Source organism: Streptoverticillium olivoreticuli subsp. olivoreticuli, assembly GCF_003391135.1.
In the GTDB taxonomy this organism is placed as follows: domain Bacteria; phylum Actinomycetota; class Actinomycetes; order Streptomycetales; family Streptomycetaceae; genus Streptomyces; species Streptomyces blastmyceticus.
Genome location: NZ_CP031455.1, coordinates 3285524 through 3400866, shown reverse-complemented (window position 1 = coordinate 3400866; position 115343 = coordinate 3285524). Strand labels below are relative to the sequence as shown.

Sequence of the window (115343 nt, the reverse complement as noted above, 5' to 3'; positions counted from 1 at the left end):
CCATCATGAGTCCGCGGCCTGGCCGATGAGCCGCTAGCCCTGCGGGCGCGTCCTCGATCGCCGGACGGGCTGACGGCTACTCGCCCTTGACCGCCGTCACGCCCTCGATGCGGTTGAGGAAGACGACCCGGTCGTCCGACTTGGCGGGTGGTATCCGGACCGCCGACTCCGACACCTTCGTATACGTCACCGACCGCTTGAGATCGCCCGCCAGCAGAGCCTTCATCCGCGGATCGGTGATCGCGGGCCGCAGCCCCTCGGCCATGGTCCGCCGCTCCCGGTGGTGCGCGGTGAAGAACGCCAGCGCGCCGCCGTCCTCGGTGCGCAGCGCCGGCGTGGGGAAGCCGTCGGGGCGCTCCGGGGTGTCGATGAACTCCGTCCAGAACGTGGGCGTCCGCTTGATCTTGTCGCGGTCCTCGCGCAGCCCGGTGGTGCGCGGGCCCGGCGCGAACGTCCGCCCGGAGCCGGTCCGCAGGAAGTCGGTGTACGCGGTGCTCACCGCGTTCGGCGCGGTGGCCAGGGCCGGGTCCTCGCCCTTGGCTGCCGGCACGGCCTGCGCGTAGCCGTCCTTGTCGGTGGCGAACACCGGCACCTTGTCGGGGCTGAGGATCGACAGATAGGCGGCCCGCCAGGGCTCCTTGACGCCGTCGCGCAGAAAGACCACGAACCAGCGGTTGCCGTCGCGGTTGCTGCGGGTGTCGGCGAGGAAGAACTTCGGCCAGCCGGCCTGCTTGGGGATCGTGAAGCGGGCGTCGTCGAGGACGAGGGGCGGATACTTCGGGTTGCCGCCCGGCGTCAGCGCGCTCTGCGTCGTCATGTCGGCATCGCCGATCTCGGCGAGCGGACCGCTCTCGACCCGGGCTATGACACCCCGGTCGAGCTTGCGGTACGCCTCGTTGTAGCCCTCCGTGAAGCGCTGGAGGACCTTGGGGGCCTCAGCCCTGTCCACCGACGGGATGATCTCCCGTTCGCCGTGCACCGTCACGCACCCGGTCGCCGTCAGCAGCAGCGCCGACGCTGTCAGCACCGCCGGAGCGGTCGGCGGCCTGTGGGACTGCCGGCGTCTCATGGGACTTCGACTCCTTGGTGGCTGCTCGGTTCGGCGCCACCCTACCCGGGGCGAAGAAGACCAGGAGGGTGGGTACCAGATACAGCGCCCACACCGCGACCTGGAGCCAGGTCGGGTCCGGCTGGAAGTTGAAGACGCCCTTCAGCAGGGTGCCGTACCAGCTGTCGACCGGGATCTGCTCGCTGATGTCGAAGGCCTTGTTCCCCAGACCCGGCAGCGCGTCGGCCTCCTGGAGGTCGTGGAAGCCGTACGCGAGCACGCCCGCGGCCACCACGATCAGCATGGCGCCGGTCCAGGTGAAGAACTTCGCCAGGTTGATCTTCAGCGCGCCCCGGTAGAACAGCCAGCCCAGCACCACGGCCGTCAGCAGGCCCAGCAGCGCGCCGACCAGCGGCCGTACGCCGTCGTCGGTCGCCTGCACGGCCGTCCAGATGAACAGCGCGGTCTCCAGGCCCTCCCGGCCCACGGCCAGGAACGCGGTGACGACCAGCGCGGTGGTGCCCATCGCGAGCGCCGCGTCGAGCTTGCCGTGCAGCTCCTTCTTCAGGTGCCGCGCGGTGCGCCGCATCCAGAAGACCATCCACGTGACCAGGCCGACCGCGACGACCGACAGCGAACCGCCGAGCATCTCCTGCGCCTTGAACGTCATGCTCTGCGAGCCGAACTGCAGCAGCGCGCCGAAGCCCATGCTCAGCAGCACGGCCACCGCGATGCCGAGCCACACCGGGCGCAGGGCGTCCCTGCGGCCGGTCTTGACCAGATAGGCGACGAGGATGCAGACGACCAGGCTGGCCTCCAGACCCTCGCGCAGGCCGATCAGGTAGTTGCCGAACATACGGCGTTCCCTCCTGTTTCCGCTGAAACGTCGATCACGCGAAGAGCGCCTTGCCCCACCAGTCGTCCTTGCCGCGGACGCCCGGCGGGACGGCGAAGACCGCGGAACCCACGTGCTGGATGTACTCGTTGAGGGCGTCCTTGGCCGCGAGCTGCGTCTGGAGCGGCACGAAGCCGTCCCGTACGTCCTTCTGGTACGCGATGAAGAACAGGCCGGCGTCCAGGCGGCCCAGGCCGTCGGTGCCGTCCGTGAAGGAGTAGCCGCGGCGCAGGATCGTCACGCCGTGGTTGCTGTCCGGGTGGGCCAGCCGCACGTGGGCGGTGTCCTTCATCGCCTTGAGGTTGGGCTCGTCGCGCTCGCGCTGCATGCCCTGCGGGGCGCCCTCGGACTTGTCCCGGCCGAAGACGTCCTCCTGCTCCTTGAGCGAGGTGCGGTCCCAGGTCTCGATGTGCATCCGGATGCGGCGGGCGACGAGGTAGGAGCCGCCGACCATCCAGTCGGGGCCGTCCTTCTGCCCCACCCAGACGTACTTGCCGAGGCGGTCGTTCTCGGTGCCCGCGATGTTCCGGGTGCCGTCCTTGAAGCCCATCATGTTGCGCGGGGTCTGCGCGTCGGGCGTCGTCGAGGACGTCTTGCCGAAGCCGAGCTGCGACCAGCGGATCGCGACCCGGCCCATGCCGATGCGGGCGAGGTTGCGGATCGCGTGCACGGCGACCTGGGGGTCGTCCGCGCAGGCCTGGACGCACAGGTCGCCGCCGCTGCGGGCCGCGTCGAGGTTGTCGCCGGGGAAGGCCGGCAGGTCGATCAGGGCCTTCGGGCGGCGGGACTTGAGGCCGAAGCGGTCCTTGCCGTCCTTCTCGAAGAGGCCGGGACCGACGCCGAAGGTCAGGGTCAGCCGGGAGGGCTTGAGGCCGAGGGCCTCGCCGGTGTCGTCCGGCGGCAGCTCCTCGTTGTCGCCGATCGCGCCCTCGCCGACCTCGTGACCGGCCGTCATCCGCGCGGCGGCGGCCGTCCACTCCTGGAGCAGCTTGACCAGCGCGGCACGGTCGGTGGTGGTCACGTCGAAGGACGCGAAGTGCAGGCGGTCCTGCACGGCGGTGGCGATGCCGGCCTGGTTGTCGCCGAAGAACGGCACGGCGTCGCCCGCGGAGGCGGAGGGCGAGGCGTCGTCACCGCCGCGCAGCGCGGCGGCGGTGCCCCCGGCGGCGGCCGCGCCCAGCGCGAGCCCGGCACCGCCCCAGCCGAGTATGGAGCGGCGGGAGGGCGCGGGCTTCTTCCCGCCGGTGGACGTCTCGTCCGTCATCTTCGCGTCCGTCGTCTTCTCGTCAGCCATGGAAGTCGTCTCCCCGGATTACTTCGCGACGGCCGCGGCGAGCTTGGACAGCGGCTCGGAGAGGGCGTTGACGGCGTCGGACAGCTTCTTGCGGTCGTCCTTGCCGACGGTGTCGTACGACTTGAAGCTGTCGCCCTCGCGGTAGTCGCCGAGCGCCTTCTTCACCGCGTCGAACTGCTTGTCCAGTTCCTTGGTGAGCTCCGGGTCGTGCTTGGAGGCGACCGGCTTCAGCAGGCCGTACGCCTTCTCGGCGCCGTCCACGTTGGCCTCGAAGTCGATCAGGTCGGTGTGGCTGTAGCGCTCCTCCTCACCGGTGATCTTGTTCCGGTAGACCTCGTCGAGGAGTTCCTTGGCGCCGTTGGCCATGCTGGTCGGGGTGATCTCGGCGGTGCCGACGCGCTTCTGCCAGTCCTTGAGGTCCGTCATCAGCTGGTCGGCGAGCTTCTTGTCGTCGTCCGAGATCTTCTTGTCGTCCCAGAGCGACTTCTCCAGCTTGTGCCAGCCGGTCCACTTCTGGTCCTTCTCCAGGCCGTCCTCGCGGACGTCCACCTTCGGGTCGATGTCACCGAAGGACTCCGCGACCGGCTCGGTCCGCTCCCAGCCGGTGCGGGAGACGGCGTACTGCTTCTTCGCCTCGTCCAGGTCGCCGTTCTTGACCGCGTCCGCGAACTTCTGCGCCGCGGGGATCGTCTCGTCGGCCTGCTGCTGCACGTACTTGCGGTACTCCGCGACGGCCTTGTCCAGCGCCGGGTCGCTCTTCTTCTCGGCGCCGCCGCCCGTCACGGTGATCTTCTGACGGATGCCGTCGCCCTTCATGCCGGGCTTGCAGGCGACCTCGTACGAACCGGCCTTGATGGTGGCGGTGATCTCCGCCTTGGTGCCGGGGCCTATGTTCTCGCGCTCGGTCACGATCCGGTCGTCCGGGGCGTAGACGTACACCTCGGTGACCTTGGAGCCCTTGTTCTGGACATTGATCTTGACGTGCCCGGCCGGGAAAGAGGTCTTGGAGAGCTCGCACTTGTCGTCGGATGCGGTGACGTTGACGGCGTCCGAGCCCTTGCTGTCCGACTTCTCGGCGCAACCGGACACGGCGGTCAGGGCTGCTGCCGCCGCGACGGCGGTGACGGCAGAGGAGCGGAGGACTCGCATACGGGGCTCCAGGCATGTTCAAGGAGGGCGGAACTGAACTCGGCCGAACTTGGCCGGAACAACATGGCCTAATTAGGCCGCCCTAACTTATCTGAGGCTTGCCTACCCTGTTCCCCAAACGGTGCGTGATTCTGCTCTCACGCGGCGAAAATCTCATCCCTCTCGTCTCGGGATCACCAAGGGTTCACCGGTGCGCGGATGATCAATTACCTCCACCGGCTGCATATAGACATGACTCAGCAATTCCGCGTCGAAGACCTCGGACGGCGGGCCCTCGGCCGCGATCCGGCCCCGGTGCAGCACGGCGACCCGGTCCGCGTACGCCCCGGCGAGGCCCAGGTCGTGCAGGACGACCACCACCGCGTCGCCCGCCGCGGCCCGCTCCCGGCACACCCGCAGCACCAGTTCCTGATGGCGCAGGTCCAGCGCGGCGGTCGGCTCGTCGAGCAGCAGCAGCGGGGCGCGCTGCGCGAGGACGCGGGCGAGCGAGACCCGGGCCCGCTCGCCGCCGGACAGCGCGGCGAAGGACCGGTCCGCGAAGCGGGTCACCTCGGTGGCGGCCATGGCACTCCGCACGGCCTCGTCGTCCTCGTCCTCCGCGTCGCTACCGGCCCAGGGCGCGCGGCCCATCCGTACGACGTCCCGGGCGGGGAAGGGGAACGACAGCTCCGCCGACTGCGGCAGCACGGCCCGGCGCAGCGCGAGGTCGGCGGGCGTCCAGGCGCCGGCGGGCCGCCCGTCGATCCACACCTCGCCCGACTCCGCGGGCAGGTCGTGGGCGAGCGCGGCGAGCAGGGTGGACTTCCCGGCGCCGTTCGGCCCGACGAGCGCGAGCACTTCGCCCCCGGCGACGGCCAGCTCGACCTCGGAGAGGACGGTACGGCCCCCGAGCCGCACCCGCAGGGCACGGGCCTCGGCCCGCACGGTCCCGATGGGGGAGGGGAGCGGCAGATGCCGCGTACGGGACCGGAAGAGGGAACGCATCAGGCCCAACCCCCTTGTCTGCGCCGCGTCCTGCGCAGCAGCCAGAAGAAGAACGGGCTCCCGAGCAACGCCGTCAGGACGCCCAGCGGGAGTTCCGCCGGCTGGGCAACCGTGCGGGCCGCGAGGTCGGCGGCGACCAGGACGAGCGCGCCGCCCAGCGCGCTGCCCGGGACGAGGAAGCGGTGCCCAGGGCCCGCCGCCATGCGCAGCAGGTGCGGCACCAGCAGCCCCACGAAGGTGACGATCCCGGCCACGGCCACCGCGGCCGCCGTCAACAGCGCCACCACCAGCACCAGTACGAGGCGCAGCCGCTCGACGTCCACCCCGAGGTGACGCGCGGGGCGCTCGCCGAGGGCGAGGAGATCCAGCTTCCGGGCGAACCAGGGCGCGACGGCCAGCCCCGCCACCGCGCACGGCAGCACGGCGAGCACTTTCGGCCACGTCGCCTGGGCGAGCGAGCCGAGCTGCCAGAAGGTGATCTGGGTGACCTGAGCGCTGTCCGCGAGGAAGACGCACAGGCCGATGAGGGCGCCCGCGAACGCGTTCACCGCGATGCCGGTGAGGATGAGGGTCACCACCTCCGTACGGCCGCCGGACCGCGACAGCGCGTACACCAGCAGGACCGTCGCCAGCCCGCCCACGAACGCGCACACCGCCACCGTCCAGTTGCCGAGGAAGGTCAGCCCGAGCGCGATCGAGGCGACCGCCCCGACGGCCGCGCCCGCGGAGATGCCGATGACGCCGGGCTCGGCGAGCGGGTTGCCGAACACGCCCTGCATCAGCGCGCCCGCGCACCCCAGCGACGCGCCGACGAGCAGTGCGAGGGCCACGCGCGGCAGCCGGACGTTCCACAGCACGCTCTCGCCGACCCGGTCCAGCGCGTGACCGCCGAGGCCCGTGCGGTGGAGCAGCGAGCCGAGTACGTCGCCGACGGGGATGTCGTACGCGCCGAGGCCCGCCGAGAGGAGGCAGAGGGCGAGGAGGGCCGCGGTCATGCCGAGGGCGAGGAGCGGGCCCGTACGGCGGCGCCGGGGTGGGGTGTCCCCGTCGGTGGCGGAGAGTTCGGGCGGCTTGGCCAGGAGGGCCACGTCAGGCCCCCTTCGGGTGGATCTGCTCGATCAGGGAGGCGAGCACGGTGTCGGTGCGGGGCCCGAAGTTCAGCAGGACGCCGTCGTCGACCGAGGCGACGCGGCGGTCCATCCCGGCGGGGGTCTGGGCGACCCCGGGGATCTTGAGGAGGCCGTCCACGCCGCCGACCGAGTCGAGGCCCTTGCTCATGACGAGCACGACATCGGGGGCCGCCTTGGCCAGAGCCTCGCTGGTGAGGGGAGTGAAGTCCCTCTTCAGGCCCGACTCCTTGCCCGCGTCCACCCCGCCCGCCGCCTCGATGAGCGAGTCGGCGCCTGAGCCCGCGCCGCCGAGGAGATAGACGGACGCCGAGCCGCGCAGATAGAGGAACGCGACCCGCGGCTTCTTCCCGCCGTCGTGCGGAATGTTCTTCCTCGCGGCGTCGACGCGCTGCTCGGTGCGCCGTCGCAGCTCGTCACCGGCGGGGCGGACGCCGAGGGCCGCGGCCACCTTGTCGATGCGCGGGCCGACGTCGTCCAGTCGCTTCGCCGGGTCGAGCACGACGAGGGGGATGCCGGCGTCCCGGATCTGGTCGATGGCGGTGGCGGGCCCGGTGGTGGTCTCCGCGAGGACGAGCGTCGGCTTGAGCGAGAGGACGCCCTCCGCGGAGACGTCGTGGGCGCGGGTGACGACGGGGAGCTTCTGCGCCTGGTCGAAGGTGGCGGTGATGTCACGCGCCACGACGTGGTCGCCGAGGCCGAGCGTGAAGACGATCTCGGAGAGGGCGCCGGTGAGCGGGACGATCCGGTCCGCGCTGCGTACGGTCACGTCGTGGCCGTCGACTGACCGTACGGTGACGGGGAGTTGAGGGCGTGGCGCGCCCTTGAGCGGTTCGACGCGGTCGGCTGCGGCTGTGCTCTGCGACGGGCTTCCGCTTTCGCTCTTGGAGCAGGCGGTGAGGCCGGTGAGTGCGGCCAGGAAAGTCAGCAGGGCGACGAGTGCGCCGATGCGACGCCGGGTACGTATCGGAGGGCCCGCCGACTGCCGTTGAAGCACGGTTCCGCCTTTCGCTCCGGCCGGGGGTTTCCGACCTGATGGGATATAGCTTAGGTTAGCCTTACCTAAATTGCTATGTGGTGAAGCCTGCTGACCTGCCCGAAAGGGGCCCTCATGCTGCTCCCGTCCAGACCCGCCCGCCTCCCGGCCCTCGGCCTCCTCACGGCGCTGCTGGCGGCGCTGACGCCGATGGCCACCGCACACGCGGCGGAGGCCCGGGAGATATCCGGCGGCCGGCTGGACTGGGGGATCAAATCCTCCTTCCAGAGCTATGTCACCGGACCGGCCGCGCACGGCAGTTGGGAGCTGCAGGGCGGGGCGGCGACGGAGGGTGACAACCAGTTCCGCTTCCACTCCGCCAAGGGTTCGTACGACTCCGACGCCGGCGCGTTCGACGCGTCCTTCCAGGGCGGGGTGCGCTTCACCGGCCACAAGAAGCCCGACGGCTCGTACGACCTCGACCTCACCCTCAGCCACCCGGCCGTCGGTGTCTCCGGCGGCAAAGGCACGCTGTACGCCGACATGACCGGCAAGGCCAGGGGGACGGGCGAGGTCACCACGGCCTCCCACGTGCCCTTTGCCTCGCTCGACCTCTCGGGCGTGAACCTGCGCGGCGACGATGCCGCTGCCGTCACGCTGACGAACGTTCCCGCCACACTCACCTCTGATGGCGAGAAGGCGTTCGGCGGTTACTACAAGGCGGGTACGGCGCTCGACCCCGTGAGCCTGTCCGCCGACGTCGGGACCGCACCGTCCGAGAAGGCGAATGAACCGGACCTTCCCAAGGGCGAGTTCAAGGAAGCCGCCGTCGACTGGGGGGTGCGCCGCACGTTCCGCGAGTACGTCTCCGGCCCCATCGCCCAGGGCTCCTGGAAGGTGGGCGACGGCGCCCAGGACGGCGGCGCGCTGTTCCGCTTCCCGCGCGGCAAGGGCGCGTACGACGCGGAGAAGAAGGCACTCGACGCTTCCTTCGACGGCACCCTCCGCTTCACCGGCAAGCACCTCGACCTCACCCTCGGCGCGGTCAAGGCGGCCGTGAAGGACGGCAAGGGCACGCTGTCGGCGGACGTCGCAGGCGGCAGCGGCGAGGGCAAGGCCCTTCCGCTTGTCACCTTCGACGCGTCCGCCCTGACCGAGAAGAACGGCCTCGCCGCCGTCACCGAGGCCCCGGCGAAACTGACGGCAGAGGGCGCGAAGGCGTTCGGCGGGGTGTACAAGGAGGGCGCGGACATGGACCCCGTCTCGCTCGCCGTCCCACTGACCGCGACGGCGAAGCTCCCGCCGCTGCCGAACCTGGGCAAGGCATCGCCTTCTGCTTCCGCGGTGCCTGCACCTGCGCCCGAATCGGCTGAGGCCTCCTCCTCGTCCGACTCCTTCCCGGTGCTTCCGGTTGTGGTTGCGGGGGTGGGTGCGCTGGTGGTGGCGGGTGCGGTTTTCCTGGTGATCCAGCGGCGTCGGGCGACGCCCGCAACGGGGGCATCTGATTCCGTTTCAGGCGAATGACCGGCCTGCCCGGTGTCGTCCGTGACGTCCCCCCATGCGCCACGGCCGACCCGGGCGGTCCGTTTCCTACGTGGCGGCAGTGGCCGATCGCCACATAGGGCACGGTCCAGGTAGTAATGAATCGGCCAAGTGGGCAGACCGGCGCTGCTGGCCGGGTGGGCGCTCTGGCGGCCCTGGACGCCGACGCGTGTAGTCGACGGTGGCGAGCCTCGAAGACTTATCAACTCGCGTTGTTTTGCAGTACGTTGACCTTCGCTTTTCGTGTGGATGAATCAACTGGCGGTGATCAGGCGCCCTGAGGCTGCCGTCAAGGAATGCAGCTTGGAATGCCAGGGACGGGTGGCAAGAAGAAGCCCATTGCGGCGTGCGGCATATGCCGGATACGGTCTTGGAGACCGGCCTGGCTGGTCGGCATGCGGGAGGGGGTTGGCGGAGTGATGGCACTCCGCCATGCCATGCATGCCCCGGGGTGTTCGTTCACAAAGCTGGGGAGAATTGTGAACCGCAAGTCTGTGTATTTGGCCGTAGCGACAGCCGTTGATGCCGTCGTGTTGGGGTTCGCCGAGCCATGGGCCTCGGCTGTCGGGATGCTCGGCGAGTAGAAGAACGGCATCCCTTCGAAAGCGGATGCTGTCGCCAATTAGAGCGGCTGTGCAGCTCCTTCGTTCATTCTCGGCTATGGGCTGAGAGGCACTGAACGCCTACGTCGTCGGTAGGGGCGTGCGATAAGCGCGACGGCTGCGGCTTGCGGCGAGGCGGGCCGAGGCCATCGCAAGCGAGCTTCGGCGGTGTCGCAATCGGTGCGGTGCTGGAGGCATTCACGGGAGCGGGGCGTTGCGGCGGCGCTCTGCCTAAAAGGAGCGGCGTACCGAGCGTGGCAGCTCCCTGATCAGGGCGGTTTGGCGGACTCCACCGCCTTAGCCTTGATCCACCGCCGGACGCCTTGTGGATAACGTCTTGGAAAACAAGAAAGTGCCTTGTGACCTGCAATGATGGGAGTTCTTCAGGCTTCCAGCACGCATAATCAGCAAGGCACTTCCGAGATGCAAGTTTCCCACACGCCAGCGGCGGTCTCCGCCGTGTTCGATGACCCGAATCTGATCGCGCATGCCGGGCTGGTCCCGGTGATGCGACTGGCCGGGCGGTGCGGTCTGCCCCGGCTGGTGACGGAGAAGGTGAGGCTGACCGGGGCGAAGAACGGCGCGGGTGCGGCGGCGGACGCCAAGGTCACCAGCATCGTGGCCGGCATGGCCGCAGGGGCCGACAGCATCGACGACCTGGGCGCGCTGCGCCACGGCGCGATGCCGACCGTGTTCCGAGGGATCCGTGCCCCGTCCACCCTGGGCACCTTCCTCCGCTCCTTCACCCATGGCCATGCCCTCCAACTCCACGCTGTCCACCGCAGGTTCCTCGCGGAACTGGCCGCGCACACCCCGCTGCTGCCCGGCTCCGACGAGAAGGCATTCATCGATGTCGATTCCACCCACAAACGCGTCTACGGCCGGGCCAAGCAGGGTGCCGAGTACGGCCGGTTCAAAGGCATCCGCACCCTGCACCCCCTGCTCGCCACGATCTGCACCCCCGCCTCCCGGCCGGTGATCGCCACCGTGCGGATGCGCCGCGGCAAAGCCGCCGACTCCCGCGGCGCCCCGAAACTCGTCAGCGAGGCCCTGGCCACCGCCGTCGAGGCCGGCTGCACCGGCATGCGCATCCTGCGCGCGGACTCGCAGTTCTACAACGCCGGTGTCATCGCCGCCTGCCGCCGGGCCGGCGCCCACTTCTCGGTCACCACCGGCATGAACCCCTCCATCAAACGGGCCATCCACAGCATCCCCGACACCGCCTGGCAGCAGATCACCTACCCGACCGCAGTGCCCGACCCGGAGACCGGCGACCTCATCCCGGACGCCGAAGTCGCCGAGATACCCGTCTACGCCGCCTTCGTCAGCCGCAGGAAAGCCTCGCGGGTCACGGCCCGGCTGATCGTGCGCCGGGTCCGTGACCTCGCCAAACCCGCCACCGTGGGCGAGCAGGGCGAGTTGTTCCCCGTCTGGCGCTACCACCCGTTCTTCACCGACAATCCCGCCCGGACCCTCCAGGCCGAGCAAGAACACCGCCACCACGCCGTCGTCGAACAGGTCATCGCCGACAGCAAAGCCTCCGCCCTGGCCCACCTGCCCTCGGGACACTTCCATGCCAACTCCGCCTGGCTGACCCTGTGGGCGATGACCTGCAACCTGCTGCGGGCGGCCGGCGCACTGGCCTCCGCCTTCCACGCCAAGGCCACCACCGCCACTCTCCGCACCCACCTGGTCCAGGTTCCGGCCCGGATCGCCCGCTCCGCACGACGCATCACCCTGCACCTGCCGCACAACTGGCCCTGGCAGCATGCCTGGACACACCTCTTCGACACCGTCCACGGCCCACCCGGCTGACACGACCAGCCCCTACCCGACCCGCCCACCGCCAGGGCCCAACCGGAACCGAACCCGTGGAAAAGCTGGGCAGACCAGCGACTACAACCTGCCCATGCCCAACCACCGACCTCAAACCGGCTCGAAACCGGTCACAAGATCACTCCCCAAACCACGTCGGTGGATCAGGGCTTAGCCCTGCACACATCGGGTCGCCGGAATGCGGCGGCAGAGGGGTACTGAAATCAGTATGCGCAAAAGACGCTTCACTTCGGCTGGCGTGCGCCAAATCGTCACGCACGGGATCGTCGCGACCACCGCGCTGGCCGCCGTCACCGGCGTCGTCGCACCGGGCACCGCCGTCGCCGCGCCGTCGAGCGCGGTGGCCGACGCAGGCAGCATCGGGACCAACGACGAGCAGCGTGTCGCAGCGGCGGCCGTGGTCCGGCTCGACCCGAAGCCGGACGTACTCCTGCTCAGCGACTACAACTTCATCCACGCGCTGTGGCAGAAGGCCAGGGACGCGGGCGAGGAGCTGGGAGCAGTACGCACGGCCGCCGAGGAGGCGATGGCCAGCCCCAAGGCCGAGGACCACGTGCGGTTCATCACGACCGGCATCCACCAGGCGTACAAGCTCGACCAGCAGCGGGAGAAGGACAAGGCCGACGTCGAGCGCGCGGCCAGACTCGCCAAGTCCCAGGCGCTGCTCGCAGTTGGCATTCCGAGCAACTCGGACCTGCTGGCGCTCAGCGACGACAACTTCATCCGCGCGATCATGAGGCACGACGCCGCCGGACCGGAGGTCCGGACGGCGGCTGCCAAGGCGCTGGCCAGCGACGCGCCGGCCTGGCGGGAGTTCATCGTCAACGGCGCCCGTGAAGCCCACCAGCGGGACATGGCCAACGAGCGCAAGGAGCTGGAGGAGAAGAACCGCAAGGAGGCCGAGCGCCTCAAGGAGCGGGCCGCCCGCACGAGTGCCGCGGCGCTGTTCCGCATCACGCCCTCCGAGGCCATGCTCAACCTCGGCGACGACAACTTCATCCGCGAGCTGCTGCGCGTCGCGCCCGACGACCTCCGGAACACCGAGCTCTATGCCGCGGGCCAGAAGGCGGTGTTCAGTGCTGACCCTGCGGACTGGAAGCAGTTCATCCACACCGGGGCCGAGCAGGCGTACAAGCGTGACGACGAGGCTCGCCGCAAGAAGCTCGCCGAGGCCAACCGCAAGCTCGCTCTGAGCATTCAAAGCACGGCGGAGAACGGCGGGGTGAACCCTGGTCTGGTGGCCGCGGCCAAGAAGGCGCTGGCTGGCAGTGACGAAGACGTCGCCGAGTTCCTCAAGGAGGACAACCTGAAGCGGGCACGGCGGCAGTCCGTACAGTCGGCCGAGGAAGCCAAGCTGGCGGGCTGGTACATCCGCCAGTCCAGTGTGGATGACGGAGGAGTCTTCCTCACCCCCGTCAACGCTAAGAGCAAGCTGTCCGACCGTCAGGACGCCACCTGGACCGTCGTACCCGGGCTCGCTAACGAGCCTGGCTGCTTCTCCTTCGAGTCGGTGCGCAAACCCGGCCACTACCTGGCATTGGTGGATAAGCCAGAGCCGTATTGGGGTGCATATGCCGTTCCGGACGACGGTAGTCAGGAATTTCGCAGGAACTCCACTTGGTGCGCCCGAAGGGGCCCTTCGGGTAACTGGACAGCTTTCCAGATGGTGAACGATCGAAGGGCTTGGCTGAGGAATTGGTACGGCAGTATACAACCCATACATGAGGACGATTGGCCCAATGAGTCGAAGACTCATTGGAATATTTCTCCCCCGCTTGCACCCTGACCCCACTTTCTGTTGATCTCTCCTGAGGAAAATGGATCCTATGACGTCCCGAACATTGCGATCCGCGCTAGCAATTGGAGCCAGCGCGGCCGTGCTGATTTGTAGCGCGGCCACGGCTCCGGCATCCGCCTCTCAAAGTCCGTCATATGTGCGGTTGCAGGTGGAATACAGCGGAAAATGCCTCACCGTCGAAAAGGGCAGCATGCGGTCATATGCCGAGGTAATACAGTCCACCTGTGAAGATGGCTTGGACAACCAGCTCTTTGAGCTTATACCTAGCGGTTCGGCGCTTTTCCGCATACGTGCCAAACATAGCGGTAGTTGCATCTACGGAACCGCACAGAGGTGGTGCGTCGACGATGGCGACGATGAATCTAAATGGAGGGTGATACTGGTCGATGTCACCAAGGACCTGTACGAACTGCGGTTTACGACTTGGTTTGATCGGGACGCTGACCAGTGCCTGACTATCGACCCTAATGCCCTTAATAGCGACGGTGCGCACACCCTGGTCCAGCGCTGCATCCAGCACCCCATGCAGCATTGGCGCCTTCAGTCAGTCGATTCTTGATGTTCACCACAGAGAAAGGAATGGACTTTTTCATGGCAATGATCGTACGAAGTGTGCTGGCCGCCACTGTTAGTCTCGCTGCGGCTGTCGGCGGTTTGGCCACCGCACACGCTGAAGGGCGCACTCCCATTTCCTCTGTCGCGTCAGGGGCAGTCGTACGACTCGAAGTTTCACATAGCGGCAAATGTCTAGACCTCAACAGTGTTAACCCTGGGAACACCAAGAATGGTGCGCGTGCACTGCAATGGGAGTGTGACGGGAGCAGTACTCAGCAGTGGCGGGCTATTCCCACAGATAATTCTTCCTTCGAACTCCGGTCCGTGCCAAGCACCAAGTGTCTTGAAGTGGAGAACAGTGGTACTCAGGCTGGCGCCACTGTTCAGCAATGGGACTGCAACGGGGGCAAGAACATGCGTTGGAGCATGATCCTCGTTGATCAGCAGAAGAAGCTCTTCCAGTTGCGGCCTACGCACACCAAGGAGCGCTGTCTGGACGTATATGACGCCGGGACGGCCAACGGCGCGACGGTGCAGCAGTGGTACTGCAACCAGACCGCCGCCCAGCTTTGGCGGGTCCTGCCCGTCAGTTGACCGGCGCCGTGACCACAGCCCGTTCCTCCAGGAGTGAGAGCACTGCAATGCAGGTTGTTTTCTTGAGAGACCCGAAGTGAACCGTCAGCGGTGGGTTGCGCAGACGCTGACGGTCAGCCTGCTGGTCGGCGGCGGATCCCTCGCGGGAGCGACGCAGTCATGGGCCTCCACCCCTGCCCCGATCGTCGCATCGGCCGATCAGTCTTCGCTCATCGCGGCCGCCGCGGCCGAGGACGCGCGCAACCGCGTCCTCAAGATAGCCAAGTCGAACCTCCCCGCCGAGGTGCGCGTATCAGCGTGGAACGCGCTGCGCAGTTCCCGGGGCGACGTGGCGATCACTGAATGGCTGGCCCCCGGCGGCGGCTATGACGCCGCCAAGCAGCGGATGAGGACCACCCGCTCCCGGAACACGGCGTTCTGCGAACGAGTGGTGAGCACCCACACCGCAGAGTTCTCCCCCGAGGTGCGCGCCGCAGCCGAACGCGCCCTGAAGGGCACGGATGCCGACCGCGCGGCCTTCGTCAGGACCGGCTACGCCGAAGCCCAGCAGCGTGACCGATCTGCCAGGGAGGCTGACGCGCAGCACTGGCAGGAAGTCGCCGCGAACGAACGAGACTTCGTGCGTACCCTCGAGGAGCACGACCCAGGCGAGCAGGTGCGGGTCGCGGCGCAATGGGCGCTGCGGGCCGGATCCACAGATGCTGACGTCGCAGAGTTCTTTGGCTACGGCTGGGCAGCCGGTGCCGCTTTGGACCTGGATGGCTATCGAATGCGGGTCGCGGATGCGGAGGTGCTGCGGCATCGCACACTGACGCTCCTGATCGAGAAGGCCACTGCCGCCGAGCGGGACCTGAAGAACGCGGCCGACACAGCCAAGGCCCGGGCCGAGGCCGAGCAGGCCTGGAAGGCAGTGGCTGAGCACGCCGATGCCGCGCGGAAGGCGTGGCTGGCTGAGCAGGACACGGCCAAGGCGCAGGCGGAAAGCTGGCGGAATATCGCCAAGACCGCCAAGGAGAGCGCGGACGGGCTCTGGAAGAACATCGCCGGGTCCGCTGAGGCCAACCAGGACTCCTGGGCCAAGGAGCAGACGGAGGCGGCCGGTTCGGCCGCGTTCTGGAAGGACATGTTCGACCGGGCCCAGGACAGCGAGATCCGCATGCGGGGCTGATTCCGTACGGCCGAGGTGCATAGCCCGTCAGCCGGGCGCCTCTGCCGTTCCCGCGGTTTCTCCTTCTTCATTCGATCCCCCTGCCCACACGCATAGGGCAGGGGTTTTCTTTTGCATTCCAGCAGGAGGTTCTCCCGTGAGGGACAGACGATTCCGGCCCAGAGCCGGAGGTTTACGCGGTGGCGCACCCGCAGTGGTGAGCAAGGCCGTTTCCATAACGGTGGCTGTTGCGCTGCTGGGCGGCTTGACGGGGCAGGCTGCAGCCGCCGTCGACTCGTCTGCCAGGGCAACCGGACTCAACGCCCCGGCGCTTTCCGCCCTGGACCGCCTGAATGCCGCGCGGCAAGCGACGGCCAAGGCGCCGGCCGCCGCACCGAAGTCCAAACTGGATCAGATCAGTGATGAACGGGACCGGCAACTCGTCGAGGACTTCGCCGAGTTCGACGAAGAGGAGGAAGTCAAGGAGGCCGCCAAGAAGGCCCTGGAGAGCAGCGATCCGAACGCGATCCGGGAGTTCCTGGCGCACGGCGAGGCCGATGCCCGCAAGCGTGCGATGGAGAAGAAGGACGCCACCGACGTCAAGAATCGCCAGCAGATCGAGGCGATGCGCGGCACCGGCGGTCCGTACTTCGAGAAGGAGGTCGACCGCGTCCTGAAGGGGTCGGCCCGGGACCGTGCCGACTTCCTGGCGTTCGGTGCCGACATCGCCCGGCAGCGGGACAAGAAGACCGAGGACAACGACCGCAAGCGCGCGGAGGAGAACCGTAAGCGCGTGGAGATGCTGGTCGGCGCCGGCGGTCCGGAGGTGAAGAAGGCCGCCCAGGCCGCGCTGGCCACCAATGACGACCAGAAGATCGCGGAGTTCCTGGAGAAGGGCTACCTGGTTGCCGCGCAGAAGGACGCCGACGACCGGGCAGCGCACGAGAAGGCCCTGAAGGAGGCCCAGGAGGCCGCGGACAAACTGCGGGACCTGGCCGAGAAGGCCGCCCGCGCGGCGGATGCCCGCACCAAGCTGATCACCGCGCACGGAGACGCCGTCAAGGCGCTCAAGATGTCGTCCAACGCGATGAGTTCGGCGGCGGCGGCCTCGCGGCAGGCCGACCGGATGCTCTCCGCGGACCGGGCCGGCAAGCGGCTGTCCGACTACGACCAGGTTAAGGCCGAGGTCGCCCGCCAGGTCGAGTACGCCGGCTGGGCGGCCAAGGCGGCCGACGTCGCGGCACGGCAGGCCAAGACCCAGGCCGACGTGCTGGTGGAGACCGGGCTGACTCATGGCGTCCAGTGGGCCGAGGTTGCGGCGGGCATCGCGGCGGCAGCCGATGCGGCGGTCAAGGCGAGCGAGACCGCGCAGCACGCGGTGGAGGCAACCGCCGCGGACGCGGCGGGGCTCAATGCCAAGAACCAGGCCGAGTTGCATGAGCAGCAGGCGAAGCAGTGGCGGGCCAACGCCGAAGAGCACGCCAAGGCCGCAGGACGCCTGGCCGATGCTGCAGGCAAGCAGGCGAAGATCGCCGAGACTGCGGCCGCGCGGAGCAAGCAGGCCCGCATCGACGCCGAGAAGGCGGAGACAGCGGCCTGGGATCACGCCAAGAAGACCCGCGAGGCGCGGGTTGAGGCCCAGCGGCAGGCGAAGATCGCCGCCGAGCAGCGCAAGACCGCCGAGCATGAGCGCGCCCTGGCGTCCGAGGCCCGGGCCCGGGCCGAGCGCGAGCGGGACAACGCAGCCGCGGCGAAGGCGCGTGCGGAGGCCGAGGCCCGTACTGCGTCCGCCAAGCGCGCGGATGCCAAGGCGGCCGCCGCCGATGCGGCCGAGAAGCGGGCGGCTGCCGCCGAGCAGGAAGGAAAGGCCGCCGGCGCCGACGAACGGGCCCGTGGCGAGGAGACCAAGGCTCGCGAGGCCAGAAACAAGGCGTTCGACGCCGAGCAGGAGCACAGGGCCGCAGAAGCCCGGGTCAAGGCCGACGAGGCGATTGCGGCGTCCCTCAAGGGGACAGAAGAAGGCGCTCTGGCGCGCGCTCACGCGGATGCGGCGCGGCTCGATGCCAAGGCGTCCGGCGAGGCTGCCGACCGAGCCCGTACCGCTGCTGACGAGGCCGGTGGTGCGGCCACGAGGTCCCGCGCCGCGGCCACCGAGGCCGCAGGAGCAGCCGCCCGATCCCGGGCCGCTGCCGCGGAAGCCGGTGCGCACGCTGCGCAGGCCAACGCTGCGGCGAACAACGCGGAGGCTGCCGCCTCCGCCGCCAACGCGGCGGCGAACAAGGCCACAGCCGAGGCCGCCGCCACGCACGCCTCGGCGCAGCGGGCCGACGCGAAGGCCGCTGAAGCAACCGCTCAGGAGGCCCGTGCGGGCATTGCCTCGTTTGAGGCGGCCCGGCTGGCCGGGCTGGCCGCGATCGAGGCGAACGGTGCCTTGCAGGCCGCGAACCGAACCAGGGACGAGGCCGACGGCGCGACCCGCGAAGCCGCGATGGCGCAGCTCCAGGCCGGTGTTGCGGTGCAGGCGTCCGCAGCGGCCAGGTCCACGGCGGCCGGCATCGCCGACCCGGCCAACACCGCCATCAACCTGACCGCTCCCTTCTCCGGCACGGATGTCGACGCCGACTTCGCGACCGAGGTGGCCAAGGCCGCCCAGGAGACGGGCGAGAAGCAGGTCGCCTCGGCCGATGCCAAGGCCGCAGAGGCGGTCAAGGCCGCGGAGGACGCCGAGACAGCAGCAAACCGGGCCAACGCACAGGTGGCTCCGGCGTTCAAGGCCGCCGCGAACGCGGCGCGTTCCTCAGCTGACGCGGCTCGTTCGTCGGCCGCGGCCATGAAGTCCGCTGCCCAGGCTGCAGAGGACGGAGCCAAGGCAAGATCGGCCGCAGCGCGCGCCAACCAGGCCGACGCCCAGGCTCAGGCCGACGCGAAGGAGGCCGTGCAGGCCGCCAACGAGGCCTACGCGGACGCAGCGGCAGCACGCAATGCCGCAACTCAGGCCGAGGCAGAGGCGGAACGGGCACGAGGAGCCGCGACCGACGCGGAGAACCAGGCCACCGCCGCCAGCAGCGCCGCCACCCTGGCCGAGAAGGAAGCGACCGTCGCCCAGGACGCCGCGACCCAGGCGAAGAAGGACGCCACCGACGCCGGCAAGCTGGCCGACTCTGCCGAAGAGCACGCCAAGTCGGCCGAGGAAGCAGCCAAGAACGCTGGGAAGTACGCCCGCGAAGCTGACGAAGCTGCCAAGAAGGCCGAGGACTACGAGCGCGAGCAGGAACGCAAGGCGCGCGAAGAAGCGGTCAAGCAGGATGGCGAGGGCATTGGCTCCGAGCTGACTCCGGAGGAAGAGAAAGAGCTCAGAGAACGCGGAATTTCTCCGGAGCAGTATGAGGAGGACCGGAAGCTCTCCGATAAGTCGATCGATGACTATCTGATCGAAATCGGCAGCGAAATCCTCCTGGAATTCATCCCGCGCGAGGAAATCAAAAAATGCATCCGCGAGTTTGACGTCGTAAGCTGCGTCACCGCGCTGATTCAGCTCATCCCTGCATCCAAGCTGGCCAAGGCCGTCTGGAAGCTGGATGAACTCTACACTGCCGCCAAGCGCCTGTTGGGCATCGGAAAGCTTCTGAAAAAGTCTGCCGACGCGAAGAAGCGTGTAAAGAAAATCGAAGAGATCATAAAGGAGATCAAAAAGAAGGTTCCTGCCTCCTGTCGAGTGAAATCTAATCCGGGCAAACCCAAGCCAAAAAATGCCAAGCCCGTCAGTTTTGCGACACAAGTCTCGGTATCGATGTTCGGTGGTGCGCGCGCAGGCCGCACGGCGATCTCGACACGCGATTCCGATCGCTGCGACGAGGAGGGCGAATACCTCTATCGGGGAATCCCAAAGGGGGCATCCGAAGTATGCTGAAGCTCTACAGGGCCGGGCAGTGCCCAGGGGTGGGCATTCTGATCCAGCCCGTCACGCGGGAGGGAATCCCGATAGCGAGTTCACCTCATGGACTCACGACTATGAGGGTGTGGCCCTTGATGCCGCTGAGGAACTTGGCCCAGGTGGAATCGTCCTCAGGATCCGGCATTCAAGTATCCCAAAGAGTATAGATTTTCAGATTCATGATACGGATCGCGAGATTTATGAGGAGTTTGAGCATGCATTGCTCGGGCCAATAGAAGGCGCAGAGATCAGCATAAACAGAGGTCCCTGGACCCGTCCGGGCAAGTAGGTCTCACAGGATGCGAGTTCCTCCTGTCGGGTGCGGCTAGACTGTCGCCCCGACAGGAGGGTTATCTGGAGGTACTGTCCATGGATAGGTTGCAGCTCATCGGCCTCCTCGCAGGCGATGGCAGGACCTCCCTTCTCTGTAGATCCGCTTTGGCTGGCGGTGCAGAATTCGAGGTATGGGATGGAGGTACACCGACCACGCGTTTGGCCTCCATCTACTCTCGCCGAATGAGAGCCGCCGATAGAATCGGGCAGCCGTCGATCGGATTCGGTGATGCGGTTGCCGACCTGACGGATTGCACGGAACCAGAGCTAGCTATCGGGTATGTGGACGATCGCCCCGGAGGGGGGTATTATTTTCAGCTTTTCTTGACCGCTGACCTTGAAAGGATTGTGGCGTGTTTGGGTGTGAAGCCTTCTGGGGCCGATCCCAAAGGTTTCGATTCGGATTGACCGGGAGCTGAATAGGGCGGGTGGTGAAGGGGTTCGGCGTCATCGTTGGCAAGATGTTCCGTGTCGCCGTGATCGACGACCAGCGTGATCCCGGCTCGACTCGGTGCACTCGACGTGGATCTGGAGATCGTCCGAGTGCTGAGGACGGCGACGGATTGCTGATTTTGACTTTCGAAGTCGAGGAGGTCCCACCAGATTCGGTCGGGTGGGACCTCTTCAGTTCGGCTTGGTCATCACCGATTCCCGACCATGCGAGCCCGACGCCGCTTTGCGGTGCGGCATTGCGGCCGCTGCTGCGCGCCCGCCAGCTGGGTGCGGGCGGTTGAGCCTGCGCCACCCGCGAACGTTGGCCGACGCGGTGCGATCAAAGTGTGCCCCGGAAGGCTCCCGCCTTGATCCCGGCCGTGAACACCGACCACGTGCCGGCGCTGAAGGCGAGCACTGAACCATGGGGGGTCTTGCTGTCACGCGTCGCCACCACCTCACGTAGAAACGCGATCTCGACGCATTGGCCTTCGCCGCTGCTGTAGGAACTCTTTCTCCATTTGGCTTCGAAGAGGTCCACCGTGTTCATGACGGTATCTCCCCTATCACTGCTCCTCCTTGGCTAGTGCGGCGATCAATCGCGACGTGGCGTCAGGGCTCAAAGCCAAGGCGCAGAGCCTGTCGAAGATCGCCTCGTACCGACGCACCTCTGCTTCGGATTCGAGGAAGAGGTCACCGGCCATGCTGTCGACGTAGATAATCTCAGGGTCTTCTACGTCAGGGAAGCTCATCAGTACGAACGAGCCGGGCATCCCTGCATGTGCTCCGGCACTGAACGGGATGATCTGAAGCGCAATATGCGGCTCCTCGGCCATCGCTGTGAGGTGCTGCAGCTGTTCGCGCATAACTCTTGGGCCGCCGACCATGCGCCGTAAGGCTGCCTCGTCCATAACTGCCCACATCTGCAACGGTTCGTTCTTTGAGAGAACGGCCTTTCGCTCACCCCGGGCTTGGACTCGATGCTCGACTTCCCTGGCGGCGGCTGCAGGGAACGCACTGCTGATCACGGCGCGGGCGTAGCCCTCGGTCTGGAGTAGTCCAGGGATGAACAGAGATTCGTAGTTGCGCACCTCCCGCGCCTCGGCCTCGAAGCTGATGTATGCGACGTATTCGTCGCGGAGTTCGCTGTGGATCGCCCGCAGCCCGCCCTGGCTGCCCACGTCCTGAATGAGCAGCAGGACCGCGCTGCGGCGGGGCTCGGGCACCTCGTACAGGTCGAGCAGGGCGATCAAAGTTCGCCGCTGCGGCCGGGCGCGCGCCGTTTCGATCCGGTAGAGCGTTGCCGCATTGATGCCCGTGTGCTCGGTGACATGTTCCCGGGTCAGTCCCGCTCCAGTGCGTATCCGACGCAACTCCGCGGCCAAGCGCCGGAGTCGGATCGTAGGCGTCTGCCGTCTGGCTGGCATGCCCTCCACCCTTCAATCTGCACCGAGGCTTCGAGATTCTGTCTGCCAACCCCCCTGTGCTGCAAGGTGAGTCCGCGTTTGCAATGTATGCGTTCTCACTTGTTGCGTGCTCCTGGCGCGTGGGTGCATCCTGGCCTCAACGGTTGCTCCGTGCGACGAATGCGTCACACAGGGGTGATCTTGATGGCGTCATGCCCAAACGACAGACCCCGGCGGCCGCTGACACGGCCCCGGGGCATGGCCAACGCTGTATAGGAGCGCTGACATGTACGACCTTATCTGCCGATGGTTCGGGTGGCTGAGAGCGATCTCCGCGCCCGGCATCTCCGGTTCCGACCCTCAAGCCTGTCGCACCGTCCGGACGGTGAAGGCGCCCGCCTCACTATCAGTGAACCCGGCGCCGAGTGCGCTGCAACTCGCGGATCCGTCCATCGAAAGCAGCACCCACTTCCTGTGGGTCACAGCGCACGGAATCGACTTTCGGCCTCGGCAGTCGCGCGGCGCGGAGGTGAGCCGATGACAGCCGCCGAGGGAGCCGCGCGGGTACCCGACGTCGGGGCGTTGGTCGTCGACGTCCGGCGGGATCGCATCGGTGAGGTGATGGCCTTCGCCGGTGGGCGGTTGGCGTTGCGGCCCCCGGCCGGCGGGCGGGAGTGGGAGGCGTTCCCTTGTGACGTCCGTCCGGCGACCGCCAGTGACGAACTGCGGGGGAAAGCGACCGAGGTCAACGATCGGAGCAGGCGAGAGCGGGGCCTGGCATGAGCGACAAGGTCACCGAACACGCAACGCCGTCCGAGCCCCGGTCCCCTCGGTGCCAGGGGTGCTGGGAGATCAAGCGCAAGAGGGCGCAAGCGCTGGCGGACGGCGATCGCCAGACGGTCATGAAGATGATCGAGGCCATGGGCGTCCATATCTGGGAGGCGCACGCATGACGGTCCCTGTGAGGGGACGTCGGAACATCTCATATTGACCAGCCACGCCCGCGCACTGCCCCACGGTGCGCGGGCGTGGCTTCGAGATGTGCCACGTGCTGAAAACCACCGAGCCGGTGTCGGCCGTCCTTCTCGTCTGGCTCCTTCCCGGTGCTTCCGGTTGTGGTTGCGGGGGTGGGTGCGTTGGTGGTGGCGGGTGCGGTTTTCCTGGTGATCCGGCGGCGTCGTACGGCGCCCGCAACGGGGGCATCTGATTCCGTTTCAGGCGAATGACCGGCCTGCCCGGTGTCGTCCGTGACGTCCCCCCATGCGCCACGGCCGACCCGGGCCTTCCCCGGTCCCCGGCGACCTGATGTCATGGAGGTCAAACTCTGATCCCAGTTGTCTCAAGTTTCTCTAGGAGAACCAAACATGACCGTCACCGCACGCCGTGCCGCGCTCGCCGCGCTGGCCACGGCGACTGCCCTTGGGGCGACTGTGTTGACTGCGCCTGCGTTTGCGGCGGAGCCGCCGAATGCTCAGCAGCAGGGCGAGGCGTCGGCTCCGGCGTCGGCTTCAGTCGATGCGTCGAAGGTGGGCGGCGCCGCCCCGAAGTCGGTCGAGGTCCCGCCGTCGAGCGAGGCGCCGAAGTCGGAGCTCAAGGTCGGCAACCTTGAATGGGGGGTGAAGCAGTCGCTCCGTGACGAGCACAAGGCTGGGAAGATCCAGATTGAGGGGGTCCCGCAGGCCAAGGACAATGGCGTCTTCACCTTTGCCGAGGGCAACGGCACTTACGACAAGTCGGCCGACTCGGTCACCGCGACCTTCAAGGGCAGCGTGCACTTCAAGGGGCACGGGGACGCGGAACACGGCTTCAAGCTCGACGTCAAGCTCTCCGATCTGAAGGTCGTCACCGCGACCAAGGGGAAGGCGGGCGAGATCAGGGCCACCGTCACGAAGGGTGCTGGCAACCCCGTGAAGGACGTGATCATCGCCACCTTGGAGCACGTCGAGCGCACCGCCTCGGAGGGCGTCTACACCTTCAAGAAGATACCCGTGAAGCTGGCGGCGGGCGGGGTGGAGGCATTTGCGTACGTGGGCGACGAGAAGCCCTACAAGGTGGGCGACGAACTCGACTCGCTCGACTTCTCGGTGAAGCCGCCGACGAGCGGCCAGGGCAGTGGTGACGGTGCAGGTCAGGTCGGCGATGGCGCAGGTCAGGCCACTGGTGGTGCGAATCAAGGTCAAGGCCAGGGTCAGGTCGGCGGGGAGAAGGACAAGAAGGGTGTAGAGCTCTTCGACGGCAACCTCGACTGGGGGCTGTCGGAAACCTTCCGCAAGTACATCGACAACACGAGCGGCCAGGCCGTGACTTCCGGCGGCGCGCAGTCCTTCAAGGGGGGATACCGCTTTTCCAAAGGTAAGGGCTTCTATGACGCCACGAACTCTTCGCTGAACGCCAAGTTCGCTGGCGAGGTCCGATTCACCGCCCGCGGAGGCGGCGTGGACCTGAAGCTCACGGACCTCCAGATCGATGTGGAGGGCAAGGCCGGCACGATCACTGCCACGTCCAACCGGAGCGCCAAGCCCATCCCGCTCGCCAAGCTGGCGCTCTCCGGGGATTTCCCGAAGGTCAAGGACGGTGTGGTGACGCTGTCGGCGGTCCCGGCGACGCTGACGGAGGCCGGGGCGAAGGCGTTCAAGTTCAAGAATGGCCAGATCCTGAAGGAGGGCGACGCCCTGGACCCGCTGACGATCGCGGTCGCAACCGACAAGAACGCCAAGCTTCCTGACGCTCCGTCTGGCACCGGCCCCGACAAGAGCACGGACACCACCAGCAGCACCGGCACGACCGCAACCAACACCACGTCCACCACGGGCGGCACCGGCTCCACGACTGGCGGCACGACCACCGACACCACCGCCTCCGGCTCGCTCGCGTCCACCGGTGCGAACACGCCCACCGGCCCGCTCCTCGGTGGCGCCGCCGCGCTGATCGCCGTCGGTGGCAGTGCGGTGTACGCGGCGCGGCGCCGTCGGGTGAACCAGCAGGGCTGACGCGTGAGTGGGGGCGGGGTGCCGTTGTTTGTTCCCCAGCCCTGCCCCTTCCTGAACTGGGGCGCGTGCCCCGGGCCCCCGGCTGCTGGCTGGTTCGCCGCCTGCGGCGGGGGCACCCTGCGGGCGCGTCCTCAAACGCCGGACGGGCTGAACGGCGGAACCTGCGTCGAATGGGCCCCCGCATTCGCGGCCTCCGGCGTCGTCCCCGTCCGTGACAGCAAAACCCCGCAGAACCCCGCGCTCATGCTCCCGCCCAGCGCCTGGTCCTCATTTGTCTCCGCCGTCCGGGGCGACACGTTCACGTAGGGACCGCGCGCTGGGCCCGCTATGCGTCCTTCATGGGGTCGTACTCCGCTTCCCACTGTTCCACCCGGCGGGCGTTTTCAGCGTCGAGCCGTTCCAGCTTCTGCGCGGCTCACGTCGCGGGCTGTACCCGATCACGCGTCGGTCGTGGCGGGCGTTGTGGAAGGGCCTTCGATGAAGTCGGTTACGAGCTTGACGAAGACGTCCTCCTGTTCGAAGAACACCACGTGACCCGAGTCGATCTCGGCGTATGCGCTGCCCGTGATCGCGACGTGGAGGGCGCGGCTGTGTTCGACCGGGACCGTGATGTCCTGGGTGCAGCCGATGACGAGGGTGGGAGCCTGGATGCGCGGGAGCAGGGGACGGATGTCCGCCTGGAGGTCGTAGGCGATGTGGCGCAGGGTCCCCTCGGTGGGTGGCATGTTCGGGATCAGGGCTTCGAACTGTTCGCGGCCGATGGTGTTGAGGAAGCCGCGGCTGAACCCGGTCATGGCCACGGCGCGGCCGAAGGACACGGGGTCGGACGTGCCGAGGGCCTGCCAGAGGGTGAAGAGGCTGCGCAAGTACTCGTCGCCGTCGGTGTGTGCCCAGCCGGCCACCAGGATCAGCCGTCGTACGAGGTCGGGGCGGAGCGCCGCGACGGCGGCGGCGACCGTGGCGCCCATGGAGAAGCCGAGCAGGTCGACCGGCCCGTTTGCCGCGTCCTCGATGACGGCGATGACCTGGGCGGCGAGTCCTTCGGTGGTCAGCGGGGCGCCGTCGTCGACAGTGGCTTCGGTTCCCGAGAGGTCGGGGGTGATCACGGTGCGGTGCGGGGTGAACCGGGGGGTGGTCTGCCCCCAGTTGACGGCGGCACCCGCCGATCCGGTGCCGTGGACCAGGACGAGTGCGGGGCCCGAGCCGACCTGCTCGTAGTGGACCTGGGCGCCGTTGACGGTGACGGTGGCCATGAGGTGCTCCTTGCGGATGTCGCTGCGGCTGCTGTGACCGGGGCGACTGCCGCTCCGGCCCGACCCACATTGCCCTCGCCGCGCCAGTGCCGGGAGAGCCTTCTCGACCCTGGGACCGGCAGTCCCTGGTTCGGTCCGGGGTGGTCCGGCAGGATGATCACCATGACGATCGACCGTGCCGAACTCGCCGACTTCCTTCGCCGTTCCCGGGAGCGGTTGCGCCCGCAGGACGTGGGTCTGCCGGTCGGCCCCCGGCGCCGTACCCCGGGTCTGCGCCGCGAGGAGGTCGCCCAGCTCGCCGGCATGTCCGCCGACTACTACATCCGCCTTGAACAGGCCCGCGGCCCGCAGCCATCGCCGGAGATGCTCGCCGCTCTGGCCCGCGCCCTGCGCCTGAGCGCCGACGAACGCGACCACCTCCACCTCCTCGCAGGCCGGCGCCCGCCCGCCGGCCGGACCAGCGGCGACCATGTGAGTCCGGGGCTGCTGCACCTGCTGGACCAGCTTCCGGCCACACCGGTCCAGGTCATCAGCGACCTCGGCGACGTACTGGTCCAGAACGCGATGGCCCGGACCCTGCTGGGCGGGGTGTGCGAGGTATCCGAGCACGGGCGCAACGTGGTCTGGCGCTGGTTCACCGACCCCGGGCAACGCGCCGCATACCCGGCCGACGAGCACGGCTACTACAGCCGACTGCATGTTGCCGACCTGCGGGCGGCCGTGGGCCGACGCGCGGGCGACACCGCCGCCACACGCCTGGTCGAACGGTTGCGAGAGGCCAGTGAGGAGTTCGGTGCTCTGTGGGAACTGCACGAGGTTGCCGTACGCCGGGCCTCGCGCATGCGCGTCCTGCACCCGCTGATCGGCCCGGTCGACCTGGACTGCCAGGTGCTGCTCGCGCCGGAGGGCGACCAACGCGTGGTCCTGTACACCCCGCCGGCCGGCAGTGACGCCGCCGAGCGCCTCGCCCTGCTCAAGGTTGTGGGCACCGGCCAGTTCACCACGACCGGCTGACGGCCCCGCAACCGCAGAAGAGCTACGCGCTCAGCGGGAATTCCCGGCCCAGCTCAAGGAACACCCCGGTGTTCAGCGCGAAAGCGCGCTTGCACTCGTCCACCACCCGCTGCTTCTCCAGGTCGTCCACCGGCAGTGCGTCGAGAAGCTCGCGATACTCCCGCTTGAACGCTGCCGGGTTGCCGATGCCCTCGAAGACGTAGAAGCGGACACCGTCGCCCTTGCGGGCGAAGCCCCACGTCTTTTCGGCGGTGCCGCGGATGATCTGGCCGCCGGAGAGGTCGCCCAGGTAGCGGGTGTAGTGGTGGGCGACGTAGCCGGCGGGCCAGTCGCGGGCGCATTCCTCCACGCGGGCGGCGTACGCGGCGGTCGCCGGGAGCGGCTCCAGGTTCGTACGCCAGTCGGGTCCGCCGAGGTGGGCCAGGTCGCGCTCCAGCTCGGGTGTGCGGGTCAGCTCGGGGCGTATGAAGGGGCCCGCGACCGGGTCGTCCGCGAGGGCCGCCGAGGCGGATTCCAGGGCGCGGTAGACGAACCAGAGCTGTTCCGTGTAGCGGCGGTAGGCGGCGACGCCGAGCCGCCCGCCGAGCATGTCGCTCATGAACGACGAGTTCTCGGCCTCCGTGTGCTGCTCGTGCGAGGCGGTGCGGATCAGCGTGGAGAACGGCGTGGTGGCGGGCGCGTCCAAGGCGGACCTCCGGAGACCTGGGGGCGGGGGCGGCGGGACGAGCGCGCGGGGGCGCGCCGACGTCACCGATTGTCTCTACTTAGGCTTGCCTAAGTCAATAGGTTTCCCGACGTGCTGTCGGTAAAACCTTACCGCCCCCGGCCGCCCTAAGGGAGGGTGAGGATCTCCGTCCCGGAGTCCGTCACCACCAGCGTGTGCTCGAACTGCGCGGTCCGCTTGCGGTCCTTCGTGACGACCGTCCAGCCGTCCGCCCACATGTCGTACTCGTACGTCCCCAGCGTCAGCATCGGCTCGATGGTGAAGGTCATCCCGGGCTGGATCAGGGTGTCGTGGTGCGGGCTGTCGTAGTGCGGGACGATCAGGCCGGAGTGGAAGGACGAGTTGATGCCGTGCCCGGTGAAGTCGCGGACGACGCCGTAGCCGAAGCGCTTGGCGTACGACTCGATGACCCGGCCGATGATGTTGATCCGGCGGCCGGGCTTGACCGCCTTGATCGCGCGGTTGAGCGCCTCGCGCGTCCGCTCGACCAGCAGACGGGACTCCTCGTCCACGTCGCCGCACAGGTAGGTGGCGTTGTTGTCGCCGTGCACACCGCCGATGAAGGCCGTCACGTCGAGATTGACGATGTCGCCGTCGCGCAGCACGGTCGAGTCCGGGATGCCGTGGCAGATCACCTCGTTCACGGAGGCGCACAGCGACTTGGGGAAGCCGCGGTAGCCGAGCGTGGAGGGGTAGGCGCCGTGGTCGCACATGTACTCGTGCGCGACCCGGTCCAGCTCGTCCGTCGTCACGCCCGGGACGATGAGCTTGGCCGCCTCCTCCATCGCCCGCGCGGCGATGCGGCCCGCGATCCGCATCCGCTCGATCGTTTCGGCGCTCTGGACCTCGGGGCCGTCGTACGGCGTCGGAGTGTCCTTGCCGACGTACTCGGGCCGAGGGATCGAGGCGGGTACGGGGCGGATGGGGGAGAGCGTCCCCGGAGTGAGAAGCGACTGGCCAGACATGTCAGCGAGTGTATCCAGGGCGCGTCGGGGAGCATGTGGGCGAGAGCTCGAAGAGCAATGGGAGACCTGATGGCACTGTTCAAGAAGCGCGCGGTCGGCAAGGCGGGCGAGTGGTACTACTGCCTCAAGCATGGCGTGGTGGAGGAGGGGCCGGAGTGCAGGGCCGCGGATCGGATGGGGCCGTACGAGACGCGTGAGGAGGCGGCTCACGCGATGGAGACGGCGCGGCAGCGCAATGAGGAGTGGCAGGAGGACCCTCGCTGGAACGATGACGGGGGGCGTCCGTCCGGCGAGTAGGGCCGCGCTTGTGGCGGGCTTTGTTCCCCTACCCCGCCCCTTCCCGGCTGCATCCGATTTGCGGCTCCGCCGCGTGGGGGGCTTCGCCCCAGACCCCGGAGCACGCTTCGCGCGCTGTCCTCAATCGCCGGACAGGCTGAACTCAGCCCGTCCGGCGATTGAGGAGGATTACGCGGCCTCCGCCACCTCCGCCGCCTTGCGCGCACGCAACCGCACCGCGTGCTCGTCCGTCCGCCCGTCGTAAGCCATCAGCTTCGGGAGTGCCAGCGCCAGCAAGCCCACCGAGGCCACGCATGCCACGCCACCCGCCCACACCGACGTCCGTGCGTTCGTGAGGGACGCCATGCCGCCCGCGCGGACCTGGCCGATCTGGGGGCCCAGGGAGTAGGACAGCATTTCTATGCCGGCCAGGCGGCCGCGCAGTTCGTCCGGGATCGTCTGGTCCCAGATGGCCGAGCGGAAGAGGCCGCTCACCATGTCGCAGCCGCCCGCCACCGCGAGGAAGAGCAGCACCAGCCAGACGTTGTGCATCCAGCCCGCCACGGCCATCGCCGCGCCCCAGCCGAGCGCCGCGTACACCACCATCCGGCCGTGCCGGTGGATCCGGGAGACCCAGCCGCTGGTCAGGCTCACCACCAGGGAGCCGACCGCGCCGGCCGCGTACATCAGGCCCAGCGCCCAGGGCGCGCCCAGGTCGTCCGCGAGGAAGGGGAAGATCGCGGTGGGGAAGGCGAACAGCATGGCGGCCATGTCGATGGCGTACGTGCCGAGCAGCTCCTTGCGGCTCCACGCGTAGCGGCCGCCCTCCAGGATGCCGCGCAGCGACGGCTTCTCCGCCTCGCGCGCGGCGGGGGAGGGCGCGAGGCGGAGCAGCAGCAGGCCGGAGACCGCGTACGAGGCGATGTCCAGCGAGTACGCCCAGGGGAGCCCCGCGAAGGCGATGATCAGGCCGGCCACGGACGGGCCCACGATGGCGCCGATCTGCCAGCGCATCGAGTTCAGGGCGATGGCCGCGGGCAGCTGGTCGTGCGCGACGATGCGCGGCACGATCGCCTGCATCGCGGGGCGCTGGAGTCCGCTCAGGGCGCTGGTCAGCGCCGCCACCACATACAGCGGCCAGATCATCGGGTCCGGCAGCAGCGTGTTGAGCAGCAGGATCACCGACAGGACCCCGAGCCCGGCCTCGGTCCACAGGATCAGCTTGCGGCGGTCGAGCGCGTCGGCGAGCGCTCCGCCGTACAGGCCGAAGACGATCAGCGGGACGAGCTCGACCGCGCCGACCGCGCCGACGGCGAGTGCCGAACCGGTCAGCTCCTTGAGCTGGAGGGGCACCGCGATGAAGGTCAGGAACGTGCCGAAGACCGTCACCAGCCCGGCCAGCCACATCCGGCGGAAGTCGGGGGAGGCGTGCCAGGGGGACAGGTCCGGCAGCAGCGCGCGCAGGTGGCGGCGGCCCGGCTCGGGGGCGGAAGGGGTGGAAGGAGCGGAGGGTTCGGAAGGGGGGTCTTGCGCAGTCACGGGAGACCATGGTCCGTAATCGGGCCAGGGGGAGCAAACCGTTTTTGTTCGACTGCTACAGCGAGTGCTACCAGCGAGGCGGCGGTGGGGCCGTCAGCTGGTCCGCGAGCCGGGCCAGCCGGTCGCGGAAGCGGCGGCCGCGCGGCGTGGGCAGGCTGTTCTCCCCGGCTGCGGCGCTGACCAGGTGCTGCACGGTGTCGAGGTCGAGCTCCGTCGTCGTCGAGGACGGCGAGGCGGGGACGGTCAGCCGGTCGTGGGCGAGGGCGCACAGCTCGGAGTCCGTACCGTCGGGGGTGCCGTCCAGGGCGAGCACGGTCGCCCCGCCGCGGCGCACGTCGTGCACCCGCTCCAGCAGCTCCTCGCCGGGCCGCTGCGCCGTCACCACCAGCAGCGTCTCGCCCCGCCGGGCCGCCGCGAGCCGGCCGAGTCCCACCGACAGATGTGCCGGGACGCCGGGCGGGACCCGGTGGCGCACGAGCGTGGGGGAGAGCTCGGGCAGGCCGGACCAGGCGGCCTCGTCGTCCAAGTGGGCGGCCAGGTGCCAGGGTTCGTACTCCGCGGTGCCGACGAGGAGCAGGCCGCCGTGGTGGCGGGTGACCGAGGTCCGGAGCGTTCCCGCGAAGCGGCGGGTGGACTGGAGCCATTCCGTTCCGGCGAGGACTTCGCGGAGGAGTGCGACGCGTACGGCATCCATGGGGTTGATTTTGGCGGGGGTGGGGGCGGCTCGGTTCGGGGTTCCCCCGCTCTCACCCGTATGGGCCTCTCGCTGTGCCGGCCGTGGGTGCGTCCTCAAATGCCGGACGGGCTGAATCCGCCGGAGGCGCTCGCTCCGCACCCACATGACAGGATCGCCCGCATGACTACTTCTGACGACACGAAGAAGGCCCCCGCCAAGGACCCTTGGGACCTGCCCGACGTCTCCGGCATGACCGTCGGTGTGCTCGGCGGTACCGGTGACCAGGGCCGCGGGCTCGCCTACCGGCTGGCGAAGGCCGGGCAGCGGGTGATCATCGGGTCGCGTGCCGCCGAGCGCGCGCGGACCGCCGCCGAGGAGCTGGGCCTGGGCATCGAGGGCGCGGACAACAGCGAGTGCGCGCGGCGCAGTGACATCGTGATCGTCGCCGTGCCGTGGGACGGGCACGCGAAGACCCTGGAGTCGCTGCGCGAGGAGCTCACCGGGAAGCTCGTGATCGACTGCGTCAACCCGCTCGGCTTCGACAAGAAGGGCGCCTACGCGCTGAAGCCGGAGGAGGGCAGCGCCGCCGAGCAGGCGGCCGCCCTGCTGCCGGACTCCCGTGTCACCGCCGCCTTCCACCACCTGTCCGCAGTGCTGCTGTCCGACCCGGAGATCGCCGAGATCGACACCGATGTGATGGTGCTCGGCGAGGCGCGGGCCGACACGGACATCGTCCAGGCCCTGGCCGCCCGCATCCCCGGCATGCGCGGAGTCTTCGCGGGCCGGCTGCGCAACGCCCACCAGGTGGAGTCGCTGGTCGCCAACCTGATCTCCGTGAACCGCCGCTACAAGGCACATGCCGGTCTGCGCGTGACCGACGTCTAGACGTACGGCGTCCACGGCTTGAGGGGGCGGGACGCGCAGGGTTGGCGCGGGACGTAAAGCGAAGCAGTCCCTCCCCCAGCTACCGCTGGGAGGTGCCCCCAACCCCGGAGCGGCACGGCTCCGACCTGTGGCAACGGTGACGAGCCCAAAACCCAGCCCGGCCGGCGCTTGAGGCCGCGCCCGCAGGGCGCTCCGCCGCAGGCGGCACGGACAATGGCCCGAACCACGAGCCGCCCGCAAAGCGCAGCGAACGCGTGGGGGACAATGGCCGGGAACGTACGCACATGCGCCCCCGGACAGGAGCCGTCCCCCATGCCCCGCCTCGCTCTCTACGCCATCGCCGTATGCGTCCTCGCGACGGTGGCGGCCGTCGTCTCGTTCGCCCAGGGCAGCTGGCTCGGCATCGTCTGGGTGCTGCTGCTCGGCGTCTCGTCCAACATCGCCTGGTACTACGTGCGCAAGGCGAAGAACGACCGCGCCGCCGAGCAGGGCGTCGGCGTCAGCTGACGACGAGGTCGCTGATGCGCGGGATGTCCGGCGTGCCCTGCCAGAAGCGGAACAGCTGCCGCCCCCAGTAGGTGTCCCACTCCGTCACGCCCAGGCCGCGCAGCACCGAGTTGATCATGTCGAAGAAGGCGTGGTTCACCTCGGGGATCCACAGGAAGCCGAAGACCGCGAGCAGGCCGAAGGGTGCGAACGGCTCGACCTGCCGCCGGATCCTGTACGACAGCCACGGCTCGATCACGCCGTAGCCGTCCAGGCCCGGCACCGGCAGGGCGTTCAGGATCGCCGCGGTGACCTGGAGCAGCACCATGAAGCCCAGCGCGTAGCGGAAGTGGTCCGGTACGCCGTCCATCGTGCCCAGCCAGAAGGGCGCCGCGACGACGGCCGCGAACAGGGCGTTGGTCAGCGGGCCCGCCGCCGAGACCAGGCTGTGCCGCCAGCGGCCGCTGATGCGGTGCCGCTCGATGAACACCGCGCCGCCCGGCAGGCCGATCCCGCCCATGATCACGAAGATCACCGGCAGCACGATGCTCAGCACGGCGTGCGTGTACTTCAGCGGGTCGAGCGTCAGATAGCCCTTCGCCCCCACCGAGATGTCGCCGCCGAACAGGGCCGTGCGCGCGTGCGCGTACTCGTGCAGGCAGAGCGAGACGATCCAGCCCGAGACGATGAAGAGGAAGACGGCGAAGCCGGGGCTCGCCGAGAAGTCCGTCCACACCGCCCATATGGAGACCGCCATGATGGCGACGAGGGCGAGGAAGACGGGGCTCACGCGCCGTTCGCCGCGGGTCGCTGTCGACATAGGTGTGCGCTCCTGAGGGTTTGGCCAGTGTTGCCGGGAATTCCAGTGCTGCCGGGAATGCCCCGGGTGTACGAACGTACGGGGCGAACCGTACTTCCTCCCCTCCCCCTCGGTGCAACGCTTGCGGCGGGCGGGGAAAAACCGGGTGGACGGGCAGGGGGAGAATGGGGCTGTGCGTTACGGCATCCTCGGCACCACCCAGGCCCATTCCGCCGACGGCCGTCCCACGGCCGTCGGCGGCCCCAGGCTGCGCGCGCTCCTCGCGGCGCTCGCCCTGCACCCGGGGCGCACCCGCACCACGGAGGCGCTGATCGACGCCGTCTGGGACGGCGAGCCGCCCGCCGACGCGGCCGGGGCCCTCCAGGCGCTCGTCGGACGGCTGCGGCGCGCGCTCGGCGCCGACGCGGTGGCCTCCGCGGACGGTGGCTACCGCCTGTGCGCCGAACCCGGCGACGTCGACCTCCACCGCTTCCGTCGGCTGGCCGACGAGGGCGCGGCGGCGCTCGCCGACGGCGACCCGGAGCGGGCCGCCGCCCTGCTCGGCGAGGCCCTCGCCCTCTGGCGCGGGCCCGTCCTGGCCGATCTGCCCGGCCGCTCGGCCCTGGCGGGCCGCTACGAGGCGGGGCGCCTCGACGCCCGACGCGGGCAGCTCGCCGCCGCGGTCGCCCTCGGGCGCGCGGAGCGGATCCTGCCCGAACTGGCCGAGCTCTGCGCCGACCACCCCTTGGACGAACCGCTCCACGCCCTCCACCTCCGCGCCCTGCGCGCCGCGGGCCGCCCGGCGGAGGCCCTCGCGGTGTACGAGACGGTCCGCACGGCGATAGCCGACCGCCTGGGCGCGGACCCCGGCCCCGAACTGCGCGCCCTGCACGCGGAGTTGCTGGCGGGTGCGGACCCGACTCGGCCGGGCCCCTCCGGGGGAGCGGAGGCGCCCCACGGCGCGCCCGGGCGGCCGCAAGGCGCTTCCACTTGGGGCGGCGCGACGGCGCCGGGCGGAACTCTCGCGCCGCGGGGCGCCGCGCCCGCGGCCTCCGGTGCCCCGGCGTCGCACGACGCTCCTGTTCAGGGCGGCGCGGCGGCGCCGAACGAGCCGCACGCTCCGCGGGGTGCCTTCGGCCCGGGCGCCGCGCCCGAGGCCCCGGGCGCAGCCGCGTCGTACGGCGCCTACGCGCAGGGCGGCGGCTCCACGCCGTACGGTGCGCCCGCGTCGAGCGAGCCCCGCGCGCCGCAGGGCGCCCCTGATTCGTACGGCCTGCGCGCGCCGCTTGGCGCCTCCGTGCCGCAGGGAACTCCCACGCCTCATGCGGCCCCCGGTTCGTACGGCCTGCCCGTGCCGGGTGGCGGCTCCGTGCCGGGTGGTGCTCACACCCCCGACATCGGCCCCGCACTCGAAAGCACGCCCCTGTCGGGCGCGGCCTCCGCGCCGGATGGCGCCCCCGCGCCCCACGGCGCCCCCGCGCTCCCTACGGCCCGTTCGTACGGCCCGCGCGCGCCGCACGGCGTCCCCGCCGCCCGCCAGGGCAACCTGCGGGCCCGGCTCACCTCCTTCGTCGGGCGGGAAGGGGAGCTGGAGCTGATACGGGGCGATCTCGGGCGGCATCGGCTGGTGACGTTGCTCGGGCCCGGTGGGGCGGGGAAGACGCGGTTGTCGCAGGAGGCCGCGGAGGCGGCCGCCGCCGTGGACGGGAGCTGGCCGGACGGCGTCTGGCTCGCCGAGCTCGCGCCCGTCGACGACCCCGGCACCGTGCCGGAAGCCGTGCTCACCGCGCTGGGCGCGCGCGAGACCGTCGTGCGCGGCACCACCGCCGAGGGGATACGGGCCGCCGAGGCCGCCTCGCTCGACCCGCTCGACCGGCTCGCCGAGCACTGCGCGCCGCGCCGCATGCTGCTCGTGCTCGACAACTGCGAGCACGTCGTCGACGCCGCCGCCCGGCTCGCCGAGACGCTCCTCGCGCACTGCCCGGACGTGACCGTGCTCGCCACGAGCCGCGAACCCCTGGCCGTACCGGGCGAGTTGGTGCGGCCCGTGGAGCCGCTGCCCGACCCCGTCGCGCTGCGGCTGCTCGCCGACCGGGGCGCCGCCGCCCGCCCCGGCTTCCGCGTCGAGGCCGACCCCGAGGCGTGCGCGGAGATCTGCCGGCGGCTGGACGGGCTGCCGCTGGCCATCGAACTGGCCGCCGCCCGGCTCCGGATGCTCACCCCCCGAGGGCTCGCCGACCGCCTCGACGACCGCTTCCGGCTGCTGACCTCCGGCAGCCGTACGGTCCTGCCCAGACAGCAGACCCTGCGCGCGGTCGTCGACTGGTCATGGGACCTCCTGGACGCGCCCGAACGGGCCGTCCTGCGCAGGCTGTCCGTCTTCTCCGGCGGCTGCGACCTCGCCGAGGCCGAGGAGGTGTGCTCGGGGGGAGCCGTCGGGGCGCGGGACGTCGCCGCTCTCCTCGGCTCGCTGGTCGACAAGTCGCTGGTCGTCGCCGCGCCCACAGCCGACGGCGACATGCGCTACCGCCTGCTGGAGACCGTGGGGGAGTACGCCGCCGAGCGGCTGGACGAGGCCGGGGAGCGCGCCGCCGTCGAACGCCGCCACCTGGTCGCCTACCGGGAGCTCGCGCGCACCGCCGACCCCCTCCTGCGCGGGCCCGCGCAGCGCACCTGGCTGGACCGGCTGGAGCTCGAACACGACAACCTCCGCACCGCACTGCGGCGCGCCGTCGCCGCGCGGGACGAGCAGGAGGCGCTGTGCCTGGTGCTTTCCCTGGCCTGGTTCTGGCAGCTGCGGGACCACCGCAGCGACGTCCGCACCTGGGCGGAGGCGGCCGCGGCCCTGGGCCCCGACCCCTTCGCCGACCCCGTGGAGCCGGCCCCTCCGCTGTATGTGGGCTGCACCGACGCCCCGCCTCCGATGTCACCGGAGCTGCTGACCGAGGCCCGGCGCTGCGCGCGGATGATCGCGCTCGCCAACGTCGAGAGCGATATGCGGGTGATCGGCACGCCCGGGACGCAGCGACGGGTGCGCGGCGTCCTGGAGGCGTACGGCGAGGGGCAGCCGCAGAACTGCCGCGTGCCGGGCTTCCTGTGGTTCTTCGCGATCATGCTGTCCGGCGACTTCGAGGCCATGGACGCGGCCGTGAACTCGGGTGTGGAGCGCTGTCGCGAGCTCGGCTACGAATGGGAGCTCGCCCACAGCCTCCAGCTCCGCGCCAAGATCCTCAACGACCACAAGGGGCGGCTCGATCAGGGCGCGCGGGACGCCGAGGAGGCCCTGGAGATCTTCCGGCGGCTCGGGGACGCCTGGGGCGTGGCCGAGGCGCTGTCGGGGCGCGGCGAGGCGTACGAGCGACGGGGCGAGTTCACGCTCGCGGCGGACGCCTACCGCGAGGCCGTCGACCAGGTGCTGGAGCTCGGCGCGCCGGGCGAGGTGCCCGCGCTCCGCGGCCGGATGGCCGAGGCGCTGATGGAGTCGGGGGCCATCGACCTCGCGGAGGGCGAGCGGCTGCTCCGCCACGCGATCGAGGAGGCCGACAAGGCCAACCCGGAGGCCTCCGCCTTCGCCCGGGTCCAGCTCGCCACCCGGATCGCCCGCGACGGCCGCACGGCGGAGGCGCGGGAGATCTTCGACGAGCTGATGGCCGACTTCACCAAGGGCGTCCTCGCGGTCTTCCAGAGCATGATGCACGGTCAGCTCGGCTGGCTCGATGTCCTGGAGGGCAAGCCCGCGGAAGCACTGCCGAGGCTGCGGACCGGGCTCGCGATGACCGAGGACCCGCTGGCGCAGCTCGTCGTGCCGCAGCTGGCCGTGGTGCAGCTGAAGTACGCGGCGCTGGCGTACGCCGAACTGGGCGGCGCGGAAGGGGCCGTCACCGCGGCCCGCCTGCTGGGCGCCGCCGAGGGGCTGCGTCCCGTCGACTTCCCTCCGACGTCCTTGGAGCGCGAGGTCATGGAGCGCGCGGAGTCGGTGGCCCGCCCGGTGCTGGGCGACGCGGCCTACGAGCGCGCGCACGCCGAGGGCGGCGGCCTCACCCTGGAGGAGGCCACCGCCCTCGTATGACGCGACGCCCGGGCCCCGCCCGGTCAGGTCTTCCTGCGGAACCGGGAGACGGCCAGTGGCGCGGTCACGGCCGTGATGGCGACCGACCAGGCCAGGACCATCCACACCGAGTGGGCCACCGGGCCGCCCCTGATCAGGTGGCGTGCGGCGTCGGCGAGGTTGGACAGCGGGTTGTACTCCGTGAAGGCCTCCAGCCAGCCCGGCATGTTCGTGGTGGGCGCGAAGATGGAGCTGCCGAACTGGAGGGGCATCAGCACGATCATGGCGATCCCCTGGACGGCCTGCGGCGTCTTCATGGTCAGGCCCAGCAGGATGAAGATCCACATCAGGGAGGCGCCGAAGACCATGGACAGCGCCACCGCCGCCAGCAGGTGCAGCACCGAGGTGCTGACGGTCAGGCCCAGGGCGAAGCCCATGCCCAGCAGGATCGACGTCGCGATGAGCATCCGGCCGACCTCGACGACGATCTTCGCGACGAGGACCGAGGACCGGGCTATCGGCATGGTGCGGAAGCGGTCCATCACCCCCTTCTTGAAGTCGTCGTTGATGCCCGTGCCGACGGCCATGGAGATGTTCATCCCCATCATCGCCATCAGGCCGGGGACCAGGTAGTTCAGATACTCCCGCTCGTTGCCCTTGCCGCCGATGGAGCCGCCGAAGACATAGGTGAACAGCAGGATGAAGATGACCGGCATGAGCACGGCGTCGAACATCGACTCCGGGTCCTGCTTGATCTGGAGCATGTTGCGGCGCGCGAGCGCCCCGATGTGGCGGAGGTTGGCCCGCGGGCCGATGCGTCCCTCGCCGGTGGCCGCCTTCGCGGGCGCGCCCGCCGTTGCCGTTGCGGTGCTCACGCGGCGACCTCCTGGAGTGCGTCCGTGTCGTTCCGGTCCGCCGGGGCGGATGCCTTCTGGCCGGTGACGGCGAGGAACACCTCGTCGAGGCTGGGCAGATGGGTGCTGATGTCGGCGACGGCGAAGCCGCGCTCGCCCAACAGGCCGATCACCGCGGTCAGTTGCTCGTCGCTCAGCAGCGGGACGCTGACCGTGCCCTCCGCCTCGTCGGCGGTCGCGCCGGTGACGCCGTCCAGCCCGGCCTGGGCCAGCGCGCCCACCATCCGGGGCAGCTCGCCGCGGTCGGCGGGCCGGATCACCAGGGTGCGGCCGCCGACCTTCGCCTTGAGCTCGTCGACGCGGCCGCCCGCGATCACCCGGCCCCGGTCGATGACCGTCAGCTCCTGCGCGAGCTGCTCGGCCTCCTCCATGTACTGCGTGGTGAGCAGGACGGTGGCGCCCTCGGCGACCATCCGCTGGACCTCCTCCCACACCTCGTTGCGGGTGCGGGGGTCGAGGCCGGTGGTCGGCTCGTCCAGGTAGAGCACCGCCGGCCGGCCGATCATGGACGCGGCCAGGTCCAGCCTGCGGCGCATGCCGCCCGAGTACTGCATGGCCGGCCGCTTGGCCGCCTCCGTGAGCGAGAAGCGCTCCAGCATCGCTTCGGCGCGGCGCCGGGCGTCCTTGCGGGAGAGGTCGAGCAGCCGCCCGATCATGTAGAGATTCTCGAAGCCGGAGAGCTTCTCGTCCACCGAGGCGTACTGCCCGGTCAGCCCGATCACCCGGCGCAGCTGCCGGGGCTGGGTGAGGACGTCGTAGCCCGCGACGCGGGCGGTGCCCGCGTCGGGCCTGATGAGGGTGGACAGGGCGCGGACCAGGGTGGTCTTGCCCGCGCCGTTGGGGCCCAGCACGCCGAGGACGGTGCCCTCGCGCACGTCCAGGTCGACCCCGTCCAGGGCCTTGGTCGCGCCGAAGTGCTTCACCAGGCCCCGGACTTCGACGGCGTTCCCGCCGCTTCCCGAGGTGTTGTTTCGCGTCATGGGTCAACAGTCGCAGCACCCACTGACAACGCACCTACAGTCCGCCGACAGGTTGCCGACGGCCGGGCGGTCCCGCCGTTGTCGGGTGCGGGCTCCGTGCGCCTGCGGCGGGCGGCCTCGATCGCCGGCCGGGCTCGATTTGCCGCACGTGATCGACAACGTGCGGCACATTCAAACCCGTTCGGCGACGCGCATCGGGGCAGCCCCCGGGGACCGGCTAGTGGAAGGAGTGCTCCTCCGTCGGGTACGCGCCGCCCACCACGTCCGCGCCGAACGCGCGCGCCGCCTCGCCCAGGGTCTCGCGCAGCTGCGCGTACTGCTTCACGAAGCGCGGCACGCGGCCGGACGTCATGCCCGCCATGTCCGTCCACACCAGCACCTGGGCGTCGCACTCCTGCCCGGCGCCGATGCCGACCGTCGGGATGTGCAGGGTGCGCGTCACCTCCGCGGCGAGCTCGGCCGGGACCAGCTCCAGGACGACCGAGAAGGCGCCCGCGTCCTGGACCGCCTTGGCGTCGCGGAGCAGCTGCTGGGCCGCCTCCTCGCCGCGGCCCTGGACCGGGTAGCCGCCGAAGGCGTTGACGGACTGCGGGGTGAGGCCGATGTGCGCCATCACCGGGATGCCGGCCTCGACGAGCAGCTTGATCTGCTCGGCGGAGCGCTCGCCGCCCTCCAGCTTGATCGCGCCGACGCCCGCCTCCTTCACCAGCCGGGTGGCGTTGCGCAGCGCCTGGACGGGACCCTCCTGGTACGAGCCGAAGGGCAGGTCGGCGACGACGAGGGCGCGCTGGGTGCCGCGTACGACGGCGGCGGAGAGCACGGCGATCTCGTCCATGGTGACGGGCACCGTGGATTCGTAGCCGAGGTGACAGTTGCCCATGGAGTCGCCGACCAGCAGGACGGGGATGCCGGACTCGTCGAAGACGGAGGCGGTCATCGCGTCGTAGGCGGTGAGCATGGGCCACTTCTCGCCGCGCGCCTTGGCGGCGGCGATGTCGCGGACGGTGACCCGCCGGGAACTCTTCCCTCCGTACAGCGCCTTGGGGTTGGCCGGGCTGCTGTCGGGGGTGCTCGGGGCATGCGTCATGGCGGTGGCTCCTGTGAAGTCGTCTCGAGGCGCCCTGACGGCGTCCCCGGATCACCTCCATGCTGACACGCCCCGCGCGGGCGGGCCAGAGCGGTCCTTCGCAAAGACTTTCCAATACGAGACGGATCCGTATCGAAAAGAACGTACGCTGTTCCGCATGTCGACTGATATCCCGGCCCGCCGGGTTCCCGAGGCGGTCCATCGCAGACGGTGGGCGATCCTGACCGTGCTGCTGTTCAGCCTCCTGATCGTGGTTCTCGACAACTCGATCCTGAACGTGGCGATGAAGACCATCGCCTCCCCGGCCCCCACCGGCCTCGGCGCGACCCAGAGCCAGCTCGAGTGGGCGATCAACTCCTACACCCTGGTCTTCGCCGGAATACTCTTCACCGCGGGGCTGCTCGGCGACCGGCTCGGACGCAAGAAGGTCCTGCTCTTCGGCATGGTCGTCTTCGGCGTCGGCTCGGTGCTCTCCGCCTTCTCCGGCTCGTCCGGCGAGCTGATCACCTTCCGCGCCGTGATGGGCTTCGGCGGCGCGTTCGTGATGCCCGCGACCCTCGCCATCATCATGAACGTCTTCGAGCGCGAGGAGCAGCCCAAGGCCATCGGCATCTGGGCCGGAGCCGTCGGCCTCGCCATCGCGATAGGGCCGATCACCGGCGGGATCCTGCTCGACCACTTCTGGTGGGGCTCGGTCTTCCTCGTGAACGTCCCGATCGTGATCGTCGGCCTGATCGCGATGGTGCTGCTCGTTCCCGACTCCAAGGACCCGAGGCCCGGCCGGCTCGATCCGGTCGGCGTGCTGCTGTCCGTCGTCGGCCTCGTCCTGCTGGTCTACGGAATCATCAAGGGCGGCCAGCTCGCCGACTTCACCCGGCCCGAGGTCTACGGCACGGTCCTCGGCGGACTGGCGGTCCTGGTGGCCTTCGTCCTGCACGAGCGGCGTACCGACCACCCGGCCATCGACGTGCGGTACTTCAAGAACCCCGCCTTCTCCGCCGCGGTCTCCTCCATCTCGCTGGTCTTCTTCGCGCTGATGGGCACCACCTTCTTCATCGTCTTCTACACCCAGAGCGTGCGCGGCTACACCCCGCTCCAGAGCGGCCTGCTGCTCCTGCCGCTCGCTGCCGCCCAGATGTTCTTCGCGCCGCGCGCCCGCCTGGTCGTCGACAAGTACGGCGCGAAGGCCGTGTGCACCGCCGGCATGCTGCTGGTCGCCGCCACCACGGCGGGCTTCCTGCTGCTCGGCACCGACACCCCGATCTGGGTCCTGGAGGTGCTGTTCTTCCTCCAGGGCACCGGGATGGCGCACATCATGCCGCCCGCCACCGTCTCGATCATGCAGTCGCTGCCCCGCGAGAAGGCCGGTTCCGGCTCCGCCGTGAACAACACCTTCCGGCAGGTCGGCGGCGCGCTCGGGGTCGCCGTGCTCGGCTCCGTGCTCTCCACCACCTACCGCGACGGCATCTCCGGCGAGCTCGACGCCGTCCCCGGCCTGTCCGACTCCGCGCGGCACGCCGCGGGCGAGTCCATCGAGGCCACCCTGGGCGTCGCCGAGAAGCTCGGCCCGCAGGGCAAGGCGCTCATCGGCCCGGCCAACGACGCCTTCATCCACGCCATGCACGTCACCGTCATAGGCTCCACGGCCATCGCCCTGCTCGGCGCGGCCGTCGTCGCGCTCTTCCTGCCCGGCCGCAAGGCCACCCGCACGGACGGGGCGGACACCCGGCCGGACGCCCAGAAGGAACAGGCGGGGGCGGGCGCATGACCGACCGGGCGCGGGGCGGGACGACGGCGGCGGCAGCGTTGACCTCGCGCGGTCACGAGCCCGGCTCGGCGGCCCTGCCCGCCGAGCGGCGCGGCCGCCCGCGCAACGCCGCCGTCGACACCGCCGTCGTCGAGACCGTCCTGCGCCTCCTGGAGGAGGGCGTCACCATGGGCGAGCTGTCGATGGAGCGGATCGCCCGCGAGACGGGCGTCGGCAAGGCCACCCTCTACCGGCGCTGGTCCGGCAAGGAGGAGCTGATGCTCGACGTCCTGCGCTCCATGGACGACGCCGACCCCGAGCTCCCCGGCACCTCGGCCCGCGACGACCTCGTCGTCCTCCTGGAAATGCTGCGCAGGCGCGGCCTCGCCAAGCGCTCCTCCGCGATCCTGCGCACGGTCGTCAGCCAGGTCCAGGCCCACCCCAAGCTCTGGAAGGAGTACCACGAGACGGTCATCCTCGCCCGGCGCGAAATGGTCCACGCGGTGCTGCGCCGCGGCATGACCACCGGCGAGCTCCGCTCCGACCTCGACGTCCAGCTGCTCTCCGACCTCTTCGTCAGCCCGATGCTCTCCCGGGCCGTGCTCCACGAGTGGCAGGACCTGCCGGAGGGGCTGGCCGAGGAGATCGTCGACGCCGTCATGGAGGGCGCGCGGCCCAGGGCGGAGCGGCCCGCCGGCTGACCCCGCCCGGGCCCGGCCGCGGCCCGCGAAGATCCGCGTGACAGCGGCGCGCGCTCGAATATGCCCGTTGTGTCACAGCCCGCCCGCGCGGCCCGCCCACCGGAACCCGGGCGGGCCGCGCACACGTCCTCCAGACCGACGCCCCACCCGGGGCGGACGGAACGTCCCGGCACCGGTGATCACCTATCGTCGTGCGGGGGCCACAGCGGATGATCAGTGAGGGCAGTCGATGGCGCAGGCGCACATGCAGGAGACGGGCCGAGACGGGACCGGTCCGGAGCGGGCCGGCGCCCGGGCCCGGCGCCTCATGGGCCAGTGGCGGGGCCCGGGCGTCTGGCGGCGCGGCCTGGTCGTCGCCGCGATCGCCGCCCTCCTCGGCCTGCTGATGCTGCTGCACACCCACCTCCCCAACCGGGTGGGCAACCTCGGCAGCCTCACCGAGACCTTCCTGCCGTGGCTCGGCCTCGGCATACCGGTACTGCTCGTCCTCGCCGTGCTGCGCCGCTCCGCGACCGCGCTGATCGCCCTGCTGCTGCCGGCGATCGCCTGGGTCAACCTCTTCGGCGGGCTGCTCACCGACAAGTCGGGCAAGGGCGGCAACTTCACGGTCGCCACCCACAACGTCAACGCCGAGAACCCCGACCCGGCCCGCACCGCCAGGGACGTCGCCGCCTCCGGCGCGGACGTCGTCGCGCTGGAGGAGCTCAAGGCGTCGGCCGTCCCGACGTACGAGAAGGCGCTCGCGAGCAGCTACAAGTACCACTCCGTGCAGGGCACGGTCGGCATCTGGAGCAAGTACCCGCTGCAGCTGGTCCAGCCCGTCGACATCCGCATGGGCTGGACCCGGGCGCTGCGCGCCACGGTCAAGACGCCGCAGGGCCCCGTCGCCGTCTACGTCGCGCACATGCCGTCGGTGCGCGTGAAGTTCAACGCGGGCTTCACCGCCGGACAGCGCGACAACAGCGCCGAGGCGCTCGGCGAGGCCATCGCCAAGGAGCCCGAGAAGAAGGTCCTCCTCCTCGGCGACCTCAACGGCACCATGAACGACCGCTCGCTCGCCCCCATCACCTCGCAGCTGCGCTCCGCGCAGGGCGCCGCGGGCGACGGCTTCGGCTTCAGCTGGCCCGCGAGCTTCCCGATGGCCCGGATCGACCAGATCATGGTGCGCGGCATGGAGCCCGTCTCCGCCTGGACCCTGCCCAAGACGGACAGCGACCACCTGCCGGTGGCGGCGCGGATGAAGATCTGACCGGACTGTTCACCTGATCGTTCGCGAACGGGAACGGCAAAGGGAACATCCTTCTGAGAGGCTTTGTTCTTCGGGGGAACTTTCCGTGGCAGACCGACCCACGGCCCCCCGCAGGAACACCGCCCCCCGAAAGGTCCCCTCATGCCCCTGGCGCTGCTCGCCCTCGCGGTCTCCGCCTTCGGTATCGGCACGACCGAGTTCGTGATGATGGGGCTGCTGCCCAACGTCGCCGACGACCTGGGCACGTCCGTCCCCACCGCCGGCCACCTCGTCTCCGCCTACGCCCTCGGGGTCGTCGTCGGCGCCCCGCTGCTCACCGCCCTCGGCTCCCGCGTCCCGCGCAAGCTCATGCTGGTGCTCCTGATGGGGCTCTTCACCATCGGGAATCTCGCCTCCGCGCTCGCCCCGACCTACGGACTGCTCATCGCCGGACGGGTCCTCGCGGGACTGCCGCACGGCGCCTTCTTCGGCGTCGGAGCGGTCGTCGCCGCCCGGCTGGCGGGCGAGGGCCGCCAGGCGCGCGCCGTCGCCACGATGTTCCTCGGCCTCACCGTCGCCAACATCGTCGGCGTCCCCACCGCCACCCTGCTCGGCCAGCACCTCGGCTGGCGCGCCACCTTCCTGGTCGTCACCGTCATCGGGCTCGTGGCCATGGCCGCGCTCGCCGCCCTCGTCCCGCGGATCCCGCGCGAGCGCGGCGAGGGCCTCGGCCAGGAGCTGCGTGCCCTGGGCGACCGGCAGGTGCTGCTCGGCCTGCTCACCGCCGTCTTCGGATTCGCCGGCGTCTTCGCCGTCTACAGCTATCTCGCCTCGATGATGACCGAGGTCACCGGCTTCGCCGAGTCCTCCGTGACCGTCGTGCTCGCCCTCTTCGGCATCGGCATGACCCTCGGCGCGCTCGTCGCCGGACCGCTGACCGACCGGGCGCTGCGCCCCACGCTGTACGGATCACTGGCCGCGCTCGCCGCCGTGCTGGTCGCCTTCGACTTCACCGTCCACGTGAAGTGGGCGGCGCTCGTCACCGTCGTGATCCTGGGCGCGGTCGGCTTCATGACCACCACACCGCTCCAGATGCTGATCATGAACAAGGCGCGGCAGGCGCCCACGCTCGCCGCCGCCTCCAACCACTCGGCGTTCAACCTGGCCAACGCGGGTGGCGCCTGGCTGGGCGGCGTCGCCATCGCCGCCGGCCGGGGCTGGACCTCCCCGACCCTGGTCGGCGCCGCGCTGGCCGCCGTGGGCCTGGCCGTCGCGGTGACCGCCGGCCTGCTGGACCGCGACCGCTCCACCACCGCGGGCGGCTCCCGGGTCGTCGCCTCCGGCGAGCGGCCGGGCGACCGGGCACCGGAAACCGCCGGCATCCGTCACTGACAGCCCTTGGCCATGGGCGGCGGGCCGTCGGTGGCGCGCGGCACACTGGGAGCATGTGCCGCAGCATCAAGACGCTCAGACCGCCGGTGACGCCCGAGGTGGGCGACGAGGACATCCACGCGGCGGCCCTGCAGTACGTACGGAAGGTGTCCGGCTTCCGGGTGCCCGCCGCGCACAACCAGGCGGTGTTCGAGCACGCCGTGGACGCGGTCGCGCTGGCCACGAAGGCGCTGCTCGACGGGCTGGAGGTACGGGGCGGCGCGCGGCCCCGAAGCGAAAAGGGAAGGAGTGGTCTCGTCAGGCCATGACACAGCCGACGCTCACCGAAGGCCAAGTTTCAGAGATCCGCCGGTTCTGTGTGCGGGGCGGTATCCACCTGGAGATGTCGTCCGGGGTGCCGGTCGTCATCCCGGTGCGCAGTGGATTCCCCACGTGTCCCACGTGCGGCCGGCTGCCGTCGTCCGTGATGCTGGAACCGGGGACGCTCGCGGGCGGGCGGATCACCTATGAAGGATGCGGGCACGTCTTCAAGATCCCACGGGGGGAGCAGACATGAGCGGTGACGAGCGGCAGCAGCAGCCGTGCCAGCACTGCGAGGGCAAGGGCCTCATCGCACAGCCGGACGGCTCGGTCGTGGTCTGCCCGGAGGCGAACGGGCCGGGTCACTACTGATAATTGCCGGACGGGCTGGTCTTCCAGCCCGTCCGACGTTCGAGCCCCGTTACAACGTTTCGCGCCACCGATTGGTGATCGGCAGGCGCCGGTCCTTGCCGAAACCCTTGGCGGAGATCTTCGTGCCCGGCGGATACTGCCGCCGCTTGTACTCCGCGGCGTCGACCATCCGCAGCACCCGCGTGACCAGCTCCGCGTCGAAGCCCGCCGCCACGATCTCCGCGCGGCCGCGGTCCCGGTCGACGTACAGCTCCAGGATCCGGTCCAGCACGTCGTAGTCCGGCAGCGAGTCCGTGTCCACCTGGCCCGGCCGCAGTTCGGCGCTCGGCGGCTTGGTGATGGAGCTCTCCGGGATCGGCGGGGTCTCGCCGCGCTCCTCGGCCGCCCGGTTGCGCCACTCGGCGAGCCGGAAGACCGAGGTCTTGTAGACGTCCTTGATCGGCCCGTACGCGCCGACGGAGTCGCCGTAGAGCGTGGAGTAACCGCAGGCCAGCTCCGACTTGTTGCCCGGCGCGAGCACGATGTGGCCCTCCTGGTTGGAGACCGCCATCAGCATCGTGCCGCGCAGCCGCGACTGGAGGTTCTCCTCCGCGAGCCCGGTGAGCCCCAGCGCCCCCATGTACGCGTCGAACATCGGGGCGATCGGCACCGTTCGCAGGTGCAGACCGGTGCGCCGGGCGAGCTCCTCGGCGTCGGCGATCGAGTGCTCGGAGGAGTAGCGGGACGGCATGGCCACGCCGTGGACGTTCTCCGCGCCGAGCGCGTCGCACGCGATGGCGGCGACGAGCGCGGAGTCGATGCCGCCGGAGAGCCCGATCACGACGCTGCGGAAGCCGTTCTTGGTGACGTACGCGCGCAGGCCGGTGACCAGCGCCTCGTACACCTCCTCATCGTCGCCCAGCCGCTCGGCGACCGTGCCGGGCCACTCCGCCCCGTACGGCGGGAGCGGGTCGGCGGAGAGCACGACGTGGTCGATGCGCAGGCCGTCGTCCACCACCCCGGACGGGGCCTCGGCCGCGGCGGCCGGCAGGTCGAGGTCGATCAGCACGCAGCGCTCCTCGAACTGCGGGGCGCGCGCGACGACTTGGCCGTCGCGGTCGACGACGATCGTGTCCCCGTCGAAGACCAGCTCGTCCTGGCCGCCGGTCATCGCGAGGTACGCGGTCGTGCAGCCGGCCTCCTGGGCGCGCTTGCGGACGAGCTCCAGCCGGGTGTCGTCCTTCTCGCGCTCGTACGGGGAGGCGTTGATCGACAGCAGCAGCCCGGCCCCGGCGGAGCGGGCGGCGGGCACCCGGCCGCCCTCCTGCCACAGGTCCTCGCAGATGGCGAGCGCGACGTCGACGCCGTGCACCCGCACCACCGGCATGGTGTCGCCGGGCACGAAGTAGCGGAACTCGTCGAAGACGCCGTAGTTGGGCAGGTGGTGCTTGGCGAAGGACAGCGCCACCTCGCCCCGGTGCAGCACGGCGGCGGCGTTGCGCGGCGCGCCCGCGGGGCGGCCCAGCCGGGGCTGCGTCTCCTCGCTGCGGTCGAGGTGGCCGACGACGACCGGCAGTTCGCCGAGGCCCTCGGCGGCGAGCCGGGCGGCGAGGGCGCGCAGCGTCTCCCGGCAGGCCTCGACGAAGGAGGAGCGCAGCGCGAGGTCCTCGACGGGGTAGCCCGTCAGCGCCATCTCGGGGAAGGCCGCCAGATGGGCGCCCTGCTCGGCGGAGTGCCGGACCCAGCGGACGATCGACTCGGCGTTCCCGGCGAGGTCGCCGACACAGGAGTCGACCTGATTCAGAGCGAGACGAAGTTGAGCCACGACGTCCAGTGTAATCGTCTGTCTGACGCGATCTAGGGGGAGCGCTGTGAGTGGCGCCATGTCCTGGCGGGCGCATGTGATCTTGTGACAAGCTTCGCCATCTGCCGACGGCATATGCCATGGGCATGTCTTGTTGAAAGTTCTTCCTAGGAGACCGCGTTGAGCACGCAGCCGCCGCAGTGGGGCCCGCCCGCGCCGCAGAGCCCCTACCCCCCGGCCGTGCCGCCTCAGAACCCGTACGGTTCGGGCTACCCGCAGCAGGCGCCGATGGGCTACCCGGCCCCGGGTCCCGCCGCCTACGGCCTGGCGATGAAGCGCCGCAACCCCTTCGCCGTCTGGCTGGGGCTGCCGATCATCACCCTCGGCATCTACGGCATCGTCTGGCACTACAAGGTCAACAAGGAGATGGCGCAGTTCGACAGCCGGCGGCAGATCAACCCCGCCATGTCGGTGCTCGCGATCACGCTGGGCATCTTCCTGGTCATTCCGCCGTATGTCTCGATCTTCAACACCGGCCGGCGCATCTCCGAGGCCCAGCGCGCCGCGGGCCTGTCGCCCTCGTGCAGCGGCGGCCTCGGCCTGCTGCTCGCGTTCCTCGGCTTCCACGGGCTCTACTACCAGTTCGAGCTGAACAAGGTCGTCGACCACTACAACCAGGCCGCGCCCGGCACCCAGGTGCCGCTGGCCGTCTGAGCCACGCCGTACGACAGCCCGCGGGGCCCGCACCGATCCGGTGCGGGCCCCGCGGGCTTCGGTCAGCGCAGGTAGCCGAGGACCGTCATCATCCCGGACTCCGCGTGGTAGACGTTGTGGCAGTGCAGCATCCACAGCCCCGGGTTGTCGGCGTCGAAGTCGACCGCCAGCCGCTGCCCCGGCCGGACGATCGCGGTGTCCTTGCGCGGCCCGCCACCGGGCAGCGCGAAGGTGTGGCCGTGCAGGTGCATGGGGTGCCACATCGTCGTGTCGTTCACGAAGGCGAGCCGGACCCGCTCGCCCGCCGCCACCGGATAGCGCTGGTCGGGCGTGTACTTCTTCTTGTTGATCGCCCAGTCGTACTTCGCCATCCCGCCGGTGAGACGGAACGTGAGAGTCCGGTCGGGGCGGCGGTCCTTGAGGAGCACGCTCCGGTCCGCCTTCAGCCGGTCCGCCGTCAGCAGGGTGCCGTCCAGCTCCCGCGGGCGCGCGGACGCGTCGGGCGCCGAGCCCCCGCCCGTGCGCAGCACGGCGAGCGCAGCGGCCTTCTTGCCCTCCGCCATCGCGACCAGCGGGAACACCCCGTCCTCCGCCTCGACCAGCACGTCGTACCGCTCGCCCATGCCCAGCAGCAGAGTGTCCGTCTCCGCGTGCTCGACGGGGAAGCCGTCCGTGTGCGTGACCGTCATCCGGTGGCCGCCGAGAGACACCCGGAAGGCGGTGTCGCCGCCCGCGTTGAGGAAGCGGATCCGGATGCGGTCGCCGGGCTTCGCGGTGAAGGTCTCCGGGGCGCCGGGCGTGCGCCCGTTGACGAGGTAGTGCGGATAGGCGACGTCGCCCGCGTCCCCGCCGAGGAGCGGGCTGGTCGCGCCCATCATCATCCGGGGCGGGCCGGACCGGGCGGGCTTTCCGGTGTTCATCGCCATGCCCGGCATCTTCGGCATGCCGTGCCCGCCGTGGTCCATGCCGCCGTGGTCCATCCCGCCCATGCCGTCGGAGAGTTCGGCCAGTACCCCCTCGGGTGTGCTGCCGTCCACGCCGTCGACCCAGTCGTCCAGGACGACCACCCACTCCTTGTCATAGGAGAGCGGCTCCTTGGGGTCCTCCACGATCAGCGGCGCGTACAGCCCCCGGTCCTGCTGGACGCCCGAGTGCGGGTGGACCCAGTACGTGCCGGGGTGCGGGACGGTGAAGCGGTAGTCGAACGACGCACCCGCGCGCACGGGGCGCTGGGTGACGTCCGGGACGCCGTCCATGTCGTTGCGCAGCGCCAGCCCGTGCCAGTGCAGCGAGGTGGTCTCGGGCAGGTGGTTGGCGAGGGTCAGCGCGAGCGTGTCGCCGGCGGTGACCCGGATCTCCTGGCCGGGCAGCCGGTCGCCGTACGCCCAGGAGCCGACCGTGAGCCCGCCCAGGTCGAGGCGGGTGGGGGTGGCCGTCAGGGTCACCTTCCGTACGGGCCCGGCGCCGCGCTTCGCCTCGGCGGCGGCGACCTCCTTGCCGTCCGGGGCGAGATAGCCGGCGGAGGGCGTGGCGGCGGGCGAGCCGCTGTCCGAGCCCCCGGAACAGGCGGCGAGCAGTCCGCTTCCGGCAGCGGCGAGCCCCGCGCCGAGCACGGCGCGGCGGGTGGTGGAACGCATGGGGAAAGGCACCTCGTGGTGTCGGGTCCTGCGAGAAGTGGTCGCGGCGCGTGCCACTGCGCGCGGAAGCGCAGCGGCACGCGCCGCTACACGCGCAGGACCGACAGCCGGGCGAGGGCCTTGTGCCGTGGCGGGGGAGGAATCGGCCGGAGGGCGGCGAGCAGCCGCGCGCGAACGACGGCCGGGACCGGAGCGAGGCGCCGCAGCGCGGCCGCGCCGAGCAGCAGGACGAGCACCAGCAGGGCGGACCCGAGCACGGCGAGGCAGACGGACATGGGGTCCATGCCGTGGCTCTCGCCGTGGACGGAGGCGGCGTGGTGGTCGGTCGTCGCGTGCGGTGCGGCGGCCGGATCGCCCGCCATCGCCGCCATCGCGTGCGACGCCGTCCCCCGGTTCTCGCCGTGCCCCGTCGGGTGGCCCAGCGTGTGCATCGTCACGATGCCCAGCAACAGCGCGGCGAACAGCAGCAGCCGACCGCACCAGGCGGTGGCCTTCCGCTGTCCGTCCATCACTCGTCTCCCGGGCGCCCCTGCGACAACTCCGTCGCACCTTACCCCCTCGGGGTATACCTCCTCCAGGTGCCGTTGATGGGATCATTGGGGCGCACACGATCGACGCCCGCATAAAGGACGCTCCACCTCACATGACCATCACGGACCAGGTGAGGGACGACCGTCCCCTCACCACGGGCGCCACCACCCCGGCCTCCGACCGGACGCAGTTCATCTCGTGGGTGACCCTCGCGATGATGACCACGGCGTCGGTCGCCAACCTGCGGCCCTCGCCGTCCATGGCGATCTACGGCCTCGCCGCCGTCTTCCTCTACGTCGTACCCGCCGTGGTCTTCCTGCTGCCGACCGCGCTCGTCTCCGCCGAGCTCGCCTCCGGCTGGACCGGCGGCGTCTACCGCTGGGTGAGCGAAGGGCTCTCGAAGCCGCTCGGCTTCCTGGCCGTCTGGTGCCAGTTCGCGATGACCATCGCCTACTACCCGAGCCTGCTGGCCTATGTGGCCAGCACGTTCGCGTACGTCATCGACCCCCGGCTCGCCGACAACGGCCTCTACATCGCCCTGGTCATCGTCGTCGTCTACTGGTCGGGCGTGCTGATCTCCTCGCGCGGCACGAAGGCGGTCGCCGGGCTGGCAGGGGCGGGCCTGGTGATCGGCACGCTGATCCCCGGCGCGGTCCTCGTCGTGCTCGGGCTGGTCTTCCTCGGCCAGGGCAATGCCCCCGCCGCCCCGATGGACAGCGGCCACTTCCTGCCGCCGTGGACCGGGCTCGCCAGCCTCGTGCTGATCGTCAACAACTTCCTGTCCTACGCGGGCATGGAGATGAACGGCGTGCACGTCGCCTCGCTGCGCGAACCCGGCAAGCAGTTCCCGCGCTCGGTCTTCGCCGCCACCGGACTCGTCCTGCTGATCTTCATCCTCCCCGCGCTCGCCATCAGCTGGGTGATGCCGGGCGCGGACCTCAGCCTGACCGCGGGCGTGATGCAGGCGTTCCAGGGCTTCTTCGACCACTTCCACGTGGGCTGGCTGACCAAGGTCGTCGGCGTCATGCTCGTCGTGGCCGCGCTCGGCGGCATGCTCGCCTGGCTGGCGGGCCCCTCGAAGGGCCTGCTGATGGTCGCCCGGCAGGAGGGCTATCTGCCGCCCGTCCTGCAGAAGCTCAACAAGAACGGCGTGCAGCGCAACATCATGGTCGCCCAGGGCGTGCTCACCACGCTCATCGCCCTGCTCTACGCCTTCATCCCCGATGTCTCCAGCGCCTACTGGATCTTCTCGGTGATCACCACCCAGATCTATCTGGTCGTCTATCTGCTGATGTTCGCCGCCGTCGTCCGGCTGCGCACCACCCAGCCGGACCGGCCCCGCGGCTTCCGCGTCCCGGCCGTGCGGCTGGTCGCGGGCGTCGGCTTCGCGGCGTCGCTCGCGGCCATGTGCATCGGCTTCGTCCCGCCGGACCAGTTCGGCGGCGGGCCGCTGTGGCGCTATCTCCTCACCGTCGGCGGCGGCCTGCTGGTCATCGGCTTCCTCGCACCGATCGCCCTGCTGAAGTTCCGCAAGCCGCACTGGGTGGCGCCCGAGCACCGCGAGCCGGAGCAGGGCGCACCGGAGCGGCCGAAGGCGGACGCCGGGGTGTGACGGCCCGCTCCCGACTGCGTGTACGTGGCGAACCGGCCGGTCGGCCGAGGGGGCGTGGCGCGGGCACCCGTCGCTCGCCGGTACGGTCGTCTCGTCGCGCTCCGGCCGGTGGGCTCCCGCCCCCGGCCGGCGGGTGTCTTCCCGGCGGGCGCGGCGTGGACGGACGGCGACAAGGGGGACAGTGTGGACGGTATGGAGCGGCCACCAGGGCACATGCTGAGGGTCGGCGGGGTGCCGCTGCACGTCGTGTGCGAGGGGTCGGGGCCCGTGTGCGTGCTGAGCGCGGGGCTCGGCATGGGCTGGTTCGACTGGGAACCCGTCGTGCCGCTGCTCACCGACCACCGCACCGTCGTCCGCTTCGACCGGCCCGGGCTCGGCTTCAGCGCGCCGCCCCTGGAACCGCCCACCGCCGCGGGCGAGGCCGCGCGGATAGCGGGCGTCCTCGACGCCCTGGGGCTGAAGGAACCGGCCACGGTCGTCGGCCACTCCCTCGCGGGCTTCCACGCGGAGGCGTTCGCCCGGCTGCACCCGGAGCGCACGGCCGGGATCGTCCTGGTCGACAGCAGTGTGGAGGACGAGCCCAGACCCGCACCCGCCCGTGAGCTGCGCACCACCGCCGCGCACGCCCGGGGCCTGGTCCTCGCCGCCACGGGGCTGCCCCGCGCGCTGGGCCCCTCCCTGCGCAAGCTGACGGTCCGGGCCGCCTCGGTCACCCGCCAGGACCCGGCCTCCGCCGAGCTGGTGCGCCGCACCTACGGAACCGGCCGGGTGCTGCGCGCCCTGCTGATGGAGAACGCCCGCTACCGCGACGTGGCCGCCGAGCTCCACGAGCTGCGGGACCGGCACCCGATGCCACCCGTGCCGGTGACCGTCCTCGCGGCCTCCCCGGGCACCGGCTCCGCCGTGGAGCGCCGCTGGCTGGAGCGCCAGCGCGCCCTCGCGACCCGGCTCGACGGCCGTTTCGAGGCGGTGGCACCGGCGGGCCACCTGCTGATGTACGACCGCCCGCAGTCGATCGCGGCGGCGGTGCTGGCCATGCCGATGATGCCCGAAGGCACCTGAGGGACAGGGGGTGCGGCTCCTTTACGGGCGCCGCACCCGAGGCCCTCCTTTCAACCACTGGCGAAATAGCGCGTGTTGGCTGGCCGGTATCCATGGCCGATGTTCGCCCGTGCCCGACGCGGCCGTATTGACTCGTGGTCACCGCTCGATTCTCCTTGGACTGCTGCGGAGTTCGTGGATTTCGGGTGGCCATGCATCTGATCAAGGACGGCGGATTCGTCGAGTGAATTTTCGGGCGATGGTGCGAGGCGTGGAGTACCGCGATCCCGGGCCGAATTCGGGGTGTCATCCTCCGGAACTCCGCGGCCCCTGCGCGCATTTGCCGTAGCCGGTACCGCGAGAGCGCGGCGGCTTCCCCTTTCGCGTTCCCGCTTCCCTGAGGCATGCCCGGAATTCCCCTGCGCAGCAGCCCACTCCACCCTGACAGGAGACCGTGATGACCACGAACGCCAACGCGTCCGCCTTAGCCGCGTCGCCCTACCCCGACGGCACGATCGTCACCGTGGCCGGCACCGGCACGGCGGGATACGTCGCCGACGGCGGTCCGGCCGCGGGCACCAGCCTCTACTACCCGCGTGGTGTGGCGGTGGACGCGGCGGGCAACCTCTACATCGGCGACCAGAGCAACCACCGGGTGCGGAAGGTGTCCCCGAACGGGATCATCACCACGGTCGCGGGCAACGGCACCGCGGGCTTCGTCTCGGACGGCGGGCCCGCCCTGGGCACCTCGCTCAACAACCCCATCGGTGTGGCGGTGGACGGCGCGCGCAACCTCTACATCGCCGACACGAACAACCACCGGGTGCGGAAGGTGTCCCCGAACGGGATCATCACCACCGTCGCGGGCAACGGTCAGCCCGGGTTCGTCTCCGACGGCGGCCCCGCCGTCGCCACCAAGCTCAACAGCCCGCACGCCGTGGCGGTGGACGCGGCCGGGAACCTCTACATCGCGGACTACGCCAACCACCGGGTGCGGAAGGTGACCCCCAACGGGATCATCACCACGGTGGCGGGCAATGGCCAGGCGGGCTTCGTCTCCGACGGCGGCCCCGCCATCGCCACCAAGCTCTACGGCCCGACCGGGGTGGCGGTCGACGCGGCCGGGAACCTCTACATCGGTGAGTGGAGCGGCCAGCGGGTTCGGAAGGTGGATCCGAACGGCATCATCACCACCGTCGCGGGCAACGGCACCGCGGGCTACGTCTCGGACGGCGGCCCGGCCGTCGCCACGCGGCTCAACATCCCCGGGGCCGTGGCGGTCGACGCCGCCGGGTCCCTGTACATCGCCGAGTACAGCAACCAGCGGGTGCGGAAGGTCGACGCGGACGGGATCATCACGACCGTCGCGGGCGACGGCGTCGCCGGATACGTCGCGGACGGCGGTCCGGCCGTGGGCACGCGGCTGTACGGCCCCATCGGCGTGGCGGTGGACAACGCCGGGGCCCTGTACATCGCCGACTACTCCAACCACCGCGTCCGCAAGGTCTACGGCGCCGCCGCCGTCGTACCGCCCACGCCCCCGGCGGCCGACCTCTACGGCGAGGTCGTGCACCCCGTCTCCGTGCCGCGCGGCCAGGAGTTCGACCTCGGTGCCCGGATCCGCAGCCGCGGCCCGGCGACCGTCGACGGCGGGGACGTGACCGTCGTCCTGACCCTGGCGGAGGGCCTGCTCGGCGGCCCCGGCACCAGCGGCCGCCGCCTGACCCGCACCTTCACGGGCGCCCAGCTCTTCCCCAACGCCGGTTCGCTGGACGGGGTGTTCCGGGTGACCGCCCCCAACGGCCTGATCCCGGGCACGTACGAGTCGACGCTGGAGATCCAGTACGGCGGCGAGCTCAACCTCAAGGACAACACCTACACGCTGCCCGTCTCCATCGTGGTGCCCGCGCCGGTCGGGGACGAGACCGCGCTGACGATCTATCAGGAGACCGTCCCGGAGGCCGCGCCGGGCCAGAGCGCGCGCGTCGACCTGCGCTTCATCTCGCCGACCAGCCGTCCGGTCAACCCCGGGGTCGTCATCCAGCGGTACACCGCCCCGACCGGCTTCGTCTTCACCGGCAAGCCGGTCTACGCCTACCACACCACCTCCCACGGGGTGATCTCCGGCGACCTCGACTTCCAGGTCATCGACGGCGGGCGCACGCTGATCATCGCGGCCAATCCGCACCTGAACACCACCCCCACCGACACCGGCTCCTTCGTCTACTCCATCCCGCTCCTCGCCCTGCCCGGCTCCGCCCCGGGCCTGCGGACGGACGGCTCCGCGACCATCGGCAAGCGGCAGCCGGTGCAGATCGCGGCCAAGGTCACCCGCGTCTCCGCCGAGAGCGCCCGGGTGGAGCAGCTCCAGCGGGACCGGGCCAAGGTCCGGCGCGGGCAGCAGTGGGTGTACCCGGCGGTCTTCAAGGTGACGAACACCGGGCAGAGCCGGATCGGCACCCAGCAGCTCGTCCTCACCGCCCCGGAGGGCCTGCGGTTCACGGAGAACCGGCTGGTCATGACCCGGCAGGACGACGCGCCCAGGGAGACCGTCAACGTCGCCGAGCGGTCGGCCGACAACCGCACCCTGACCGTCCGGGCCTCCGCCCTGGAGCTGGACCCGGGCAAGACGGCGACGCTCTACCCGGAGCTGGAGGTCGACCCGGCGGCCCCGCTCGGCGAGGTGTCGGTGGGCTTCCAGCTGGGCAGCCCGGCCTTCGCCTCCGGAGCGGCCGCCGTCACCGTCGAGGCGTAGCGCCCGGATCCCGTGCCACAAGGGGTGCCGCCCGGTCCGTCACGGACCGGGCGGCACCCCTCGGCGTTTCTCCGGGCCTCCCCGGCCGTTACACGGACGAGGAGCAGCAGGCAGTATGGGGAGTGAGGTACCCCGCACGGGCCGAGGCATTCAGACGCGCGTACGCAACGCACTCGAAATCGTGTGGTGGGATGCTCATGTGCCCCCGATGTGCCCCGCGGCTTGGGAAGGGGCGGCCTGACCGAGGATAGGTGGATTATGGATAAGCAGCAGGAGTTCGTGCTCCGTACGCTCGAAGAGCGCGACATCCGGTTCGTACGGCTGTGGTTCACCGACGTGCTGGGCTATCTGAAGTCCGTGGCCGTGGCCCCGGCGGAGCTGGAGCAGGCCTTCGACGAGGGCATCGGCTTCGACGGCTCGGCGATCGAGGGATTCGCCCGCGTGTACGAATCCGACATGATCGCCAAGCCCGACCCGGGCACCTTCCAGATCCTGCCCTGGCGCGCGGAGGCGCCCGGCACGGCCCGGATGTTCTGCGACATCCTGATGCCGGACGGCTCCCCGTCCTACGCCGACCCGCGCTACGTCCTCAAGCGCATCCTCGCCAAGACCTCCGACCTCGGCTTCACCTTCTACACCCACCCCGAGATCGAGTTCTTCCTGCTCAAGGACAAGCCGGTCGACGGCACCCGCCCGGTGCCCGCCGACTCCTCCGGCTATTTCGACCACACCCCGCAGAACGTGGGCATGGACTTCCGCCGCCAGGCCATCACCATGCTCGAATCCATGGGCATCTCGGTCGAGTTCAGCCACCACGAGGGGGCCCCCGGCCAGCAGGAGATCGACCTGCGCTACGCCGACGCGCTCTCCACCGCCGACAACGTCATGACCTTCCGGCTCGTGATGAAGCAGGTCGCGCTGGAACAGGGCGTGCAGGCCACCTTCATGCCCAAGCCGTTCTCGGAATTCCCCGGCTCGGGCATGCACACCCACCTCTCCCTCTTCGAGGGCGACCGCAACGCCTTCTACGAGTCGGGCGCCGAGTACCAGCTCTCCAAGGTCGGCCGGTCCTTCATCGCCGGACTGCTCCGGCACGCCGCCGAGATCTCCGCCGTCACCAATCAGTGGGTCAACTCCTACAAGCGCATCTGGGGCGGCTCGGCCCGCAGCGCCGGCGCCGGCGGCGAGGCCCCCTCGTACATCTGCTGGGGCCACAACAACCGCTCCGCGCTCATCCGCGTGCCCATGTACAAGCCCGGCAAGACCGGCTCCGCCCGCGTCGAGGTCCGCTCCATCGACTCCGGCGCCAACCCCTACCTCACCTACGCCGTGCTGCTTGCCGCCGGCCTCAAGGGCATCGAGGAGGGCTACGAGCTGCCCGCCGGTGCCGACGACGACGTCTGGGCGCTGTCCGACGCCGAGCGACGGGCCATGGGCATCGAGCCGCTGCCGCAGAACCTCGGCGAGGCGATCGAGCTGATGGAGCGCAGCGAACTGGTCGCCGAGACGCTGGGCGAGCACGTCTTCGACTTCTTCCTGCGCAACAAGAAGCAGGAGTGGGAGGAGTACCGTTCGGAAGTGACCGCGTTCGAGCTCCGCAAGATGCTGCCTGTGCTGTGACGTAGCCGGGTGCGGCACCGTTGCTGCCTGCGGCGGGAGCTCCCTGCGGGAGCGTCCCTCAAACGCCGGACGGGCTGAACTGCCGCCCGTCCGGCGTCGGAGACAGCCCGGCAGGTGGTCGGGGAAGGGAAGAGGGGCGAGAGATGATCGTGCCGGAAGGGCGTCGCAGCAGCTCGTACAGCCGACTGCTGAGGCACGGGTTCACCGATACGGTCGCCGCCGAGCGTCTCCTCGAAACCCCCGTCCTCGCCCCCGTGCGCTCCGACCCCCTTCTTCTCGACGCCCTCGGCGCCACCGCCGACCCCGACCTGGCACTCCAGGGGCTCGTCCGGCTCGTCGAGGCCACCGGCACCGCCGAGCGGCAGACGCTGCTGGACACCCTGGTCACCGCCAAGCCCCTGCGCGACCGGCTGCTCGGGGTGCTGGGCGCCTCCGAGGCGCTCGGCGACCACCTCGCCCGCCACCCCGGCGACTGGCACGCCCTCGTCACCTACGAACCGGCCGATCTCAACCCCGCCACACCGGAGTTCGAGAAGGCCCTCACCGAAGGGGTGCGCGGGGAGCGGGGCGCCGGGATGGCGCCCGCCGACGCGCTGCGCGCCGCCTACCGGCGCTGCCTGCTCACCATCGCCGCCCGCGACGTCTGCGGCACCTCCGACGTCGCCCAGACCGCGGCCGAGCTCGCCGACCTCGCCACCGCCACCCTCCGCGCCGCCCTGGACATCGCCGCCGAGGAGCACCCCGAGGACGCCGCGGCCTGCCGGCTCTCCGTCATCGGCATGGGCAAGTGCGGCGGCCGCGAGCTCAATTACGTCTCCGACGTCGACGTCATCTTCGTGGCCGAGCCCCGCGGCGGCGCCGCCGAGGGCGCCGCCGTGCAGGCCGCCACCCGGCTCGCCTCCCGGATGATGCGCGTCTGCTCGGATGTCACCCCCGAGGGGACCATCTGGCCCGTCGACGCCAACCTCCGCCCCGAGGGGCGCAACGGCCCGCTCGTGCGCACCCTCTCCAGCCACCTCGCCTACTACCAGCGCTGGGCCAAGACCTGGGAGTTCCAGGCCCTGCTCAAGGCCCGCCCGGTCGCCGGCGACGCGGCGCTGGGCCAGGAGTACCTCGACGCCGTCTCCCCGCTGGTGTGGCAGGCCGCCGAGCGGGAGAACTTCGTCGCCGACGTCCAGCAGATGCGCCGCCGCGTCATCGCCTCCATCCCCGCCGGACAGGTCGACCGCGAGCTGAAGCTGGGGCCGGGGGGCCTGCGCGACGTCGAATTCGCCGTCCAGCTCCTGCAGTTGGTGCACGGCCGCAGCGACGCCACACTGCGCGGCGGCAACACCCTCGACGCCCTGACCGCGCTCGCGGCGGGCGGCTACGTCGGACGCTCGGACGCCGCGGCCCTCGACGCCGCGTACCGCTTCCTGCGCACCCTCGAACACCACATCCAGCTCTACCGGCTGCGCCGCACCCACCTCATGCCCGAGGACGAGGCCGACCGGCGCCGCCTCGGCCGCTCCCTGGCCCGCGCCTTCCAGTGGCCGCCCGGCACCGAACCGGTCGCCGAGCTCGCCAAGGCATGGAAGAAGCACGCCCGCGAGGCCCGCCGGCTGCACGAGAAGCTCTTCTACCGCCCGCTGCTGGACGCCGTCGCCCAACTGGAGCCCGGCGAGATCCGGCTGAGCGCCAAGGCCGCGGGCCACCGCCTGGAGGCCCTCGGCTACGCCGACCCCGCCGCCGCCCTGCGCCACCTGGAGGCGCTCGCCTCCGGGGTGAGCCGCAAGGCCGCCATCCAGCGCACCCTGCTGCCCGTCCTCCTCGGCTGGTTCGCGGACTCCGCCGACCCCGACGCCGGACTCCTCAACTTCCACAAGGTCTCCGACGCCCTCGGCCGGACCCCCTGGTACCTGCGGCTGCTGCGCGACGAGGGCGCCGCCGCCGAGAACCTCGCCCGCGTGCTGTCCGCCGGCCGCCTCGCCCCCGACCTGCTGCTGCGCGCCCCCGAGGCGGTCGCCCTGCTCGGCGACCCCGAAGGGCTGCGCCCCCGCAGCCGGGAGGCCCTTGACCAGGAGGTGCTGTCCGCGGTGGGCCGCTCCGAGGGCGCCGAGGCGGCGATCGTGGCGGTCCGCGGGGTGCGCCGCCGGGAGCTCTTCCGCACCGCCGCCGCCGACATCATCGGCGCGTACGGACCCGCCGGGAGCGGCAACGGCACCTCCCTGCCCGGCCGCACCCCCGAGATCAAGGACACCCATCACCGGGTCGACGCCGTCGGCGGCGCCGTCTCCGACCTCAACGCCGCCGCCGTCGCCGGGGCCCTGCGCGCCGCCGTGCGCGCCGAGTGGGGCGACACCCTCCCCGCCCGGTTCGCGGTCATCGGCATGGGCCGCTTCGGCGGCCACGAGCAGGGCTACGGCTCGGACGCCGACGTGCTGTTCGTCCACGAACCCCGCGAGGGCGTCGGCGACGAGGAGGCCGCCCGCGCCGCCTTCGCCGTCGCCACCGAGATGCGCCGCCTCCTGCAACTGCCCACCACCGACCCCCCGCTGCTCGTCGACGCCGACCTGCGGCCCGAGGGCAAGTCCGGCCCCATCGTGCGCAGCCTCGCCTCCTACGCCGCCTACTACCGCCGCTGGTCGCTGGTGTGGGAGAGCCAGGCCCTGCTGCGCGCCGAGCCGGTCGCGGGCGACGCCGGACTCGGGCGGCGGTTCGTCGAGCTGATCGACCCGCTGCGCTACCCCGCCGAGGGCCTCGGCGAGGACGCCGTGCGCGAGATCAGACGCCTCAAGGCCCGCATGGAGTCAGAGCGGCTGCCGCGCGGCGCCGACCCCACGACCCACACCAAGCTGGGGCGCGGCGGCCTGTCGGACGTGGAGTGGACCGTACAGCTGCTCCAGATGCGGCACGGCTGGGCCGAGCCGGGGCTGCGCACGACGCGCACCCGCGAGGCCCTCCACGCGGCCTGCGCCGCCGGGCTGCTGAGTGCGGAAGAGGCGGCCATACTGGATGACGCGTGGGTGCTCGCGACGAGCGTCCGCAACGCGGTGATGCTCGTGCGCGGGCGGGCGGGGGACACCTTCCCCTCGCACAGCCGCGAGCTGGCCGCCGTCGGCCGCTACCTCGGCTACGAGCCGGGCCACGTCGGGGAGATGCTCGACGACTACCGCCGCACCACCAGACGCGCCCGGGCAGTGGTGGAGGAGCTCTTCTACGGCTCCTGAGGCAGCCGCGCCCCCCGGCCTACGCGTCCGCCACGTGGCGCGCCAGCCGGTACGGGAACGACCGGTACCAGCCGTAGGACAGCGCGAAGCCGAACGTGAGGCAGAGCAGGCCGCCCACCGCGTCCAGCCAGAAGTGGTTGGCGGTGGCCACGATCACCACCAGCGTCGCCAGCGGATACACCGCCCCCAGCACCCGCACCCACACCGGCCGGGCCAGCGTCGCGATGGTGACACCGCACCACGCCGACCACCCGATGTGCATCGACGGCATCGCCGCGTACTGGTTCGACATGTCGGCCAGATTGCCCGAGGCCATCGAGCCCCACGTGTGGTGCACCACGACCGTGTCGATGAAGTCCACGCTGTCCATCAGCCGTGGCGGGGCCAGCGGGTAGAGGTAATAGCCGAGCAACGCGACGCCGGTGGTGGCGAAGAGGGCCAGCCGCGCGGCGGCGTAGCGGCCGGGGTGCCAGTGGTAGAGCCACACCAGCACCCCGATCGTGAGCACGAAGTGCAAAGTGGCGTAGTAGTAGTTCATCCCCACGATCAGCCACGTCACCGAATTCACCGCGTGGTTGACCGAGTTCTCGACGGCGATGTGCAGGGTGTTCTCGGTGCGCCAGACCCAGTCGGCGTTGCGCAGCGCCGCCGCCCGCTGTTCCGGCACGGCGTTGCGCACGAGGGAATACGTCCAGTAACTCACCGCGATGAGCAGCACCTCGAACCACAGGCGCGGCCGACGTGGCGAACGCGGCTTCCACAGGCCGACTTTTCGCTCGGTGGCACATTCCGCCGATGGCCGGTCCGCTCGCTCCTCAGTGGGTGGCGGGGCGGCCGCGCGGCCTTCCAGTTGCCTTACTGTCGCTTCACCCATAGCCAACCAGTCTGCCAGAAAGCGGCCTGGGGCAGATCATCCCCAAGACTGGTCTTCGCCGCTTTCCGCCCGGTTCGCCACCACCGTACGAGCGCCCGTACGCGCGTCTGTGCGGGCCTGTTCGGGAAGTCCCGTGTCCGCGCCGACACGGGCCGTGCCCGGGGCCGAAGCCGTTGAACCCCGGACCACCAACTCCGGCAGGAAGACGAATTCGCTGTGCGGCGCCGGCGTACCGCCGATCTCCTCCAGCAGCGCCCCCACCGCCGCCTGCCCCATCGCCTGCACCGGCTGCCGGATCGTGGTCAGCGGCGGGTCCGTGAAGGCGATCAGGGGCGAGTCGTCGAAGCCGACCACCGAGACGTCCCGCGGCACCTCCAGGCCGCGCTGACGGGCCGCGCGCACCACGCCCAGCGCCATCATGTCGCTCGCGCACACCACGGCCGTGCAACCCCGGTCCAGGAGCGCGGAGGCGGCCGCCTGGCCGCCCTCCAGGCTGAACAGCGAGTGCTGGACCAGCTCCCCCGCCTCGGCCTCCGCCAGCCCCAGCTGCTCCCGCACGGCCGCCAGGAAGCCCTCGATCTTCCGCTGCACCGGCACATACCGCTCGGGGCCCAGCGCCAGCCCGATGCGCCGGTGGCCCAGTGCGGCCAGATGGGTGACGGCGAGCCGGACCGCGGCCCGGTCGTCGGGGGAGACGAAGGGCGCCCGCACCTTGGCCGAAAAACCGTTGATGAGCACGAACGGCACGCCCTGGGCCCGCAGCCGCTCGTAGCGCTGCATATCCGCGGACGTGTCCGCGTGCAACCCGGAGACGAAGATGATCCCGGCGACCCCCCGGTCCACCAGCATCTCGGTCAGCTCGTCCTCCGTGGAGCCGCCCGGCGTCTGCGTGGCCAGCACCGGCGTATACCCCTGCCGGGTCAGCGCCTGCCCTATGACCTGCGCGAACGCCGGGAAGATGGGATTGTCCAGCTCCGGGGTGATCAGCCCGACCAGGCCCGCGCTGCGCTGCCGCAGCCGCACCGGGCGCTCATAGCCCAGCACGTCGAGCGCGGCCAGCACGGACTGGCGGGTGGAGGCGGCGACCCCCGGCTTCCCGTTGAGGACGCGGCTGACGGTTGCTTCGCTGACACCCGCCTGCGCTGCGATATCGGCAAGCCGGGCGGTCACAGGACTGGACCTTACCGGTCGCATCTCAGACTGCCCACCAGACGCAGGAATCCGAGGGCAGGCGCACCGTGCCGCCGCCGAACTCGAGCGCCGACGTCGCCAGCACCGGACGCCCCGGAACCGGCAGCTCCACCTCCTCGCCCAGCGTGTTGAGCGTGCAGACGAAGCCGGGCCGCGAGAACGCCAGCACCCCCTCGGGCGCGTCCAGCCAGACCATCTCCCCGTCGCCGAGCCCCGGCAGCTCACGGCGGAGCGTCAGCGCCGAGCGGTACAGCTCCAGTGTCGAGCGCGGGTCCCCCGACTGGGCCGCCACCGACAGCTCCCGCCACTGCGCGGGCTGCGGCAGCCAGCTGCCGCCCGGCCCGAAGCCGTACGGCGCCTCGTCACCCGACCACGGGATCGGCACCCGGCAGCCGTCCCGGGTGCCGTCCTGGCCGTCGCCCCGGAAGAACGCCGGGTCCTGGCGCACCTCGTCCGGCAGGTCCACGACCTCCGGCAGCCCCAGCTCCTCGCCCTGGTAGACGTACGCCGAGCCAGGCAGCGCCAGCATCAGCAGCGCCGCCGCCCGCGCCCGCCGCAGCCCCGGCTCGCCGGCGCCGTAGCGGGTGGCGTGCCGCACCACGTCGTGGTTGGAGAGCACCCAGGTCGTCGGCGCGCCCACCGACAGCGTGGCCGCCAGCGACTCGTCGATCACCGTCCGCATCGCGTCCGCGTCCCACGCGCACGTCAGGAACTGGAAGTTGAACGCCTGGTGCAGCTCGTCGGGGCGCACGTACAGCGCCAGCCGCTCCGAGGTCGGCGCCCACGCCTCGGCCACCCCGATCCGCTCGCCCTCGTAGGAGTCCAGCAGTGCCCGCCACGAGCGGTGGATCTCGTGCACCCCGTCCTGGTCGAAGAACGGCAGCACCTGCGCGCCGATCAGCTTCGCCTGCTCCTTGCGGCCGATGTCCGGCAGCCCGGGCGCCTTGACCATGCCGTGCGCCACGTCGATCCGGAACCCGTCCACGCCCAGGTCCAGCCAGAACCGCAGCACCGACTCGAACTCCTCCCGGACCTCCTGGTTCTCCCAGTTGAGGTCCGGCTGCTCGGGCGCGAAGAGGTGCAGGTACCACTCGCCCGGGGCGCCGTCCGGGAGTCGCGTGCGCGTCCAGGCCGGGCCGCCGAAGACGGACTCCCAGTCGTTGGGCGGGAGTTCCCCCGAGACGCCCTTGCCCGGACGGAAGTGATAGCGCTCGCGGGCCGTCCCCCCCGGGCGGTCCGCGAGCGCCGCCCGGAACCACGTGTGCCGCTCGGACGTGTGGTTGGGCACGATGTCGACGATGATCCGCAGGCCCAGCCGGTGCGCCTCCCGCACCAGGTCGTCCGCGTCCGACAGATCCCCGAACAGCGGGTCCACCGCGCGGTAGTCCGCGACGTCGTAACCGCCGTCCGCCTGCGGCGACGCGTAGAACGGCGTCAGCCACACCGCGTCCACCCCCAGCTCCGCCAGGTGCGGCAGCCGCTGCCGGATCCCCCGCAGATCGCCGATGCCGTCACCGTCGCTGTCGGCGAACGAGCGCACGTACACCTGATAGATGACGGCGCTGCGCCACCAGCCGTCCGCGTGCGCGGACGAGGAGTCGGCGGCCGGGCGGACGGAGGGCGCGAGATCCTGGGTCATGTACTTCCCTAGGTCGAAAAGTGCGGTCACGGAAGAGGCGGTGCGAAGGGCCGTACGAGCGGTGCGGGCGGTACGAACACGTCAACGCGCGGTCGACGCGTCCGGTGACGCACCACGGGCCGGGGTCAGCCCTTGGTGCCACCGGCGGTCAGCCCGGCGACCAGGTGCCGCTGGGCGAGGAAGAAGACGGCGGCTGCGGGGACGGTGATGAGGACCGCCGCGGCCGTCATCAGACCCCACTCGGCCTTCTGCTGGCCGACGAAGGTCTGGAGCCCGACCGCGAGGGTGTAGTGCTCCTCGCTGCTCATGAACTGGGTGGCGAAGGCGACCTCGCCCCAGGCGGTGATGAAGGAGTAGAAGGCGGTGACGGCCAGACCGGGCCGGGCGAGCGGCAGGATCAGCCGCCAGAAGGTGCCGAACGGGCTCAGCCCGTCCACCCGGCCCGCCTCGTCGATCTCGGCGGGAATGGTGTCGAAGTACCCCTTGAGCATCCAGGCGCAGAACGGTACGGATACCGAGCAGTAGGTCACGATCAGACCGGTGTAGGAGTCCAGGAGTTCGAGCTCACCCAGAATGTTGTACAGCGGCACGATCAGCACCGCCATCGGGAACATTTGCACGATCAGAAAGGTCCACATCAGCGACCGGTGCCCGGGAAAGCGCATCCGCGACACGGCGTAGCCGGCCGTCGCCGCGACGAACACCCCGAGCACGGTGGCGCCCACCGCCACGATCACCGAATTCCCGAACCACGTCAGGAACTTGGTGTGCCCCAGGATGTGCGTGTAGTTGGAGACGTCGAAGCCGACGAACCGCGTCGGCTCCTGCCAGCCGTCCCGGCCGCGCAGCGAGACGAAGACGACGAACAGCACCGGGAAGACCGAGACCAGGCTCGCGAGGACCAGCGCCGTGTGCAGCGCGGCCGAGGCGCCGCGCGACCGCTCGCCGCGGGCCCGTGGGGTGGTGGAGCTCATCGCGTGGTCTCCTGTCGAGAGAGCATCCGGCGGTAGAAGACGGCGAAGACCAGCAGCAGCGAGAGGATGAGGATGCCGTACGTGGCCGAGCCCGCGTAGTCGCGCACGCCCTGGAAGGCCAGGCGGTAGGCGTACGTCACCAGGATCTCGCTGTCGGAGCTCGCCCCCTGCCCGATCAGCAGGTAGATCACCTGGAACATGTTGAACGTCCAGATGACGCCCAGCAGGATCACGGTCCCGCTCACCGGCCGCAGCCCCGGCAGCGTCACGTGCCGGAACCGCTGCCAGGGCGAGGCGCCGTCCATCTCCGCCGCCTCGTGCAACTCCCGGGGTATCGCCTGGAGTCCGCCGAGGATCGCCACCATCATGAACGGCACGCCCAGCCACACGTTGACCGCGACGGCCGACACCTTCTGGAGCGTCGAGTCCCCGAGCCAGTCCACGGGGTCCAGGCCCAGCTCGGTGAGAAACGCGTTGAGGACGCCGTACTTCTCGTTGAACATCAGCCGCCACGAGAACGTCGCGACGAACGCCGGCACCGCCCACGGCAGGATCAGCAGCACCCGGTAGAGCGCCCGGAACCGCATCGGCCTGTTGAGCAGCAGGGCCAGCCCGAGGCCGATCGTGTAGTGCAGGAACACGCACGACGCGGTCCAGACGACGGTCCAGCCCAGCCGCGAGTAGAAGTGGCCCTCCTGCCCCGAGAGCACCTTCCAGTAATTGTCGAGACCGACGGACTTGTACGTCGAAGCGATGTGGTTGACGCCGATGGTCCGGCCGACATTGGCCTCGTTGGCATCGGTGAAGGAGAGATAGATCCCGCGCCCCAGCGGATACCCGACCAGCACCGCCAGCACGACGACCACGGGCAGCACCATGGCCCAGGCGTACCAGTGCGTGTCGAAGGACCGCCTGAGCCGGGTGGACAACGTGGGCGGACTACCGCTTGCGGAAACTGCTGTGGTCATGGCGAGCGTCTTTCTCACGGGGGCGCGGGGGAGTTCGAGGACCGGGGTCCGGGGCGGAGCCCCGGTTCGGGAAGGGGCGGGCAGGGGAAAAGCCCCCGGCCCACTACTCCTGCACGGACCAGTCCTTCAGCAACGCCCCCTGCCAAGCCTTCGCAGTGGCCGCGGCTCCCTCCTTCGGGGACTCCTTCAGCGTCAAGATCTTCGTGTAGTGCTGGAGCCAGTCCGTGAACAGATCTCCACTCTGCGGAAGCGGAGGCCGCGCATGCGCCTTCCCCAGCGCCTCGTAGAAGGACTTCCGCACCGGATCGGCCAGCACCTCCTTCGTGTAGGCCGACTTCCGCGTCGGCAGCACCCCGATCGCCGACGACACCGACTCCTGCTGCGCGGCCTCGGTCATGAACCGCGTGAAGAGGTAGGACGCGTCGAAGTTCTTCGACCCCGCGTAGACGACGAGGTTGTGGCCGCCGACCGGCGCCCCCGCCGTCCCCGTGGAGCCCGCCGGGATCGTCGCGATCCCCAGGTTCTCCTTCGACTTGTACGCGCCGCCGCCGAAGATCTCCTTCGTCGCCCACGGACCGTCGACCATCATGGCCAGCTTGCCGTTCTTGAAGTCCGTCTTCAGCGCGTTGTAGCCGTCCGTGCCCGCCGGCTTGGGCGCGGCGCCGGACTTGACCAGGTCGACGGCCGTCTCGATGCCCTTGACGGACGCGGCGTCGGAGATGGTGATCTTCTTGCCGGCGACGTTGACCATGTCGCTGTTCTCGCCGTAGAGGAAGGGCAGCGAGTAGTAGCCGTCCGGGCTGAGGCCGATGCCCTCGGCGCCCGTCTTGTCCTTGATCTTCCGGGCGGCGTCCTTGACCGCGTTCCAGTCGGCCGGGGGCGCCTCGATGCCCGCCTTCCGGAACAAGTCCTTGTTGTAGAGCAGCCCGAGCGTGTCGGTGACCTGGGGGACGCCATACGTCTTGCCCTGGTACGCGGCGTTCTTCAGCGGCCCGTCGAGGAAGTCGCCGGCGTTGTCGAGCGCGGGCGTGCCGGTGAGGTCCTTGAGATAGCCGAGCTGGGCGAAGCCCGGGGTCCAGCCGACGTCCGAGCGCAGCACGTCGGGCGCGCCCTTGCCCGTGGACGCGGCCGTCTTGAACTTCTGCTGCGCCTGGTCGAACGGCACATTGACGTAATCGACCTTGATCTTGGGGTACTTCGCCTCGAAGGCCGACACCAGCTTCTTGAAGGCCGGTGCCTCGTTGGTGGCGTCCGAGGTGTCCCACCAGGTGACCGTCCCGCTCACACTGCCCGGGTCGTTCGCCGCCTTGGAGCCGTCGCCGCCATCGCCGCCGCCGTCACCGCCGCAGGCGGTCGCGGTCAGGGCCAGCACGCCGACGACGGCCGCAACCGATATGCCTCTTCGCATATGGATCTCCTCATCAAGGAGGCCGACCAGTCGCGGACGGCCCGAGCTGTGGAGGAAGTTAACAGGCTGCAATCTCTTGCGAAAGGGTTTGCAAGAATGAAACGGCGAGATTTCCGGGTCGTAACCGGACCGTGTCCCAAGGGTTGACCGGTGGCGACCGGCCTCGTACGGTCTCGTGCGCGGCTGTTGCCGCGGTCGTGCGGACAGATTTTGCAGCAAGAACAGCAAGAACCTTCATCAGCCTTACGGGTGCGACGCGTTGCCGTACCAGGCTGTTTTGTCCCGGTTCGCCAGGAACCGGCCACCCCCCCCAGGAGGCGCCATGCCCCCCTTCGCCCTGCCCGGAACCACCCGAAGAGCGCTGCTCGCCGTCGCCGCCCTCGTGGCCGGCACCCTCACCTGCGCCCCGCCCGCGCGGGCGGCCGCACCCGGCGAACGCGACGTCACCGCCGTGCTCTTCGAGTGGAACTACGCCTCCGTCGCCAAGGAGTGCAAGGACACCCTCGGCCCGGCGGGCTACGGATACGTCCAGGTGTCACCACCTCAGGAACACATCCAGGGGCCGCAGTGGTGGACCTCATACCAGCCCGTCGGCTACCGCGTCGCCGGACGGCTCGGTGACCGCGCCGCCCTGAAGGGCATGGTCGACGCCTGCCACTCGGCCGGGGTCAAGGTCGTCGCCGACGCCGTCGTCAACCACATGGCCGCCGGTTCCGGCACGGGCACCGGCGGCTCCCCGTATACGAAGTACGACTACCCGGGCACGTACCAGGACCGGGACTTCCACGGCTGCCGCAAGCCCATCGCCGACTACCGGGACCGGGGCGACGTCCAGAACTGCGAACTCGTGGGCCTCGCCGACCTCGACACCGGCGCGGAGCACGTGCGCGACCGCATCGCCGCCTACCTCGACGACCTGCTCTCCCTGGGCATCGACGGATTCCGCATCGACGCCGCCAAGCACATCGCCACCGAGGACCTCGCCGCCATCAAGTCCCGGCTGAGCAGACCCGGCGTCTACTGGAAGCAGGAGACCATCTACGGCGCGGGCGAGGCCGTCCGGCCGGACGAATACCTGCGCAACGGCGACGTCCAGGAATTCCGCTACGCGCGCGACCTCAAACGGGTCTTCACCGGCGAGCGGCTCGCCTATCTCAAGAACTACGGCGAGGGCTGGGGCTATCTGCCCGGCGGCCAGGCGTCCGTCTTCACCGACAACTGGGACACGGAGCGGGGCGGCGACACCCTCAGCTACAAGGACGGCGCGAACTACACCCTCGCCAACGTCTTCATGCTCGCCTGGCCCTACGGCTCCCCGGACGTCCACTCCGGCTACGAATTCACCGACCGCGACGCGGGACCGCCCAACGGCGGCTCCGTGACCGCCTGTTGGCAGGACGGCTGGAAGTGCCAGCACAAATGGCCCGAGATCAGGTCCATGGTGGGATTCCGCAATGCGACGCGGGGCGCGGCGGTCGGCGACTGGTGGGACAACGGCTACCAGGCGATCGCTTTCGGGCGCGGTCGCGAGGGCTATGTGGCCATCAATCACGAGGCGTTCGCGGTGAGCCGCACGTTTCGGACGTCGTTGCCGGGGGGTGATTACTGCGACGTGCAGAGCGGTCGGCGGGTGTCGGTGGCGCCGGACGGCACGTTTGCGGCTTCCCTGGCTCCGAACACGGCGCTGGCGCTGCATGTGGGTGCGCGCGAGTGTGCCTGATTCCCCTGCCCCGCCCCTTCCCACAGCGTCTGATACGCGGCTCCGCCGCGGCCGGAGCTCCGCCCCGGACCCCAGCGCCCCGCGGGCGCGTCCTCAAACGCCGGACGGGCTGAATACAGCGAAGGAGCCCCATGAGACGCCTTGCCCTGAGCGCCGCCTTCCTCTTCCTGCTCCCACTGACAAGCACCGCTCACGCCGAAACCCCACCCACCCCACCGCCCAAAGCCACCGTTCAATGGATCGACCACAACACCCTCGCCTGGCCCAAAAACCTCGGCACGGCCGACCACCCCCACCGCCTCGTACACGACACCGGCACCTTCACCCTCACCCGGCAGCCCGGCGGCCTTACCCCCGCCCAGCGTGCGAAGTACCCCCACCTCGCCGCCTACGACGCCTTCCAGGTGGCCACCGCCGACCGGAGCCGCGTACCCGACGCCCTGAGAGGCCAGGTCACCGCCGCCACCGACGACATCACCACCGGCGTACAGATACCCGGCGTCCTCGACGACCTCTACGCCGCGTCCGCGGCCAAGGCCGGGCTCGGCCCGGTCTTCCGCCACGGCCGTCCCACCCTCTCCGTCTGGGCGCCCACGGCGCGACGCGTCGACCTCGAACTCGACGGGCGCACCGTGTCCATGCGGCGCGACGCCGCCAGCGGTGTGTGGAGCGTGACCGGCCCCCGGGAGTGGACCGGCAAGCCCTATCGCTATGCCGTCACCGTCTGGGCCCCGACCGTGCGGAAGACGGTCACCAATCTCGTGACCGACCCCTACTCCACCGCCCTCACCGCGGATTCCGTGCGCAGCCTGGTCACCGACCTCGCCGACCCGGCCCTCGCCCCGCCGGGCTGGCGGGGGCTGCGCAAGCCCCGCGCCGTGCCGCTGCGGGACGCGCAGATCCAGGAGCTGCACATCCGTGACTTCTCCGTCGCGGACCGCACCTCGGCGCACCCGGGGGAGTACCTCGCCTTCACCGACCGCGCCTCGGCCGGCATGCGGCACCTGAAGAGCCTCGCCGACGCGGGCACTTCGTACGTCCACCTGCTGCCCGCGTTCGACTTCGCCACCGTCCCCGAAAGGCGCGCCGACCAGGCCGCGCCCGCCTGCGACCTGGCCGCGCTGCCCGCCGACTCCGAGCGGCAGCAGGAGTGCGTGGGACGGACGGCCGCCCGGGACGCGTACAACTGGGGCTACGACCCGCTGCACTACACCGTCCCCGAGGGCAGCTATGCCTCCGACCCCGAAGGACCGCGCCGGACGCTCGAATTCCGGCAGATGGTCCAGGGGCTGGCCGGGGCCGGGCTGCGTACGGTCATGGACGTCGTCTACAACCACACCGCCGCGTCCGGGCAGGACCCCAGGTCCGTGCTCGACCGCATCGTCCCCGGCTACTACCAACGGCTGCTCGACGACGGCACCGTCGCCACCTCCAGCTGCTGCGCGAACACCGCGCCCGAGCACGCGATGATGGGCAGGCTCGTCGTCGACTCGGTCGTCACCTGGGCCAGGGCGTACAAGGTCGACGGCTTCCGCTTCGACCTCATGGGCCACCACCCCAAGGCCAACATCCTGGCCGTGCGCAAGGCCCTCGACGCGCTCACGGTCGCCAAGGACGGCGTCGACGGCAAGGCCGTGATCCTCTACGGCGAGGGCTGGAACTTCGGGGAGGCCGCCGACGACGCCCGCTTCGTCCAGGCCACCCAGAAGAACATGGCGGGCACCGGCATCGCGACCTTCTCCGACCGCGCCCGCGACGCCGTCCGCGGCGGCGGCCCCTTCGACGCGGACCCGCGCGTCCAGGGCTTCGCCTCCGGCCTGTACACCGACCCCAACGGCGCGACGCCCGGCACCCCCGACGAGCAGCGGTCCCGCCTCCTGCACGCCCAGGACATCGTCAAGGTGGGCCTGACCGGCAACCTCGCCGCGTACCGCTTCACCGACTCCACCGGCCGGAGCGTCCGCGGCTCGGACGTCGACTACAACGGCTCACCGGCCGGCTACGCCGCCGCGCCCGGGGACGCCCTCGCCTACGTCGACGCGCACGACAACGAGTCCCTCTACGACGCCCTCGCCTACAAACTGCCGCAGCGCACCACGGCGGCCGACCGGGCCCGGACGCAGGTCCTCGCCATGGCCACCGCCGCGCTTTCCCAGGGACCGGCCCTCTCCCAGGCCGGTACGGACCTGCTGCGCTCCAAGTCCCTGGACCGCAACTCCTTCGACAGCGGCGACTGGTTCAACGCGATCCACTGGGACTGCGCCGACGGCAACGGCTTCGGCCGCGGCCTGCCCCCGGCCGGGGACAACGCGGCCAAGTGGCCCTACGCCAGGCCCCTCCTCGCCGACCCGGCCCTGCGCCCCGGCTGCCCGGCCACCGAGGCGGCCTCCGCGGCCTACCGCGACCTGCTGCGGATCCGTACGACGGAGAAGGCGTTCGACCACGCCACGTCCGCGGGCGTCCAGGCGGACCTGTCCTTCCCGCTCTCCGGCAAGGACGAGACGCCGGGGGTGGTCACGATGCGCGTGAACGACCTGCTCGTCGTCCTCAACGCCACCCCCGAACGCCGCACGCAACACGTCGCAGCCACTGAGGGAACGCCCTACACCCTCCACCCGGTCCAGGCCGGGGGAGCCGATCCGGTGGTCAAGTCGGCGTCGTACGACCGAGGTTCGGGGACGTTCTCCGTGCCGGGGCGGACGGTGGCGGTCTTCCGTCGCGCGGGCTGATCGGCCCGTTCCGGGGTGTCAGGACGGCTGCGGCTGTGGCATCAGCACCGCGAGGCGCGTGATCAGGTCCATGAACGGGCCCCGGTCCGACTCGTCGGCGAGCAGGCGGCGCAGGATCTCCGCCATTCCCTCGTCGTAGGCCGCGCTCACCGCGGTGAGCGCGGCGAAGTCGTGGACCAGCTGGCGTTCCAGCTCGGCGCGCGGGATCCGGCGGCCGTCGAGCCAGAGCAGGGCCGTTGTCTCCGTCAGGGAGATCCAGGAGCGGACGGCCAGTTCGAGGCGAGGGGGCGGCGACTGCACGCCGAGGTGGTGGAGCACCTCCTCGTACGCCGCCTGCCGCACCCCGTCGATCACGGCGCAGGTCCGGCTGCTTCCCGCCGCCGGGCCGCCGCGCATCAGGGCGGAGAAGCCCGTGCCGTGCTCCTCGACGAAGTCGAAGAACCGCCGCATCACCCGCGAGAGCCGCTCGCCCAGCGGCCCCTCGCGCGGCTCGTCGAAGAGCGCCGCGAGCTCGTCCGCCGCCCGCCGCAGCGCCGCCTCGTACAGGCTCTGCTTGCCGGGGAAGTAGTGATAGACGAGCGGCCGGGATATCCCGGCCGCCGCTGCGATCTCGTCGATGGAGACGTCGTCCGGGCGGCGATGGCCGAACAGGTCGAGAGCGACCGCGATCAGTTGCTCGCGTCGCTGCTCGACCGCCATCCTGCGCCGTACCCCGTTCGTCATGGCGGTCATACTAATGGCAGCCCACAGGGGCCCCGGTCACGCTCAGAACCCGGGTGGGCTAGGGTCGTTCGCCGTCGGGGGCGGCCGCCCCGTCATTGGATGGCGGTCAGCTTCTTCCCGTCCGACAGGCGCGCGGTGAGCGCGGTCCGGGCGCCGGGCTTCGCCGGTACGGCCAGCAGCCGGCCGGAGGCGGTCGCCTGCACCGCGCCGGTCGCGGCGATCGACTCCACGTCGTCGCTGCCCGCCGCGAGCGCGTACCAGTTGCCGCCGGGCGACTTCCACAGCACGCCCGCCAGGGCGTGCGGGTCGTGGGCCCCGCACGCGGGGGAGTCGTCGGCGCGGGCGACCGGCGGGCTCGCCGCGCCCGGGCGGGCCCCCGGCGGCTGGAACAGCGCCAGCACCCGGCTGCCCGCACCCCGCCAGGTCTCGGCCCGGGTGCACAGCCACTGCGCGCTGCCCGCCGCGCCACCGGGCAGCGGCTGCGTCGCGAAGGTCCAGGAGTTCACCGAGCGCACGCCCTGCGACCGCACGGTCTGCAGGTGGCAGGCGGTGTGCGCCCAGTCGGCGCGGGCCGCCGGGCCGGTGACGTCGTGCTGCCCGCCGGGGGCGCCGGCGGTGAGCCGGGCCGGGGTCAGCTCGCCGAGGTCGGTCACCAGGCGCCCGCCCATCTGGAGCGCCGGCCAGCTGTGGCAGTCGTTCGTCGGCGCCGGGCTGATCGTCGGGTCGGTCACCCCGTCCGCGGCCGTGCGCAGGGGCTGCGCGCTCTCACCGGGCTTGAGCAGGTCGCGCACCGCGACCTCGCTCACCCAAGGGGCCGTCAGATAGCGGACGTTGCCGTCGGCCCGGCCGACCACGACCGCGGTCGCGGAATCCCCGTCCGCGGCGTCCGCGCGGGCGAAGTCGAGGGCCGCGCCGCCGGTGTCACCGTTCTTGGCCTCCGCGTAGCGCACCAGCCGCAGCCCGTCGTGGAACACCACGACCGTCGCCTGGCCGACCTCGCCCGCGTACAGCAGCTGCGGGGGGCCCGCCGCAGGCCCGGTGGCGGTGCCCGGCGTGGACGTCACGCGCACACTGCTCCCCGGCCGCGCCCAGACGGCGAGGGCCCGGCGCAGCAGCTCCTGGTCGTCGGCGTGGTTGCCGCGGGCGGGCCAGACCGCGAAGCCGGAGCGGTCCGCGCGCTTCCAGGCCCCGGCGTCCGCCCGGGTCAACTTGGCGGGGTCCAGCGCCTGTTGGGCCGCCGCGTTCTGCGCGTACGGGGGAGCGGCCGCGCCGTCCGGACCCCAGCCGCTGCCGGGCAGCACCAGCAGCGTCCCGCACACGGCGGCCGCCGCGGCGGCCGCGAGGGCCGCCCGGGTGTGCTGGCGGCGGCGCATCAGATCGGTCGGCCGGGCCTGGAGGGAGCACGGGTCGAACTCCATCGACTCCAGCAGCGACGCGTCCCGGCTCCCGGCGGGCGTGCGCAGCCCCGATGCCTCGACGATCGCCTCCCCCGGGTCCTCGACCCCTGCGGCCTTGAGCACCTGCCGCACGTCACGGTCGGACGGCAGCTCCAGGGCGCGCAGCACATACGCGGCCCGGCCGGGCCCGGAGAGGGCGGCGAGCGCCTGGTCCAGGGCGAGTTCGTCGGCGCCGCCCGAGCGGGGGAAGAGCCGCAGGCCCCACACCTGCGGCAGCAGCGGTGGCAGCTGGCCGGGCTTCGGCAGCTGCCACCGCCCGCGCGGCCGCCCGGCCTCCAGCGCGGCCCGCAGCACCCGCTGCCGCACATACGCGTAGCCCGGGTCGGCCGGGGACCCGGTGCTGCCGCGCGGGGCGGGCACGGCCAGTCCGGCGAGCTCCGCCGTGGTGACCCTGTTGCGGGGCAGGGCGCGCTGGACGAGGGCGTGCGCGGTGAGCACCCGGCGGTTGCGGCCCAGGGCGGGTGGCAGCACGAGATACCCGAGCCGCACGAGGCGCGGGTAGTGCTCGATGAGCGCGGCCTCCGCCTGCTCGACGTCGACGGGCGGAATGGGCCGGGGGGCTGTCGCTTGCTGCTCCACGATCCGTAGAACGAGTGAATCGTGAGATGGTCACCTCACTCCCGCCGGGCGACGGGAGTGACCCGTGTGGTCAGGCGTGACAGCGGTGGCCGGTGGGGCCGGAGGTCATGGCCCGGTGCTCACGCCACGCAGCGGGCGCGGATGCGGTCGACCGCCTCGTCCGGGATGCCGAGCCCGTCGCGGACGTACGCCTCCACCCCGCCGTACGCCCGCTCCATCTCCTCCAGCGCCGCCGCCAGATACGCGGGCCGCACCCCGAGGATCGCGTCGGCGATCTCCGGGTCGCCGCCCGCCGCCGTGAAGCGGTCGATGACGGGTGCGAACGCGGCCCGCACGGCCGGATTGACCGAGAGGTACTCCTCCCGCACGGTGGCCTCGTCCGCGCCGAGGAGCAGCAGGATCACGGTGGCCGCCCAGCCCGTGCGGTCCTTGCCCGCCGTGCAGTGGAAGAGGAGGGGGCCGCAGTCCGGTTCGGCGAGTGCCGACAGCAGGAGGCGGTACGCGTCGCAGGCGGGCTCGGAGGTCACGAAGGCGCGGTAGGCGTCGCAGAGCAGCTTCTCGGCCTTGCCGTTGCCCAGGTGCTCCTCCGCGACCGCGGGGTTGCCGAGCACCGAGTCGAGCTTGGCCGGCACGCGCTCGGCGCCCGACATCCCGGCGGCCATCACGTCCGCGACGATCAGCCGGGCGCCCTCGGGCACCTGGTCGGGGCGCTCGTGCCGCTCGTGCTCGGTGCGCAGGTCCACGACCGTGTGGATGCCGAGGGCGGCGACCGAGGGGTCGAGCTCCGGGTCGAGCCGGTCGAGCTGGCCGGAGCGCAGCAGCAGGCCGGGACGGACGGCCGAATTGCCGGCGAGCGCGATGCCGCCGAGGTCGCGGAGATTGATGATCGTCGAGGCGTCGAACTGCGGCATGGGCGCGTCTCTCCTTGTCGGATTTCTACCGTTATTGTGCCGAACGGTAGCCGAGGGCGCGCCCGCACTCCGCCCAGCCTGCCTCATGCCCGCCGCGATCGTCCGCGCGAGGTGGCTTTTCCCGGGCGGGAGAGGACGGCTCAGGCCAGCCGCCACCCGCTGAACTCCGCCAGGCCCCGAGCGCCGCCGTCGTCGCCCGCCGTCAGGAACAGGCCCACGTCCTGCGCGGTGGCCGTGCCCGGCACCCGTACCTCCGCGATCACCTGCCACGTCCCGCCGCCGTTCGAGGAGCACTCCCCCCGGAAGACGTCCGGAGCGATCCGGCCGAGCCGCAGCAGGACCGGGGCCCGCACCCCGGTGATGCGCCGATAGGTGTCGAACGCCCCGGAACCGCTCGCGTCGTACGACAGCACCACCCCCTGCCCCGGCGTCACCGCGAGGTTCACCGCCCCCGGCGACCGCGCCGCGAGGCCGTTGCGCGCGATGATGCCCGTACGCGCCCAACCGCCCGTGTCCGTCTGGCCGTCGACCCGCACCGTCGCGGTGCCGCCCGCCGTCAGCGCGCCCTCGCGGTAGAGCGCGCCGAACTGCTCCGTGCCCTTCCACAGGTCGGCGCCGGAGCCGTCGATCGCGAAACGGTCGGTGCCCAGCTGGCCGAAGACCGCGGCGTTGTTGTCGACCGTGCGCCACCCCGCGGCGAGCGGCCCGGCCAGGAACAGCGCGCCGCTCCGTACGCTCCGCACCCGCTGCTCGCCCCGCGGGCCGTAGAGCGCGCCCGCCTCGTACGGCAGCCGGCGCAGCGGGCGGTCGAGCGGCGCGGCGGGCGCGGTGACGCGCCACCGGACCGTGCCCGTGCCGCCGGGGGCCAGGCCGGGCAGCGAAGTGGGGCCCTGCGCCTCGGCCTCGAGGCCCGTCACGGCGAGATCGGCGCGCCCGGTGGCCCGCAGCCCGTTCACATTGGTGAGCGTGACGCCGACCGTGGCGGTGCCGCCCGGCGGCACGGCGGCCGGGCTCACGGCGGTGGTCAGCGCGCCCTGGTACGGGGCGGCGGCCAGCGTGTCCCGTACGCGTACGGCCGTGCGATAGGCGTCGGCCACCGGCCGCAGCGGGTGCGCCGCGCCCTCCCGCGTCCACGGCTCCTCCACCGCGAACCAGTCCACGGCCCGCGGCGGCCGCCCCTCGCGCAGCGCGTCCTCCAGCTCCTCCAGCCACCGCCGCCAGCGCGGCAGGTAGAAGCCGCCCATCAGGCCGTGCCAGTCGCGGTTGGCGTAGTCGTGCAGCTTCCCGCCGTCGGAGGTCGCCCGGCCGCCCCATATGGTCAGCAGCGCCCGCCCTGTGCGCACCAGCTCGTCGGCCTCCTCCGGCTCCGTGGCCATGGCGCGCGCGGCGGCGTCCCAGGGCCCCAGCAGGAACGCCCGGTGCGTGCCCGCGACGTCGTCGGCCAGGCCCATCAGCTTCAGCCACAGCGCCGCGAGCGCCCGGAAGGCGGCCAGGTCCCGGCGGTCGTGGGCGGCGCGGAGCTCGGGGAGGAGCTGCCTGCTGCGGTGCGCGAGCGCCTGGCGGGCGACGTCGGCCAGGTCGTAGCGGTAGGTGTCGCGGTCCCGCAGGTCCGCGCCGACCGCCAGCAGCCCGGTGAGCGCCGCGTCGAAGCGGGCCGGGTCGTAGGACAGGGCGTTCGGCGCGTACTCCCCGGCCCGGTCGGTGGCGAGGTCCGGGCGGGCGGCGAAGAGGCTGTCGTGCGGGTCGCTGCGCTCGGGCGCGTGCTGCCGGTACGCGGTGTCGCGCAGCGCCGCCCACGCCTCCCGGGCGGCGGCGTCCCGGCGGCCGTAGCGGAAGTCGGCGTACGTGCCGAACCACTGCGCCCGGTCCGGTGCCTCCTCCCGCCACGCCAGCTCCGAGAAGTGCTCGAAGGCGGCCGGGTCGCGGTCGGCTGCCTCCGGCAGATACGCGGTGCCGGCCAGGGCGCTGCCGGGTTTGTCCCGCCACGCGAAGAACTTCTCCTCCCACACATGGGTCTTCGCGCCCAGCGTCGTGCGCCCGCCGAAGTTCGGGATGCTGCCGAAGGCGTACGGGGTGCCGCCCCAGTCCTTCTCCCGGTCGGTGATCCCCTCGAAGCGGTCGGAGATGCCGTCGACGATCAGCATCCGCTCGCGGTCGACGGCGTCGAGCAGCTCGGGGAGCGGGTTGTTCTCCCAGCCGAGGATCACCCAGGTCGCCTCCGGGTGCGCGGCGCGCAGCGCCCGCTCCACGCTCCGGGCGGCGGCCGCGACGGGGACCCCGCCCGCCGTGCCTCCCTCGTGCAGCAGGTCCATCTTGAAGTGCGCGGCCTCGCCGAACAGTTCGCGCTGGTGCCGGTAGAAGGAGGCCGCGGTGCGGGCGAAGGCGCCGGTGCGCGGGTCGAGCCAGTCGGGGCGCTCGAAGCCGTGCCACTCGCCCTGGGGGACGACGCGGGCGCCGGGATTCCGCTCGGCGAAGCCGTCGGGCACGGATCCGTAGTAGCCCGGCAGGACGGGCGCCATGCCCAGCTCGCGCAGCCGGTCGCAGATCCGCCTGCCCAGCGCGGCGCGCCCGGCGATCAGCGCGGGGGAGAGGGGGCCGCCGTACCCGCTCAGGTTCTGGAGCAGCCACCACGGCTGGTGGGAGGGCGCGGGCAGCCAGGCGCGCGCCTCGGCGTCGTCGTATCCGCAGTCCAGCAGGGTGCGGTGGTGGACCGCCTCGTGCCCGGCGATGACCAGGACCTCGTTGCAGCCGTGCAGGGCGAGGATGCCGATCATCCGCTCCCAGTAGGGCCAGTCGGCGTACGGGAAGGTGTAGCCGTCATTGGTGTCGTTGAGCGCGAAGCGGTGCGGGAGCGCGGTCGTGCGCCGCAGCGGTCCGCCCGGCGCGGGGAGGGCGGCCGGGAGGTCGAGGTGGCGGGCGCTCCAGGTGATGTGGGCCCCGCACACGTACTTCAGATACCAGTGCACACCGGTCAGCAGCACCGCCGGGCTCGTGCCCGCCACCTCGATCCGGCCGGTCGTGCCGGTGACCTCGAAGCGGTCCGGGCCCTGCGGGAGCGGGGTCAGCAGGAACTGCCGCGCGTGGTCGGGCAGCAGGCGCCCCAGCGCGGCGTGGGCGGGGGAGGGATCGAAGGGTGCGGGGCGCCGGGACGCGGAGGCGGCCGCGGGGGAGACACCGAGGGCGGCTCCCGCGCCGATCGCTCCGACGGCCCCCAGCACCGCGCGTCTCGACGGCGACGGCGACGGCGACGGCCTCGGCAGCTCGGTCATGGCGCTCCCCACTGTGCGGTATGCGACAACGCACGCGTGCGAGGCGCACGCTAGCGGGGGCCATCAGAGGGAGCAATGGGGGCCCGAGGCCCCGTTGACCACGGCCGGGGTCTTGTGCGGGGGTCTTGCACCGGGGTCTTGTTCCGGGGTCTCAGCCGCGGTCGAGGTAGGCCAGAACCGCGAGTACCCGCCGGTTGTCGTCGTCCGACGGCGGAAGGCCGAGCTTCGTGAAGATGTTCGACGTGTGCTTGGCGACGGCCCGCTCCGTGATCTGCAACTGCGCGGCGATCGCGGCGTTCGACCGCCCCTGGGCCATCAGCTCGATCACCTCCCGCTCGCGCGGCGTCAGCCGCCCCATCGGCGTGTCCCGCGCCCGCCGGGTCAGCAGCTGCGAGATCACCTGCGGATCCATCGCGGTGCCGCCCGCCGCCACCCTCCGTACGGCGTCGATGAACTGCGCCGCGTCGAACACCCGGTCCTTCAGCAGATACCCGATGCCCCCGGTGCCGTCGGCCATCAGCTCCCGCGCGTACAGCTGCTCCACGTGCTGGGACAGCACCAGCACCGGCAGCCCCGGCGTCCGCCGGCGGGCGGCCAGCGCGCACTGCAGCCCCTCGTCGGTGAACGAGGGCGGCAGTCGTACGTCCACGATCGCCACGTCGGGCTCCAGCTCGGCGAGCGCCCGGTCGAGCTCGGGACCGCTCTCCACCGCCGCGGCGATCTCGAAGTCGAACGCCTCCAGCATCCGGACCAGGCCGTCCCGCAGCAGGAACAGGTCTTCGGCGAGCACTACGCGCAAGGGGAACTCCACGGGATGGTGACGGGGCGTCAACGGAGGATGCAGGGGATCTCCATCGTGACCATGGTGGGCCCGCCCGCCGGGCTGTTGACGGCCAGGACGCCGTCGAAGGCGCCGAGGCGGCGCTCGATGCCGAGGAGGCCGGTGCCGCCCGTCCCGCCCCGGCCGCCGGAGGACGGCGCCGCGCCGCCGCGGCCGTTGTCGGTGACGGCGATCCGCAGCGACCCCTCGGCATGGCGCACGTCGAGCCGGACCCGCTCGGCGCGGGAGTGCTTGGCGGCGTTGGTGAGCACCTCGCTGACCGCGAAGTACACGGCCGACTCGACCGGCTCCTCGGCCCGCCCCGGCAACTGGACGTCCACCTCGACGGGCAGCGGCATCCGCAGCGCGAGGGCGCGCAGGGCGTCACCGAGGCCGCGCTCGGCGAGTACGGGCGGGTGGATGCCGCGGACGAGGTCGCGCAGCTCGGCGAGGGCCTCGGCGGAGTCGGCGCGGGCAGTGGCCAGCAGCCGCTTGGCCCGGGCGGGGTCCTGCTCGATCAGTGCCTCGATCGTGCCCAGGCTCATCCCCATCGCCACCAGCCGGGCCTGCGCGCCGTCGTGCAGGTCGCGCTCGATGCGCCGCAGCTCGGCGGCGGAGCTGTCCACCGCGTCGTGCCGGGTCTCGGTGAGGTGCTCGACGCGCAGGGCGAGTTCCCGTTCCCGGGTGGGCTGCAGCAGCTGCTTGGCGAGCAGGAAGTGCGCCCGCAGGAGGTACTGGTTGACGAAGATCCCGAGCACGCCGAACGCGAGGCCGGTGACCGCCGCCAGATTGGCGGTGAACTGGTCGGTGACCGGTACGAACGCGAACCACTGCACGTCATTGGCCCGGACGATCGGCTTCCAGACACCGAGGGCCAGCACCAGGCCCCAGAAGACATAGACGATCAGCGTCGCGGGCAGCAACGCGAGCACCGCGCCCGCCGACAGGTCGACGAACAGCCACTGCACGTCGCGCCACGTCGCCTTGTCCTTGAGCAGGGTGAGGCAGTGCTCCACCTGCCCGGCGAACCCGTCGCGCCGCGCGGGCAGCTTGCGGTACGGAGCCGGAATGCGCACCCCCGACCACGCTTCGGCCTGGTGGCGCCGCCGGTCGGCGTAGGACCGCACGGCCGACAGGACGACCGGGGTGGTGAAGAAACCGATCCCCAGCATCATCAGCACCAGGGATATCAGTGTGAACGCGAAGAGCAGCGTCGACATCACCATCCCGAAGACCGTCAGCCACAGCCCCCGAGCCGCGGCCAGCAGAGCATTGGCGATCTTCATTCCGGTGTCCCCCGTGCGCGTCGTCCCAGGACCGCGGCTCGGCCCCGAACTGACTCTAGTCTCCGCGCGCACACCCGCCCGGTCACTGGGGTCACCACCCCGGCGATGGTGTACCTAACCCCCCTGACCTCGGACGATCCCTTTCGGGGACGGCTTGAGCGGCGCTGTTCAGTAGCCGGCGGGAGGCGCGTACTTATAGCCCACGCGACGCACGGTCACGATCGAAGCGCGGTGCTCCGCACCCATCTTGCGGCGCAGCCGGGCGACGTGGACATCGACCGTACGGCCGTCGCCCACGTGACCGTAGCCCCACACCGTGGTCACCAACTGGTCGCGCGTGTGCACCCGGTGGGGGTGCGCGACGAGATGGGCCAGCAGCTCGAACTCCAGGTAGGTCAGATCCAGCGGCTTGCCCGCGATCCGGGCGATCCGCTGCTCGGGGTCGATGCTCACCAGGGCATCCCCCCGGGTGGTGGCCGCCGAGGCCTCGGGGGCGGGCTGTTCCGCCGGCACGAGCACGAGATAGCCGATCATCGGCGGCTGGCCGGGGAGCGTGGGCACGGTGTGCTGGGGGGCGGGCAGCCAGGTCGCGGCACCGGAGTGCAGCAGCTCGGCGACCGGCGGCACCTCGTCCGGGGCCACGGCCCGCAGTCGGTGCCGGTGCGCGCCGTGGGCGGCGGCGGGGACGCCCGAGGACGCCGGGGCGGGCGCGGTGAGGGTACGGAGGTTCGTCATGGAGAGCTCAGCTCTTTCGCGCGGGAGACCGTCGAGGGACGTGCGTTGCGCGGGCCGTTGGCCGGTACCGGTGACCGGCGGCTGACTTCGACGTGAGGGTCAGCGAGGGGAGTGGGCCTGCGCGGGAGTCGCGCGGCAACACACTCGGTCGAAGTCGTGGTGCTGGCGGGAAGGCCAGAAGGGCTCGAGGTCGCTGCGACCCGTCGCGGTGTTCTGGAAGCTGGCCATGCGCCTATTGAAGCATGACCGGCGACGGGAGAGCAGGGGTTACCGCAGGTTGTTGCCGCGTTCCGAACGCACGCGGGCACCGTGAAGGCTGCGGCCCTGGGCGGAGCCCCGGCTGCGAGCCGCACCGGGAGGCCCGGCGGGGCTCGCACGCCCGGCGCTCCGCGCCGGAGGCTCAGCGCTCCATCACCTCCGGCTCCGGCTCCGGCTCCGCCTCCAGCTCGACCGGCTCCCAGTCATAGCCGTCCGCCCAGCCCTCCGCGCCGCGCGCCCACGCCACGAAGACGGCCACGACCTCCTCCGCGTCCGCCATCCGCACCCCGAAGTGCCGCTCCGCCGAGCCCTCGCGGAACTCCACCTCGTACGGCCCGTCGCCCTCGTGCCACGTCTGGATGTAGTGGTCACCCTCGCGCCCGTCGGCTATTCGCTCGACCACCACGAAGCGGTCACCGTCCGCGCCCAGCCGGCCGATCAGGCGGGCCAGCTCCTCGGCGTCGATCCCCGAACGGACCTCGCCGGGCTCGGTGTTCACGGTGATGGGCAGCATGGTTCCCCCTCGCTCCGGGGACCGCTCGCGATCAGCGGCCCGCTTGGAGGAATCTTGTCACCCCGCACTGACATCCCGGCGACGGCGGGGTGGCGGTGGCTTCCTGGCGATCAGTGGGTTGACAGCAGTTCCTTGATCGATGGGTCATGCTTGGCTATTTCGGGATGACTTGCCGGGATGGATCAATGGACGGTTTCGGCGACAAAGGCTGCGCGGACTCTGGGGTGTCGACGCGGACGCTTCGCAGGTATACGGCACCTCCGGGGTGCTGGCGGACCGCAGGTCGCCGGGCGGGAAGCGCATCTTCTCCAGGGGTGGAGCTGGAGGCTCTGCGGGCCGGGGCCGGGGCTGCCGGACGTTGGGAGCGTGGTGTTGTACGAGCGTGTTCCGTCGCGGCGGCAGCGGCCCGAGGGAGATCTTGGCCGGCAGATGGCCCGGTTGCGGAAGGCTGCGGCGGGTCGGCCGGTGGTGGGTGAGTTCTTCGATGTCGCGTCCGGGCTGTCGGACGAGTGCCGGGGCCTTGCGCAGGGCGTTGGTGTGGTGCCGGCGGCTGGAGGTGTCGGTGCTGCTGGTCGGGCATGAGGAGCGTCTTGCCCGGTTCGGAACTGGGGTTGTACGGGATGTGATGCTGCCGTTCTTCGATGTCGGGCTGGAAATCACCGGTACGGATGAAGCCCTGGATCCTTGGCAGGAGTTGGAGCTGGTGCGGGAGATTCTGGCTGTGGTCAGCTCGTTCTCCGGCGGGTTGTGCGGGCAGCGTTCGGTGAAGGCCAGGTCGTTGACGAAGGCAGTCAAGTCCACTGTCTGCCATCCGGACTTGTGGTACATGTTCGGCCACAGCTTATGGAGTGATCTTGTCGACCGGGGAGGAGGCCGACCAGTGACGCGCAAGAAGCGAGGTAAGCGACTTCGCGTACTGGCCAGCCCGTTCACCGTCGATGCACCGTCCGGTGCCCGTATACGCGACCGTGTGCACGGCACCGACGCTGAGTTCGAAGTCCTCACGCTGGTTGGTCGGCATCTGGGTCACCATCAGCGCGCTGACCTGGCCTGCCGGGTGGAGATCGGCAAGGTGCCGGTGAAGGACAACCAGCGCACCGAGCGGAAACGCTCGCTGACTAGGGTGTCGTCCTCGCGTATGGCCGGGGCGATGACCAGGGCGAGCGAGGACCAGTATCAGCTCTCTCTGCGGTGCCTGTACGACGAGGCATCGTCTCTGCGGCGCGCGATCCGCACCATCACCCGACGCCTGGCCGCACCGTGCGGCGGCAAGGAGGGCAAGGCCCGCGGCTATAAGGACCAGGTCGAGCGGTTCGGCAAGCAGCGCCGCTTGCAGGTCCTCACAGCACGCCTCGCCCGCGTTGAGCAGCGGATCGCCTCCGGAAGGCCGAGTATCGCAATCGGCGGACGCCGCCTGGCGAAGGCCCGGCACAACCTGGAGAAGGCCCAGATCACTGAGGCCCAGTGGCGTGAGCAGTGGGATGCCGCCCGGCTGTTCCTGACCGCTGACGGGGAGTCCGGCGCGCCGTTCGGGAACTACACGATCTGCGTGGACCCGAACGACGGCAGCGTGACGATCGTGCTCCCGGAGCCGCTGCGGCATCTGGCGAACGCGCCTCGGGGCCGGTACCGGCTGGGCTGCACCGTGCAGTTCTCCCACCGCCGGGAGGAGTGGCTCGACCGCGTGACCGCGAACCGGGCGGTCCGGTACGACTTCATGTACGACCCGGTACGCGGACGCTGGTATCTGGATGCGTCCTGGTCGACCGAAACGGCCGTGCTGCCCACCCCGGAAGAGATCCGGACCTTTGGTGAGCGGACGATCGGCATCGACCTCAACGCCGATCACCTTGCCGCCTACGTCCTCGACCCGCATGGCAATCCCATCGGCGAACCGCACACCATTCCCCTCGATCTGACCGGCCCCGCATCGCAGCGTGACGGCCGTCTCCGGGACGCGATCACCCACCTCATCCATCTCGCGAAGCAGCATGACTGCGCGGGGATCGTGGTGGAGAACCTCAACTTCGACGACGCCCGCGCCGTGGGCCGGGAGCGAATGGGCCGAGGACAGCGCGGCAAGAAGTTCCGCCGCACCGTGGCCGGTATCCCGACCGGACGGTTCCGGGAACGGCTGCGCGGCATGGCGTTCCACGCCGGACTCGTCGTCATCGCGGTCGACCCGGCGTACACCAGCATCTGGGGCGAGAAGTACTGGAAGACCCCGCTCCAGCAGACCAGTAAGAAGACCACCGTCACACGCCACCACTCGGCGGCTGTGGCTATCGGCAGGCGTGGCCTGGGACACGGAATCCGGCGTCGGCCAGGTGTGACCGCCAGCGACCAGAGGATCGCTTCGCGGAGAGCTACCGGCCAGACCGTATCCGTTCCCAGGCCACGCGGGACCGCGAGCCCACCCAGGACAGCGAGCACGCCCGTACGAGGCGGTAAGACCCGACTGGACCAAGGTGACCAACTCGCGCCGTTCCCCGACCTCGAAGACCGTTCGCGGGGTCACCGGATCACCAATCCAGTTTGCCGTGATCCGGCCAATCACGATAGGAACAGTAGTGGTCCGAGAGGTTGGTGTACGTGTAGTCCATGAGTCGTCTGTGGCAGTGCCGTGGACACCGCGACCGCGGCGAGTGCGGAGGCGATTCTTGCGGACTTCACGGGCTTGATGTGCGGCACTGCATCTCCCTGAGGGTAAGGGGTGTATGAGACGGTGCCGCCGACATCAAATCAAGCGCGATTACTTCCAGTTGGCCGCCGGGTGATCGATTTGCTTACGGGAGCGGTCGAATCCGCTCACCGGGGGAGCTCGCTGCCGGGCGTACGCATAGGTCGCGCACCCGGCTGGAAGAGTTCCGGCATCCTTTCCCCCTTGCCCGCGAGGAGCCCTGCCACCCATGACCACCACTTCCGGGACGCCCCGGCCGAAGGGCCTGTTCCTCGATTTCGGCGGCGTGCTGACCACGCCCGTCGCCCCCTGCACCTGCGCCTTCTGCCTGCGGGAAGGGCTCGCCCCCGACGCCTTTCTGAACGTCATCGCGACGGACCCGGTGGGAAAGGAGCTCTACCGGGACCTGGAGCGCGGGGCGATCCCCCAGGCCGAATGGAACGAGCGCACCGGAGCCCTCCTCGGAATCGACGGGACCGGCCTCATCGGCCGCGCCCTCGCCGACCTCCGCCCCGAACCCGCCCTCATCACCGCCGCCCGGGCGGCCCGCCGGGCGGGGGTGAGGGTCGGCGTCCTCTCCAACAGCCTCGGCTCCGGCCCGTACGACCCCTACCGCGGCTACGGCCTCGCCACGGACTACGACGTCGTGGTGCTCTCCGGGGACCACGCGACGCGTAAACCGGAAGCCGAGATCTACGCCATCGCGTTGGAATCCATGCAACTCCCCGCCGCGGACTGTGTATTCGTGGACGACTCGCCGCGCAATCTGCCGCCCGCGCAGAATCTCGGCATGGCGGTCGTACTCGACACGGATCCGTCCGAGACGGTAACCCGCCTCGAAGACGCCCTCGGCATCAGCCTCCGCCAGTAGCCCCGGCCTCAGTGATCAGGGCGTGGACCTGGACAGAGCCACCCGTACCGCCTCGTCCGTGCGGGCCACCACCGCCGATCCGTCGTCCGCCGTGATGATCGGCCGCTGGATCAGCTTCGGGTGCCCGGCGAGCGCCGCGATCCAGCGGTCCCGCGCCTCGGCATCCCGCGGCCAGTCCTTCAGCCCGAGCTCCTTGGCCTCCGCCTCCTGCGTCCGAGTGATGTCCCACGGCTCCAGCCCGAGCCGGCCGAGCACGGCGCGGATCTCCTCGGCGCTCGGTACGTCCTCCAGGTAGCGGCGGACGGTGTAGTCGGCCCCTTCCGCGTCGAGCAGCGACAGCGCGCCACGGCACTTCGAACAGGCGGGATTGATCCAGATCTCCATGCCCACCACCGTATCGCGAGACCCCTCAAGTGCGGTCTGACCTGGGCCGATTGTCAGTGCCAGGCAGTAAAATAGGGGGTGTTGAGCGAGGGCTCACACACGCGTCAGGAGGATGTCGATGGCCATAGCCGCACCACCTCACCCGAACCTGCCCAGTCTCCCGACCCTGCCGAGGAAGCGCCTGCCCGCGGGCCAACCACGCGAGTGGTACGAGACGCACAACCGCCGTCTGAAGGCCATGCGCCTGGCCATCGCCCTGCTCCACTCGGGCGTCCACACCCAGGACCGCGCCGACAACCGCCGAATCCGCGTGGCCGCGACCCAGATAGGCGTCCACGCCCCATCGGACACCACGTGCAGCCTGGTCCGCTCCCTCATCCACCCGAGCGCGGGCTGAGCCACGACGCACGGGTCCCCTTGCCTCTCCCGGAGGCAAGGGGACCTGACGGGCTCGGCTCTCGCTCAGCCCGCGAGCGACGCTCGCATGCGGTCCAGCCCGCGCAGCACCTCGTCACGGTTCTTCGCCTGCTTGATCCATGCCGGGAGGCGGCCGATGGCCCCCATCTTGCGCCAGGGCTCGTGCCAGGGGTCATGCTCGCGCAGTGTCGCCTGCACGTACTGCCGCAGCAGGTCGAGGTGTTCGGCGTTGTACGCCCACAGGAGGCCGTGCCGTGTCCGCGTCTGGAGCCACAGCGGCACCTGGAAATAGGGGTCGCTCATCTCGGGATCGCCGTACCAGCGGAAGGTGATCGACCGCGCCTCGCCCCGCTTCCGGGACAGCCCGCAGTGGCGGCATACGAGCCGCCGCTCCGCGGACCACGGGGGCGTCGCGCTGTCGGCGTCGCGGGGCACCGGGACGATCTGCGCCTGCCGCTCGCACTTCGGGCAGCGCACGAGCACCCTGTCGGTACAGGCGAAGTGGTACTTGTCGTGTCCGGGATCCCGGAAGCGGAGGGGCGGAGCAGCAGGTGCGGGCATCGCCCCAGGTTAGAACAACGGCTGAGCCCCGCCGTTGCCTCATGGACAGGGGCGGGGCTCAGCCGAACGCCGTGTTGCACAACTCTGGTGGCCCGTCATCTCAACTCAGGTCACCGAACCGCGCGATCTAGAGGTCGAAGTACATCTCGAACTCGTGCGGGTGCGGCCGCAGCTGGATCGGGGCGATTTCCTGGGTGCGCTTGTAGTCGATCCAGGTCTCGATCAGGTCGGAGGTGAAGACACCGCCCGCCTGGAGGTATTCGTTGTCGGCCTCGAGGGCCTCCAGGACCGCCGGGAGGGAGGTGGGGACCTGGGGGACGCCCGCGTGCTCGTCGGGGGCGAGCTCGTAGAGGTCCTTGTCGATCGGCTCGGCGGGCTCGATCTTGTTCTTCACGCCGTCGAGGCCGGCCAGGAGGAGGGCCGAGAAGGCGAGGTACGGGTTCGAGGACGGGTCCGGGGCGCGGAACTCGACGCGCTTGGCCTTCGGGTTGGAGCCCGTGATCGGGATGCGCATCGCGGCGGAGCGGTTGCGCTGCGAGTAGACCAGGTTGACCGGGGCCTCGAAGCCGGGGACCAGGCGGTGGTAGGAGTTCACCGTCGGGTTGGTGAAGGCCAGCAGCGACGGGGCGTGCTTGAGGATGCCGCCGATGTAGTAGCGGGCGGTGTCCGACAGGCCCGCGTAGCCCTGCTCGTCGTAGAAGAGCGGGACGCCGCCCTGCCACAGCGACTGGTGGACGTGCATGCCCGAGCCGTTGTCACCGAAGATCGGCTTCGGCATGAAGGTCGCGGTCTTGCCGTTGCGCCAGGCGACGTTCTTCACGATGTACTTGAAGAGCATCAGGTCGTCGGCCGCGGCGAGCAGCGTGTTGAACTTGTAGTTGATCTCCGCCTGGCCGGCCGTGCCCACCTCGTGGTGCTGGCGCTCGACCTGGAGGCCGGAGTTCTCCAGCTCCAGGGAGATCTCGGCACGCAGGTCGGCGAAGTGGTCGACCGGCGGGGCCGGGAAGTAGCCGCCCTTGTAACGGACCTTGTAGCCGCGGTTGTTCTCGACCGCACCGGTGTTCCAGGCGCCGGCCTCGGAGTCGATGTGGTAGAAGGACTGGTTCGCGCTGGTCTCGAAGCGGACGCTGTCGAAGACGTAGAACTCGGCCTCCGGGCCGAAGTACGCGGTGTCCGCGATGCCGGTGGAGGCGAGGTAGGCCTCGGCCTTCTTGGCGATGTTGCGCGGGTCACGGCTGTACTGCTCGCCGGTGATCGGGTCGTGGATGAAGAAGTTGATGTTGAGCGTCTTGTCGCGGCGGAAGGGGTCGAGACGCGCCGTCGACAGGTCCGCGCGGAGCGCCATGTCGGACTCGTGGATGGCCTGGAACCCGCGGATCGAGGAACCGTCGAAGGCGAGCTCCTCGGCCGGGTCGAACGCCTTCGCCGGGATCGTGAAGTGCTGCATCACGCCGGGCAGGTCGCAGAAGCGGACATCGACGAACTTGACGTCCTCGTCCTTGATGAACTTCTTGGCGTCGTCGCCGTTCTGGAACATCCAACTCCTCCTAGCCCGGCCGCGAGCGGTCGGGGTTGCTTCGGTGGCGCGGCCCATATGCGGTTTCGTGCACGTTCATATGCGGGTCCATATGCAGCGCCGCGCTGAGGCCGACCCTAGAGAGACGGGATTTCCCAAGCATGACCCATTTGTTTCGCCGAGGTTAACCGGAACATGGCTCGAAGCAGGGTCGAAACGGCGAATACCGGACCCGGACGGAAGCGAACGTATGCGGTCGCAGTACCGTGGTCAGGTGGACAACAGGCAAGCAATGGGCTCATGGCTCTCCGGACCGCGCGCGGCCGCCGAGGAGATGGGCGTCGACTTCGGGTACCGGGGCGAGCGCCTCGGACTGCCGGAGAGCGGACCGGGCTCGATCGCACGGCCCGGGCGGCGCATCGCGGCGATCTTCATCGACTGGGCGCTGTGCATGCTCGTCGCCTACGCGTTCCTGGCGGACGGCAAGGCCCAACAGACGGGCAACTGGGCCCTGCTGATCTTCTTCGTACTCAGTGTGCTCACGGTCGGTACGATCGGCTGCACCCCGGGCAAGCGCCTCCTGGGGCTGCGCGTGATCGGTGAGGACGGCGGCCGGCTCACGTTCCCGAAGGTCCTGCTGCGCAGCGTGCTTCTCGTGATCGTCATCCCGGCGATCATCTGGGACCGCGACAACCGCGGCCTGCACGACCGCTTCGCCCGGGCCGTCCAGGTCCGCATCTGAGAAGTCCGAGAAGAACGACACGGCAAAGAACGAAGGCGGGGCGGAACCTCTCGGTTCCGCCCCGCCTTCGCGTCGTATCGGGGGTTCCTACGGGCGCCTCAGCGCCCCTTCGGCATCCGCGTGCCCTTCGGCATCGGCCCCTTCGGGATGGGCATGTTGCTGAGCAGGTCGCCGAGCGCCCGCAGCCGGTCGTTGACGACCGTCACCTGGGCGCCGGGCAGCACCCGGGGGAGCTTGAGCAGCGTCGTGCGCAGCTTCTTGATGGGCACCTGGCCCTCGCCGTCGCCCACCACGATGTCGTGCACCGGGACGTCCGCCACGATGCGCGCCATGCGCTTCTTCTCGGCCGCCAGCAGGCCCTTGACCCGGTTGGGGTTGCCCTCGCCGACGAGCACGATGCCCGCCTTGCCGACGGCGCGGTGCACGACGTCCTGGTTGCGGTTCATCGCGACCGCGGGCGTCGTGGTCCAGCCACGGCCGACGTTCTCCAGGACCGCGGCAGCGGCACCCGGCTGACCTTCGAGCTGCCCGAAGGCAGCGTGCTCGGCCCGGCGTCCGAAGACGATCGCCATCGCGAGGAAGGCCAGCAGGAAGCCCAGGATGCCCAGGTAGACCGGGTGGCCGATCCAGAAGCCGATGGCGAGGAGCACACCGAAGGTGACGATGCCCACAGCCGCGACGACAAGACCGACCTTCGAGTCGACCTTCTTGGTCATCTTGTAGGTCAGGGCGATCTGCTTCAGTCGCCCGGGGTTCTCGGATGTTTCCTTCCTCGCCATAAGGCGAGTTTACGTGGCCTGCGGACCCGGGGCGGCCACGGCCTCCAGCAGGTGCTGCGCCTCGCGCCGGGCCTTGGCCCGGCGGCGGTCCTCCAGCACCGCGGTCCAGGCGTTCCGGCGGGCGGTGCGCTGACCACCGCGCATCAGCAGCCCCTCCAGGGCGCGCAGGGCCCCCGTGACGGACGGAGGCCTCACGGAGAGGGTGGCGGGCAGTGCGGAGGGCGGAGCGGAAGAGGCGCGTACCGGCGCGGCCTGCATGTCATGGTCCCCTCGGAAGCGGAATGGGATGACTGAGCAGCGGGGGGCTGGCGGTGCGGAGTGCGGGAGCACTGCTGCGGTGCGTACTCCCATCGTCACTGAACGGTGTTACCAATGGATGACCAGTTGGTCAAACACCTATGAAACGTTGACGCGACCGATACCGTGCCCCCTTTCGGATGGGCGGGTATCGGCCGCGTCGGGACGTACACCGGGGGGCGGGTCGCTCAGACCGCCTGCGCCGAGGGGGCGGCGGCGCGCCGCTCCATCGCCTGCTGGAAGAGCCGGCCCGCGCGGTACGAGGAGCGGACCAGCGGCCCGGACATCACACCGGAGTAGCCGATCGCGTCGGCCTCGTCCTTGAGCTCCACGAACTCCTGCGGCTTCACCCAGCGCTCGACGGGGTGGTGGCGCGGGGTGGGGCGCAGGTACTGGGTGATGGTGATCAGCTCGCAGCCCGCCTCGTGCAGGTCGCGCAGCGCCTCGCTGACCTCCTCGCGGGTCTCGCCCATGCCCAGGATCAGATTGGACTTGGTGACCAGACCGGCCTCGCGCGCCTTGGTGATGACCTCGAGGGAGCGCTCGTAGCGGAAGCCGGGGCGGATGCGCTTGAAGATGCGCGGCACGGTCTCGACGTTGTGGGCGAGCACCTCGGGGCGGGCGGAGAAGACCTCGGCCAGCTGCTCGGGCACCGCGTTGAAGTCGGGGATCAGCAGCTCGACCTTGGTGTGGCCGCCCTCGCGCTCCGCCGTCATCGCGTGGATCTGCCGGACCGTCTCCGCGTAGAGCCAGGCGCCGCCGTCCTCCAGGTCGTCGCGCGCGACGCCGGTGATGGTGGCGTAGTTCAGGTCCATCGTGACGACGGACTCGCCCACGCGGCGCGGCTCGTCGAGGTCCAGCGCCTGCGGCTTGCCCGTGTCGATCTGGCAGAAGTCACAGCGCCGGGTGCACTGGTCGCCACCGATGAGGAAGGTCGCTTCGCGATCCTCCCAGCATTCGTAGATGTTCGGACAGCCGGCCTCCTGGCACACGGTGTGCAGGCCCTCGCTCTTCACGAGGTTCTGCATCTTGGTGTACTCGGGGCCCATCTTCGCCCGGGTCTTGATCCACTCGGGCTTGCGCTCGATGGGGGTCTGGGCGTTCCGGACCTCCAAGCGCAGCATCTTGCGTCCGTCGGGTGCGACAGCGGACACGTCCGGCTCCCTATGGCTTCGATTCTTCGGCGGACACCAGGGTACGCCCGTTAATTCGTACGTGTTTACGCGTATGGGGTGCGCGTGTGGGTTACGGGTGGGACAACCCGCGGCCGGTGGGGGCCATTCCCCCGTGCCGCCGGGCCGTCCCGGGGGAGCCGCTAGACGGCCCTCGGCAGCGGCTCCGCCGCCTCCAGGACCTCCCGCAGCCGCTTCTCCACCACGGGCACCACCTCGCTCACGGGCACCCGGCGCCCCAGCTCATTGGAGAGCGAGGTCACTCCCGCGTCCCGGATGCCACAGGGCACGATCCGGTCGAACCAGGTGTTGTCCGGGTCACAGTTCAGCGCGAAGCCGTGCATGGTCACGCCCTTGGCGATCCGGATGCCGATCGCCGCGAGCTTGCGGTCCTCGCCGCGCTGCCCGGCGTTGGACGGGGCGTACTCCGGGCCGTTGAGCCGCGGGTCGAACTCCTCGTCCGCCGGCCGCGGGTCGAAGTCCAGCTTCAGCCCGCCGACCGCCGGCTCCGCCTCCCGCGCGTCGCCCAGCACCCATACGCCACTGCGGCCCTCGACCCGGGTGGTCTCCAGTCCGAAGTCCGCGCAGGCGCGGATCAGCGCCTCCTCCAGGCGGCGCACGTGCGCGATGACGTCCACCGGGCGCGGCAGCTTCAGGATCGGATAGCCGACCAGCTGACCCGGGCCGTGCCAGGTGATCTTCCCGCCGCGGTCGACGTCGACGACGGGGGTGCCGTCCAGGGGGCGCTCGCTGTCCTCCGTGCGCCGTCCCGCGGTGTAGACCGCCGGGTGCTCCAACAGCAGACAGGTGTCCGGGACCTCGTCCGCGAACCTGGCCGCGTGCACCCGTCGCTGCTCCTGCCACGCCTCCTGATACTCGACGGCGTCCGCCCCGAAGCCCAGGTGGACAAAGCGCAGCTCACTCACGGCAGCTCCTCTTCGAACCTTTTCGAACCTTGCAGTGCACGGGTGGGTGCTTCCCGCACGTCCCACGCCGTCTCACGGCGATCGCGCACGCTGTCACTCACGCCCTTGCCACTGTACGGCGGACCGCCGGCACCGCCGCAGGCGGCCGGTCGGCCGCGGATCGGCCCCCTGGGTACCGGGAGCGCCTTCCATGCGTATTTGATCTGTCCTCACACGATCGGATGAATGCGGGGCGAAGGCGGCGATCGGGGCGTTGCGCGGCCGCTAAGTTCGCGCCGTTCCACAACGCGATCAGGGAGACCGGCAGGCTGATGACGGAACGACCCCCGCAGCGCATCCCCAATCGTCAGCTCGCCGCGCTGATCGCGGAGGCTGGCTTCTCCAACGCAGGGCTGGCTCGGCGCGTCGATCAGTTAGGGCTGGAGCACGGCCTCGACCTGCGCTACGACAAGACCTCGGTCACCCGGTGGCTGCGCGGCCAGCAGCCGCGCGGCACGACACCGGCGCTGATCGCCGAGGTCTTCACCCGGCGGCTGGGCCGGCGGCTGTCCGCACAGGACCTCGGCCTCGACGCGTGCGCGCCGGTGTACGCCGGGCTGGAATTCGCCGCTTCCCCGGAAGAGGCCATTGACATCGTCAGCGGCCTCTGGCGCAAGGACTCCGGGAGCCACACCGAGCTACGGAAGATTGCCTTCACCCCGGCGGGGCTGGTGGTGCCGAGCCGGGACTGGCTGATCGGCCGGGCCGACGACCGCGTGGCCCGCGGCGCGGCCCCCGTGCCCGTCACGGACGGTGGTGCCCGGGTGCCCGCGCAGGCCCGCGGGCTGCCGCCGCGCCAGCGGCACGCCGAGCGCGGGCCCGGCGGCCGGGTCTCGATGGGCGACATCGCGGCACTGCGGTCGGTGGGCGAGCTCTTCCGGACGCTCGACCACGCGTACGGCGGCGGGCACGCCCGGCAGGCCCTGGTGCGCTATCTGGAGCACGAGGCCGAGCCGATGCTCCGCGGCACCTACGGCGAGGCGGCCGGGCGGCGGCTCTTCGGCGCCGTCGCCGACCTCACCCGGCTCGCCGGGTGGACGTCGTACGACATCGCCGCCCACGGCCTGGCGCAGCGCTATTTCGTCCAGGCGCTGCGGCTCGCCCAGGCGGCGGGGGACCGGCCGTACGGCAGCTATGTGCTCGTGACCATGAGCAGGCAGGCGGTCTATCTCGGGCACGGCCGGGAGGCGGTGCAGCTGGCCCGGGTGGCGCAGCAGGGCGTGGGCTCGGGCGCGCCGTCCGTGGTGCAGTCGCTGCTGCACGCGGTCGAGGCCCGCGGGCACGGGGTGCTCGGCGAGGTGCGGGCCTGCTCGGCGTCGCTCGCGCGGGCGGAGCGGGCGCTGGAGAGCGCGCGGCCCGGCGACGAGGTGCCGTACTGGGCCCGGTTCTTCGACGAGGCGCAGCTGGCGGACGAGTTCGGGCACTGTCACCGCGACCTCCAGCAGTACCGGGCCGCGGCGCAGCACGCGGAGCGGTCCCTGCAGCTGCGGAGCGCGGCGTACGCCCGCAGCAGGCTCTTCTGCCGGGTGGTGCTGGCCACGGCGCGGCTGGGGCTGGGCGAGCTGGAGCAGGCGTGCGCGCTGGGCGCGGAGGCGGCGGCGCAGGCGGCCGAGATGCGGTCGGTGCGGGCGCTGGAGTACGTCCGCGACTTCGAGCGCCGGCTGGAGCCGTATCGCGACGCGGCCGCCGTCCGTGGGTACCGGGAGAAGGTCGCGATGCTGTGAGCGGGGCGGGCGGGGGTCCTGCCCCCGCCCGCGCCCGAGAGCCTTACGCCGCCTGGAGTTCGTCCGTGTCCTGGGGCGCGCGGATGCCCAGGTCGCGGAGGACCGCCAGCGCGGCGCGGCGGCCCGAGAAGAGCGCGCCCTGGACCGTGCTCGTGTCGCGGTGGTCGCCGCAGACGTAGAGGCCGGACAGCAGGCGGACCGGGCGGCGCACGTCGTGCGGGGCCGGCATGGCCGGGACCGCGTCGGCGTCGTGGTGGGCGGCCAGCAGCTGCCAGTCGGTGGTGGACGTGCCGTAGACCCGGGCGAGTTGGGCGCGGGCCGCGCGGTCCAGCTCCGCGGTGGGCAGCCCGGCCGCGGCCCCGAGCACCGTCGAGGTGATCAGCGCCCGGCCCGCGGGCGCCCGGGTGGGGTCGACCTCGCTGGCCACCATGGTGTGCGCGACGGGGCCCCGCCGCCCTCCGGCGATGATCAGCGACGCCCCGCGCAGCGGTGGGTCCGTGGCGGTGTGGTGCAGCACCGTCACCGGGTGGAACCCCGGCATCCGCAGGCCCGGGATCAGCTCCGCCGCGGCCCGGGCACCCGTGGCCACCACCACCGAACGGCAGCGGAACCCACCGTGCCCGGCCGTGTCGACGGAGGTGGTGCAGGCGGCCTCGGCGCGGACGCCCGTACGGACCGTGCCGGGCGGCAGCAGCGCGGCGAGCAGCTCGGGGACGGTGTCCGCGCCGCCCTCGGGCAGACAGAGTCGGCCGCGGGCGTAGCCGCGCAGCACCAGGTCGGCGCAGCGGCTGGAGGTCGTGAGGTCCGGGTCGCACAGCAGCGAGGCCAGCAGCGGGCGCAGGAAGCCCTCGACCGTGCGGGACGGCAGGCCGCGCCCCGCGAGGGTGTCGGCGGTGGGCCGGTCGGGGCGGGCGAGGACCCGGTGGGCGGGCAGGGCGGCCAGCCGGGCCAGGGCGGTGCCCAGCCGGGCCTGGTCGAGGCCGCCGACGCGGGAGGCGCGGGCGGCGGTCGCGAGGGCGCGGGCCGTGGTGAACGCGCGCTTGGTGTGGCCGGGTTCGCCGGTGCGCTGGTTGCGCCCGTCGGCGTGGACCAGGACCCCGGGGGCGAAGGGGCGCAGGGTGAGCGCGTCCAGGCCCGGGGTGCGGAGCAGTTCGGGGAAGGCGGTGTTGAGCAGCTGTGCCGTGCGGTCCAGCCGGAACCCGTCGATCTGGCCGGTCGTCATCCGTCCACCGACGTAGGGGGCGGCCTCCAGGACGGTGACCGTCACCCCGGCGGCGGTGAGCCGGTGCGCCGCGGAGAGCCCGGCGAGGCCGGCTCCCACGATGACGACGTCGGCGTCGTGTGCGGTGTCGCGTGCGCTGCTGAGCACGTGCCCTCCTGGGGTCGGTCCGCTCGCTCTGGGGCCTGATGCCCTCAACGGGCAGCGGCAATGCGCGATTTGCCTCGACCGTAGAGAGAAATTCGGTCAACAACAGTCGCGCACGGACAGAGCACGGTCGCACGGCGGTAGCACGTCCTGGAGGGCCGTGCCGGGGCCGTGTTCAGCGTGTGTCGGTCAGCGCCGCGCGTACGGCGCTTTCGACGTCCGGGAAGGCGAAGGAGAAGCCGGAGTCCAACAGCCGCCGGGGCAGTACGCGCTGGCTCGCCAGCACGTCAGTGGCCATCTCGCCCAGCGCCAGCCTGAGCGCGGGCGCGGGCGCGGTGCAGAGCGTCGGCCGGTGCAGCACGCGCCCCATGACCGCCGTCACCTCCCGGTTGGTGACCGGCCGGGGCGCGGTCAGGTTCACCGGCCCGGACAGCGTCCCGGTGTCCAGGAGATGGCGCAGGGCGGCGACGTGGTCGTGCAGCGCGATGAAGCTCCAGTACTGGCGGCCGCTGCCCAGCCGCCCGCCCAGGCCCAGCCGGAACAGCGGGAAGAGCTTGGCCCAGGCGCCGCCGCCGCGCGCCACGACGAGCCCGGTGCGCGCGAAGACGGTCCGTACGCCGGCTTCCGCCGCGGGCCCGGCCGCCTCCTCCCACTCCTGGCAGACGTCGGCGAGGAAGCCGTGGCCGGGAGGGGTGCTCTCGTCGGTCTCCCGGTCGCCGGTGTCGCCGTAGATGCCGATCGCGCTGCCGCTGACCAGCACGCGCGGCGGGGTGTCGAGGGAGGCGAGGGCCTCGGCGAGGGCGGCGGTGCCCAGCACGCGGCTGTCGCGGATCGTCTTCTTGTAGGCCGCCGTCCAGCGGTGGTCGCCCACGCCCGCCCCCGCCAGGTGCACCACGCCCTCGCACCCGGCGAGCCCGTCCGTGTCCACCCACTGCCGCCGGGGGTCCCACTCCACCTCGTCCGCGGTGCGGGGCGGGCGGCGGACGAGGCGTACGACGTGATGGCCGTCCGCGGTGAGGGAGCGTACGAGTGCCGTGCCGATGAGACCGGTCGAGCCGGTGATCGCGATCCGCATGTGCCTATCCTGTCGGGCCCTCACTGTTCCCTGAAGCGGGACCACAGTCTGGGGAAGCGTTCGGCCAGGGCGGACTCGTCCTCCAGGTCGAAGGGCGTGCCGAGGGGTTCGCGCGGCGGGGCGGGCAGACCGAGGTCCGGCGTCTCGGCGCCGGTCAGCTGCTCGTACGCCTCGTCGGCCGCGTAGCCCAGGTCCTCCCCGTCGCCGTCCACCTCGTCGTCGAAGCCCTCCAGGAGCTCCGCGAGGTGGTCGGGGTCGTGTATGCCGCCCTCGAAGACCTCCCGGCCCTGGCCGATGAGCCAGCAGCGGAAGTAGTCGAACGCGTCGTCGCTCGCGCCGTTCAGCAGCACGGACGCGGCGCCCCACAGGTCCCACAGATAGGACCGGTTGTAGCGCGCCTCGAAGTGCCGGGCGAAGTCCACCACGACGTCCGGGTCGAGCTGCATCAGCCGCTCGACCAGCAGGTCGGCCTGGTCCTCGGCGTCGCCCTCGGCGGCCTCGCGCGTGGCGTCGATCAGTTCCCAGAACTCCGTCTCGTCCATCACGGCACCAGCATCGGGCCAACCACCGGGCGCCGCACGTGGAGCGGACCGGATGCGGCCGTGTCGTTACCGGCGCGTCGCCCGAAGGGGATCTCGCGAATCAGGACAGGAGGTGTCCGGATTCGGTGGCAGGGTCGCCCGCGTAACGACCGGCAGGACATCGGTACGACGAAGGGACAGCAGAAGGTGAACACTCGGAGCACGGCGACCGGACCGCTGGCGGGCAGGGTCGCCCTGGTCGCGGGCGCGACGCGAGGGGCGGGCCGGGCCATGGCCGTGGCGCTCGGCGCGGCCGGCGCGACCGTCTACGCGACGGGCCGCACCACGCGCGAGCGCCGCAGCGAGGTCGGGCGGCCGGAGACCATCGAGGAGACCGCCGAGCTGGTGACGGCCGCGGGCGGCACCGGCATCGCCGTGCCCACCGACCATCTGGAGCCGGAGCAGGTGAGGGCGCTCGTCGAGCGGATCGACCGGGAGCGGGGGCGGCTCGACGTGCTCGTCAACGACGTCTGGGGAGGCGACCACCTGCTGGAGTTCGACACCAAGGTCTGGGAGGTGGATCTCGCCAAGGGCCTGCGCATGCTGCGGCTCTCCCTGGAGACGCACGCGATCACCAGCCACTACGCGCTGCCGCTGCTGATCCGGCGGCCCGGGGGACTGGTCGTGGAGATCACCGACGGCACGGAGGAGTTCAACGCCACCTACCGCGGGAACCTCTTCTTCGACCTCGCGAAGTACGGGCCGATCCGGATGGCGCGGGGCCTCGCGGAGGAGCTCAAGGACCACGGCGGGACCGCGGTCTCGCTCACGCCGGGTTTTCTGCGGTCGGAGGAGATGCTCGACCACTTCGGGGTGACGGAGGAGACGTGGCGCGACGCGGTGGCCAAGGACCCGCACTTCGCGATCGCGGAGTCGCCGGTGTTCATCGGCCGGGCGGTCGCGCATCTCGCGGCGGACCCGGACAGGGGGCGGTGGAACGGGGCTTCGCTGTCGAGTGGTGAGCTGGCTCGGGCGTACGGGTTCACTGACGCGGATGGGTCTCGGCCGGATTGCTTCGCGTATTTCAGGGATGTCGTGTTCGGGGGTAAGCGGGCGTCGGCGGCGGACTACCGCTAGCGCCCCTGCCTGCCCGCCGTTGCCGCCTGCGGCGGGAGCTCCCTGCGGGAGCGTCCTCAAACGCCGGACGGGCTGGATTTGCGCACCCCGGGGGGGACTGGGGGGCTTGCCCCCCCAGTTTCGGGAAGGGGCGGGGCTGGGGAAAAACCCGCCACCGGGCTACCGATAGAGCTCCGCGCCCCGCGCAACCGCATCCGCGAAGCGTTGGCGAAGTGGCAGTGGTTCTAATACTTCCGCTTCCGGGCCCAGCGCCAGAAGCTGCCCGTACGCCACGTCCAAGGACTCCACCCGCAGGGTGACGGTGAGCAGATCCCCCGCGTCGGAGGCCGTCGCGTCCTCGACCGCCTCAAGAGCGGCCGCGCGGTCGGTGACATGGGGGAGGAGCCGCACACCCTCGGCGGTCAGGCGCAGCCGTACCCGTTCGCGCAGCAGGGAGCGGGTGAACTCCTCCGCCTGCCGTTCCCAGAAGTCCGGCAGGTCGAAGGTCTCGGAGCGCAGGAAGCGGTCTTCCCCGGCCGTCACGGCCGTGAAGCGGTCCACTCGGTAGACGCGGAACTGCCCGTCCGCGCGGGCCGCCAGATACCAGACGCCCGCCTTCAGGACGAGCCCGTACGGCTCCAGCTCGCGCTCCACCTCGGTGTCGCGCCTGAGGTAGCGGGCCGTCATCCAGCGGTCGTCCCACACCGCGTCGGCGATCGCGGGCAGCAGCTCGGGGGGATCGGCCGGCTGCCACCAGCCGGGGGCGTCCAGGTGGAAGCGCTGGGCCGCGTTCGCCCCGGCGTCGCGCAGCTCGGGCCGGAGGGCGGCGGAGACCTTGAGCCTGGCGGCGGAGGCCGCGTCGGCGAGGCCCATCTCGCGCAGCGCGGACGGCACCCCGGACAGGAACAGCGCTTCCGCCTCCGTCCGCCCGAGCCCGGTGAGCCGGGTGCGGTAGCCACCGATGAGGCGGTAGCCGCCGGACCGGCCGCGGTCGGCGTAGACGGGGACGCCCGCTTCGGACAGGGCGAGGACGTCCCGGGCGACCGTGCGCTCCGAGACTTCGAGCTGCCGTGCCAGCTCGGACCCCGTCATCGACGTCCGGGACTGGAGCAGCAGCACCAATTTGATCAGTCGGGCTGCGCGCATGCGTTCATCATGCCCAGCGGCACCGGCATTACGATTTCCGGCTGCCCGGCGGTCGCGGCGACGACAGGACCCCGCGCGTCGGCCAGGGCATGGAAGACGCACGGGGTCCTGCCCTCACCGTCGAGCCCCGCCAAGTCACAGGACAGGGCGCCATGACGGGGCTCGCACCGGCAGGACCGGATGACCGGGACGCGAGGCGTCCCGCGGAGACGATACGCCTCTGATCGATGATCGATCAATGCCGGGTGCGGAAAAACTTTCCCGAGGAGCGGAGACAGGGGGGTCAGATGCGCGGAGCGCAGCTCAGCACGTGGGTCTTCAGCAGCTCGCCGATCTCCGGGTCGCGCCGCTTGAACGCCTCCACGATCTCCGCGTGGTCCTCGGCGTACGACCGCGGCTCCGGGCTCAGCCAGCGGATGGACAGCGTCGTCCACACCTCGATGCCCAGCGACTCCCAGGTGTGCAGCAGGACGGCGTTCCCGGCGGCTCTGACGATCTCCCGGTGGAAGGCCACGGTGTGCCGCACCTGAGCCTCCCCGTCGCCCGACCGGTCCGCGGCGTACAGCGCGGCCACCTCCGGCCGCAGCGCCGAGTCGTCCTCGGCGAGCGCGGGGGCCGCGAGCTCCGCGGCGACCCGCTCCAGGCCCGCCCGCACGGGGTAGCTCTCCTTGAGGTCGGTGGCGGTCAGGCCACGGACCCGTACGCCCTTGTTGGGCACCGACTCGATCAGCCGCAGCGACTCCAGCTCGCGCAGGGCCTCCCGCACGGGCGTCTGGCTCACCGCCAGCTCGGCGGCGATCCGGCGCTCCACGATCCGCTCGCCCGGCTGCCAGCGCCCGCTGATGATTCCTTCGAGAATGTGCTCGCGGATCTGTTCGCGCAGCGAATGCACGACTGGTGTGGCCATGGGGGCTCCTTAGGGGCGGGCCCTGAACGGACCGGACGTCATTATCCCGGGACGGTGGACGCCTCCGGCGGCCCGGCCGGTTTCGGGAGCGTAAAAGCCGCGCATGTGCCGAAGGGCGCGGCCCCGGTCCGTACCGCAGTACGGGACCGGGGCCGCGCCCTTCGAGCTGCCCTGGGAAGGCGAGGAGTTACAGACCGATCTCGGTCTCGAACTCGGCGGCCTCCAGGATCTCCTTGACGGACGTCAGGTAACGGGCCGCGTCGGCGCCGTCCACCAGGCGGTGGTCGTAGGAGAGCGACAGGTAGGTCATGTCGCGGACGGCGATGACCGTGCCCTCGGGGGTCTCGACGACCACCGGGCGCTTGACGGTCGCGCCGATGCCCAGGATGCCGACCTGGTTCGGGGGCACGATGACCGTGTCGAACAGCGCACCGCGCGAGCCGGTGTTGCTGATCGTGAAGGTCGCGCCGGCGAGGTCGTCCGGCGTGATCTTGTTGGAGCGGACCTTGCCGGCCAGCTCCGCGGTCTTCTTGGCGATGCCCGCGATGTTGAGGTCACCCGCACCCTTGATGACCGGGGTCATCAGGCCCTTCTCCGAGTCGACGGCGATGCCGACGTTCTCGGAGTCGAAGTAGGTGATGGTGCCCTCTTCGTCGTTGATCCGGGCGTTGACGACCGGGTGGGCCTTCAGCGCCTGGACGGCGGCCTTGACGAAGAACGGCATCGGGGAGAGCTTGACGCCCTCACGCTGCGCGAACGCGTCCTTGGCCTTGCCGCGCATCTTCATGATCTTGGTGATGTCCACCTCGACCACGGAGGTGAGCTGCGCCTGGCCGTGCAGCGCCTTCATCATGTTGTCGCCGATGACCTTGCGCATGCGGGTCATCTTGACCGTCTGGCCACGCAGCGGCGACGGGGCCGCGGCAGCGGCCTTCGGCGCGGCGGCGGGGGCGGCGGCCGGAGCCGGCGCGGCCTTGGCGGCCTCGGCGGCGGCGATGACGTCCTGCTTGCGGATGCGGCCACCGACGCCGGTGCCCTGGACGACCGCGAGGTTCACGCCGTTCTCGGCGGCGAGCTTGCGCACCAGCGGGGTGACGTAAGCGCCGTCGGTCGCGGCAGCGGCGGCCGGGGCCGGGGTGACGGGCGCGGCCACCGGAGCGGGCGCGGCCGGGGCCGGAGCGGCGACCGGAGCCGGAGCAGCGGCAACCGGAGCCGGGGCGGCAACCGGGGCCGGAGCGGCGACGGGAGCGGGAGCGACCGGGGCAGCCGGAGCGGCCGGAGCCGGGGCAGCGGCGACCGGAGCCGGGGCGGCGGCCGGGGCGGCACCCGCGGCACCGATGACGGCGAGCTTGGCGCCGACCTCGGCGGTCTCGTCCTCGGCGACGACGATCTCCAGCAGGACGCCGGCGACCGGGGCGGGGATCTCGGTGTCGACCTTGTCGGTGGAGACCTCGAGCAGCGGCTCGTCGACCTCGACCGTCTCGCCGACCTCCTTGAGCCAGCGGGTGACGGTGCCCTCGGACACGGACTCGCCCAAGGCGGGGAGCACGACCGGGGTGCCCTCGGCAGCACCGGCGGGGGCAGCCGCGGGGGCCTCCTCGACCGGGGTGGCGGGGGCGGCAGGGGCCGCGGCGACCGGGGCCGGAGCCTCGACCGGAGCGGCGGGGGCCGCGGCCTCGGCCGGGGCACCGGTGCCGTCGTCGATGATGGCCAGCTCGGCGCCGACCTCGACCGTCTCGTCCTCGGCGACCTTGATGGAGGCCAGGATGCCGGACGCGGGCGCCGGGATCTCGGTGTCGACCTTGTCGGTGGAGACCTCGAGCAGCGGCTCGTCGGCCTCGACACGCTCACCCTCGGCCTTGAGCCAGCGGGTGACGGTGCCCTCGGACACGCTCTCGCCGAGCGCCGGCAGTGTTACGGAAACCGCCATGGTTGCGGTTGCTCCTTACGAGTAGTGCGGATGGTGGTGCGCTCGGGAATTAGTCGTGCGCGTGCAGCGGCTTTCCGGCCAGGGCCAGGTGGGCCTCGCCGAGAGCCTCGTTCTGCGTCGGGTGCGCGTGGATGAGCTGCGCGACCTCGGCCGGCAGCGCCTCCCAGTTGTAGACCAGCTGGGCCTCGCCGACCTGCTCACCCATACGGTCGCCGACCATGTGGACGCCGACGACGGCACCGTCCTTGACCTGGACGAGCTTGATCTCGCCCGCGGTCTTGAGGATCTTGCTCTTGCCGTTGCCCGCGAGGTTGTACTTCAGGGCGACGACCTTGTCCGCGCCGTAGATCTCCTTGGCCTTGGCCTCGGTGATGCCCACGGAGGCGACCTCGGGGTGGCAGTACGTCACCCGGGGCACACCGTCGTAGTCGATCGGCACGGGCTTGAGACCGGCCAGTCGCTCCGCGACCAGGATGCCCTCGGCGAAGCCGACGTGCGCGAGCTGGAGGGTCGGGACGAGGTCGCCGACGGCCGAGATGGTCGGCACGTTGGTCTGCATGTACTCGTCGACCAGGACATAGCCGCGGTCCATCGCGACGCCCTGCTCCTCGTAGCCCAGGCCCTGCGAGACCGGGCCGCGGCCGATGGCGACGAGCAGGATCTCGGCCTCGAACTCCTTGCCGTCCGCAAGGGTGACCTTCACGCCGTCGGCGGTGTACTCCGCCTTCTGGAAGAAGGTGCCGAGGTTGAACTTGATGCCGCGCTTGCGGAAGGCGCGCTCCAGCAGCTTGGAGCTGTTCTCGTCCTCGACCGGGACGAGGTGCTTGAGGCCCTCGATGATCGTGACGTCGGTCCCGAAGGACGTCCACGCGGACGCGAACTCGACGCCGATGACGCCGCCGCCCAGGACGATCGCGGACTTCGGCACGCGGTCCAGGGTCAGACCGTGGTCCGAGGAGATGATGCGGTTGCCGTCGATCTCCAGACCCGGCAGCGACTTCGGCACGGAGCCGGTCGCCAGCAGGATGTGGCGGCCCTGGATGCGCCGGCCGTTCACGTCCACGGAGGTCGGGGAGGAGAGGCGGCCCTCGCCCTCGATGTAGGTCACCTTGCGGGAGGCGACCAGACCCTGGAGGCCCTTGTACAGGCCGGCGATCACGTCGTCCTTGTACTTGTGGACGCCCGCGATGTCGATGCCCTCGAAGGTGGCCTTGACACCGAACTGCGCGGCCTCGCGGGCCTGGTCGGCGATCTCACCGGCGTGCAGCAGCGCCTTGGTGGGGATGCAGCCGTTGTGCAGGCAGGTGCCGCCGAGCTTGTTCTTCTCGATCAGAGCGACGTCCAGACCCAGCTGCGCTCCGCGCAGGGCAGCGGCGTAACCGCCGCTACCGCCTCCGAGGATCACTAGGTCGAAAACGGTGCTGGCGTCGTTCGCCACGTCACGTCCTCCATGCATGGAATACGCCGGAGCCGGTCGTCTCTGACCGGGCGGCGGCTGTTGTTCGGCCGCTTTTGCTTCGGCCCTGGGTCAATGGGGCCCTGTCCTGCCGAGACAACATCTTCGCACTTGTTGACGGACGGCGGGACGCCGGGCGGGGGCTCCGAAGAGACTGATGCGTCACCTTCGGGGGTTACTCGCGCGTACGAGGTGTGGATTTCGTTACGGGCGAACGAATGCCGGGCGGCCCCGGGCGAAACGCTCGGGGCCGCACATTTCGTACGCGGGTCCGATCCGGCTCAGCCGAGGTCGCCGTCGGCGGTGTGCTCCGCCAGGCGGACCAGGGTGCGGATCGCGGAGCCCGTGCCGCCCTTCGGGGTGTAGCCGAAGGGAGCGCTCTCGTGGTACGCGGGACCGGCGATGTCCAGGTGCGCCCAGGCGATGCCCTCGCCCACGAACTCCTTCAGGAAGAGGCCCGCGACCAGGCCGCCGCCCATCCGCTCGCCCATGTTGGCGAAGTCGGCGACGGGCGTGTCCATGGCCTTGCGCAGCTCGGCGGGGAGCGGCATCGGCCACGCCTGCTCGCCGACCTCCTCGGCGATCTCGTAGAGCGACGTGCGGAACGCGTCGTCGTTGCTCATGACACCGAACGTGCGATTGCCGAGCGCGAGCACCATGGCACCCGTCAGAGTGGCGACGTCCACGATCGCGTCGGGGTTCTCCTCCGAGGCGCGGGCCAGGGCGTCGCCCAGGACCAGACGGCCCTCGGCGTCGGTGTTGAGGACCTCGACGGTCTTGCCGCCGTACATCCGCAGCACGTCGCCCGGGCGGGTCGCGGTGCCCGACGGCATGTTCTCGGCGAGGGCCAGCCAGCCGGTCACGTTGACCCGCACCCCGAGCCGGGCCGCGGCCACGACCGCGGCGAACACGGCGGCGGCACCGGCCATGTCGCACTTCATCGTCTCGTTGTGGCCGGCCGCCTTGAGGGAGATGCCGCCCGAGTCGTAGGTGATGCCCTTGCCGACCAGCGCGATCGTCTTCTCGGCCTTGGGGTGGGTGTAGCCGATGCGCACCAGGCGCGGCGGGTTCGCGGAGCCCTGGCCGACGCCCATGATGCCGCCGAAGCCGCCCTTGAGCAGCGCCTTCTCGTCCAGCACCTCGACCTTGAGGCCGTGCTCCTTGCCCGCGGCCTGGGCCGTGGCGGCGAAGACCTTCGGGGTGAGGTCGTTCGGCGGGAGGTTGACCAGGTCGCGGGCCCGGTTGATCTCCTCGGTCAGCGCGGTCGCCCGCTCGGCGGCCGCCTTGAACGCCTTGTCGCGGGGCTTGGCGCCCAGCAGCGCGACCTCGCCGAGGGGCGCGCTCCTGTCGGACTTGTCGGCGTTCTTCCGGCTGCCGTCGACGGGGGCGAAGGAGTACGAGCCGAGCAGCGCGCCCTCGGCGATGGCCGCGGCGGCCGCGGCGTCCTCGACCGGCAGGGCGAAGCCGGCCTTCTTGGTGCCCGTCAGCGCGCGGGCGGCGGAGCCCGCGGCGCGGCGGAGCGCCTCGTGGCCGTAGCCGTCGTCCTTGGCCGGGGCGTCACCCAGCCCGACCGCCAGCACGACCGGGGCCTTCAGCCCGGACGGGGCGGGGAGCTTGGTCGTCTCGCCCTCGCCGCCGGTGGCGCCGAGGGTCTCCAGGATGGCGGCGAGCTTGCCGTCGAACGCCTTGTCCACGGCTTCGGCGCCGGGTGCGACGATCGGGCCCTTGGGGCCCTTCGCCACACCGATGACGATGGCGTCCGCGCGGAGCGTCGCCGCACTGGAAGTGCTGAGAGTCAGAGCAGACACGGGGTGGGGTCCCTACTTCCGTTGAGTTCCTCGGCCGATGGGTGGGCCGACCGTACCCTGCGCATCGTATGTGTCGGTTGTTCTCTCCCCTCCGTGCCCCTGGGTGTAACTGGGGGTCGGGGTGCGGGTCGTTGGTTCCGGTACGCCTGCGGCGGGGTGGGGAACAAGCCGGCTAGCCCAGCGTCAGTGCCACCAGCGCCGTCGTCGCCGACGTCTCCGCCAGGGCGCCGAAGACGTCGCCCGTGACCCCGCCGAAGCGGCGTACGCAGTGCCGCAGGAGCAGTTCACCGGCCGTCAGGGCGAGCGCCACCGCGACCGCCGTGCGCAGCGCGCCGTAGGGGCCGGTGGGCAGGCCGGCGGCCGCGCTCGCGCATATCACGAGCCCCGCCGCCGCCACCGCGGCCCGCACCCTTACGACGCCCGCCACGGCCGCGCCCAGCCCCTCCGGCCGTGCCGCAGGGACGCCGGACCTGGACGCGAGGGTCAGGGAGCAGCGCGCGGCCACCGCGGCCACCGCGGCCGCGAGCGCGCCGCGCGCGGGGGCCGCGGTGTAGAGCGAGGCGAGGGCGGCCACCTGGCCGAGGAGGGTCAGCAGCAGGGTGACGACGCCGAACGGCCCGATGTCGGACTGCTTCATGACGCGCAGCGCGTCCTCGGCCGGTTTGCCGCTGCCGAGGCCGTCGGCGACGTCCGCGAGGCCGTCCAGGTGGAGGCCGCGGGTGAGGACCGCGGGCACGGCGGCCGTGGCCACGGCAGCGACCGCGGGGCCCGAGCCGAGCAGCAGGAACAACAGCCCCGCCGCGCCCGCGCAGACACCCACGGCCAGCCCCGCGAGCGGTGCCGCGAGCATGCCGCCGCGCGCCGCCGCCCGGTCCCAGCGGGCGACCCGTACGGGCAGGACGGTCAGGGTGCCGAAGGCGAACCGGAGGGCCTCGCCGGGGGTCGCGCGGGCAGAAGTCGTGTCGGTCATCGCGGGCACCCTATCCCGCCACCTCAGGGCAGTAGGTTTGCTGGTGAGAGGCGTTCGGGAGCGGGAGATCCATGGACCACTGGTTGGCGCGCAACATTGTCGAACCGGGCAAACTGCCCCTGCTGCTCGCGCTGACCGCCTTCGTCCTGACGTTCCTGGTGACCCGGGTGATCACCCGGCTGATCCGGGCGGGCCGGGGCCCCTTCCGCAACATCAGGCCCGGCGGGCTGCATGTGCACCATGTGGTGCCCGGCATCGTCCTGATGGTCGTCGGCGGCTTCGGGGCGGTCGCGGAGGGCCGGCACGGCTTCGGGGCCTCGGTGTCGGCCGTGCTCTTCGGCACCGGCGCCGGGCTGGTGCTCGACGAGTTCGCGCTCGTCCTGCACCTGGACGACGTGTACTGGACGGAGCAGGGCCGCAAGAGCGTCGAGGTCGTGGTGATGACGGCGGCGCTGGTGGGGCTGGTGCTCTCCGGCTTCCTGCCGTTCGGCGTGAACGAGCTGACCCCGGACGAGCTCCAGAACCGCAGCATCGTGGTGACCAACTTCGTGGCCAACTTCCTGATCGCCCTCTTCGCCCTCGCCAAGGGCAAGCCGCGGATCGCCGTGATCGGCTGTGTCGTGCCGCTGGTGGCGCTGATCGGCGCGGTGCGGCTGGCCCGGCCCGGGTCACCGTGGGCGCGGCGGTTCTACCGCAACCGGCCACGGGCCCGCCGCAAGGCGCGGGTGCGCGCCTACCGCCACGACGCCCGCTGGGCGGCGGTGCGCAACCGCCTTCACGACCTGCTGGCGGGCGCCCCGGACCGCTGACCGTCCTCCTCGTACGCGTCGGGCCCGGGCTTGCCCCGCCTGCGCACCTCGTCGGCGACGCACACCACGAGCATCGCCAGGACCGCCGCGATGTGCTCCTTGCCCGCCAGATTCGGCTTGATCACGGCCTCCGCCACCATGGCGAGCACCACCGTGCCGCAGGTGAACCAGGCCCGGTAGCGCCAGGAGACGTACACCGCCAGCCCCACGACCGCCGCCGAGGGCCCGGTGTCGATGACCTTGGCGGCCTCCGGCGGCAGCCCGAAGACGGAGTCCGGCCCGATGTGGATGGCCAGCCGCGCGTACATCGTCCCGGCGAGCGTGGCGAGGTAGGAGACGGCCAGCGTGCGCCACTTGCCCAGGCAGATCTCCGCGATGCCGAAGACCAGCAGGAGCTGCGCCAGCGCGCCCCACACCGGCAGGTCCAGGGCGGGGACGAACAGCGACAGCGGGGTCCGCAGCAGCGCCAGCCACCAGGGCAGCTGCGCCTGTACGGACCCCAGCTTCTGCACCGGCTCGAAGCCCCAGGGCTGGTTCTGCACCAGCTGGAAGACCGAGGTCAGGACCACGGCGGTGAGCGTCATCGGGATGGCGCGGAGCCGCTTGCGCACGAGTGCCCGCCGGACGGTGCCGACGAGCGGACCCCATTCGGTGAACGCGGCGCGACGCAGCGCCGCGCGGTTCATCGCGGGCTCTCCAGATGCTTGCGGTTGAGCCACTTGGGCAGCCCCGGGGCCTCCAGGAAGCCCTCGGCCCGGGCGCTCGCGATCCCGATCCGCAGCAGATCGCTGCTCTTTTCGAACAGCATGAAACGAGGTTCCCAGATGGGGCGGTATTTCGCATTTGCTCGGTAGAGCGACTCGATCTGCCACCAGCGGGAGAAGAAGCTCAGCAGCGAGCGCCAGATGCGCAGCACCGGGCCCGCGCCCAGCCGGGAGCCCCGCTCGAAGACGGACCGGAACATCGCGAAGTTCAGCGACACCTGGGTGATGCCGAGCCCCTTGGCCTGCTGGAGCAGCTCGATGACCATGAACTCCATCAGGCCGTTCTCGGAGTCCCGGTCGCGGCGCATCAGGTCCAGGGACAGGCCCTTGGGGCCCCACGGCACAAAGCTCAGCAGCGCCCGCAGCTCGCCCTCGCCGTCGTGGCACTCCAGCATCACGCAGCGGCCGTCGCCCGGGTCGCCCAGCCGGCCGAGCGCCATCGAGAAGCCGCGCTCGGTCGCCCCGTCGCGCCAGTCGTCGGCGCGCCGCAGCAGCTCGGCCATCTCCGCCTCGGGGATGTCCTCGTGGCGCCGGACGGTGACCGTGTAACCGGCGCGCTTCACCCGGTTGTAGGCCTGGCGCACGGTCCGCATCGCGCGCCCGTCGAGGGTGAACTCGGCGGTCTCCACGATGGCCTCGTCGCCGATCTCCAGGGCGTCCAGGCCGTGCCGGGCGTAGATGGTCCCGGCCTCCTCGCCCGCGCCCATCACGGCCGGCACCCAGCCGTGCTCGCGGGCCTCGGCCAGCCACGGCTCGATGGCGCCGGGCCAGGCCTCGGGGTCGCCGATGGGGTCGCCGGAGGCCAGCGAGACCCCGCCGAGCACGCGGTAGGTCACCGCCGCCTTGCCGCTGGGCGACCAGATGACGCTCTTCTCGCGGCGCAGCGCGAAATAGCCGAGCGAGTCCCGGTCGCCGTGCCTGGCGAGCAGGGCGCGCAGCCGCTCCTCGTCCCCCTCGGTGAGCGGGTCGGTGGCCCGCCGGGCGCGGAAGGCCGCGTACACCACGAGCAGCAGCAGGGCCGTGCTCATGACGTTGATGAAGACGTTCACCCAGCTGGGCGTGGAGACGCCCGGATAGCGCTCCTCGTCCACGGAGATCGAGATCAGCCGCATGAAGCCGTACAGCCAGCGGTCCCAGAAGGTGGAGCGGTACGCGTCGGTGGCCTCGTTGGTCGCCGTCACCAGCAGCGCGGCGGTCAGCGAGGTGACGAGCAGGCCGCCCGCCGCGACGAGCGAGGCGAGCCTGGGGTTGGAGCGGTCGCCCTTGGCGTAGAACTCGCGGCGGCCGGTGATCAGCGCGGCCACGAAGAGACCGGTCATCACCAGCGAGAACCAGTTCAGGCCGTGCCGGTTGAACTGCCCGTCGGTCATGAGCAGCGCCATGAACACCAGGAACAGCCCGGACAGCACCAGATTGAGGATCCACGAGGCGCGCTTGCGCCGGCGCAGGGTGACCGCCATGACGAACGACCACAGCGCCGACGCGAAGCCCGCCGTCAGCAGATAGGGGGTGAAGAACTCGTCGACGTTGTGCCGCCGGATGTCCGCGCCGAACGACACCCACACCGCGCTGAGCAGATTGACGAACGTGACAACGCGCAGGTACCACACGGCGAAAGCGGCGGAACGCCGCGGCCAGGTGCCGGCGGTCGGCGTTCCTTCATCCGGAGTCAAGCGAGCTTCTCCCATGAAAAGTGAGCATATGGGGCACCTTCTGCGGTGAACTGCCGGCGTTCGACGGACCCCCGGGGCACAGGGGCCTGTCAGTCACGCTCCGGGAGTTCGGCCGCCAGGGCCGCGGCCGCCTGCACCAGTGGCAGGGCGAGCAGGGCTCCTGTCCCCTCGCCCACTGTGACGCCATGATCGAGCAAAGGGTTGAGAGCCATCCTGTCGAGCGCCTTCGCCTGGGCCGGATCGCCGCTCGACTGCCCGGCCAGCCACCAGTCGGGCGCGCGGAACGCCACCCGCTGCGCCACGAGCGCGCACGCCGCCGAGACCACTCCGTCGAGGATGACCGGCGTCCGGCGCACCGCGCTCTGCAGCAGGAAACCCGTGGCCGCGGTGAGGTCGGCACCGCCGACCGCGGCCAGCAGCTCGAGCTGGTCGCCCAGCACCGGACGGGCCCGGCGCAGCGCGTCCCGGATCGCCGCGCACTTGCGCATCCACGCCAGGTCGTCGATGCCCGCGCCGCCCCGGCCGGTGACCACGGAGGCGTCCGTGCCGCACAGCGCGCCGATCAGGGTGCCCGCCGCGGTGGTGCCGCCCACGCTGAGGTCGCCCAGGACCACCAGGTCCGTGCCCGAGTCGGCCTCCTCGTCGGCGATCGCCATCCCGGCGCGGAACGCGGCCTCGGCCTCCTCGGCGGTCAGCGCGTCCTCGACGTCGATCCGGCCCGAGCCGCGGCGCACACGGTGCCGCGTGACGTCCTCGGGCAGTCCGTCCGGATCGCAGTCCACGGACATGTCGACGACGCGCAGCCGCGCGCCCGCCCGCCGCGCCAGGATCGCGGCGGTGTTCCGCCCGTCCAGGGTCGCCCGTACGAGCTCGTGCGCACCGCCCTCGGGGCCCGCCGAGACACCCAGCTCCGCGACGCCGTGGTCGCCCGCGAACAGCAGCGCCGTGACCTGCTCGACCGGCTTGACCGGTACGGAGCCCTGCGCCGCGGCGAGCCACTCGCCGAGCTCGTCCAGCCGTCCCAGGGCACCCGGGCGGGGCGTCATGCGCTCCCGCCGCGCTTCGGCGTCCCTGCGGACGCCGGGGTCGGGGCGCTCGATCAGGGTGGCGAAGTCATCAAGATTCAGACCGCTCATCCGCGCAACACTACCCGTGAGGGCGAGGGGTATCCCTGCTCCGGTCGGCCGGCATCGCCGGGCCCGCCGGCGCCGGGGTCACCGCAGGGGGAGCGCCTGCCCCGCCACCACCAGCACCACGTGCTCGCACTCGCCGGCGACCGCCGTGTTCAGGCGGCCCAGCGCGTCGCGGAAACGGCGGCCCGAGGACGTGGCGGGGACGACGCCCGAACCGACCTCGTTGCTGACGGTCACCACCGTGCGGGACGTCGCGCGCAGGGCCGCCACCAGGGCTTCCACCCGGTCGGCGAGCGCGGCGGAGCCGCCGTTCGACCACGTCGCGTCGTCCCACGCCCCGACGGAGTCCATCGCGTCCGTCAGCCACAGCGACAGGCAGTCGATCAGCAGGGGAGGGCCGTCGGCGGTCAGCAGGGGGACGAGGTCGCAGGTCTCCGCCGTGCGCCAGGAACCCGGCCGGCGCTCGCGGTGGAGGGCCACCCGGGCCGCCCAGTCGGCGTCGCCCTCCCGCGTGCCGCCGGTGGCCACGTACAGCACGTCGGGGAAGGACTCCAGCCGCCGCTCCGCCTCCACCGACTTGCCCGACCTGGCACCGCCCAGGACCAGCGTCCGGCGCGGCAGGTCCGGCACCGCGTGGTAGTCGCCGACGACCAGGGTCGTGCCGTCCGGCACGGCCCGCGCGCCCGCGGCGGCCAGCCGCCGGTGCAGCTCACGGCCCGGCGGCACGTCGTGGTCGAGGTGGACGGCCAGCACGTCGGTCGTCGCGGCGACCGCGCCCGCGCCGCGCAGCCGGGCGAGCGCGTCGGGCCGCCCGACGACGTCGAGCAGCACCATGTCGTACGGCTTCGCCCCGACCGGGCCGGCCGGGGCGCCGCCCGGCGGCAGGTAGAGCAGGCGCTCGCCCTCGGGGGCCGTCACCTCGTAACCGGTGCCCGGGGAGTCCAGGGCCATCGCCCGGACCCGGTGCCCGCTGATCAGCGAGAGCTCGCGCCCGTCCGGCACCCGCACCGGGGCGGGCAGCCCCGCCGGGAACTCGACCGACGGCCCGTCGTGCGGGTGCGAGAGCAGCACCTGCCGTACCCCGGCGATCGACCGGCCCGCCCGCGCGGCCGCGAAGGCCGGGCCCGGGGTGAGGTCCAGGAGCAGCGCCCCGTCGACGAGCAGCGCGGTCGCGGCCCGCGCGTCGTCGCCGACGGCGGTGGCGCAGGACGCGCAGGGGCAGCCGGGGCGCGGCAGCCCGTCGGGGGCTCCGGTGCCGAGCAGAGTGAGTTCCACGCCCTGATCGTCTCGCGTCCGCGGACCACGGGCGCGCCGGGCTCACCCTTTCTTGTCGGGCGCGGGCCGTTAGGCTGCGCTGCACGGTTCGGCGTATCCGAGTCCCAGGAGGCGGACATGGCGTGGGTGTGGCGGTTCGAGAAGGCCGACGGGACGGAGACGTCGCCCGCGGTGGAGCCGGAGGACTTCAGCACGCAGGGCGACGCGGAGTCCTGGATCGGTGAGGTCTGGAAGGAGCTCCTCGACGGGGGCGCGGAACAGGTCACGCTGTTCGAGGACGGCACGGAGATCTACAGGATGAGCCTGCGCGCCGCGGTGGACAGCTGACCGCGGCCCCCGCTCCGGGCCGGCCCGGCACCCGTCACGGGTGCCGGGCCGTGCTCACATCTCGCCCAGTGCCACGGTCGCCGTGTGCTCCGAGCCGTCCCGGTCGTACGTCACCTCGGCGCGGTCGCCCGGCTTGAGGCCCGCGAGCGCCACGGTCAGGGACTGCATGGTCGTGATGGGGTCCTTGTTCAGCCGGGTGATGATGTCGCCCGCCTTCAGGCCCGCTTTGTCGGCGGCCCCGCCCGCCCCCACGGAGACCACCGCGACCCCGGCCGGCGTGAAGTCCTGGCCCACGATCGTCCGCGCGGTGATGTCCAGCGCGGCGCGGCCGGATTCGACGACCTTGCCGCTCTTGATGATCTGACCGGCGATGGTGTGCACCGTCGCGGCGGGGATCGCGAAGCCGATGCCGGGCGCGGCGCCCTGTCCCAGCTCCGGGTCGGTGGCCGCGAGCGTCGGGATGCCGATGACCTGACCGGCGAGGTTGACGAGGGCGCCGCCGCTGTTGCCGGGGTTGATGGCCGCCGACGTCTGCACCATGTTGGCGATGGTCGCGCCGGTGCCTCCGCCGCTGCGGCCCTCGCTGACCGTACGGCCCACGGCCGAGACGATGCCCTGGGTGACGCTGCTGGACAGGCCCAGCGGATTGCCCATGGCCAGCACGATCTGGCCGACCTCGACCTTGGCGGAGTCGCCGAGCGTGGCGGGCTTGAGGTTCTTGGGCACGCTGTCGAGCTGGACGACGGCGAGGTCCTGGTCGGGGTAGCTCGACACGAGCCGCGCGCCGACGGCGTCGCCGCCGGTGGCCAGGGTGACCTTGAAGGCGGTGGCGTCGCCGACGACGTGCGCGTTGGTGACGACGTGCCCCTTGTCGTCGTAGACGACGCCGGAGCCGAGGCCCTCGCCGGTGGTGATCTGCACGACGGAGGGCAGGACGTCCTTGACGACCTTCTCGTACGCGGCCTGGAGGTCCCCGGCGGACCCGGCGGCCACGGGGGAGCCGGTGGAAGCGGTGGATCCGGTCGAAGGGGCCGGGGCGGCCGAGTGGTGCACGCCGGAGCACCCGCCGAGGAGAACAGCGGCGCAGACCGTGACGATCAGGCTGCGGGCACGTGAACCGTCCATATCCGGAGTATCACGTCCGTGCCGCCGCCTGTCCCGGCCGGTGAGGCATCGGTGGCCTTCCGCCCCGCGCGCGGGAACGGCGGGCACCGATGAACAGTCAGCGGTGCCCGGAAGGGCCTTCCGCCCCGCGCGGGAACGGCGGGGCGGAGAGCGGCGTGCCGGCCGGGGGTCTCAGCCCCGCACGCCGCAGAGGTGGAGCAGCGCCGCGACCGCCCGGTAGGGGTCGGTCCGGCCCGCCCGGTCCTCCGCCGTCAGCAGCCGGTGGAGTTCCGCGCCGGACGGCGGCCCGTCCGCGTCGCCCGCCTGGTCGGTGAACACCCGCACGCCGTACCACGCGTGGAGCGGCGCCCCGATGCCCGCGAGGGTCGCGGTCAGGTTCTCCAGCCGGTCCGCGCGCACGTCGAGGCCGATGCGGTTGGTGTAGGCGGGCGAGTCGAAGGCCGCCAGCGCGGTCTCCCAGTCACCGGCCAGACCGGGCCGCATCGCCAGCGCGTCGGCGTTCCGCACGACCAGGGACAGCAGGCCGCCGGGCGCGAGCACCCGGGCCAGCCCGGCGAGCATCGGGTCCGGCTCCGGCACGTACATCAGGACGCCGTGGCACAGGACGACGTCGAAGGCGCCGGGCAGGAAGTGCGCGCCGGCGTCCCGGCCGTCGCCCTCGATGATCCGCACCCGCTCCTGGATGCCCTCGGGCTCCGTGGTCAGCGAGTGGCGGACGGCGGCCACCATCCGCGGGTCGGACTCCAGGCCGGTCACCTCGTGACCGGCGCGGGCCAGCCGCAGCGCCTGGGTGCCCTGGCCGAGGCCGACGTCGAGGACGCGCAGCCGGCGGCCCACCGGGAAGCGGGC

Annotated in this window: 96 protein-coding genes (2 of these 96 running past the window's edge); 39 read left to right on the top strand and 57 right to left on the bottom strand. The window is 71.2% G+C overall.

Annotated features, from left to right (window positions below; translation table 11 throughout):
* On the top strand, positions 1-37 hold the end of the coding sequence (locus DXZ73_RS14410; protein ID WP_116211396.1) for a bifunctional DNA primase/polymerase. It extends 692 nt beyond the left edge of the window; only the last 37 of its 729 coding nucleotides appear in the window; the start codon falls outside the window, past its left edge; it ends in the stop codon at positions 35-37.
* A gap of 39 nt (positions 38-76) precedes the next feature.
* On the opposite strand, the gene DXZ73_RS14405 is transcribed toward DXZ73_RS14410, so the two are convergent.
* From DXZ73_RS14405 to DXZ73_RS14375, 7 genes are all read right to left on the bottom strand, one after another.
* On the bottom strand, positions 77-949 hold the full coding sequence (locus DXZ73_RS14405) for a hypothetical protein (RefSeq protein WP_240351734.1): 873 nt from the start codon (positions 947-949) through the stop codon (positions 77-79).
* Positions 936-1904, bottom strand: a complete 969-nt coding sequence (gene efeU / locus DXZ73_RS14400) for an iron uptake transporter permease EfeU (RefSeq protein WP_116211394.1) — start codon at positions 1902-1904, stop codon at positions 936-938. The genes DXZ73_RS14405 and efeU overlap by 14 nt, the downstream gene beginning before the upstream one ends.
* A 34-nt stretch (positions 1905-1938) precedes the next feature.
* Positions 1939-3207: an iron uptake transporter deferrochelatase/peroxidase subunit gene (gene efeB, locus DXZ73_RS14395; RefSeq protein WP_116215618.1), complete on the bottom strand. Its 1269-nt coding sequence runs from the start codon at positions 3205-3207 to the stop codon at positions 1939-1941.
* A 48-nt stretch (positions 3208-3255) separates the two neighbouring features.
* Complete coding sequence (gene efeO, locus DXZ73_RS14390) at positions 3256-4386, bottom strand: iron uptake system protein EfeO (protein WP_116211393.1); 1131 nt, start codon at positions 4384-4386, stop codon at positions 3256-3258.
* A gap of 153 nt (positions 4387-4539) precedes the next feature.
* The gene (locus DXZ73_RS14385) at positions 4540-5370 is read right to left on the bottom strand and encodes a heme ABC transporter ATP-binding protein (protein WP_425315836.1); all 831 of its coding nucleotides are present in this window, start codon (positions 5368-5370) and stop codon (positions 4540-4542) included.
* Positions 5370-6449, bottom strand: coding sequence for a FecCD family ABC transporter permease (locus DXZ73_RS14380; RefSeq protein ID WP_425315916.1), 1080 nt, complete (start codon positions 6447-6449; stop codon positions 5370-5372). The genes DXZ73_RS14385 and DXZ73_RS14380 overlap by 1 nt, the downstream gene beginning before the upstream one ends.
* A 10-nt stretch (positions 6450-6459) precedes the next feature.
* Positions 6460-7494: a heme/hemin ABC transporter substrate-binding protein gene (locus DXZ73_RS14375; RefSeq protein WP_240351339.1), complete on the bottom strand. Its 1035-nt coding sequence runs from the start codon at positions 7492-7494 to the stop codon at positions 6460-6462.
* A gap of 114 nt (positions 7495-7608) precedes the next feature.
* Between DXZ73_RS14375 and DXZ73_RS14370 the strand changes: the two genes are divergently transcribed.
* The 7 genes from DXZ73_RS14370 (at position 7609) to DXZ73_RS14340 (ending at position 19457) form a co-directional block, all read left to right on the top strand.
* Positions 7609-8997, top strand: coding sequence for an HtaA domain-containing protein (locus tag DXZ73_RS14370; protein WP_116211391.1), 1389 nt, complete (start codon positions 7609-7611; stop codon positions 8995-8997).
* Between the two features lie 1043 nt (positions 8998-10040).
* Positions 10041-11432, top strand: a complete 1392-nt coding sequence (locus DXZ73_RS14365; protein WP_116209103.1) for an IS1380 family transposase — start codon at positions 10041-10043, stop codon at positions 11430-11432.
* A gap of 229 nt (positions 11433-11661) precedes the next feature.
* Positions 11662-13239, top strand: coding sequence for an AbfB domain-containing protein (locus DXZ73_RS14360; RefSeq protein ID WP_240351338.1), 1578 nt, complete (start codon positions 11662-11664; stop codon positions 13237-13239).
* A gap of 31 nt (positions 13240-13270) precedes the next feature.
* Positions 13271-13810, top strand: a complete 540-nt coding sequence (locus DXZ73_RS40595; RefSeq protein WP_116211389.1) for an RICIN domain-containing protein — start codon at positions 13271-13273, stop codon at positions 13808-13810.
* The gene (locus tag DXZ73_RS39435; protein WP_116211388.1) at positions 13810-14400 is read left to right on the top strand and encodes an RICIN domain-containing protein; all 591 of its coding nucleotides are present in this window, start codon (positions 13810-13812) and stop codon (positions 14398-14400) included. The genes DXZ73_RS40595 and DXZ73_RS39435 overlap by 1 nt, the downstream gene beginning before the upstream one ends.
* A 76-nt stretch (positions 14401-14476) precedes the next feature.
* Entirely contained in the window at positions 14477-15568 is a 1092-nt protein-coding gene (locus DXZ73_RS14345) for a hypothetical protein (RefSeq protein ID WP_240351336.1), read from the top strand.
* Positions 15569-15764: 196 nt separating this feature from the next.
* Positions 15765-19457 carry a hypothetical protein gene (locus tag DXZ73_RS14340; RefSeq protein ID WP_162890164.1) on the top strand — a complete coding sequence of 1231 codons (3693 nt, stop codon included), beginning with the start codon at positions 15765-15767 and terminating at the stop codon, positions 19455-19457.
* 1129 nt (positions 19458-20586) lie between these two features.
* On the opposite strand, the gene DXZ73_RS14335 is transcribed toward DXZ73_RS14340, so the two are convergent.
* A complete protein-coding gene (locus tag DXZ73_RS14335; protein WP_116211386.1) occupies positions 20587-20796 on the bottom strand; it encodes a DUF397 domain-containing protein in 210 nt (69 codons plus the stop codon).
* 16 nt (positions 20797-20812) lie between these two features.
* A complete protein-coding gene (locus tag DXZ73_RS14330; RefSeq protein ID WP_240351335.1) occupies positions 20813-21631 on the bottom strand; it encodes a helix-turn-helix domain-containing protein in 819 nt (272 codons plus the stop codon).
* A 558-nt stretch (positions 21632-22189) separates the two neighbouring features.
* Here DXZ73_RS14330 and DXZ73_RS14325 point away from each other — a divergent pair.
* The 4 genes from DXZ73_RS14325 to DXZ73_RS40280 all read left to right on the top strand — a co-directional run bounded on the left by DXZ73_RS14325 (position 22190) and on the right by DXZ73_RS40280 (position 24948).
* Complete coding sequence (locus DXZ73_RS14325) at positions 22190-22435, top strand: hypothetical protein (protein WP_116211384.1); 246 nt, start codon at positions 22190-22192, stop codon at positions 22433-22435.
* Positions 22432-22605: a hypothetical protein gene (locus DXZ73_RS38095; RefSeq protein ID WP_162890163.1), complete on the top strand. Its 174-nt coding sequence runs from the start codon at positions 22432-22434 to the stop codon at positions 22603-22605. The genes DXZ73_RS14325 and DXZ73_RS38095 overlap by 4 nt, the downstream gene beginning before the upstream one ends.
* Positions 22606-23016: 411 nt before the next feature.
* Positions 23017-24642, top strand: a complete 1626-nt coding sequence (locus DXZ73_RS14320; protein WP_116211383.1) for an HtaA domain-containing protein — start codon at positions 23017-23019, stop codon at positions 24640-24642.
* Positions 24643-24645: 3 nt separating this feature from the next.
* Positions 24646-24948 carry a DUF397 domain-containing protein gene (locus tag DXZ73_RS40280; RefSeq protein WP_338059121.1) on the top strand — a complete coding sequence of 101 codons (303 nt, stop codon included), beginning with the start codon at positions 24646-24648 and terminating at the stop codon, positions 24946-24948.
* Positions 24949-25079: 131 nt separating this feature from the next.
* Here DXZ73_RS40280 and DXZ73_RS14310 read toward each other — a convergent pair whose 3' ends face one another.
* Positions 25080-25895: an alpha/beta fold hydrolase gene (locus DXZ73_RS14310; RefSeq protein WP_116211382.1), complete on the bottom strand. Its 816-nt coding sequence runs from the start codon at positions 25893-25895 to the stop codon at positions 25080-25082.
* 153 nt (positions 25896-26048) lie between these two features.
* Here DXZ73_RS14310 and DXZ73_RS14305 point away from each other — a divergent pair, with 153 nt between their 5' ends.
* Complete coding sequence (locus DXZ73_RS14305) at positions 26049-26909, top strand: helix-turn-helix transcriptional regulator (RefSeq protein WP_205519168.1); 861 nt, start codon at positions 26049-26051, stop codon at positions 26907-26909.
* A gap of 22 nt (positions 26910-26931) precedes the next feature.
* On the opposite strand, the gene DXZ73_RS14300 is transcribed toward DXZ73_RS14305, so the two are convergent.
* Both DXZ73_RS14300 and map read right to left on the bottom strand, forming a co-directional pair.
* Positions 26932-27594, bottom strand: coding sequence for a heme oxygenase (biliverdin-producing) (locus tag DXZ73_RS14300; RefSeq protein ID WP_116211380.1), 663 nt, complete (start codon positions 27592-27594; stop codon positions 26932-26934).
* 146 nt (positions 27595-27740) lie between these two features.
* Complete coding sequence (gene map / locus DXZ73_RS14295; protein ID WP_116211379.1) at positions 27741-28598, bottom strand: type I methionyl aminopeptidase; 858 nt, start codon at positions 28596-28598, stop codon at positions 27741-27743.
* A gap of 69 nt (positions 28599-28667) precedes the next feature.
* Between map and DXZ73_RS14290 the strand changes: the two genes are divergently transcribed.
* On the top strand, positions 28668-28895 hold the full coding sequence (locus tag DXZ73_RS14290) for a hypothetical protein (protein WP_116215613.1): 228 nt from the start codon (positions 28668-28670) through the stop codon (positions 28893-28895).
* Positions 28896-29063: 168 nt separating this feature from the next.
* Here the strand turns inward: DXZ73_RS14290 and DXZ73_RS14285 are convergent, their stop codons facing one another.
* Positions 29064-30413, bottom strand: coding sequence for an MFS transporter (locus DXZ73_RS14285; protein WP_425315835.1), 1350 nt, complete (start codon positions 30411-30413; stop codon positions 29064-29066).
* A 67-nt stretch (positions 30414-30480) separates the two neighbouring features.
* Complete coding sequence (locus DXZ73_RS14280; protein ID WP_116211378.1) at positions 30481-31107, bottom strand: hypothetical protein; 627 nt, start codon at positions 31105-31107, stop codon at positions 30481-30483.
* 162 nt (positions 31108-31269) lie between these two features.
* Here DXZ73_RS14280 and npdG point away from each other — a divergent pair, with 162 nt between their 5' ends.
* Together npdG and DXZ73_RS14270 are read left to right on the top strand one after the other, a co-directional pair.
* On the top strand, positions 31270-31974 hold the full coding sequence (gene npdG, locus DXZ73_RS14275; protein ID WP_116211377.1) for an NADPH-dependent F420 reductase: 705 nt from the start codon (positions 31270-31272) through the stop codon (positions 31972-31974).
* Positions 31975-32286: 312 nt separating this feature from the next.
* Positions 32287-32481: a hypothetical protein gene (locus DXZ73_RS14270; protein WP_116211376.1), complete on the top strand. Its 195-nt coding sequence runs from the start codon at positions 32287-32289 to the stop codon at positions 32479-32481.
* On the opposite strand, the gene DXZ73_RS14265 is transcribed toward DXZ73_RS14270, so the two are convergent.
* On the bottom strand, positions 32474-33280 hold the full coding sequence (locus tag DXZ73_RS14265) for a site-2 protease family protein (RefSeq protein WP_116211375.1): 807 nt from the start codon (positions 33278-33280) through the stop codon (positions 32474-32476). The genes DXZ73_RS14270 and DXZ73_RS14265 overlap by 8 nt on opposite strands.
* 172 nt (positions 33281-33452) lie before the next feature.
* Between DXZ73_RS14265 and DXZ73_RS14260 the strand changes: the two genes are divergently transcribed.
* Positions 33453-37328 (top strand): BTAD domain-containing putative transcriptional regulator, encoded by a 3876-nt coding sequence (locus tag DXZ73_RS14260; protein ID WP_116211374.1) that lies wholly within the window; start codon positions 33453-33455, stop codon positions 37326-37328.
* Between the two features lie 23 nt (positions 37329-37351).
* On the opposite strand, the gene DXZ73_RS14255 is transcribed toward DXZ73_RS14260, so the two are convergent.
* The 3 genes from DXZ73_RS14255 to panB all read right to left on the bottom strand — a co-directional run bounded on the left by DXZ73_RS14255 (position 37352) and on the right by panB (position 40288).
* The gene (locus tag DXZ73_RS14255) at positions 37352-38182 is read right to left on the bottom strand and encodes an ABC transporter permease (protein WP_116211373.1); all 831 of its coding nucleotides are present in this window, start codon (positions 38180-38182) and stop codon (positions 37352-37354) included.
* Positions 38179-39201 (bottom strand): ATP-binding cassette domain-containing protein, encoded by a 1023-nt coding sequence (locus DXZ73_RS14250; protein ID WP_116211372.1) that lies wholly within the window; start codon positions 39199-39201, stop codon positions 38179-38181. Before DXZ73_RS14250 ends, DXZ73_RS14255 begins: the two co-directional genes overlap by 4 nt.
* A gap of 217 nt (positions 39202-39418) precedes the next feature.
* On the bottom strand, positions 39419-40288 hold the full coding sequence (gene panB, locus DXZ73_RS14245; RefSeq protein ID WP_116211371.1) for a 3-methyl-2-oxobutanoate hydroxymethyltransferase: 870 nt from the start codon (positions 40286-40288) through the stop codon (positions 39419-39421).
* 157 nt (positions 40289-40445) lie between these two features.
* Here panB and DXZ73_RS14240 point away from each other — a divergent pair, with 157 nt between their 5' ends.
* The 6 genes from DXZ73_RS14240 to DXZ73_RS14215 all read left to right on the top strand — a co-directional run bounded on the left by DXZ73_RS14240 (position 40446) and on the right by DXZ73_RS14215 (position 45912).
* Entirely contained in the window at positions 40446-42056 is a 1611-nt protein-coding gene (locus DXZ73_RS14240; RefSeq protein ID WP_116211370.1) for an MFS transporter, read from the top strand.
* Positions 42053-42736: a TetR/AcrR family transcriptional regulator C-terminal ligand-binding domain-containing protein gene (locus DXZ73_RS14235; protein WP_116211369.1), complete on the top strand. Its 684-nt coding sequence runs from the start codon at positions 42053-42055 to the stop codon at positions 42734-42736. The genes DXZ73_RS14240 and DXZ73_RS14235 overlap by 4 nt, the downstream gene beginning before the upstream one ends.
* 307 nt (positions 42737-43043) lie before the next feature.
* On the top strand, positions 43044-43985 hold the full coding sequence (locus DXZ73_RS14230; RefSeq protein WP_425315915.1) for an endonuclease/exonuclease/phosphatase family protein: 942 nt from the start codon (positions 43044-43046) through the stop codon (positions 43983-43985).
* Positions 43986-44126: 141 nt separating this feature from the next.
* A complete protein-coding gene (locus DXZ73_RS14225; RefSeq protein WP_116211367.1) occupies positions 44127-45356 on the top strand; it encodes an MFS transporter in 1230 nt (409 codons plus the stop codon).
* A 53-nt stretch (positions 45357-45409) separates the two neighbouring features.
* Entirely contained in the window at positions 45410-45664 is a 255-nt protein-coding gene (locus tag DXZ73_RS14220; RefSeq protein ID WP_116211366.1) for a DUF2277 domain-containing protein, read from the top strand.
* A complete protein-coding gene (locus DXZ73_RS14215; RefSeq protein WP_116211365.1) occupies positions 45661-45912 on the top strand; it encodes a hypothetical protein in 252 nt (83 codons plus the stop codon). The genes DXZ73_RS14220 and DXZ73_RS14215 overlap by 4 nt, the downstream gene beginning before the upstream one ends.
* 165 nt (positions 45913-46077) lie before the next feature.
* On the opposite strand, the gene DXZ73_RS14210 is transcribed toward DXZ73_RS14215, so the two are convergent.
* Positions 46078-47832 (bottom strand): NAD+ synthase, encoded by a 1755-nt coding sequence (locus DXZ73_RS14210; protein ID WP_116211364.1) that lies wholly within the window; start codon positions 47830-47832, stop codon positions 46078-46080.
* Between the two features lie 159 nt (positions 47833-47991).
* Between DXZ73_RS14210 and DXZ73_RS14205 the strand changes: the two genes are divergently transcribed.
* Entirely contained in the window at positions 47992-48525 is a 534-nt protein-coding gene (locus DXZ73_RS14205; protein WP_240351334.1) for a DUF4234 domain-containing protein, read from the top strand.
* 62 nt (positions 48526-48587) lie between these two features.
* Here DXZ73_RS14205 and DXZ73_RS14200 read toward each other — a convergent pair whose 3' ends face one another.
* Together DXZ73_RS14200 and DXZ73_RS14195 are read right to left on the bottom strand one after the other, a co-directional pair.
* Complete coding sequence (locus tag DXZ73_RS14200) at positions 48588-50162, bottom strand: multicopper oxidase family protein (protein WP_116211363.1); 1575 nt, start codon at positions 50160-50162, stop codon at positions 48588-48590.
* An 86-nt stretch (positions 50163-50248) separates the two neighbouring features.
* On the bottom strand, positions 50249-50671 hold the full coding sequence (locus DXZ73_RS14195; RefSeq protein WP_116211362.1) for a DUF6153 family protein: 423 nt from the start codon (positions 50669-50671) through the stop codon (positions 50249-50251).
* 134 nt (positions 50672-50805) lie between these two features.
* On the opposite strand from DXZ73_RS14195, the gene DXZ73_RS14190 reads away from it, so the two are divergent.
* From DXZ73_RS14190 to DXZ73_RS14170, 5 genes are all read left to right on the top strand, one after another.
* Entirely contained in the window at positions 50806-52305 is a 1500-nt protein-coding gene (locus DXZ73_RS14190; RefSeq protein WP_116211361.1) for an APC family permease, read from the top strand.
* Between the two features lie 192 nt (positions 52306-52497).
* Positions 52498-53367 (top strand): alpha/beta fold hydrolase, encoded by an 870-nt coding sequence (locus DXZ73_RS14185; RefSeq protein ID WP_205519346.1) that lies wholly within the window; start codon positions 52498-52500, stop codon positions 53365-53367.
* Positions 53368-53803: 436 nt separating this feature from the next.
* Complete coding sequence (locus DXZ73_RS38090; RefSeq protein WP_162890162.1) at positions 53804-56101, top strand: NHL repeat-containing protein; 2298 nt, start codon at positions 53804-53806, stop codon at positions 56099-56101.
* A 258-nt stretch (positions 56102-56359) separates the two neighbouring features.
* On the top strand, positions 56360-57721 hold the full coding sequence (gene glnA, locus DXZ73_RS14175) for a type I glutamate--ammonia ligase (protein ID WP_116211359.1): 1362 nt from the start codon (positions 56360-56362) through the stop codon (positions 57719-57721).
* 143 nt (positions 57722-57864) lie between these two features.
* Positions 57865-60930, top strand: coding sequence for a bifunctional [glutamine synthetase] adenylyltransferase/[glutamine synthetase]-adenylyl-L-tyrosine phosphorylase (locus tag DXZ73_RS14170; RefSeq protein ID WP_116211358.1), 3066 nt, complete (start codon positions 57865-57867; stop codon positions 60928-60930).
* 19 nt (positions 60931-60949) lie between these two features.
* Here DXZ73_RS14170 and DXZ73_RS14165 read toward each other — a convergent pair whose 3' ends face one another.
* The 6 genes from DXZ73_RS14165 to DXZ73_RS14140 form a co-directional block, all read right to left on the bottom strand.
* On the bottom strand, positions 60950-61804 hold the full coding sequence (locus DXZ73_RS14165; RefSeq protein ID WP_116211357.1) for a phosphatase PAP2 family protein: 855 nt from the start codon (positions 61802-61804) through the stop codon (positions 60950-60952).
* Between the two features lie 36 nt (positions 61805-61840).
* On the bottom strand, positions 61841-62974 hold the full coding sequence (locus DXZ73_RS14160; protein ID WP_240351333.1) for a LacI family DNA-binding transcriptional regulator: 1134 nt from the start codon (positions 62972-62974) through the stop codon (positions 61841-61843).
* 25 nt (positions 62975-62999) lie between these two features.
* Positions 63000-64634 (bottom strand): glycoside hydrolase family 13 protein, encoded by a 1635-nt coding sequence (locus tag DXZ73_RS14155; protein ID WP_116211356.1) that lies wholly within the window; start codon positions 64632-64634, stop codon positions 63000-63002.
* Positions 64635-64759: 125 nt separating this feature from the next.
* On the bottom strand, positions 64760-65608 hold the full coding sequence (locus DXZ73_RS14150) for a sugar ABC transporter permease (protein WP_116211355.1): 849 nt from the start codon (positions 65606-65608) through the stop codon (positions 64760-64762).
* Complete coding sequence (locus DXZ73_RS14145) at positions 65605-66576, bottom strand: carbohydrate ABC transporter permease (protein WP_116211354.1); 972 nt, start codon at positions 66574-66576, stop codon at positions 65605-65607. The genes DXZ73_RS14150 and DXZ73_RS14145 overlap by 4 nt, the downstream gene beginning before the upstream one ends.
* 103 nt (positions 66577-66679) lie before the next feature.
* Positions 66680-67984: an extracellular solute-binding protein gene (locus DXZ73_RS14140; protein ID WP_116211353.1), complete on the bottom strand. Its 1305-nt coding sequence runs from the start codon at positions 67982-67984 to the stop codon at positions 66680-66682.
* A gap of 322 nt (positions 67985-68306) precedes the next feature.
* On the opposite strand from DXZ73_RS14140, the gene DXZ73_RS14135 reads away from it, so the two are divergent.
* A complete protein-coding gene (locus DXZ73_RS14135) occupies positions 68307-69704 on the top strand; it encodes an alpha-amylase (protein WP_116211352.1) in 1398 nt (465 codons plus the stop codon).
* A 113-nt stretch (positions 69705-69817) separates the two neighbouring features.
* A complete protein-coding gene (pulA, locus tag DXZ73_RS14130; RefSeq protein WP_425315914.1) occupies positions 69818-72433 on the top strand; it encodes a pullulanase-type alpha-1,6-glucosidase in 2616 nt (871 codons plus the stop codon).
* A gap of 18 nt (positions 72434-72451) precedes the next feature.
* Here pulA and DXZ73_RS14125 read toward each other — a convergent pair whose 3' ends face one another.
* From DXZ73_RS14125 to DXZ73_RS14090, 8 genes are all read right to left on the bottom strand, one after another.
* Positions 72452-73156, bottom strand: a complete 705-nt coding sequence (locus DXZ73_RS14125; RefSeq protein WP_116215610.1) for a TetR/AcrR family transcriptional regulator — start codon at positions 73154-73156, stop codon at positions 72452-72454.
* 92 nt (positions 73157-73248) lie between these two features.
* Entirely contained in the window at positions 73249-75192 is a 1944-nt protein-coding gene (locus DXZ73_RS14120; RefSeq protein ID WP_425315834.1) for a hypothetical protein, read from the bottom strand.
* Positions 75193-75311: 119 nt separating this feature from the next.
* Entirely contained in the window at positions 75312-76103 is a 792-nt protein-coding gene (locus tag DXZ73_RS14115; RefSeq protein WP_116211349.1) for a tyrosine-protein phosphatase, read from the bottom strand.
* Positions 76104-76243: 140 nt separating this feature from the next.
* The gene (locus DXZ73_RS14110; RefSeq protein WP_116211348.1) at positions 76244-79372 is read right to left on the bottom strand and encodes an alpha-N-acetylglucosaminidase TIM-barrel domain-containing protein; all 3129 of its coding nucleotides are present in this window, start codon (positions 79370-79372) and stop codon (positions 76244-76246) included.
* A gap of 151 nt (positions 79373-79523) precedes the next feature.
* A complete protein-coding gene (locus tag DXZ73_RS14105) occupies positions 79524-80171 on the bottom strand; it encodes a LuxR C-terminal-related transcriptional regulator (protein ID WP_116211347.1) in 648 nt (215 codons plus the stop codon).
* A 29-nt stretch (positions 80172-80200) separates the two neighbouring features.
* Entirely contained in the window at positions 80201-81478 is a 1278-nt protein-coding gene (locus tag DXZ73_RS14100; protein WP_116211346.1) for a sensor histidine kinase, read from the bottom strand.
* Positions 81479-81646: 168 nt separating this feature from the next.
* Positions 81647-82213, bottom strand: coding sequence for a winged helix-turn-helix domain-containing protein (locus DXZ73_RS14095; protein WP_116211345.1), 567 nt, complete (start codon positions 82211-82213; stop codon positions 81647-81649).
* Positions 82214-82613: 400 nt separating this feature from the next.
* Positions 82614-82985 (bottom strand): hypothetical protein, encoded by a 372-nt coding sequence (locus DXZ73_RS14090; RefSeq protein ID WP_116211344.1) that lies wholly within the window; start codon positions 82983-82985, stop codon positions 82614-82616.
* Between the two features lie 562 nt (positions 82986-83547).
* Here DXZ73_RS14090 and DXZ73_RS14085 point away from each other — a divergent pair.
* Both DXZ73_RS14085 and DXZ73_RS14080 read left to right on the top strand, forming a co-directional pair.
* Positions 83548-85590, top strand: a complete 2043-nt coding sequence (locus DXZ73_RS14085; RefSeq protein ID WP_240351332.1) for a hypothetical protein — start codon at positions 83548-83550, stop codon at positions 85588-85590.
* Between the two features lie 304 nt (positions 85591-85894).
* Positions 85895-86536: an HAD-IA family hydrolase gene (locus DXZ73_RS14080; protein WP_116211343.1), complete on the top strand. Its 642-nt coding sequence runs from the start codon at positions 85895-85897 to the stop codon at positions 86534-86536.
* A gap of 15 nt (positions 86537-86551) precedes the next feature.
* On the opposite strand, the gene DXZ73_RS14075 is transcribed toward DXZ73_RS14080, so the two are convergent.
* Positions 86552-86920 carry an arsenate reductase family protein gene (locus DXZ73_RS14075; RefSeq protein ID WP_116211342.1) on the bottom strand — a complete coding sequence of 123 codons (369 nt, stop codon included), beginning with the start codon at positions 86918-86920 and terminating at the stop codon, positions 86552-86554.
* Between the two features lie 118 nt (positions 86921-87038).
* Between DXZ73_RS14075 and DXZ73_RS14070 the strand changes: the two genes are divergently transcribed.
* Entirely contained in the window at positions 87039-87317 is a 279-nt protein-coding gene (locus tag DXZ73_RS14070) for a hypothetical protein (protein ID WP_116211341.1), read from the top strand.
* A gap of 65 nt (positions 87318-87382) precedes the next feature.
* Here DXZ73_RS14070 and DXZ73_RS14065 read toward each other — a convergent pair whose 3' ends face one another.
* A complete protein-coding gene (locus DXZ73_RS14065; RefSeq protein ID WP_116211340.1) occupies positions 87383-87898 on the bottom strand; it encodes a hypothetical protein in 516 nt (171 codons plus the stop codon).
* A 127-nt stretch (positions 87899-88025) separates the two neighbouring features.
* The gene (gene glnA / locus DXZ73_RS14060) at positions 88026-89435 is read right to left on the bottom strand and encodes a type I glutamate--ammonia ligase (RefSeq protein ID WP_116211339.1); all 1410 of its coding nucleotides are present in this window, start codon (positions 89433-89435) and stop codon (positions 88026-88028) included.
* Between the two features lie 253 nt (positions 89436-89688).
* Between glnA (DXZ73_RS14060) and DXZ73_RS14055 the strand changes: the two genes are divergently transcribed.
* Entirely contained in the window at positions 89689-90156 is a 468-nt protein-coding gene (locus DXZ73_RS14055; RefSeq protein WP_116215608.1) for an RDD family protein, read from the top strand.
* A gap of 98 nt (positions 90157-90254) precedes the next feature.
* Here the strand turns inward: DXZ73_RS14055 and DXZ73_RS14050 are convergent, their stop codons facing one another.
* The 4 genes from DXZ73_RS14050 to lipB all read right to left on the bottom strand — a co-directional run bounded on the left by DXZ73_RS14050 (position 90255) and on the right by lipB (position 93330).
* A complete protein-coding gene (locus tag DXZ73_RS14050; protein WP_116211338.1) occupies positions 90255-90935 on the bottom strand; it encodes a DUF4191 domain-containing protein in 681 nt (226 codons plus the stop codon).
* A gap of 9 nt (positions 90936-90944) precedes the next feature.
* Positions 90945-91193 (bottom strand): hypothetical protein, encoded by a 249-nt coding sequence (locus DXZ73_RS14045; RefSeq protein WP_116211337.1) that lies wholly within the window; start codon positions 91191-91193, stop codon positions 90945-90947.
* 227 nt (positions 91194-91420) lie between these two features.
* Entirely contained in the window at positions 91421-92386 is a 966-nt protein-coding gene (gene lipA / locus DXZ73_RS14040) for a lipoyl synthase (RefSeq protein ID WP_116211336.1), read from the bottom strand.
* 161 nt (positions 92387-92547) lie between these two features.
* A complete protein-coding gene (lipB, locus tag DXZ73_RS14035) occupies positions 92548-93330 on the bottom strand; it encodes a lipoyl(octanoyl) transferase LipB (RefSeq protein WP_116211335.1) in 783 nt (260 codons plus the stop codon).
* A 311-nt stretch (positions 93331-93641) separates the two neighbouring features.
* Here lipB and DXZ73_RS14030 point away from each other — a divergent pair, with 311 nt between their 5' ends.
* On the top strand, positions 93642-95093 hold the full coding sequence (locus DXZ73_RS14030; protein WP_116211334.1) for a regulator: 1452 nt from the start codon (positions 93642-93644) through the stop codon (positions 95091-95093).
* Between the two features lie 43 nt (positions 95094-95136).
* On the opposite strand, the gene DXZ73_RS14025 is transcribed toward DXZ73_RS14030, so the two are convergent.
* From DXZ73_RS14025 to DXZ73_RS14015, 3 genes are all read right to left on the bottom strand, one after another.
* Positions 95137-96462 (bottom strand): NAD(P)/FAD-dependent oxidoreductase, encoded by a 1326-nt coding sequence (locus tag DXZ73_RS14025; RefSeq protein WP_116211333.1) that lies wholly within the window; start codon positions 96460-96462, stop codon positions 95137-95139.
* Between the two features lie 172 nt (positions 96463-96634).
* Complete coding sequence (locus tag DXZ73_RS14020; RefSeq protein ID WP_116211332.1) at positions 96635-97534, bottom strand: TIGR01777 family oxidoreductase; 900 nt, start codon at positions 97532-97534, stop codon at positions 96635-96637.
* Between the two features lie 20 nt (positions 97535-97554).
* Positions 97555-98076, bottom strand: coding sequence for a DUF4240 domain-containing protein (locus DXZ73_RS14015; protein WP_116211331.1), 522 nt, complete (start codon positions 98074-98076; stop codon positions 97555-97557).
* Between the two features lie 186 nt (positions 98077-98262).
* Here DXZ73_RS14015 and DXZ73_RS14010 point away from each other — a divergent pair, with 186 nt between their 5' ends.
* The gene (locus DXZ73_RS14010) at positions 98263-99192 is read left to right on the top strand and encodes an SDR family oxidoreductase (protein ID WP_116211330.1); all 930 of its coding nucleotides are present in this window, start codon (positions 98263-98265) and stop codon (positions 99190-99192) included.
* Positions 99193-99351: 159 nt separating this feature from the next.
* Here the strand turns inward: DXZ73_RS14010 and DXZ73_RS14005 are convergent, their stop codons facing one another.
* The 6 genes from DXZ73_RS14005 to DXZ73_RS13980 all read right to left on the bottom strand — a co-directional run bounded on the left by DXZ73_RS14005 (position 99352) and on the right by DXZ73_RS13980 (position 107388).
* A complete protein-coding gene (locus DXZ73_RS14005) occupies positions 99352-100317 on the bottom strand; it encodes a helix-turn-helix transcriptional regulator (protein WP_116211329.1) in 966 nt (321 codons plus the stop codon).
* Between the two features lie 283 nt (positions 100318-100600).
* A complete protein-coding gene (locus tag DXZ73_RS14000) occupies positions 100601-101224 on the bottom strand; it encodes a GntR family transcriptional regulator (protein ID WP_116211328.1) in 624 nt (207 codons plus the stop codon).
* Positions 101225-101411: 187 nt separating this feature from the next.
* Positions 101412-103154 carry a 2-oxoglutarate dehydrogenase, E2 component, dihydrolipoamide succinyltransferase gene (gene sucB, locus DXZ73_RS13995; protein WP_116211327.1) on the bottom strand — a complete coding sequence of 581 codons (1743 nt, stop codon included), beginning with the start codon at positions 103152-103154 and terminating at the stop codon, positions 101412-101414.
* Between the two features lie 49 nt (positions 103155-103203).
* Positions 103204-104592, bottom strand: coding sequence for a dihydrolipoyl dehydrogenase (lpdA, locus tag DXZ73_RS13990; protein ID WP_162890161.1), 1389 nt, complete (start codon positions 104590-104592; stop codon positions 103204-103206).
* 299 nt (positions 104593-104891) lie between these two features.
* A complete protein-coding gene (locus tag DXZ73_RS13985; protein ID WP_116211325.1) occupies positions 104892-106418 on the bottom strand; it encodes a leucyl aminopeptidase in 1527 nt (508 codons plus the stop codon).
* 172 nt (positions 106419-106590) lie between these two features.
* Positions 106591-107388: an adenosylcobinamide-GDP ribazoletransferase gene (locus DXZ73_RS13980; protein ID WP_116211324.1), complete on the bottom strand. Its 798-nt coding sequence runs from the start codon at positions 107386-107388 to the stop codon at positions 106591-106593.
* A 71-nt stretch (positions 107389-107459) separates the two neighbouring features.
* On the opposite strand from DXZ73_RS13980, the gene DXZ73_RS13975 reads away from it, so the two are divergent.
* The gene (locus DXZ73_RS13975; RefSeq protein WP_116211323.1) at positions 107460-108197 is read left to right on the top strand and encodes a hypothetical protein; all 738 of its coding nucleotides are present in this window, start codon (positions 107460-107462) and stop codon (positions 108195-108197) included.
* On the opposite strand, the gene DXZ73_RS38795 is transcribed toward DXZ73_RS13975, so the two are convergent.
* The 4 genes from DXZ73_RS38795 to DXZ73_RS13955 all read right to left on the bottom strand — a co-directional run bounded on the left by DXZ73_RS38795 (position 108164) and on the right by DXZ73_RS13955 (position 113042).
* The gene (locus tag DXZ73_RS38795) at positions 108164-108883 is read right to left on the bottom strand and encodes a hypothetical protein (RefSeq protein WP_205519167.1); all 720 of its coding nucleotides are present in this window, start codon (positions 108881-108883) and stop codon (positions 108164-108166) included. The genes DXZ73_RS13975 and DXZ73_RS38795 overlap by 34 nt on opposite strands.
* Entirely contained in the window at positions 108880-110649 is a 1770-nt protein-coding gene (locus DXZ73_RS13965; protein ID WP_116211322.1) for a phosphatidylglycerol lysyltransferase domain-containing protein, read from the bottom strand. Before DXZ73_RS13965 ends, DXZ73_RS38795 begins: the two co-directional genes overlap by 4 nt.
* Positions 110650-110723: 74 nt before the next feature.
* The gene (gene cobT, locus DXZ73_RS13960) at positions 110724-111770 is read right to left on the bottom strand and encodes a nicotinate-nucleotide--dimethylbenzimidazole phosphoribosyltransferase (protein ID WP_116211321.1); all 1047 of its coding nucleotides are present in this window, start codon (positions 111768-111770) and stop codon (positions 110724-110726) included.
* A 78-nt stretch (positions 111771-111848) separates the two neighbouring features.
* Positions 111849-113042, bottom strand: coding sequence for a bifunctional adenosylcobinamide kinase/adenosylcobinamide-phosphate guanylyltransferase (locus tag DXZ73_RS13955; protein WP_116211320.1), 1194 nt, complete (start codon positions 113040-113042; stop codon positions 111849-111851).
* Between the two features lie 117 nt (positions 113043-113159).
* Between DXZ73_RS13955 and DXZ73_RS13950 the strand changes: the two genes are divergently transcribed.
* Positions 113160-113369, top strand: a complete 210-nt coding sequence (locus DXZ73_RS13950; RefSeq protein ID WP_116211319.1) for a hypothetical protein — start codon at positions 113160-113162, stop codon at positions 113367-113369.
* 54 nt (positions 113370-113423) lie between these two features.
* On the opposite strand, the gene DXZ73_RS13945 is transcribed toward DXZ73_RS13950, so the two are convergent.
* Together DXZ73_RS13945 and DXZ73_RS13940 are read right to left on the bottom strand one after the other, a co-directional pair.
* Positions 113424-114494 carry a S1C family serine protease gene (locus tag DXZ73_RS13945; protein ID WP_116211318.1) on the bottom strand — a complete coding sequence of 357 codons (1071 nt, stop codon included), beginning with the start codon at positions 114492-114494 and terminating at the stop codon, positions 113424-113426.
* A gap of 171 nt (positions 114495-114665) precedes the next feature.
* Positions 114666-115343, bottom strand: partial view of a class I SAM-dependent methyltransferase gene (locus tag DXZ73_RS13940; protein ID WP_116211317.1) — the 3' portion only. Its footprint extends 30 nt past the window's final position; only the last 678 of its 708 coding nucleotides appear in the window; the start codon falls outside the window, past its right edge; it ends in the stop codon at positions 114666-114668.

Excerpts from the sequence above, each read along its gene's own strand:
- DXZ73_RS14230 (WP_425315915.1), top strand. The coding sequence starts at position 43,044 with ATGGGCCAGTGGCGGGGCCCGGGCGTCTGGCGGCGCGGCCTGGTCGTC.
- DXZ73_RS14305 (WP_205519168.1), top strand. The coding sequence starts at position 26,049 with ATGATCACCATGACGATCGACCGTGCCGAACTCGCCGACTTCCTTCGC.
- DXZ73_RS14005 (WP_116211329.1), bottom strand. The coding sequence starts at position 100,317 with ATGCGCGCAGCCCGACTGATCAAATTGGTGCTGCTGCTCCAGTCCCGG.
- DXZ73_RS14050 (WP_116211338.1), bottom strand. The coding sequence starts at position 90,935 with ATGGCGAGGAAGGAAACATCCGAGAACCCCGGGCGACTGAAGCAGATC.
- DXZ73_RS14075 (WP_116211342.1), bottom strand. The coding sequence starts at position 86,920 with ATGGAGATCTGGATCAATCCCGCCTGTTCGAAGTGCCGTGGCGCGCTG.
- glnA (WP_116211359.1), top strand. The coding sequence starts at position 56,360 with ATGGATAAGCAGCAGGAGTTCGTGCTCCGTACGCTCGAAGAGCGCGAC.
- DXZ73_RS14165 (WP_116211357.1), bottom strand. The coding sequence starts at position 61,804 with ATGGGTGAAGCGACAGTAAGGCAACTGGAAGGCCGCGCGGCCGCCCCG.
- DXZ73_RS14235 (WP_116211369.1), top strand. The coding sequence starts at position 42,053 with ATGACCGACCGGGCGCGGGGCGGGACGACGGCGGCGGCAGCGTTGACC.
- DXZ73_RS14135 (WP_116211352.1), top strand. The coding sequence starts at position 68,307 with ATGCCCCCCTTCGCCCTGCCCGGAACCACCCGAAGAGCGCTGCTCGCC.
- DXZ73_RS14070 (WP_116211341.1), top strand. The coding sequence starts at position 87,039 with ATGGCCATAGCCGCACCACCTCACCCGAACCTGCCCAGTCTCCCGACC.
- DXZ73_RS14170 (WP_116211358.1), top strand. The coding sequence starts at position 57,865 with ATGATCGTGCCGGAAGGGCGTCGCAGCAGCTCGTACAGCCGACTGCTG.
- DXZ73_RS38095 (WP_162890163.1), top strand. The coding sequence starts at position 22,432 with ATGAGCGACAAGGTCACCGAACACGCAACGCCGTCCGAGCCCCGGTCC.
- cobT (WP_116211321.1), bottom strand. The coding sequence starts at position 111,770 with ATGAGCGGTCTGAATCTTGATGACTTCGCCACCCTGATCGAGCGCCCC.
- glnA (WP_116211339.1), bottom strand. The coding sequence starts at position 89,435 with ATGTTCCAGAACGGCGACGACGCCAAGAAGTTCATCAAGGACGAGGAC.
- DXZ73_RS14020 (WP_116211332.1), bottom strand. The coding sequence starts at position 97,534 with ATGCGGATCGCGATCACCGGCTCGACCGGTCTCATCGGCACGGCACTC.
- DXZ73_RS14065 (WP_116211340.1), bottom strand. The coding sequence starts at position 87,898 with ATGCCCGCACCTGCTGCTCCGCCCCTCCGCTTCCGGGATCCCGGACAC.
- DXZ73_RS14140 (WP_116211353.1), bottom strand. The coding sequence starts at position 67,984 with ATGCGAAGAGGCATATCGGTTGCGGCCGTCGTCGGCGTGCTGGCCCTG.
- DXZ73_RS14045 (WP_116211337.1), bottom strand. The coding sequence starts at position 91,193 with ATGCAGGCCGCGCCGGTACGCGCCTCTTCCGCTCCGCCCTCCGCACTG.
- DXZ73_RS14220 (WP_116211366.1), top strand. The coding sequence starts at position 45,410 with ATGTGCCGCAGCATCAAGACGCTCAGACCGCCGGTGACGCCCGAGGTG.
- DXZ73_RS38795 (WP_205519167.1), bottom strand. The coding sequence starts at position 108,883 with ATGAACCGCGCGGCGCTGCGTCGCGCCGCGTTCACCGAATGGGGTCCG.
- DXZ73_RS14125 (WP_116215610.1), bottom strand. The coding sequence starts at position 73,156 with ATGACGAACGGGGTACGGCGCAGGATGGCGGTCGAGCAGCGACGCGAG.
- DXZ73_RS14100 (WP_116211346.1), bottom strand. The coding sequence starts at position 81,478 with ATGAAGATCGCCAATGCTCTGCTGGCCGCGGCTCGGGGGCTGTGGCTG.
- DXZ73_RS14110 (WP_116211348.1), bottom strand. The coding sequence starts at position 79,372 with ATGACCGAGCTGCCGAGGCCGTCGCCGTCGCCGTCGCCGTCGAGACGC.
- DXZ73_RS13945 (WP_116211318.1), bottom strand. The coding sequence starts at position 114,494 with ATGGACGGTTCACGTGCCCGCAGCCTGATCGTCACGGTCTGCGCCGCT.
- DXZ73_RS14115 (WP_116211349.1), bottom strand. The coding sequence starts at position 76,103 with ATGCCGCAGTTCGACGCCTCGACGATCATCAATCTCCGCGACCTCGGC.
- DXZ73_RS14320 (WP_116211383.1), top strand. The coding sequence starts at position 23,017 with ATGACCGTCACCGCACGCCGTGCCGCGCTCGCCGCGCTGGCCACGGCG.
- efeU (WP_116211394.1), bottom strand. The coding sequence starts at position 1,904 with ATGTTCGGCAACTACCTGATCGGCCTGCGCGAGGGTCTGGAGGCCAGC.
- DXZ73_RS14195 (WP_116211362.1), bottom strand. The coding sequence starts at position 50,671 with ATGGACGGACAGCGGAAGGCCACCGCCTGGTGCGGTCGGCTGCTGCTG.
- DXZ73_RS14385 (WP_425315836.1), bottom strand. The coding sequence starts at position 5,370 with ATGCGTTCCCTCTTCCGGTCCCGTACGCGGCATCTGCCGCTCCCCTCC.
- panB (WP_116211371.1), bottom strand. The coding sequence starts at position 40,288 with ATGACGCATGCCCCGAGCACCCCCGACAGCAGCCCGGCCAACCCCAAG.
- DXZ73_RS13975 (WP_116211323.1), top strand. The coding sequence starts at position 107,460 with ATGGACCACTGGTTGGCGCGCAACATTGTCGAACCGGGCAAACTGCCC.
- DXZ73_RS14325 (WP_116211384.1), top strand. The coding sequence starts at position 22,190 with ATGACAGCCGCCGAGGGAGCCGCGCGGGTACCCGACGTCGGGGCGTTG.
- npdG (WP_116211377.1), top strand. The coding sequence starts at position 31,270 with ATGACTACTTCTGACGACACGAAGAAGGCCCCCGCCAAGGACCCTTGG.
- DXZ73_RS14225 (WP_116211367.1), top strand. The coding sequence starts at position 44,127 with ATGCCCCTGGCGCTGCTCGCCCTCGCGGTCTCCGCCTTCGGTATCGGC.
- map (WP_116211379.1), bottom strand. The coding sequence starts at position 28,598 with ATGTCTGGCCAGTCGCTTCTCACTCCGGGGACGCTCTCCCCCATCCGC.
- DXZ73_RS14080 (WP_116211343.1), top strand. The coding sequence starts at position 85,895 with ATGACCACCACTTCCGGGACGCCCCGGCCGAAGGGCCTGTTCCTCGAT.
- DXZ73_RS14190 (WP_116211361.1), top strand. The coding sequence starts at position 50,806 with ATGACCATCACGGACCAGGTGAGGGACGACCGTCCCCTCACCACGGGC.
- DXZ73_RS13965 (WP_116211322.1), bottom strand. The coding sequence starts at position 110,649 with ATGGGAGAAGCTCGCTTGACTCCGGATGAAGGAACGCCGACCGCCGGC.
- DXZ73_RS14250 (WP_116211372.1), bottom strand. The coding sequence starts at position 39,201 with ATGACGCGAAACAACACCTCGGGAAGCGGCGGGAACGCCGTCGAAGTC.
- DXZ73_RS14145 (WP_116211354.1), bottom strand. The coding sequence starts at position 66,576 with ATGACCACAGCAGTTTCCGCAAGCGGTAGTCCGCCCACGTTGTCCACC.
- DXZ73_RS14215 (WP_116211365.1), top strand. The coding sequence starts at position 45,661 with ATGACACAGCCGACGCTCACCGAAGGCCAAGTTTCAGAGATCCGCCGG.
- DXZ73_RS14265 (WP_116211375.1), bottom strand. The coding sequence starts at position 33,280 with ATGTCGACAGCGACCCGCGGCGAACGGCGCGTGAGCCCCGTCTTCCTC.
- DXZ73_RS14015 (WP_116211331.1), bottom strand. The coding sequence starts at position 98,076 with ATGGACGAGACGGAGTTCTGGGAACTGATCGACGCCACGCGCGAGGCC.
- DXZ73_RS14270 (WP_116211376.1), top strand. The coding sequence starts at position 32,287 with ATGCCCCGCCTCGCTCTCTACGCCATCGCCGTATGCGTCCTCGCGACG.
- DXZ73_RS14280 (WP_116211378.1), bottom strand. The coding sequence starts at position 31,107 with ATGGATGCCGTACGCGTCGCACTCCTCCGCGAAGTCCTCGCCGGAACG.
- DXZ73_RS14095 (WP_116211345.1), bottom strand. The coding sequence starts at position 82,213 with ATGACGAACCTCCGTACCCTCACCGCGCCCGCCCCGGCGTCCTCGGGC.
- DXZ73_RS13950 (WP_116211319.1), top strand. The coding sequence starts at position 113,160 with ATGGCGTGGGTGTGGCGGTTCGAGAAGGCCGACGGGACGGAGACGTCG.
- DXZ73_RS14370 (WP_116211391.1), top strand. The coding sequence starts at position 7,609 with ATGCTGCTCCCGTCCAGACCCGCCCGCCTCCCGGCCCTCGGCCTCCTC.
- efeO (WP_116211393.1), bottom strand. The coding sequence starts at position 4,386 with ATGCGAGTCCTCCGCTCCTCTGCCGTCACCGCCGTCGCGGCGGCAGCA.
- DXZ73_RS14185 (WP_205519346.1), top strand. The coding sequence starts at position 52,498 with ATGGAGCGGCCACCAGGGCACATGCTGAGGGTCGGCGGGGTGCCGCTG.
- DXZ73_RS14155 (WP_116211356.1), bottom strand. The coding sequence starts at position 64,634 with ATGACCCAGGATCTCGCGCCCTCCGTCCGCCCGGCCGCCGACTCCTCG.
- DXZ73_RS14200 (WP_116211363.1), bottom strand. The coding sequence starts at position 50,162 with ATGCGTTCCACCACCCGCCGCGCCGTGCTCGGCGCGGGGCTCGCCGCT.
- DXZ73_RS13980 (WP_116211324.1), bottom strand. The coding sequence starts at position 107,388 with ATGACCGACACGACTTCTGCCCGCGCGACCCCCGGCGAGGCCCTCCGG.
- sucB (WP_116211327.1), bottom strand. The coding sequence starts at position 103,154 with ATGGCGGTTTCCGTAACACTGCCGGCGCTCGGCGAGAGCGTGTCCGAG.
- DXZ73_RS14365 (WP_116209103.1), top strand. The coding sequence starts at position 10,041 with ATGCAAGTTTCCCACACGCCAGCGGCGGTCTCCGCCGTGTTCGATGAC.
- DXZ73_RS14000 (WP_116211328.1), bottom strand. The coding sequence starts at position 101,224 with ATGGCCACACCAGTCGTGCATTCGCTGCGCGAACAGATCCGCGAGCAC.
- DXZ73_RS40595 (WP_116211389.1), top strand. The coding sequence starts at position 13,271 with ATGGATCCTATGACGTCCCGAACATTGCGATCCGCGCTAGCAATTGGA.
- DXZ73_RS14090 (WP_116211344.1), bottom strand. The coding sequence starts at position 82,985 with ATGCTGCCCATCACCGTGAACACCGAGCCCGGCGAGGTCCGTTCGGGG.
- efeB (WP_116215618.1), bottom strand. The coding sequence starts at position 3,207 with ATGACGGACGAGACGTCCACCGGCGGGAAGAAGCCCGCGCCCTCCCGC.
- DXZ73_RS14335 (WP_116211386.1), bottom strand. The coding sequence starts at position 20,796 with ATGAACACGGTGGACCTCTTCGAAGCCAAATGGAGAAAGAGTTCCTAC.
- DXZ73_RS39435 (WP_116211388.1), top strand. The coding sequence starts at position 13,810 with ATGTTCACCACAGAGAAAGGAATGGACTTTTTCATGGCAATGATCGTA.
- DXZ73_RS14290 (WP_116215613.1), top strand. The coding sequence starts at position 28,668 with ATGGCACTGTTCAAGAAGCGCGCGGTCGGCAAGGCGGGCGAGTGGTAC.
- DXZ73_RS14150 (WP_116211355.1), bottom strand. The coding sequence starts at position 65,608 with ATGAGCTCCACCACCCCACGGGCCCGCGGCGAGCGGTCGCGCGGCGCC.
- DXZ73_RS14240 (WP_116211370.1), top strand. The coding sequence starts at position 40,446 with ATGTCGACTGATATCCCGGCCCGCCGGGTTCCCGAGGCGGTCCATCGC.
- DXZ73_RS14030 (WP_116211334.1), top strand. The coding sequence starts at position 93,642 with ATGACGGAACGACCCCCGCAGCGCATCCCCAATCGTCAGCTCGCCGCG.
- DXZ73_RS14310 (WP_116211382.1), bottom strand. The coding sequence starts at position 25,895 with ATGGCCACCGTCACCGTCAACGGCGCCCAGGTCCACTACGAGCAGGTC.
- DXZ73_RS38090 (WP_162890162.1), top strand. The coding sequence starts at position 53,804 with ATGACCACGAACGCCAACGCGTCCGCCTTAGCCGCGTCGCCCTACCCC.
- DXZ73_RS14360 (WP_240351338.1), top strand. The coding sequence starts at position 11,662 with ATGCGCAAAAGACGCTTCACTTCGGCTGGCGTGCGCCAAATCGTCACG.